This is a genomic window from Streptomyces sp. NPDC107521 (assembly GCF_055598485.1).
Genome location: NZ_JBVKAT010000010.1, coordinates 170189 through 260883, shown reverse-complemented (window position 1 = coordinate 260883; position 90695 = coordinate 170189). Strand labels below are relative to the sequence as shown.

At 75.7% G+C, this 90695-nt stretch carries 77 protein-coding genes, 1 tRNA gene, 1 rRNA gene and 3 pseudogenes (1 of these 82 cut by a window edge); 52 read left to right on the top strand and 30 right to left on the bottom strand.

Annotated elements, in window-relative coordinates; genetic code table 11:
* The 3 genes and pseudogenes from rrf to ACZ7LB_RS17920 all read left to right on the top strand — a co-directional run.
* Positions 1–91: ribosomal RNA gene (rrf, locus tag ACZ7LB_RS17930) — 5S ribosomal RNA — on the top strand; the annotation flags it as partial.
* Positions 92–372: 281 nt separating this feature from the next.
* Positions 373–948 (top strand): annotated as a pseudogene (locus ACZ7LB_RS17925) (DEAD/DEAH box helicase); the annotation flags it as partial.
* Between the two features lie 693 nt (positions 949–1641).
* Positions 1642–2526, top strand: coding sequence for a tetratricopeptide repeat protein (locus ACZ7LB_RS17920; protein WP_471469220.1), 885 nt, complete (start codon positions 1642–1644; stop codon positions 2524–2526).
* A gap of 24 nt (positions 2527–2550) precedes the next feature.
* Here the strand turns inward: ACZ7LB_RS17920 and ACZ7LB_RS17915 are convergent, their stop codons facing one another.
* Positions 2551–3843 (bottom strand): DUF1015 domain-containing protein, encoded by a 1293-nt coding sequence (locus ACZ7LB_RS17915; RefSeq protein ID WP_471469196.1) that lies wholly within the window; start codon positions 3841–3843, stop codon positions 2551–2553.
* 72 nt (positions 3844–3915) lie between these two features.
* Between ACZ7LB_RS17915 and ACZ7LB_RS17910 the strand changes: the two genes are divergently transcribed.
* Positions 3916–4947 carry an HAD hydrolase-like protein gene (locus tag ACZ7LB_RS17910; protein WP_471469194.1) on the top strand — a complete coding sequence of 344 codons (1032 nt, stop codon included), beginning with the start codon at positions 3916–3918 and terminating at the stop codon, positions 4945–4947.
* Positions 4948–5152: 205 nt separating this feature from the next.
* On the opposite strand, the gene ACZ7LB_RS17905 is transcribed toward ACZ7LB_RS17910, so the two are convergent.
* Positions 5153–5500 carry a sterol-binding protein gene (locus tag ACZ7LB_RS17905; protein WP_471469192.1) on the bottom strand — a complete coding sequence of 116 codons (348 nt, stop codon included), beginning with the start codon at positions 5498–5500 and terminating at the stop codon, positions 5153–5155.
* Positions 5501–5539: 39 nt separating this feature from the next.
* Here ACZ7LB_RS17905 and ACZ7LB_RS17900 point away from each other — a divergent pair, with 39 nt between their 5' ends.
* From ACZ7LB_RS17900 to ACZ7LB_RS17880, 5 genes are all read left to right on the top strand, one after another.
* Entirely contained in the window at positions 5540–5824 is a 285-nt protein-coding gene (locus tag ACZ7LB_RS17900) for a hypothetical protein (RefSeq protein ID WP_471469190.1), read from the top strand.
* A gap of 7 nt (positions 5825–5831) precedes the next feature.
* Positions 5832–6647 carry a TlyA family RNA methyltransferase gene (locus ACZ7LB_RS17895; RefSeq protein WP_471469188.1) on the top strand — a complete coding sequence of 272 codons (816 nt, stop codon included), beginning with the start codon at positions 5832–5834 and terminating at the stop codon, positions 6645–6647.
* Positions 6644–7549, top strand: a complete 906-nt coding sequence (locus ACZ7LB_RS17890; RefSeq protein WP_471469186.1) for an NAD kinase — start codon at positions 6644–6646, stop codon at positions 7547–7549. The genes ACZ7LB_RS17895 and ACZ7LB_RS17890 overlap by 4 nt, the downstream gene beginning before the upstream one ends.
* Before the next feature lie 165 nt (positions 7550–7714).
* Positions 7715–9433, top strand: a complete 1719-nt coding sequence (recN, locus tag ACZ7LB_RS17885) for a DNA repair protein RecN (RefSeq protein ID WP_471469218.1) — start codon at positions 7715–7717, stop codon at positions 9431–9433.
* 469 nt (positions 9434–9902) lie between these two features.
* Positions 9903–11045 carry a glycosyltransferase family 4 protein gene (locus ACZ7LB_RS17880; RefSeq protein ID WP_471469184.1) on the top strand — a complete coding sequence of 381 codons (1143 nt, stop codon included), beginning with the start codon at positions 9903–9905 and terminating at the stop codon, positions 11043–11045.
* 439 nt (positions 11046–11484) lie between these two features.
* Here the strand turns inward: ACZ7LB_RS17880 and ACZ7LB_RS17875 are convergent.
* The 3 genes and pseudogenes from ACZ7LB_RS17875 to ACZ7LB_RS17865 form a co-directional block, all read right to left on the bottom strand.
* A pseudogene (locus tag ACZ7LB_RS17875) lies at positions 11485–11868 on the bottom strand (PucR family transcriptional regulator); the annotation flags it as partial.
* 40 nt (positions 11869–11908) lie between these two features.
* A pseudogene (locus ACZ7LB_RS17870) lies at positions 11909–13137 on the bottom strand (MFS transporter).
* Positions 13138–13428: 291 nt separating this feature from the next.
* The gene (locus ACZ7LB_RS17865; RefSeq protein WP_265293043.1) at positions 13429–15231 is read right to left on the bottom strand and encodes a glycoside hydrolase family 15 protein; all 1803 of its coding nucleotides are present in this window, start codon (positions 15229–15231) and stop codon (positions 13429–13431) included.
* Positions 15232–15762: 531 nt separating this feature from the next.
* Here ACZ7LB_RS17865 and ACZ7LB_RS17860 point away from each other — a divergent pair.
* The 11 genes from ACZ7LB_RS17860 (at position 15763) to ACZ7LB_RS17810 (ending at position 28958) form a co-directional block, all read left to right on the top strand.
* A complete protein-coding gene (locus tag ACZ7LB_RS17860; protein ID WP_471469182.1) occupies positions 15763–17412 on the top strand; it encodes a CTP synthase in 1650 nt (549 codons plus the stop codon).
* Positions 17413–17491: 79 nt separating this feature from the next.
* The gene (locus ACZ7LB_RS17855; protein ID WP_471469180.1) at positions 17492–18118 is read left to right on the top strand and encodes an NUDIX domain-containing protein; all 627 of its coding nucleotides are present in this window, start codon (positions 17492–17494) and stop codon (positions 18116–18118) included.
* Between the two features lie 328 nt (positions 18119–18446).
* Complete coding sequence (locus ACZ7LB_RS17850) at positions 18447–20474, top strand: tetratricopeptide repeat protein (protein WP_471469178.1); 2028 nt, start codon at positions 18447–18449, stop codon at positions 20472–20474.
* Positions 20475–20617: 143 nt separating this feature from the next.
* Positions 20618–21733 (top strand): alanine dehydrogenase, encoded by a 1116-nt coding sequence (ald, locus tag ACZ7LB_RS17845; protein ID WP_471469176.1) that lies wholly within the window; start codon positions 20618–20620, stop codon positions 21731–21733.
* A gap of 437 nt (positions 21734–22170) precedes the next feature.
* A complete protein-coding gene (locus tag ACZ7LB_RS17840; protein ID WP_471469174.1) occupies positions 22171–23298 on the top strand; it encodes a ParA family protein in 1128 nt (375 codons plus the stop codon).
* A complete protein-coding gene (locus ACZ7LB_RS17835) occupies positions 23283–23858 on the top strand; it encodes a hypothetical protein (protein ID WP_471469172.1) in 576 nt (191 codons plus the stop codon). The genes ACZ7LB_RS17840 and ACZ7LB_RS17835 overlap by 16 nt, the downstream gene beginning before the upstream one ends.
* Positions 23859–23877: 19 nt before the next feature.
* On the top strand, positions 23878–25182 hold the full coding sequence (locus ACZ7LB_RS17830; protein WP_471469170.1) for a segregation and condensation protein A: 1305 nt from the start codon (positions 23878–23880) through the stop codon (positions 25180–25182).
* Between the two features lie 68 nt (positions 25183–25250).
* Positions 25251–25952, top strand: a complete 702-nt coding sequence (scpB, locus tag ACZ7LB_RS17825) for an SMC-Scp complex subunit ScpB (RefSeq protein WP_471469169.1) — start codon at positions 25251–25253, stop codon at positions 25950–25952.
* Positions 25952–27019, top strand: a complete 1068-nt coding sequence (locus tag ACZ7LB_RS17820; protein ID WP_471469168.1) for a pseudouridine synthase — start codon at positions 25952–25954, stop codon at positions 27017–27019. The genes scpB and ACZ7LB_RS17820 overlap by 1 nt, the downstream gene beginning before the upstream one ends.
* 188 nt (positions 27020–27207) lie before the next feature.
* Complete coding sequence (locus tag ACZ7LB_RS17815; protein WP_471469216.1) at positions 27208–27942, top strand: NUDIX hydrolase; 735 nt, start codon at positions 27208–27210, stop codon at positions 27940–27942.
* Positions 27939–28958, top strand: coding sequence for an ADP-ribosylglycohydrolase family protein (locus tag ACZ7LB_RS17810; RefSeq protein ID WP_471469167.1), 1020 nt, complete (start codon positions 27939–27941; stop codon positions 28956–28958). Before ACZ7LB_RS17815 ends, ACZ7LB_RS17810 begins: the two co-directional genes overlap by 4 nt.
* A 59-nt stretch (positions 28959–29017) precedes the next feature.
* Here ACZ7LB_RS17810 and ACZ7LB_RS17805 read toward each other — a convergent pair whose 3' ends face one another.
* The gene (locus ACZ7LB_RS17805; RefSeq protein ID WP_471469166.1) at positions 29018–29779 is read right to left on the bottom strand and encodes a nucleotidyltransferase domain-containing protein; all 762 of its coding nucleotides are present in this window, start codon (positions 29777–29779) and stop codon (positions 29018–29020) included.
* 158 nt (positions 29780–29937) lie between these two features.
* Here ACZ7LB_RS17805 and aroH point away from each other — a divergent pair, with 158 nt between their 5' ends.
* From aroH to der, 5 genes are all read left to right on the top strand, one after another.
* Positions 29938–30300 carry a chorismate mutase gene (gene aroH / locus ACZ7LB_RS17800; RefSeq protein ID WP_471469164.1) on the top strand — a complete coding sequence of 121 codons (363 nt, stop codon included), beginning with the start codon at positions 29938–29940 and terminating at the stop codon, positions 30298–30300.
* Positions 30297–31382, top strand: a complete 1086-nt coding sequence (locus ACZ7LB_RS17795; RefSeq protein WP_471469162.1) for a prephenate dehydrogenase — start codon at positions 30297–30299, stop codon at positions 31380–31382. Before aroH ends, ACZ7LB_RS17795 begins: the two co-directional genes overlap by 4 nt.
* A gap of 109 nt (positions 31383–31491) precedes the next feature.
* Positions 31492–32187, top strand: coding sequence for a (d)CMP kinase (gene cmk, locus ACZ7LB_RS17790; RefSeq protein ID WP_471469160.1), 696 nt, complete (start codon positions 31492–31494; stop codon positions 32185–32187).
* A 128-nt stretch (positions 32188–32315) separates the two neighbouring features.
* Positions 32316–32903, top strand: coding sequence for a lysophospholipid acyltransferase family protein (locus ACZ7LB_RS17785; protein WP_471469214.1), 588 nt, complete (start codon positions 32316–32318; stop codon positions 32901–32903).
* A gap of 74 nt (positions 32904–32977) precedes the next feature.
* Positions 32978–34456, top strand: a complete 1479-nt coding sequence (gene der, locus ACZ7LB_RS17780; protein WP_471469159.1) for a ribosome biogenesis GTPase Der — start codon at positions 32978–32980, stop codon at positions 34454–34456.
* Positions 34457–34551: 95 nt separating this feature from the next.
* On the opposite strand, the gene ACZ7LB_RS17775 is transcribed toward der, so the two are convergent.
* Positions 34552–34866, bottom strand: a complete 315-nt coding sequence (locus tag ACZ7LB_RS17775) for a hypothetical protein (protein WP_471469157.1) — start codon at positions 34864–34866, stop codon at positions 34552–34554.
* A gap of 804 nt (positions 34867–35670) precedes the next feature.
* Complete coding sequence (locus tag ACZ7LB_RS17770) at positions 35671–36471, bottom strand: hypothetical protein (RefSeq protein WP_471469156.1); 801 nt, start codon at positions 36469–36471, stop codon at positions 35671–35673.
* A 433-nt stretch (positions 36472–36904) separates the two neighbouring features.
* Here ACZ7LB_RS17770 and ACZ7LB_RS17765 point away from each other — a divergent pair, with 433 nt between their 5' ends.
* Both ACZ7LB_RS17765 and ACZ7LB_RS17760 read left to right on the top strand, forming a co-directional pair.
* Complete coding sequence (locus ACZ7LB_RS17765) at positions 36905–37699, top strand: hypothetical protein (RefSeq protein WP_471469154.1); 795 nt, start codon at positions 36905–36907, stop codon at positions 37697–37699.
* 410 nt (positions 37700–38109) lie between these two features.
* Entirely contained in the window at positions 38110–38325 is a 216-nt protein-coding gene (locus tag ACZ7LB_RS17760; protein WP_161226377.1) for an I78 family peptidase inhibitor, read from the top strand.
* A gap of 60 nt (positions 38326–38385) precedes the next feature.
* Here the strand turns inward: ACZ7LB_RS17760 and ACZ7LB_RS17755 are convergent, their stop codons facing one another.
* Positions 38386–39459 carry a phosphatase PAP2 family protein gene (locus ACZ7LB_RS17755; RefSeq protein ID WP_471469152.1) on the bottom strand — a complete coding sequence of 358 codons (1074 nt, stop codon included), beginning with the start codon at positions 39457–39459 and terminating at the stop codon, positions 38386–38388.
* A 289-nt stretch (positions 39460–39748) separates the two neighbouring features.
* On the bottom strand, positions 39749–40927 hold the full coding sequence (locus ACZ7LB_RS17750) for a glycosyltransferase family 39 protein (protein ID WP_471469150.1): 1179 nt from the start codon (positions 40925–40927) through the stop codon (positions 39749–39751).
* Between the two features lie 599 nt (positions 40928–41526).
* On the opposite strand from ACZ7LB_RS17750, the gene ACZ7LB_RS17745 reads away from it, so the two are divergent.
* The gene (locus tag ACZ7LB_RS17745; protein WP_471469148.1) at positions 41527–43125 is read left to right on the top strand and encodes an MFS transporter; all 1599 of its coding nucleotides are present in this window, start codon (positions 41527–41529) and stop codon (positions 43123–43125) included.
* Positions 43126–43261: 136 nt separating this feature from the next.
* Positions 43262–44452, top strand: coding sequence for an acyl-CoA dehydrogenase family protein (locus ACZ7LB_RS17740; protein ID WP_471469146.1), 1191 nt, complete (start codon positions 43262–43264; stop codon positions 44450–44452).
* A gap of 31 nt (positions 44453–44483) precedes the next feature.
* On the opposite strand, the gene ACZ7LB_RS17735 is transcribed toward ACZ7LB_RS17740, so the two are convergent.
* A complete protein-coding gene (locus tag ACZ7LB_RS17735; RefSeq protein WP_161226384.1) occupies positions 44484–44918 on the bottom strand; it encodes a cell division protein SepF in 435 nt (144 codons plus the stop codon).
* A 349-nt stretch (positions 44919–45267) separates the two neighbouring features.
* On the opposite strand from ACZ7LB_RS17735, the gene ACZ7LB_RS17730 reads away from it, so the two are divergent.
* The 4 genes from ACZ7LB_RS17730 to ACZ7LB_RS17715 all read left to right on the top strand — a co-directional run bounded on the left by ACZ7LB_RS17730 (position 45268) and on the right by ACZ7LB_RS17715 (position 50135).
* Positions 45268–46359: a DUF5685 family protein gene (locus tag ACZ7LB_RS17730; protein ID WP_471469144.1), complete on the top strand. Its 1092-nt coding sequence runs from the start codon at positions 45268–45270 to the stop codon at positions 46357–46359.
* Between the two features lie 97 nt (positions 46360–46456).
* Positions 46457–47362 (top strand): DUF1684 domain-containing protein, encoded by a 906-nt coding sequence (locus ACZ7LB_RS17725; protein ID WP_471469142.1) that lies wholly within the window; start codon positions 46457–46459, stop codon positions 47360–47362.
* Positions 47363–47716: 354 nt separating this feature from the next.
* Positions 47717–48628 carry a S1 family peptidase gene (locus ACZ7LB_RS17720; protein WP_471469140.1) on the top strand — a complete coding sequence of 304 codons (912 nt, stop codon included), beginning with the start codon at positions 47717–47719 and terminating at the stop codon, positions 48626–48628.
* A gap of 424 nt (positions 48629–49052) precedes the next feature.
* Positions 49053–50135, top strand: coding sequence for a S1 family peptidase (locus tag ACZ7LB_RS17715; RefSeq protein ID WP_471469138.1), 1083 nt, complete (start codon positions 49053–49055; stop codon positions 50133–50135).
* Positions 50136–50348: 213 nt separating this feature from the next.
* On the opposite strand, the gene ACZ7LB_RS17710 is transcribed toward ACZ7LB_RS17715, so the two are convergent.
* Complete coding sequence (locus ACZ7LB_RS17710) at positions 50349–51410, bottom strand: ABC-2 transporter permease (RefSeq protein ID WP_471469136.1); 1062 nt, start codon at positions 51408–51410, stop codon at positions 50349–50351.
* 152 nt (positions 51411–51562) lie between these two features.
* Between ACZ7LB_RS17710 and ACZ7LB_RS17705 the strand changes: the two genes are divergently transcribed.
* Both ACZ7LB_RS17705 and ACZ7LB_RS17700 read left to right on the top strand, forming a co-directional pair.
* Entirely contained in the window at positions 51563–55198 is a 3636-nt protein-coding gene (locus ACZ7LB_RS17705) for a DNA polymerase III subunit alpha (RefSeq protein WP_471469212.1), read from the top strand.
* Complete coding sequence (locus ACZ7LB_RS17700) at positions 55195–56205, top strand: DNA polymerase Y family protein (protein WP_471469134.1); 1011 nt, start codon at positions 55195–55197, stop codon at positions 56203–56205. The genes ACZ7LB_RS17705 and ACZ7LB_RS17700 overlap by 4 nt, the downstream gene beginning before the upstream one ends.
* A gap of 748 nt (positions 56206–56953) precedes the next feature.
* Here the strand turns inward: ACZ7LB_RS17700 and ACZ7LB_RS17695 are convergent.
* Positions 56954–57088, bottom strand: a complete 135-nt coding sequence (locus ACZ7LB_RS17695) for a hypothetical protein (RefSeq protein WP_265293011.1) — start codon at positions 57086–57088, stop codon at positions 56954–56956.
* A 117-nt stretch (positions 57089–57205) separates the two neighbouring features.
* Positions 57206–57706: a ribonuclease FAU-1 family protein gene (locus ACZ7LB_RS17690; RefSeq protein WP_471469132.1), complete on the bottom strand. Its 501-nt coding sequence runs from the start codon at positions 57704–57706 to the stop codon at positions 57206–57208.
* A gap of 136 nt (positions 57707–57842) precedes the next feature.
* Between ACZ7LB_RS17690 and ACZ7LB_RS17685 the strand changes: the two genes are divergently transcribed.
* Positions 57843–58211 carry a GntR family transcriptional regulator gene (locus ACZ7LB_RS17685; RefSeq protein ID WP_471469130.1) on the top strand — a complete coding sequence of 123 codons (369 nt, stop codon included), beginning with the start codon at positions 57843–57845 and terminating at the stop codon, positions 58209–58211.
* Between the two features lie 108 nt (positions 58212–58319).
* Here ACZ7LB_RS17685 and ACZ7LB_RS17680 read toward each other — a convergent pair whose 3' ends face one another.
* A complete protein-coding gene (locus tag ACZ7LB_RS17680) occupies positions 58320–59414 on the bottom strand; it encodes a DUF5925 domain-containing protein (protein WP_471469128.1) in 1095 nt (364 codons plus the stop codon).
* Between the two features lie 283 nt (positions 59415–59697).
* On the opposite strand from ACZ7LB_RS17680, the gene ACZ7LB_RS17675 reads away from it, so the two are divergent.
* Both ACZ7LB_RS17675 and ACZ7LB_RS17670 read left to right on the top strand, forming a co-directional pair.
* The gene (locus tag ACZ7LB_RS17675) at positions 59698–60504 is read left to right on the top strand and encodes an SGNH/GDSL hydrolase family protein (RefSeq protein WP_471469126.1); all 807 of its coding nucleotides are present in this window, start codon (positions 59698–59700) and stop codon (positions 60502–60504) included.
* Positions 60505–61172: 668 nt separating this feature from the next.
* Positions 61173–61439 (top strand): hypothetical protein, encoded by a 267-nt coding sequence (locus ACZ7LB_RS17670; RefSeq protein ID WP_471469124.1) that lies wholly within the window; start codon positions 61173–61175, stop codon positions 61437–61439.
* Positions 61440–61903: 464 nt separating this feature from the next.
* On the opposite strand, the gene ACZ7LB_RS17665 is transcribed toward ACZ7LB_RS17670, so the two are convergent.
* From ACZ7LB_RS17665 to hmgA, 3 genes are read right to left on the bottom strand one after another with little or no spacing between them, the layout of a single operon-like run.
* Positions 61904–63058 (bottom strand): type ISP restriction/modification enzyme, encoded by a 1155-nt coding sequence (locus tag ACZ7LB_RS17665; protein WP_471469122.1) that lies wholly within the window; start codon positions 63056–63058, stop codon positions 61904–61906.
* A 23-nt stretch (positions 63059–63081) separates the two neighbouring features.
* On the bottom strand, positions 63082–63831 hold the full coding sequence (locus ACZ7LB_RS17660) for a GntR family transcriptional regulator (protein WP_471469120.1): 750 nt from the start codon (positions 63829–63831) through the stop codon (positions 63082–63084).
* 27 nt (positions 63832–63858) lie between these two features.
* Positions 63859–65175 (bottom strand): homogentisate 1,2-dioxygenase, encoded by a 1317-nt coding sequence (gene hmgA / locus ACZ7LB_RS17655; RefSeq protein WP_471469118.1) that lies wholly within the window; start codon positions 65173–65175, stop codon positions 63859–63861.
* Positions 65176–65338: 163 nt separating this feature from the next.
* Between hmgA and ACZ7LB_RS17650 the strand changes: the two genes are divergently transcribed.
* The 4 genes from ACZ7LB_RS17650 (at position 65339) to ACZ7LB_RS17635 (ending at position 69052) form a co-directional block, all read left to right on the top strand.
* The gene (locus ACZ7LB_RS17650) at positions 65339–65896 is read left to right on the top strand and encodes a hypothetical protein (RefSeq protein WP_471469116.1); all 558 of its coding nucleotides are present in this window, start codon (positions 65339–65341) and stop codon (positions 65894–65896) included.
* A 164-nt stretch (positions 65897–66060) separates the two neighbouring features.
* On the top strand, positions 66061–66933 hold the full coding sequence (locus ACZ7LB_RS17645) for a TetR/AcrR family transcriptional regulator (RefSeq protein ID WP_471469114.1): 873 nt from the start codon (positions 66061–66063) through the stop codon (positions 66931–66933).
* A gap of 103 nt (positions 66934–67036) precedes the next feature.
* Complete coding sequence (locus ACZ7LB_RS17640; protein ID WP_471469112.1) at positions 67037–67219, top strand: hypothetical protein; 183 nt, start codon at positions 67037–67039, stop codon at positions 67217–67219.
* 501 nt (positions 67220–67720) lie between these two features.
* Positions 67721–69052, top strand: a complete 1332-nt coding sequence (locus tag ACZ7LB_RS17635) for an ABC transporter ATP-binding protein (protein WP_471469110.1) — start codon at positions 67721–67723, stop codon at positions 69050–69052.
* Positions 69053–69252: 200 nt separating this feature from the next.
* Here ACZ7LB_RS17635 and ACZ7LB_RS17630 read toward each other — a convergent pair whose 3' ends face one another.
* Positions 69253–69897: a TetR/AcrR family transcriptional regulator gene (locus tag ACZ7LB_RS17630; RefSeq protein WP_471469108.1), complete on the bottom strand. Its 645-nt coding sequence runs from the start codon at positions 69895–69897 to the stop codon at positions 69253–69255.
* Between the two features lie 288 nt (positions 69898–70185).
* On the opposite strand from ACZ7LB_RS17630, the gene ACZ7LB_RS17625 reads away from it, so the two are divergent.
* Both ACZ7LB_RS17625 and ACZ7LB_RS17620 read left to right on the top strand, forming a co-directional pair.
* Complete coding sequence (locus tag ACZ7LB_RS17625) at positions 70186–70476, top strand: YiaA/YiaB family inner membrane protein (RefSeq protein ID WP_265293003.1); 291 nt, start codon at positions 70186–70188, stop codon at positions 70474–70476.
* A gap of 122 nt (positions 70477–70598) precedes the next feature.
* A complete protein-coding gene (locus ACZ7LB_RS17620; protein WP_471469106.1) occupies positions 70599–71258 on the top strand; it encodes a TetR/AcrR family transcriptional regulator in 660 nt (219 codons plus the stop codon).
* Here ACZ7LB_RS17620 and ACZ7LB_RS17615 read toward each other — a convergent pair.
* Positions 71249–71713 (bottom strand): MaoC family dehydratase, encoded by a 465-nt coding sequence (locus tag ACZ7LB_RS17615; protein ID WP_471469104.1) that lies wholly within the window; start codon positions 71711–71713, stop codon positions 71249–71251. The two genes, ACZ7LB_RS17620 and ACZ7LB_RS17615, sit on opposite strands and share 10 nt — an antisense overlap.
* A gap of 263 nt (positions 71714–71976) precedes the next feature.
* Here ACZ7LB_RS17615 and soxR point away from each other — a divergent pair, with 263 nt between their 5' ends.
* Positions 71977–72549, top strand: coding sequence for a redox-sensitive transcriptional activator SoxR (soxR, locus tag ACZ7LB_RS17610; protein WP_471469102.1), 573 nt, complete (start codon positions 71977–71979; stop codon positions 72547–72549).
* Positions 72550–72630: 81 nt separating this feature from the next.
* On the opposite strand, the gene ACZ7LB_RS17605 is transcribed toward soxR, so the two are convergent.
* Complete coding sequence (locus ACZ7LB_RS17605) at positions 72631–73236, bottom strand: hypothetical protein (RefSeq protein WP_471469100.1); 606 nt, start codon at positions 73234–73236, stop codon at positions 72631–72633.
* 309 nt (positions 73237–73545) lie between these two features.
* On the opposite strand from ACZ7LB_RS17605, the gene ACZ7LB_RS17600 reads away from it, so the two are divergent.
* Positions 73546–76362 carry a penicillin acylase family protein gene (locus ACZ7LB_RS17600; protein ID WP_471469098.1) on the top strand — a complete coding sequence of 939 codons (2817 nt, stop codon included), beginning with the start codon at positions 73546–73548 and terminating at the stop codon, positions 76360–76362.
* A 16-nt stretch (positions 76363–76378) separates the two neighbouring features.
* Here the strand turns inward: ACZ7LB_RS17600 and ACZ7LB_RS17595 are convergent, their stop codons facing one another.
* Complete coding sequence (locus ACZ7LB_RS17595) at positions 76379–77626, bottom strand: exo-beta-N-acetylmuramidase NamZ family protein (protein ID WP_471469097.1); 1248 nt, start codon at positions 77624–77626, stop codon at positions 76379–76381.
* A gap of 306 nt (positions 77627–77932) precedes the next feature.
* On the opposite strand from ACZ7LB_RS17595, the gene ACZ7LB_RS17590 reads away from it, so the two are divergent.
* Positions 77933–78526: a TetR/AcrR family transcriptional regulator gene (locus ACZ7LB_RS17590; RefSeq protein WP_471469095.1), complete on the top strand. Its 594-nt coding sequence runs from the start codon at positions 77933–77935 to the stop codon at positions 78524–78526.
* A gap of 180 nt (positions 78527–78706) precedes the next feature.
* Here ACZ7LB_RS17590 and ACZ7LB_RS17585 read toward each other — a convergent pair whose 3' ends face one another.
* The 5 genes from ACZ7LB_RS17585 to ACZ7LB_RS17565 all read right to left on the bottom strand — a co-directional run bounded on the left by ACZ7LB_RS17585 (position 78707) and on the right by ACZ7LB_RS17565 (position 83137).
* Positions 78707–79942 (bottom strand): acyl-CoA dehydrogenase family protein, encoded by a 1236-nt coding sequence (locus ACZ7LB_RS17585; RefSeq protein WP_471469093.1) that lies wholly within the window; start codon positions 79940–79942, stop codon positions 78707–78709.
* Positions 79943–79948: 6 nt separating this feature from the next.
* On the bottom strand, positions 79949–80974 hold the full coding sequence (locus ACZ7LB_RS17580; RefSeq protein ID WP_471469091.1) for a phosphotransferase family protein: 1026 nt from the start codon (positions 80972–80974) through the stop codon (positions 79949–79951).
* Between the two features lie 488 nt (positions 80975–81462).
* Positions 81463–81768, bottom strand: a complete 306-nt coding sequence (locus tag ACZ7LB_RS17575) for a DUF202 domain-containing protein (protein ID WP_471469089.1) — start codon at positions 81766–81768, stop codon at positions 81463–81465.
* Entirely contained in the window at positions 81765–82157 is a 393-nt protein-coding gene (locus tag ACZ7LB_RS17570; protein ID WP_471469087.1) for a YidH family protein, read from the bottom strand. Before ACZ7LB_RS17570 ends, ACZ7LB_RS17575 begins: the two co-directional genes overlap by 4 nt.
* 455 nt (positions 82158–82612) lie before the next feature.
* Complete coding sequence (locus ACZ7LB_RS17565; protein ID WP_471469085.1) at positions 82613–83137, bottom strand: NUDIX domain-containing protein; 525 nt, start codon at positions 83135–83137, stop codon at positions 82613–82615.
* Between the two features lie 215 nt (positions 83138–83352).
* Here ACZ7LB_RS17565 and ACZ7LB_RS17560 point away from each other — a divergent pair, with 215 nt between their 5' ends.
* Both ACZ7LB_RS17560 and ACZ7LB_RS17555 read left to right on the top strand, forming a co-directional pair.
* Positions 83353–84303 (top strand): hypothetical protein, encoded by a 951-nt coding sequence (locus ACZ7LB_RS17560; RefSeq protein WP_471469083.1) that lies wholly within the window; start codon positions 83353–83355, stop codon positions 84301–84303.
* A gap of 63 nt (positions 84304–84366) precedes the next feature.
* A complete protein-coding gene (locus ACZ7LB_RS17555; protein ID WP_471469082.1) occupies positions 84367–85905 on the top strand; it encodes an APC family permease in 1539 nt (512 codons plus the stop codon).
* A 456-nt stretch (positions 85906–86361) separates the two neighbouring features.
* On the opposite strand, the gene ACZ7LB_RS17550 is transcribed toward ACZ7LB_RS17555, so the two are convergent.
* Together ACZ7LB_RS17550 and ACZ7LB_RS17545 are read right to left on the bottom strand one after the other, a co-directional pair.
* Complete coding sequence (locus tag ACZ7LB_RS17550; RefSeq protein WP_471469080.1) at positions 86362–86889, bottom strand: gluconokinase; 528 nt, start codon at positions 86887–86889, stop codon at positions 86362–86364.
* Between the two features lie 140 nt (positions 86890–87029).
* Entirely contained in the window at positions 87030–87404 is a 375-nt protein-coding gene (locus ACZ7LB_RS17545) for a YchJ family protein (RefSeq protein ID WP_471469078.1), read from the bottom strand.
* A gap of 78 nt (positions 87405–87482) precedes the next feature.
* On the opposite strand from ACZ7LB_RS17545, the gene ACZ7LB_RS17540 reads away from it, so the two are divergent.
* Positions 87483–88028, top strand: a complete 546-nt coding sequence (locus ACZ7LB_RS17540) for a GNAT family N-acetyltransferase (protein ID WP_471469076.1) — start codon at positions 87483–87485, stop codon at positions 88026–88028.
* An 853-nt stretch (positions 88029–88881) separates the two neighbouring features.
* Here the strand turns inward: ACZ7LB_RS17540 and ACZ7LB_RS17535 are convergent.
* Positions 88882–88966, bottom strand: a tRNA-Leu gene (locus ACZ7LB_RS17535).
* 146 nt (positions 88967–89112) lie between these two features.
* On the opposite strand from ACZ7LB_RS17535, the gene ACZ7LB_RS17530 reads away from it, so the two are divergent.
* Together ACZ7LB_RS17530 and chpH are read left to right on the top strand one after the other, a co-directional pair.
* Positions 89113–90438: a M20/M25/M40 family metallo-hydrolase gene (locus tag ACZ7LB_RS17530; RefSeq protein WP_471469074.1), complete on the top strand. Its 1326-nt coding sequence runs from the start codon at positions 89113–89115 to the stop codon at positions 90436–90438.
* Positions 90439–90611: 173 nt separating this feature from the next.
* A protein-coding gene (gene chpH, locus ACZ7LB_RS17525; RefSeq protein ID WP_161226434.1) for a chaplin ChpH crosses the window boundary here: on the top strand, positions 90612–90695 show its beginning. It continues 150 nt past the right edge of the window; 84 of the gene's 234 nt are visible here — the first part of the coding sequence; the start codon lies at positions 90612–90614; the stop codon falls past the right edge of the window.

Here is a 90695-nt window from a genome sequence, read left to right as displayed (position 1 = left end):
GCCCGGTTACATTCCGAACCCGGAAGCTAAGCTCTACAGCGCCGATGGTACTGCAGGGGGGACCCTGTGGGAGAGTAGGACGCCGCCGAACAATCTTTGGAAAGGACCCCTGGTCCCCAGCGTTCATGCTGGGGACCAGGGGTCCTTTCGTTTTTCCAGGGCGCACCGGGTACCCGGGTGCGTGAGAATGACGTGCGGTACCGAAGACAGGAGTCACCGATGTCCACCAACTCTCCCGACGACCGACCGGAGCGCGACCAGCGGCGACGGGACAGTGGTGACCGCGGCGACCGGGGCGGACGCCCCGGGGACCGCGGCGGCTTCCGCCGTGACGACCGCCGTGACGACAACCGGGGCGATCGTCGTGACTTCCGCCGCGATGACCGTGGTGGCGACAACCGCGGTGGCGGCTACGGCCGTCGTGACGACAACCGGGGCGGTGGGTACGGCCCGCGCCGCGACGACCGCGACTCCGGCCCCCGTCGCGACGACCGCGGCGGCGACCGCCCGTCGTTCCGGCGTGACGACCGCGGTGGCGACCGCCCCGCCTTCCGTCGTGACGACCGGCCGTCCTTCCGCCGGGACGACCGTGGCGGCGACCGCCCCTCCTTCCGCCGTGATGACCGGAGTGGCGACCGTCCTCCGTTCCGTCGTGACGACCGTGGTGAGCGTCCGTCCTTCCGCCGCGACGACCGCGACGACCGGGGCGGCTCCCGTCGTGACGACCGCGGAGGGTTCCGCAGGGACGACAACCGCGGCGACCGGGGCGGTTTCCGCCGTGACGACCGCCGTGACGACAACCGGGGCGGTGGGTACGGCCCGCGCCGCGACGACCGCGACTCCGGCCCCCGTCGCGACGACCGCGGCGGCGACCGCCCGTCGTTCCGGCGTGACGACCGCGGTGGCGAGCGCGGTGGCGACCGTCCCCCGTTCCGTCGCGACGACCGTGATGACCGCGGAGGCCGCGGCGAGCGCCCGCCGTTCCGCCGCGACGAACGGGGCGGCGAGCGCGGTGGCGACCGGCCGCCGTTCCGGCGTGACGACCGCGGGAGCGACCGCGGTGGCTTCCGTCGCGACGACCGCCCGGCCTTCCGTCGCGACGACCGCGGTGGCGACCGTCCCCCGTTCCGCCGCGACGACCGTGATGACCGCGGAGGCCGCGGCGAGCGTCCCCCGTTCCGCCGCGACGAACGGGGCGGCGAGCGGGGCGGCGACCGTCCCTCCTTCCGCCGTGACGACCGGGGTGGCGAGCGCGGTGGCGACCGCCCGTCGTTCCGTCGTGACGACCGGGGTGGCGACCGTCCTCCGTTCCGTCGTGACGACCGCGGTGAGCGTCCGGCCTTCCGCCGTGACGACCGCGACGACCGGGGCGACCGGGGTGGCTTCCGTCGTGACGACGACCGCGGTGGTTTCCGCGGGCGCGACGACCGGGGCGACCGGGGTGGCTTCCGCAGGGACGACCGGGGCGGGCGCCCCGGCGGCTACCGGGGCCGTGACGACCGGCGCGACGACCGCAGGGACGACCGCCGCGACGACCGGCGCGGCGGCGGGCGCTTCCGCGACGAGCGGGACCGCGACCGTGAGCCGATCAAGCGGCTGCCGATCCCCGAGGACGTCACCGGCGAGGAGATCGACAAGGACGTGCGGCAGGAGCTGCTGAGCCTGCCCAAGACGCTCGCGGACGACGTCGCCCGCAACCTCGTGATGGTCGCCCGGCTGATCGACGAGGACCCCGAGGGCGCCTACGGCTATTCCAAGGTGGCGCTGCGGCTGGCGTCGCGCGTCGCCGCCGTGCGGGAGGCGGCCGGCTTCGCCGCGTACGCCAACCAGAAGTACAGCGAGGCCCTGGCGGAGTTCCGGGCCGCCCGGCGGATGACCGGCTCCGTGGACCTCTGGCCCGTGATGGCCGACTGCGAGCGCGGTCTCGGCCGCCCGGAGAAGGCGCTGGACATGGCCGGCGCCCCCGAGGTGCACAAGCTGGACAAGGCCGGCCAGGTCGAGATGCGGCTCGTCGCGGCCGGCGCCCGGCGGGACATGGACCAGCTGGACGCCGCCATCGTGACGTTGCAGAGCCCGGAGCTGGCCTCCCACTCCGTGCAGCCCTGGACCGCGCGGCTGCGGTACGCCTACGCGGACGCGCTGCTCGCCGCCGGGCGCGAGGGCGAGGCGCGCGAGTGGTTCGCCAAGGCCGTCGAGTCCGACCGGGACAGCAGCACCGACGCCTCCGACCGGCTCGCCGAGCTGGACGGCGTGGAGTTCGTGGACGCCCTCGTCGAGGACGGGACGGCCGCGCCCGCCGAGGCACGGACCGGCGACGGGGACGGCCCCGGGGCCGGCACCGTGACCGAGGACGTGACGACCGGGGACGAGGCCGCGGACGAGACCGTCCCGGACGACGCCGGCACGGACGACGGTGACACGGACGGGGCCGCCCCGGACGACGCGGCCGCGGACGGCGCCCCCGCCGGGGAGACCGGCGAGCGCGCCGCGCCCGAGGAGGCCGGGAAGGACACCGGCACGGAGTGAGCGGGCGGTGCCGCGCGCGCCGGGTCAGAGGTCCAGCGCGCGCAGCACCAGTCCCGAGGCCGGCTTGGGGCCGAACGACGTCGACTTGCGCGGCATCGTGACGCCCTGCCGGGCCAGGTCCCGGACGACCTCCTCGCGCACCGGGTGCATCAGCACCGCCGTGCCACCGTCCCGCTCCGCCTTCTCCATCGTGGCCGCCGTGTCGTGGATGTAGGAGACATGGGCGGCGGAGTCGTCCGGGACGCCCCAGACATGGGCGAGCAGCGTGGCGTGCAGGACGGTGGCGTCCAGGGTCCGCCAGGCCGCCGGACGGTCGGCCGGGACCGTGCGCTCCAGCAGGGCGGGGTCCGGCCGGTCCACGAGGTGGAAGGCGCCGTCCCCGGCCAGCAGGAAGGCGTTGCCCCCGGCCGCCGCCCCGGCCAGCTCCGCCAGCGCGCCGCCCAGCGCGGTACCGAGGCGGCGGACCCGGAAGCGGCCCTCCAGGGCGGCGACGGCGTCGGCCACCGGCAGCCCGTGGAGCAACCGGTGGATCGCGCGCACCCGCAGCGGATAGCGGGCCGTGTCGACCAGCAGCACGAGCCCGTGGTCCCAGGGGCCGGGCGAGTCGTGCTCCGCGCGGAGCGTGCGGTAGGTGGCCCAGCGGTGGTGGCCGTCGGCGATGAGCGCCTGGTGCCCCGCCAGTTCCCGCCGCACCCCGGCCACTTCGGCCGGGTCGGTGACCGCCCACAGGCGGTGGCAGAAGCCGTCCTCCGTGGTCGTGGAGAGCAGCGGCGGGCGGCCGGCGGCGCGTTCCACGACGGTGGCCGTGGCGGAGGCGCCGTCCTCGCCCCGGTAGGTGAGCAGCAGCGGTTCGAGGTTGGCGGAGGTGGCGCGCATCAGCGCGGCCCGGTCGGCCACGACGTGGGGCATCACGTCCTCGTGCGGCAGGACGATCCGCTCGGCGGGGTCCGTCACCAGCAGGGTGCCGATGATCCCCCGTTGCAGCAGCCCCCCGCCGTCGCGCTGCTCGTAGACGTACAGCCCGGGTTCGGGGTCGGCGGTCAGCACGCCCTCCGTGCGCCAGCGGCGCAGCGTCTCGGCGGCCTGCGCGTTGCGGGCCCGGGGCGTCTCGGCCTGGGGCAGGATCAGGCGGACGATGTTGTGCGGGTCGGCGGACTCCAGGTGCAGCAGTCCGTCGGGGCGCACCACCACGTCGTAGGGCGGGGACGTCACGGCGGCCAGACTGCCGACCCGGTCGGGGTCGTAGCGGAGGCCTCGGAACGGGGTGAGTTCCAGGCCCCGGCGCGCCATTGCTTCCGGGTGACCTGCGGTCTTCATCCCGGCATCGTACGTCCGCCGGGGGCATGGGGGATGATCGGGGGAAAGTCGTCGAACGAGGAGCGGTGTGCGATGGTCCGGAGCGTCAGGACGGGTCCCCAGGGCAGCGGACAGGGGCTGAGCCGGGCGTACGACACGGCGCTGCTGGACCTGGACGGTGTGGTCTACGCCGGGGGGAACGCCATCGCGCACGCCGTGGAGTCGCTCGCGGCGGCCCGCGGGGACGGGATGCGGCTGGCGTACGTCACCAACAACGCGCTGCGCACCCCCGGAGCGGTGGCCGCGCACCTGACCGAGCTGGGCATACCGAGCGCCGCCGAGGACGTGATCACCTCGGCGCAGGCGGTGGCCCGGCTGATCGCCGACGAGTTGCCGGCGGGCAGCAGGGTGCTGGTGATCGGCGGGGAGGGGCTGCGCGTCGCGCTGCGGGAGCGGGGCCTGGTGCCGGTCGAGTCGGAGGAGGACGACCCGGCGGCCGTGGTGCAGGGCTACGGCGGGCCCGAACTGCCGTGGGGGCGCTTCGCGGAGGCGTCGTACGCGGTCGCGCGCGGGCTGCCCTGGTACGCGTCCAACACGGATCTGACGATTCCCGGCGCGCGGGGCATCGCGCCGGGCAACGGCGCGGCGGTCGAGGTCGTGCGGATCGCCACCGGCGCCGAACCGAAGGTGGCGGGCAAGCCGCTGCCGCCGATGCACCGGGAGACGGTCCTGCGCACCGGGGCGGTGCGGCCGCTGGTGGTCGGGGACCGGCTGGACACGGACATCGAGGGCGCCTTCAACGGGGAGGTCGACTCGCTGCTCGTGCTGACCGGTGTCACCGACGGGGCCCTGCTGCTGGCGGCGCCCCCGGAGCACCGGCCGACCTATGTCGACGCCGATCTGCGCGGGCTGCTCACCGGCCAGCCCGAGGTCACCGGGGAGGCGGCGGAGGGGTTCCGCTGCGGCGGCTGGACGGCGACGGCCGGCCCGGAGCGGCTGGAACTGGCGGGCGGCGGCGCGGCCCTGGACGGTCTGCGGGCCCTGTGCGCGGCGGCCTGGACGGCGGGCGGCGCGAGCGGATGCGGGCTGGACGGGGGCAAGGCGCTGGCGCGGCTGGGGCTCTGAGCGGCCGGACGCCGCCACGGGGGCGGCGCGGGGTCCCGACCGGGTCCCCGTCGTGCCGGGGCGACGGCTTCCGGCCTTCCCGGACGGGTCCGGCGCGTACGGGGGCGGGGCGGGGAGGGGCCGACGCGGTGTCCCGGCGGCCCGGCGGCGGGTCGCCGGTGCCCGGCACCACGGCCCCGGAGAGGCCCCAGGGGCCCCAGAGGCCCTAGAGGAGCTTGCGGAGGCGGAACAGGTCGCGCAGGCCCGCCTCCAGCCGTACCCGTCCGGAGCCCCAGGCACGGGCGAAGTGCAGCTCCCCGCCGACCAGGGCGACCAGGTCGTCGCCCGTCATGGCGAGCCGGATGTCGGCCCGCGCGCGGGGCGGCCCCGGGAGGGTCTCGTGGACCTCGATCCCGCCGTCCGCCATCCGGCCCGCGAAGGTGAGGTCCAGATCGGTGATGTGGCAGCTCACCGAGCGGGGCGGGGAGGCCGCGGCCCGCAGGTCCCCGTCGGCCTCGCGCATCCGGTCCGAGAGCCGGTCGAGCGCGGCACGGCACTCCTCGGTCGTCGCCATGGGGACCGACCGTACCCCAGCGCGCGGTAGCGTCGGAGCATGAGCGACGCAGACGCGGAACCGGCGGCCCCGGGCGGGGACGGCGGACCGGAGCCGGAGTCCGGCACCCCCGGCCCCGCCCCGCTGGGCGTCCCCCGCGAACCCACCGGCGACGCGGGGGTGGACGCCGGGCTGCTGCGGCTGGCCGACGCCGACCACCTCACCACCGACGGGCACACCGAGGTGTACGAGGATGTGCACCGGGGGCTGCGCGACGCGCTCACCGCGCTCGACGCCCGCCCGGGACCTCCGGCGCCCCCGGGCCCGTACGCACAAGGGAGCTGAACCGAACGTGGCAGGAGTCGCACGCCGCCGTCTCGACGCGGAACTGGTCCGCCGCAAACTGGCGCGCTCGCGGGAGCACGCGGGGCAGCTCATCGCGGCCGGCCGGGTCACCGTCGGCAAGGCCGTCGCGACCAAGTCCGCCACCCAGGTGGAGACCGCCGCCGCCATCGTCGTCACCCGGGACGAGGACGATCCCGACTACGTCTCGCGCGGCGGCCACAAGCTCGCCGGGGCGCTCGCGGCCTTCGTGCCGCGGGGGCTCGTCGTCGAGGGGCGGCGCGCCCTGGACGCCGGGGCCTCCACCGGCGGCTTCACCGACGTGCTGCTCCGCGCCGGGGCCGCCCACGTGGTCGCCGTCGACGTCGGGTACGGGCAGCTCGCCTGGTCCCTCCGGCAGGACGCCCGCGTCACCGTCAAGGACCGCACCAACGTCCGGGAGCTGACGCCCGAGGCCATCGACGGGGAGCGCGTGGACCTCGTCGTGGGCGACCTGTCCTTCATCCCGCTCGGGCTGGTGCTGCCCGCCCTGGTGGGATGCACCCGGCCGGGCGCCGATCTGGTCATGATGGTCAAGCCGCAGTTCGAGGTCGGCCGGGAACGGCTGGGCAGCGGCGGAGTGGTGCGCAGCCCGGAGCTGCGTGCCGGGGCGGTGCGCCGGGTCGCCGACCGGGCCTGGGAACTGGGGCTCGGGGTGGAGGGCGTCACGGCCAGTCCGCTGCCCGGTCCCTCGGGCAACGTCGAGTACTTTCTGTGGCTGCGGGCCGGGGCGGACCGCCTCGACCCGGACGACGTTGACCGTGCAGTGGCGGAGGGGCCGCGTTGACACAGAATCCAGCTCGTACTGTTTTCCTGCTCGCCCACACCGGACGTCCCGCAGCCATCCGCAGCGCCGAACTGGTCGTCAAGGGGCTGCTGCTGGCCGGAATCGGGGTACGGGTCCTGGAGGCCGAGGCGCGCGACCTGCCGCTGCCGGCCGAGGTGGAGCCGGTGGGGGAGGACGCCTCCGGGTGCCTCGACGGATGCGAACTGCTGATCGTCCTCGGCGGTGACGGCACCCTGCTGCGCGGCGCCGAGTTCGCCCGGGGCTCGGGGGTGCCGATGCTCGGCGTCAACCTCGGCCGGGTCGGGTTCCTCGCCGAGGCCGAGCGCGACGACCTCGACAAGGTCGTCGACCGGGTGGTGAACCGGGCCTACGAGGTCGAGGAACGGATGACCGTCGACGTCGTCGTCCACCGCAACGGCGACATCGTGCACACCGACTGGGCGCTCAACGAGGCCGCCGTGCAGAAGGCGGGCGCCGAGAAGCTGCTGGAGGTCGTGCTGGAGGTGGACGGGCGGCCGGTGACCGGCTTCGGCTGCGACGGCATCGTGCTGTCGACGCCGACCGGGTCGACGGCGTACGCCTTCTCGGCCGGCGGCCCCGTGGTCTGGCCCGAGGTCGAGGCCCTGCTGATGGTGCCGATCAGCGCCCACGCCCTGTTCGCCAAGCCGCTGGTCACCTCGCCGGACTCGGTGCTCGTGGTGGAGGTGCTGCCGCACATCCCGCCCGGAGTGCTGTGGTGCGACGGCCGCCGCACCGTGGAGCTGCCGCCGGGCGCCCGGGTGGAGGTGCGCCGGGGCGCGGTGCCGGTCCGGCTGGCCCGGCTGCACCACGCCTCCTTCACGGACCGGCTGGTCGCCAAGTTCGCGCTGCCCGTCTCGGGGTGGCGGGGGGCGCCCCAGTAGGAGACCCGAAGGGGTGGTTTCGCGGCGCCGGAGGCCGTTCAGGGCCTCCGGCCGCTCCGGTGTGCCCCCGCGCCCCCTCGCGGGCGCCCGGCGCGGTGGGCGACGGGGCGGGCCGGTCGCACTCCCCGGCCCGGACCTCGTAAGGTCGGGTGCGTGTTGGAGGAGATGCGGATACGGTCGCTCGGAGTCATCGACGACGCCGTGGTCGAGTTGTCACCCGGGTTCACGGCGGTCACCGGCGAGACCGGGGCCGGCAAGACGATGGTGGTCACGAGCCTCGGGCTGCTCCTGGGCGGGCGCGCCGACGCCGCCCTGGTACGGATGGGCGCCAAGAGCGCCGTCGTCGAGGGGCGCGTCGCCGTGCCCGGCGGGGCGGCGGCGGCCGTGCGCGCGCGGGAGGCCGGGGCCGAGCTGGACGACGGCGCGCTGCTGATCAGCCGCACCGTGTCCGCCGAGGGCCGCTCGCGGGCCCATCTGGGCGGCCGGTCCGTGCCGGTGGGCATGCTGGCCGAGCTGGCCGACGAGCTCGTCGCCGTGCACGGGCAGACCGACCAGCAGGGGCTGCTCAAGCCGGGCCGCCAGCGCCAGGCGCTGGACCGGTACGCGGGCGACGCGGTCAGCGGGCCGCTCACCGCCTACCGGGTCGCCCACCGCAGGCTGCGCGCCGTCGCCGCCGAGCTGGACGAGATCACCACCCGCGCCCGGGAACGCGTCCAGGAGGCCGATCTGCTGCGCTACGGCCTCGACGAGATCGCGGCCGTCGACCCCGCCCCCGGCGAGGACGCGGAGCTGGCCGGGGAGGCCGAGCGGCTGGGCCACGCCGAGGCGCTCGCCTCGGCCGCCACGGCGGCGCACGCCGCGCTCGCGGGCGACCCCGAGGACCCCGAGGGCGTGGACGCGGCGACCCTCGTCGCGGGCGCGCAGCGGGCCCTGGACGCGGTCCGCGCGCACGACCCGGCGCTGGCCGCGCTCGCGGAGCGGATCGGCGAGGTCGGCATCCTGCTGCGCGACGTGGCCGGGGAACTCGCCGGATACGCCGACGACCTGGACGCCGACCCGCTGCGGCTGGCCGCGGTCGAGGAGCGGCGCGCCGCGCTCACCGCGCTGACCCGCAAGTACGGCGAGGACGTGACCGCCGTGCTGGCCTGGGCCGAGGAGAGTGCCGGGCGGCTGGCGGAACTCGACGGGGACGACGAGCGGATCGGCGGGCTGACCGCCGAACGGGACGCGCTGCGGACGGAACTGGGCCACCTGGCGCAGGCCCTGACCGACGCGCGGACGGAGGCCGCCGAGCGGTTCGCCGCCGCGGTCACCGCCGAACTGGCCTCGCTGGCCATGCCGCACGCCCGGGTGTCGTTCGCGATCCGGCAGACCGGGGACCCCGACGGCATCGAGGTCGGCGGCCGGACCGTCGCCCACGGGCCGTACGGCGCCGACGAGGTGGAACTGCTGCTGGCCCCGCACCCGGGCGCGCCCCCGCGGCCCATCGCCAAGGGCGCCTCCGGCGGTGAGCTGTCCCGGGTCATGCTGGCCGTCGAGGTGGTCTTCGCGGGCACCGACCCGGTCCCGACGTACCTCTTCGACGAGGTCGACGCCGGGGTCGGCGGCAAGGCGGCGGTCGAGATCGGGCGGCGCCTGGCGCGGCTGGCGAAGACGGCGCAGGTCGTCGTCGTCACGCACCTGCCGCAGGTCGCCGCGTTCGCCGACCGGCAGCTGCTGGTGGAGAAGACCGACGACGGCTCGGTGACCCGGTCCGGCGTCAAGGTCCTGGAGGGGGAGGAGCGCGTGCGCGAGCTCTCCCGGATGCTGGCGGGCCAGGAGGACTCCGAGACGGCACGCGCCCACGCGGAGGAACTGCTCGCGACGGCCCGCACGGACGCGTAGGCCGCGCGGGGTGCGCGTCCGTGCCGGGCGTGTGGGGCGGCGGGGCCTCGTGCCGCGGTCGCCGGGTGTCCGCGCGGGCGGGCCCGGCCGGTGCCGGGGAGGGGCCGTTTCCCGCCAACCGGTCCGGTTCCCACGGGCTGCGACAAGGGGGCGCACTTTCTGAATGCGCGCCCCCGGTGGGGCTCCCGTGACCGCCGGGAACGCTGGGGCGGGCCCGTGCCCCGGGGAGCGGGCGGCCCGGCGGGCGGAGCCGCGCGGGGGGTGGGCGGGGCTTCACTCTTGTGAGTGAATTGGAGTCAGGGGGTTGTCCGGAGCCGGGCGGGCGGGCCGCCCGCCGTTCCCGGAACATCCGTGCGGCCTGGCATGCTGAGCGGAGTAACGTGCGGGAAGCCGCGCGGCGCGACCCTCCGCGCCGCCGTTCCGTACCTTCTTCGTGACCGTCCCACGCCGAACCCAGGAGCCCGGCCACGTGACCCCCGTGAGCAGCCACGCACCGCTCGGCCAGTCGCCACTGCGCACCGTGCAGGTGCTCGGCGGCGGCAACGCCGGCAGCAGCGCGCACGTGCGCTCCCTGGCCGCGGGGCTCGTCGCGAGGGGCGTGCACGTCACGGTGTGCGCCCCCCTGGAGGCCGAACGGGCCCACGACTTCGCCGGCACCGGCGCCGGCCATGTGCATGTGCCGCGCAGCAGCGACCCGGTCTCGGTGGCGGGGCTGCGGGCGGCCTGTTCGGGGGCCGACCTGGTGCACGCCCACGGGCTGCACGCCTCCTTCCGCGCCGCCCTCGCCCTCTCCGGACGGCGCGTCCACACCCCGCTCGTCGTCACCTGGCACGGCCGGACGCACGCCGAGGGGCCCCGCGAGCACCTGCTGAGGGTGCTGGAGCGGCGGGTGATGAGGGCCGCCTCCGTGGTGCTCGGCACCACCTCCGAACTGGTGGACCTGGCCCGGCGGTCCGGCGCGCGGGACGCCCGGCTGGGCGCGGTCGGGCTGCCCCGCCCCGAGCGGCCCCCGGCCGGGCCCGAGGGCCACGACGGGGCGCGCGCCAAGCTCCGTGCCGAACTCGGCGCCGTGGGCCGCCCCTTACTCGTCGCGGCCGGACCGCTGGAGCGGCGGTACGGCCTCGGCCCGCTGCTCGACGCCGCCCGCGCCTGGCGCGGGCTGGACCCCGCGCCGCTGGTCGTCGTCGCGGGGGAGGACCCGGCGCGGGCGCAGTCGCAGCGGCGGATCGAGGACGAGCGGCTGCCCGTGCTGCTCCTCGGCGACCGCGACGACGTCCCCGACCTGCTCGCCGCCGCCGATCTCGCCCTGCTGCCCGCCGGGTGCGCGGCACGGCCCGCCGTCGCGAAGGAGGCCCTGCACGCCCGGGTGCCGCTGGTCGCCGCCGGGTCCGGGCTCCGCGAACTCCTCGGCGACGCCGCCGAGATCACCCCGCCCGGCGACGCCGACGCCTTCGCCGAGGCCGTCGTGGGACTGCTCGGCGCCCCCGCTCGGCGGGAGGCGCTCGCGGACGCCGGGTTACGCCAGGCGGCGACCTGGCCCACCGAGGACGAGACCGTCGCCCAGGTCCTCAGCGTCTACGACGAGTTGACCAAGCCGCTCCCGCTGCTCTGACGCCCTGACCCGCGGACCGTGCCCCGGGGCGCGCGTCCGCGCCGCCATCGTCACCCGCCACCGCCGCCGTTCCGTGCCGGGCCCGTTCCGCGCCGGGCCCCGTTTCGCCCCGGGCCCCTTCTCGGGGCGCACCGGAGGCACCGGACCCACTCGGCGGATCGTGACATACCGTCCCGGACGCGGTACGACCGGGACGACGGGCCCTCACGCCCCGTTGGAGAGCCGCTCGGTGAGGCCCGCCCCGGTGCCGCCCGGCGGGCCGACCCGGACGGGGGACCGGGTGACCGCCTACCGGTCCGGACGGCGGAACGGACACATGCCGCGTCCCGTCCCCGCGCCCCGCGCCCCGTTCCCCGTACGCATCCGCTCCGCCCGCACTCCGGTCCGCGCGCCCGGGGTCCCGCGACCCCGACTCCCCTCCGGCCCCGCGCCCCCGCGCTCAGGGCACGTGGCGGCGGGCGCGCAGGGCCGGGCTCAACGCCAGTACCGTCTCCGGGCCGTCGGGATCGGTGCCGAGCAACTCCCCGATCCGGGCCGGCCGGTTGTACGGCGTCTGCCGGCTGAGGTGGAGTTCGCGGGCGGTCTCCGCCTTGCGGCCCGCGTGCGCCGGATACCTCCGGAGGGTCGGCAGCGGCGGCGGCCGGGAGCGGTCGTCGTGGTCCCGCAGCGGCCCGATGGTCCGGTCGACGAACGCCGCCGGGTCCGGATGGCCGCGCAGCCGCCAGAGCAGCAGACCGATGTCGAGCCGTCGGGCGTCGTACCAGGGCCGGTCGGCGATCCCCTGCGCGGCGGCCGCCGTCTCCGCCGCGTGCCGCAGCCCCGTGCGGACCCCACGCCCGGCCCCGGAGAGCGGCGCCCCGGGGCTACCCGGCCGGCCGGGACACCGTGCCGACACGTGACCGGCCGACACGTGACCGGCCGGGACGGAACCGGCCGCAAAGGAAGCCGCCGGACCGGGAGCGGCCGGACCGGGAGCGGCCGGACCGGGAGCCGCCGGACCGGGAGCGGTCCACCAGCGGGGCGAGCGCCACCGCGGTCAGCAGCCCCCCGACGAGGAAGGCCGTCCGCACACCGGCCAGGGACAGGGTCAGCCCGCCGAGCGCGGCGCCCCCGGCGATCCCCGCGTTGTAGAGGCCGGAGTTGGCCGCCAGGGCGATGTCGGTGCGGCCGGGCGCGCAGCGCAGCATCGCGTTCTGGGTGGCCATGAAGACCGGCCCGAGCGCGCCGCCCGTCAGGGCCAGGAACACCACCGAGGCCACCCGCCCGCCGCCCGCCGCGTACAGGCCGAGCAGGCCCGCCGCCTGGACGGCCACGGCCCAGGCCGGCGCCGCCCCGGGGAAGCGGTCCAGCAGCGGCCCGGTGACGCCGACCCCGGCCAGGCAGGCCCCGCCGAAGACCACGAGCAGCACGCTCACCCCGCGCGGCGAGAACCCGCTCACCTCGCCCAGGAAGGTCACGATGTACGTGTATCCGGTGAACGCCCCTGTGGACGACAGCGCCCCCGCCGCCAGCACCCTGGCGAACCGGCGGGCGTCGGGGCGCGGAGCGCGGGCGGCCGGCTCCTCCTCCGGGCGCGAGGTCGGCAGCAGGGCGGCGACGGTCACCAGGCAGACGAGGCCCAGCGCCGCGGGCACGGCGACCGGGACGGGCCAGCCGCTCCGGTGCCCCAGCCAGGTACCGGCGGGCACGCCGAGACCAGGGCGAGCGACCCGGCGACGGACAGCGCCCCGATGACCCGCCCCCGGTGCCCGGGGGCGAACAGGCCCACAGCCACGGGGCCCATCACGGCCCAGAACAGGGCCTGGGCGAGCGCGGTCAGCAGCCGCGCCCCCAGCAGGTGCCAGTAGGCCGTGGAGACCGCCGCGGCCAGGCTCGACACCACCAGCACGGCCAGCAGGCCGGTGAGCACATGGCGCCGGGGCACGGACCGCGCGGCGTGGGTGAGGGGCAGTGAGGCGACGGCCACCGTCAGGCCGTAGCCGGTGACCAGGAGCCCGGCCGCCGGGACGGACACGCCCAGGTCGGCGGAGACCGGCTCCAGGAGCCCGATCGGGAGGTTCTCGGTGGTGTTGAAGGTGAAGGCGGCCAGCATCAGCGCCGCGAGCACCGCCGCCCTGTGCCACCCGGGGCGCGGTGCGGGCCCCCGCCCGCCGTCCGCCGGTGCGGCGGTCTCCCGGCCGGGGGCCGGCAACGGCGTCTCCCGGCCCGCCGCGGACGCGGCCCAGCGCGGGCGTTCCGGCCGTTCCGTGGCACCGTCCATGGGGTCAGCCCACCGGACGGCCCGGCCCCGCCGCAACCGGATTCACCGGTCCCGCACGGACGCGGCGGGGGGAGAGGGGTGCGGAGGGGTGCCCCGCCGCCGGGCGGCGGGGCACCCCTCGGCTCAGCCGCCGTAGGCGCCGCTGGCGGTCAGGCGGAGGGCCGTGTCGATCAGCGGGACGTGGCTGAACGCCTGGGGGAAGTTGCCGACCTGGCGCTGCAGGCGCGGGTCCCACTCCTCGGCCAGCAGGCCCAGGTCGTTGCGGAGCGCCAGCAGCCGCTCGAAGAGCCGGCGTGCCTCGTCCACCCGGCCGATCATCGCCAGGTCGTCGGCCATCCAGAAGGAGCAGGCCAGGAAGGCGCCCTCGTCGCCGGGCAGCCCGTCGACGCCCTCGGCCTCGCCGTCGGTCGGGTAGCGCAGGATGAAGCCGTCCGAGGTCGACAGCTCCCGCTGGATCGCCTCGATGGTGCCGATGACGCGCTTGTCGTCCGGCGGGAGGAAGCCCATCTGCGGGATCAGCAGCAGCGAGGCGTCCAGCTCCCGGGAGCCGTAGGACTGGGTGAAGGTGTTCCGCTCCTTGTCGTAGCCCTTCTCGCAGACGTCGCGGTGGATGTCGGCGCGCAACCGCTTCCAGCGCTCCAGCGGGCCCTCGGCGTCACCGGACTCGATGAGCTTGATGGTGCGGTCGACGGCGACCCAGGCCATCACCTTGGAGTGCACGAAGTGGCGGCGCGGGCCGCGCACCTCCCAGATGCCCTCGTCCGGCTCCTGCCAGTGGTCCTCCAGGTAGCGGATCAGCTTGAGCTGGAGCACGGAGGCGTAGTCGTTGCGGGCCAGGCCGGTCATGTGGGCCAGGTGCAGGGCCTCGGTCACCTCGCCGTACACGTCGAGCTGGAGCTGGTGGGCCGCGCCGTTGCCGACCCGGACCGGGGAGGAGTTCTCGTAGCCGGGCAGCCAGTCCAGCTCCGCCTCGCCCAGCTCCCGCTCACCGGCGATGCCGTACATGATCTGGAGGTTCTCCGGGTCCCCGGCGACCGCGCGCAGCAGCCACTCGCGCCAGGCGCGGGCCTCCTCGCGGTAGCCGGTGCGCAGCAGCGAGGAGAGGGTGATCGCCGCGTCGCGCAGCCAGGTGTAGCGGTAGTCCCAGTTGCGGACGCCGCCGATCTCCTCCGGCAGGGAGGTGGTGGGCGCGGCGACGATGCCGCCGGTGGGCGCGTAGGTGAGGGCCTTGAGCGTGATCAGGGAGCGGATCACGGCCTCCCGGTAGGGGCCGTGGTAGGTACAGTGCTCGACCCACTCGCGCCAGAAGTCCGCGGTCGCCTCCAGCGACTGCTCCGGCTCGGGCAGCGCGGGCGGACGCTTGTGCGAGGGCTCCCACGAGATGGTGAACGCGATCCGCTCGCCGGGGGAGACGGTGAAGTCGGAGTAGGTGGTGAGTGCCTCGCCGTAGGTCTCGGCCTCCGTGTCGAACCAGACGGAGTCGGGCCCGGCGACGGCCACAGTGCGGCCCTCGTGCTTGTGCACCCAGGGCACGATCCGCCCGTAGCTGAAGCGCATCCGCAGCTCCGAGCGCATCTCCACCCGGCCGGAGACGCCCTCCACGATCCGGATCACCTGGGGCGCGCCGTCGCGCGGCGGCATGAAGTCGGTCACCCGGACCGTGCCGCCGGGGGTGTCCCACTCGGACTCCAGGATCAGCGAGTCGCCACGGTATCCGCGCCGGTCCGCGGCGGGCGGCCGGGAACCGGGGTCATGGGCCGGGCCCAGGCGCCAGAACCCGTGGTCCTCGGTGCCGAGCAGGCCGGCGAAGATGGCATGCGAGTCGAAGCGGGGCAGGCACAGCCAGTCGACTGTGCCGTCCCGGCAGACCAGGGCGGCGGTCTGCATGTCTCCGATGAGTGCGTAGTCTTCGATGCGCCCGGCCACGTGCAACTCCAGTCGAACGGCCACGTCACCCCGCAGATGGGGGCGGTCGCTGATGCGGTCAAGGGGGGTAGGTCATGCGTCGTCGGCGGTGGGCACGGCGGTCGTCCGGCCGGGGGCCGGACGCTGTGCCACGAAGGACGATTGTTGTGCAACGGACTGACGGGCTCGCGTTGTTCCGGCAGGTACGGCAAGGGGTGGTGCCGCGGCTCCGGACGGGCTCGGCAGCGAACGTCCGAGCAGGATACGACGCACACGGATGATCTGTGTGCCGCTCCGGACAACCCGCGTCCACCGAATGTGTGACCGCCGAGTGGGGGACCCGTGACGGTGCGCCTGTGTACCGGCCCGGACGCGGAGGGTGGCCGGAAGCCATCCCCCGGAGGCGCTGTTACTCTGGTAGCCCGTGGACCGGTGGGACAAGAACCCCGGAACCGCAGCGACGGCGCCGCCGACGAGAACCGGGTTCCCCCCGGGCCGGACGACGAACGCACCGCACCCCCAGACCGCGACCACGGGAGCCCCGCCTTGGCCATGCCGCCCAAGTCTTCGACGACCAAGCACATCTTCGTCACCGGGGGGGTCGCCTCCTCGCTCGGCAAGGGCCTGACGGCTTCCAGCCTGGGGATGCTCCTCAAGGCCAGGGGCCTGCGCGTGGTCATGCAGAAGCTCGACCCGTACCTGAACGTCGACCCGGGCACGATGAACCCGTTCCAGCACGGTGAGGTGTTCGTCACCAACGACGGCGCCGAGACCGACCTGGACATCGGCCACTACGAGCGCTTCCTCGACCGCGACCTCGACGGCTCCGCCAACGTCACCACCGGCCAGGTGTACTCCACCGTCATCGCCAAGGAGCGCCGCGGCGAGTACCTCGGCGACACCGTGCAGGTCATCCCGCACATCACCAACGAGATCAAGCACCGCATCCGCCGGATGGCCACCGACGACGTCGACGTCGTGATCACCGAGGTCGGCGGCACCGTCGGCGACATCGAGTCGCTCCCCTTCCTGGAGACCGTCCGCCAGGTCCGCCACGAGGTCGGCCGGGACAACGTCTTCGTGGTCCACATCTCGCTGCTGCCCTACATCGGCCCGTCCGGCGAGCTGAAGACCAAGCCCACCCAGCACTCCGTGGCCGCCCTGCGCAACATCGGCATCCAGCCCGACGCCATCGTGCTGCGCTGCGACCGCGAGGTCCCCACCGCCATCAAGCGGAAGATCTCCCTGATGTGCGACGTCGACGAGGCCGCCGTCGTGGCCTGCCCCGACGCCCGCTCCATCTACGACATCCCCAAGGTCATCCACACCGAGGGCCTCGACGCCTACGTCGTCCGCAAGCTCGACCTGCCCTTCCGCGACGTCGACTGGACCACCTGGGACGACCTCCTGGACCGCGTCCACCACCCGGACCACGAGATCACCCTCGCCCTCGTCGGCAAGTACATCGACCTGCCCGACGCCTACCTCTCGGTCACCGAGGCCCTGCGGGCCGGCGGCTTCGCCCACCGCGCCCGGGTCACCATCAAGTGGGTCACCTCCGACGACTGCCGCACCCCCGCCGGGGCCGAGGCCCAGCTGCGCGACGTGGACGCGGTCTGCATCCCCGGCGGCTTCGGCGACCGCGGTGTCCTCGGCAAGGTCGGCGCCATCCGCTACGCCCGCGAGAACCGCATCCCGCTGCTCGGCCTCTGCCTCGGCCTGCAGTGCATCGTCGTCGAGGCGGCCCGCAACCTCGCCGGCATCACCGACGCCAACTCCACCGAGTTCGACCCGGCCACCCCCCACCCGGTCATCTCGACCATGGCCGAGCAGCTCGACATCGTCGCCGGTGACGGGGACCTCGGCGGCACCATGCGCCTGGGCATGTACCCGGCCAAGCTCGCCGAGGGCTCCATCGTCCGCGAGGTCCACGACGACCGCGAGTACGTCGAGGAGCGCCACCGCCACCGCTACGAGGTCAACAACGCCTACCGCGCGGAGCTGGAGAAGAAGGCCGGCATCGTGTTCTCCGGCACCTCCCCCGACGGCAAGCTGGTCGAGTACGTGGAGTACCCCCGCGACGTGCACCCCTACCTCGTCGCCACCCAGGCCCACCCGGAGCTGCGTTCCCGCCCGACCCGGCCCCACCCCCTCTTCGCCGGCCTGGTCAAGGCCGCCGTCGAGCGGAAGACGGCCCGCTAGCCCACCGGCGGTACGGTGACCGGGGCGCGGGTGACCAGCACGCGCGCCCCGGTTCCCGCGTACCTCCGGAAGGACAGGCATGACCATCAGGGACACCCCCGAGCAGTGGGAGGTCCGGGCGACCTCGACCCCGTTCCGCGGCAAGAAGACGTCCGTGCGCACCGACGAGGTGGTCATGCCCGACGGCTCCGTGGCGGGCCGCGACTACCAGGTGCACCCCGGCTCGGTGGCCGTCCTCGCGCTGGACGAGGAGGACCGGGTCCTGGTCATCCGCCAGTACCGGCACCCGGTGCGGGAGAAGCTGTGGGAGATCCCGGCCGGGCTGCTCGACGTGCCCGGTGAGAACCCGCTGCACGCCGCCCGGCGGGAGCTGTACGAGGAGGCCCACGTCGAGGCGGCGGACTGGCGGGTCCTGACCGACGTCTACACCACCCCGGGCGGCTGCGACGAGGCCGTGCGGATCTTCCTCGCCCGGAACCTGTCGGAGGCCGCGGGGGAGCGCTTCGCGGTCGAGGACGAGGAGGCCGACATGGAGCTGGCGCGGGTGCCCGTCGCCGAGCTGGTGCGGGGCGTGCTCGCGGGGGAGCTGCACAACAACTGCCTGGTCGTGGGCGTGCTGTCGCTGGTCGCCGCCCGGCAGGGGGACGGGCTCGACGCGCTCCGCCCGGCCGGGGCGCCGTGGCCCGCCCGTCCCTTCGCCTCCTGACGCCGCCCGCCTCCGGCGCCGGTCGCCCGCGTCCCGGGGCCGGCCCCCGCGCCGTCCGGTGCGGGCCGCCCGGTCCGGGCCCGGCTTCCCGCGCCGGACCGGCCGCCCGGCTCCGGCCGCGCGTCCCGGTGCCGGGGCCGGTCCGGGCCGTCCGGCGGGGGCCGCGGGGCCATCCGGCCCAGTGAAGGTGTGACGATCCGCTGATCCGATCAGGGGATGTGTCCGCCGCGCTCCGCACGGGACGTAGCAGAGCGTGAACTAGGCTCGGAAACCGCCCGTACGGGGTTCCGGCGGGCGCCGGAGCGCGGTGGGATCGGGAGTGTGGCCCGTGACGGATCAGGCGGTGGACACGGAGGCCGTACGGCTGACCGACGACATGTCCGAGGGGGACGGCTTCCTCGGCCGGGTGCGGGAGTTGAAGGAACTGCGCGCCGACATCGAGCGCGCCGGCCTGGACACCCTCTCCGGCCGCAAGGCCCCCCGCGCCCGCGTGCTGCTGATCGCCGGGCGCCCCGGCTCCGGCCGCACCGCGCTCGCCGGGGAACTCGCCGAACGCGTCGCCGACCGCTACCCCGACGGGGTGCTGCGCGCCCGGCTCAGCGAACCCGACGGCACCCGCGTCCCGGTCGAACGCCTCGCCCGGGACCTGCTCACCGCCCTGGACCGCCCCGCCCCGCCCGGCGCCGGGGAGGACGACCTGACCGCCGCCCTGCGCGAGGCCCTCGACGGCCGGCGGGCGCTGCTCCTGCTGGACGACGCGGCCGACGCCGAACAGGTCGACGCGCTGCTCCCGGACGCCCCCGACTGCCTCGTCGTCGCCGTCGCCCGGGGCCCGCTCACCGGCATCGCGGACGTGCGCCCCTGCACGCTCGGCGGCCTGGACACCAAGTCGGCCGTCCGGCTGCTCTCCCGGCACGCGGGCTCCGTCCGCGTCACCGTCGACCCGCGCGCCGCCGAGCACCTGGCCGAGATCTGCCAGGGCCAGCCCGCCGCCCTGAGCCTGGCGGGCGGCTGGCTCGCCGCCCGACCCCAGGCGGCCGTCGCCGACCTCGCCAAGCACCTGCACGCCGAGGCCGACGAGGGGGACCCGCTCGGCCGGGTCCTCGGCCTGGTGCACGCCTCCCTGCCCGGCTCCGCCGCCCGGATGCTGCGCCTGCTCTCCCTCGCCCCGGCCGGACTGGTCGACCCGCACACCGCCTCCGCGCTCGCCGGGTGCTCGGTCAACGGCGCCCGCGTCCTCCTGGACGACCTCGTCGCCCTCGGCGCGCTGCGCCGGGCCGGTTCCCCGCTGCCCGAGTACGAGGTCCCCGGCTGCCTGCACGCCCGGCTCGCCGCGCTCGCCGCCGCCCACGAGCGGCCCGCCGAGCTGCAACTGGCCCGCGCCCGCATGCTGGAGCGCACCGTGCGGCTGCTGATGTCCTGCCGGGCGATCACCGAGACCGACAGCCCGCAGGCCCGGGAGAAGCTCCTGGGGATGCCCCGGGCGCTGCGCTTCCCCACCCCCCGGGCCGCCGCCGAGTGGCTGCGGCTGCGCCGGCCCGCCCTGCTGGCCTCGGCCCGGCTCGCGGTCGCCGACGGCGAGCTGGACACCCTCGCCCGGCGGCTGATGTCGCAACTCGTGCGGGCCGTGGTCGCCCACGTCGGCACCCGGGCCGCCGCGGCCGACCTGTACGGGGTGCACCGCCTGGTCCTCGACGTGGCCGAGCGGCGCGACCTGCCCCGGGAGAAGGCCGCCGCCCTGCTGAACCTCGCCGACCTGGACGCCCGCACCGGCCGCACCGCCGAGGCCCTGACCCGCTACCGGGCCGCCCTGGACGCCGGGCGCGAGGCGCACGACCCGTACGCGACGGGCCGCGCCATGGAGTCGGTGGGCGGCGCCCACCTGGAGCTGGGGGACTACGACCGGGCCGCCGACTGGTTCGGCCGGGCCCTCGCCCAGCGGCTCGCCCGAGACGAGCGCGCCGACGCCGCCCGGGTCTACGGCCGCATCGCCACCGCCCACACCTACGCGGGCCGCTACGGCGAGGCGCTGCGCAACTGGCGGGCGGCGGTGGCCGGGCACCGCAGGGCGGGCGACGTGGCCGCCCACGCGCGGGCGCTGAGCGAGCTGGCCCGGGTCCAGGAGTACGCGGGCCGCCCCGAGGAGTCCCTGCGGACCTGCCAGGAGGCGGTCGAATGGGCGCGCCGGGCGGAGGACGCCCGGCTCCAGGCGGCGCTGCGGCTCAGGCTGGCCGACACCCTGGAGCGCCTCGGTGATCCCGCGGCGGCGGGACTGCACCGGGGGGCCGCGGATCGTTTGCTGAGGGAGAATCCGGCAGAAGCCTGCGAATTCCGCAGTGCTTCCGATGAAGTTTGATGCTTTGAAAGGTTGGACAGCGGGAACACCTTCATTAGACTGGATCCGCCGCACGTTCTCCTGCGGTATCTCCTGGTGTGCCCGATTATGGACGGGTACGCCCTGCAAGAGCCCCACCCTCTGAGCCAAGGACCGTGATCCACGTGAAGGTCGGCATTCCCCGCGAGGTCAAGAACAACGAGTTCCGGGTGGCCATCACCCCCGCCGGCGTGCACGAGCTCGTGCGCCACGGTCACCAGGTCGTCGTCGAGCACGACGCGGGCGTCGGCTCCTCGATCCCCGACACCGAGTACGTCGCCGCCGGCGCGGAGATACTCGCCACCGCGGACGAGGTCTGGGCCACCGCGGACCTCGTGCTGAAGGTCAAGGAGCCCATCGCGGAGGAGTACCACCGCCTCCGCAAGGACCAGACCCTCTTCACCTATCTTCACCTGGCGGCCTCCAGGGAGTGCACGGACGCCCTCCTGGCCTCCGGCACCACCGCCATCGCCTACGAGACGGTCGAGCTGCCCAGCCGCGCCCTGCCGCTGCTGGCCCCGATGTCCGAGGTCGCGGGCCGCCTCGCCCCGCAGGTCGGCGCCTACCACCTGATGGCGGCCAACGGCGGGCGCGGCGTGCTCCCCGGCGGCGTCCCCGGCGTGCTGGCCGGCCGCGCCGTCGTCATCGGCGGCGGCGTCTCCGGCTGGAACGCCGCGCAGATCGCCATCGGCCTGGGCTTCCACGTGACCCTGCTCGACAAGGACATCACGAAGCTCAAGGAGGCCGACAAGATCTTCGGCACGAGGATCCAGACCGTCGTCTCCAACGCCTTCGAGCTGGAGAAGGCGTGCCTGGAGGCCGACCTCGTGATCGGCGCCGTGCTGGTGCCGGGCGCCAAGGCCCCCAAGCTGGTCAGCAACGAACTGGTGTCCCGGATGAAGGCCGGCAGTGTCCTTGTCGACATCGCGATCGACCAGGGCGGCTGCTTCGAGGACTCGCACCCGACCACCCACGCCGAGCCGACCTTCCCGGTCCACGGCTCGGTCTTCTACTGCGTCGCCAACATGCCCGGCGCGGTCCCCAACACCTCCACCTACGCGCTGACCAACGCCACGCTGCCGTACATCGTGGAGCTGGCCAACCGCGGCTGGGCCGACGCGCTGCGCCGCGACCCCGCGCTGGCCAGGGGCCTCAACACCCATGACGGCAAGGTCGTCTACAAGGAGGTCGCCGAGGCCCACGGCCTGGAGTACGTGGAGCCGGCCTCGCTGCTCGCCTGAGCCCCGCCGGCGGGAGCCGCCGCGACCGCGCGGGTCGACGTATCGGCCAAGTCGCCGGACGCCCAAGGCGATACGTCAACCCGCGCCGTCAACCCAGCACACCCGGCCGGACCTTGCCCGACAAGGTCCGGCCGAGTGTGTGTATGGTCACTTTGCGATGCTCGGTCAACTCGCCTCGAACGCCACGGTTCGACCGATTCGCACACCGCCGAATCCTGCTGTGCGACGGTCGTACGCCCTTGACAGGGGGATGTTCCATTACCGACACATCGGGCCGGGTCCGGCGGATTGTGTTGCTGCGAACGCCCGACACGCCATAGAGTCGCGAACCGTCGGCATGGTGCCACGCTGACCTGTCCAGAAGTTCCCTGGTCACCAAGGAGGTAAGACGACTTGTGAATAAGTCGACATTTACTCCCGGGGGTGGTCAACCAGGGATGACCGCACGGGCCGAGGCCCCCGGGCGCCTTGAGGCCGTCGGCTCCGTCGCTGTACGCACCTTCGCAGCCCACCAGAGTCCGCAGGCAACTCGGACAGCACACATGAGCTTGGATGGCCAACACGTGAACGCCATGGCCGGCGACGGAAGTGGCGCGACCCGCAACCACTTCGCCGACTACGACGAACTGCCCGAGGGGCACTTCTACGATCCGGACGCGGAGTACGAGCCCGATCCCGAGTACGCGGCGACGCTCGCTCCCGACGCGGCCCGGCAGCGCCGGGAGCGCGTCGGTCCGACCGGACGCCCGCTGCCGTACTTCCCGATCCCGGGCCCGCTGAACGAGCACGGTCCCGCGAAGATCATCGCGATGTGCAACCAGAAGGGCGGCGTCGGCAAGACCACGTCGACCATCAACCTGGGTGCCGCGCTCGCCGAGTACGGCCGCCGGGTGCTGCTCGTCGACTTCGACCCGCAGGGCGCGCTCTCGGTCGGTCTCGGCGTCAACCCGATGGAACTCGACCTCACCGTCTACAACCTGCTCATGGAGCGGGGCATGGCGGCCGACGAGGTGCTGCTGAAGACCGCGGTCCCCAACATGGACCTGCTGCCCAGCAACATCGACCTGTCGGCGGCCGAGGTGCAGCTCGTGAGCGAGGTCGCGCGCGAGTCCACCCTCCAGCGGGCGCTCAAGCCGCTGATGGACGACTACGACTTCATCGTCATCGACTGCCAGCCCTCGCTGGGCCTGCTCACGGTCAACGCGCTGACCGCGGCGCACAAGGTGATCGTGCCGCTGGAGTGCGAGTTCTTCGCGCTGCGCGGCGTGGCGCTGCTGACCGAGACCATCGAGAAGGTCCAGGAGCGGCTCAACCCCGACCTGGAGCTGGACGGCATCCTCGCGACGATGTACGACTCGCGCACGGTGCACAGCCGCGAGGTGCTGGCGCGGGTCGTCGAGGCCTTCGACGACCACGTCTACCACACGGTCATCGGGCGCACGGTCCGCTTCCCGGAGACCACGGTCGCCGGTGAGCCGATCACCACCTACGCCTCCAACTCCGTCGGTGCCGCCGCCTACCGCCAGCTCGCCAGGGAGGTGCTCGCCCGGTGTCACGCCGAGTGAGTCTGCCGGGTGCCGACGAACTCTTCCGTACGACGGGCGGGACGCCGCTCCAGCCCTCCACCCCGCGCCGGCCGCAGGGCGGCGGCGAGGCCCGGATCCCCGGGCCGGCCGGGGAGAACGACCCGGCCGCCGCCGAGGACGCGCCGCAGTCGGTGCCCGCGCAGGGCGGCGACGGCGGGGGCCCGGAGCACGCCCCGGCGGCCGACGCCGAGCAGGGCGCGGCCGGTGAACCGCACAGCAGGGCCGCGGAGCGCGCCGCGCGGGCCGTCGGACGGGGCCCGGGGGCCCCGCAGGAGGCGCCCGCCGCCCAGTCCCGCAAGCGCGGCCGGGCCGCCGCGCGCCGCCCCAGCGGTCGGGAGCGCCACGACGAGAAGATCACCGTCTATGTCTCCGCCGAGGAGCTGATGGACCTGGAGCACGCCCGCCTGGTGCTCCGCGGCGAGCACGGGCTCGCCGTCGACCGGGGCCGGATCGTCCGCGAGGCGGTCGCCGTGGTCCTCGCCGACCTGGAGACCCGCGGCGAAGCCAGCATCCTCGTACGGCGGCTGCGCGGGCGGTAGCGGGTAGCCTGCCAGGGCCATGCCCGCGAACCACACCCCCCGCCGCCCCCTGGGCCGAGGCCCCGGCACCCCGCCACCGCCCCCCACCGGGGCGCCGCCGCCCGGACCGCCGGGCATCACCGGGACGCGGACCGCGGAGCCCGGCTCCGGTCCGCGGACCGCCGGGCCGGGCACGGCGGGACCCGGCCCCGGGGCCGCGGACCCCCCCGCACCGCCCTCGTCACCCGCCCCGGGACCCGGCCGCGCGCCGCGGGCCCCCGGAGGGCCGTCCGCGGCGGCCCCGGCCCCCGGGACGCCGCCCGGTGCCGCTCCCGGCACACTCCCCGGCCCGGCCGGGGACGGGGCCGACGGGGAGCCCGGCGAGCCCGCGACGGCCGGCGGTCCGGCGCCCGGCGGTGCCGGGACGGCGGACGCGGAGCCGGAAGGGGCGCGGAGCGCCGGGGACGGCGACGGCGTCTTCACGGTGCGGCTGGCCAACTTCGAGGGGCCGTTCGACCTGCTGCTCCAGCTGATCGCCAAGCACCGGATGGACGTCACCGAGGTCGCCCTGTCCCGGGTGACCGACGAGTTCATGGCGCACATCCGGGCGCGGGGCCCGGACTGGGACCTGGACGAGACGACCGAGTTCCTGGTCGTCGCCGCCACCCTGCTCGACCTCAAGGCGGCCCGGCTGCTGCCCGCCGCCGAGGTGGAGGACGAGGCCGACCTCGCCCTGCTGGAGGCCCGCGACCTGCTCTTCGCGCGGCTGCTCGAGTACCGCGCCTTCAAGCGGATCGCGGAGATCTTCGCCGAGCGGCTCGACGCCGAGGCCCACCGCCACCCCCGCACCGTCGGCCTGGAGCCGCACCACGCCGAGCTGCTGCCCGAGGTCGTCCTGACCATCGGGCCCGAGGGCCTCGCCCGGCTCGCCGTGACGGCGATGCGGCCCCGGCCCGAGCCGCAGGTGTACGTCGACCACATCCACGCGCCCCTGGTGAGCGTGCGGGAGCAGGCCGGTCTCGTCGTGGCCCGGCTGCGCGAGCTGGGCGAGGCGAGCTTCCGGGTCCTGGTGGAGGACACCGACGACACCCTGACCGTGGTGGCCCGCTTCCTGGCGCTGCTGGAGCTGTACCGGGAGCGGGCCGTCGCCCTGGACCAGGAGACCGCCCTCGGTGACCTGCTGGTCCGCTGGACCGGCGGGGACCGGGACACCGTGCCGCTGGTCACCGACGAGTTCGACCGGCCGGCGGAGGAGCGCGCCCCCGACACCCCCGACGCCCTCCACGCCCCCGACGCCGCCCACGCCGCCCACGCCGCCCACGGCGGTCCGGGGGACCATGGGTGAGTGCAGGGGACGGCACGGGACCGGGAGACGGCACGGGACCACGGGACGACGACGGAGGACGGCACGGCATGAACGACGCGGCTGACGTGAGCGACGGCACGGGCCGGGCACCCGGCCCCCCGCCCGGCGTCGCGGACCTCGACCTGGGGCCCGCCCTGGAGGCCGTCCTCATGGTCGTCGACGAGCCCGCCACCGAGGAGCACCTGGCCCGGGTCCTCCAGCGGCCCCGGCGGTCGGTCGCGGACGCGCTGCGCGCCTTGGCCGACGAGTACACCGCCCAGGGCCGGGGCTTCGAGCTGCGGCGGATCGCGGGCGGCTGGCGCTTCTCCACCCGGCCCGGGTACGCCGCCGCCGTCGAGGGCTTCGTCCTGGACGGCCGGCAGGCCCGGCTCACACAGGCGGCCCTGGAGACCCTGGCGGTGGTCGCCTACCGCCAGCCGGTCAGCCGCGGCCGCGTCTCGGCGGTGCGCGGGGTGAACTGCGACGGCGTGATGCGGACCCTCCTCCAGCGGGGGCTGGTGCGGGAGGCGGGCACGGAACCCGAAACAGGTGCGATCCTGTACGTGACGACGAACCACTTCCTGGAGCGGCTGGGCCTGCGGGACCTGGACGAGCTACCGGACCTCGCGCCCTTCCTCCCGGAGGCGGCGGCGGTCGAGGCCGAGAGTCAGGAGGGCGTGCCGTCGTTCGACCCGGACGCGCCCGACGCGGACGACGCCGACCCGGCGAGCACGACCCACACGACGAACACGACGACGACGGAACTTTGATGCGAAGCAGCGGCAGCGGCAAGAGCGGCGGGCGCGGGAACTACCGCGGCGCCGGCAACAGCAGGGACCAGAAGCACGGGCAGGGCCAGGGCCGCCCCAGCAAGCCCCGCCCGGAGGAGCGCCGCTACGACGTCGGTCCCGGCGCCTCCGCCGAGGGCCCGAAGTCGGGGCGCGGCGGGGCCGCGCGCGGCGGGGCCAAGGGCGGGCCGAAGAAGCCCCAGCAGCACGGGCGCAGCGCCCCGGCCACCTCCCGCGAGTACGAGACGCGGGCCGAGGAGCGCAACCGCGAGCGGTACGCGGGGAAGAAGGAGGTCCGGCCGCCCCGGACCTTCCCGGGCGCCGAGCAGGAGGGCGAGCGCCTGCAGAAGGTCCTCGCCCGCGCCGGATACGGCTCCCGGCGGGCCTGCGAGGAGCTGATCGAGCAGGCGAGGGTGGAGATCAACGGCGAGATCGTGCTGGAGCAGGGCCGCCGCGTCGACCCGGAGAAGGACGAGGTCAAGGTCGACGGCCTGACCGTGGCGACCCAGTCGTACCAGTTCTTCTCGCTGAACAAGCCCGCGGGCGTGGTGTCCACCATGGAGGACCCGGAGGGCCGCCAGTGCCTCGGTGACTACGTCACCAACCGGGAGACCCGCCTCTTCCACGTCGGACGGCTCGACACCGAGACCGAGGGCGTCATCCTGCTCACCAACCACGGCGAGCTGGCCCACCGGCTGACCCACCCCCGGTACGGGGTGCGCAAGACGTATCTGGCGCACATCGTCGGGCCCATCCCGCGCGACCTGGGCAAGCGGCTCAAGGACGGCATCCAGTTGGAGGACGGGTACGCGCGAGCGGACCACTTCCGGGTGGTGGAGCAGACCGGCCGGAACTACCTGGTCGAGGTCACCCTGCACGAGGGCCGCAAGCACATCGTCCGCCGGATGCTGGCGGAGGCGGGCTTCCCCGTCGACAAGCTGGTGCGCACCGGCTTCGGGCCGATCACCCTGGGCGACCAGAAGTCCGGCTGGCTGCGCCGGCTCTCCAACACGGAGGTCGGGATGCTGATGCAGGAGGTCGAGCTCTAGGGTCTTTCGTTTGGATCGGGCCGGACCCCGCGAGCCCGGCATGATCCAAACGAGAGGTCCCAGGGCTCCGGCGCCCGCGGGACGCCGGAGCCCGGCGGTCCGCGGGACCGCCCGGGCGGTGCCCGGGGTTGTGATGACCGGCCGCCCCCTTTTATAGTCCGAGTGACTCTTAAAGGGGGTGGCCGGTCCTGCTCGGCTACGACAAGCACGCCCACGAACCCTTCGCCGTGACGGCCGACCTCGCCGTCCTCACGCTCCGCGCGGGCGCCCTGCACGTGCTGCTCGTCGAGCGCGGCCAGGAGCCCTACGCCGGCCGCTGGGCCCTGCCCGGCGGCTTCCTGCTGCCCGACGAGTCCGCCGAGACCGCCGCCCGCCGCGAACTGGCCGAGGAGACCGGCCTCGCGGACGCGGCCGGACCGCACCTGGAGCAGGTGCGCACCTACAGCGACCCCGGCCGCGACCCCCGGATGCGCGTCGTCTCCGTCGCCTTCGCGGCCCTGCTGCCCGCCCCGCCCGACCGGCCCCCCGCCGAACCGCGCGCCGCCACCGACGCGGCCGACGCCCGCTGGGTGCCCTACGAGCGGGCCGGCGGCCTCGCCTTCGACCACGACCGCATCCTGGCCGACGCCCGCGCCAGGGTCGGCGCCGTACTGGAGCACACCCCCCTGGCCGCCGCCTGCTGCCCGCCCGAGTTCACCCTCGGCGAGCTGCGGCAGGTCTACGAGGCCGTGTGGGGCACCACGCTGGACCGGGCCAACTTCCGCCGCAAGGTCCTCGCCACCCCCGGCTTCGTCGAGCCCGTCCCCGGCGCCGCCCGGCTGACCGGCGGCCGGGGCAAGCCCGCCGCCCTGTACCGCGCCGGTCCCGCCACCGCCCTCCACCCGCCCCTGTCGCGCGCCCCCCGGGAAGGACACCCCGCATGACCACGACCACCGCCACCCGTCGCGCCACCGGAGCACTCCTCGGACTCGCCCTCGGCGACGCGCTGGGCTTCCCCGCCGAGTTCCACGACGTGCCCACGATCCTTGCCCGGTTCGGCCCCTGGCGGGAGAGGGAGCTGCCGCTTCCCGCCCTCGTCTCCGACGACACCCAGATGACCCTCGCCCTCGGCCGCGCCCTGCGCACCGCCACGGAGCGGGGACCGCTCGGCGCCCGGGAGCTGGAGGCCCCGCTGCGAAGGGAGTTCACGGACTGGTACCGCTCGCCCGAGAACGACCGGGCCCCCGGCACCACCTGCCTCCATGCCTGCGCGCTCCTCGAGGACGGGGACCGCCGCTGGCAGGACGCCTCCCGGATCCGCTCCAAGGGGTGCGGCGCCAACATGCGCGTCGCCCCCCTCGGCCTCCTCCCCGGCCTCGGCGACGAACAGCGCGCGGGCGCCGCCCAGTTCCAGGCCGCCCTCACCCACGGCCACCCCACCGCGCTGGCCGCCTCCGACCTCACCGCCCGCGCCGTGTTCCTCCTGGCGCGGGGGACCGCCCCCGGCGCGCTCCCCGGACTGCTGCGCGCCCACGCCCTGGAGCAGCGCACCCGCTACCACGAGGAGTGGCTCGGGGACCTCTGGACCCGCGCCGGGGACACCGGGCCCGGGGAGTTCATCGCCCGCGGCTGGGACGAGTGCCTGGCCGTCCTCGACCGCCTCGGGCACGCCCTGCGCACCGCCTCCCCCGAGACCGACCCGTGCCTCGCGGTCGGGGAGGGCTGGATCGCGGAGGAGGCGCTGGCCGCCGGGCTGCTCTGCTTCCTGCTGCTCCCCGACGAGCCGCTGACCGTCCTGCGCCGCGCCGCCTGCACCTCGGGCGACTCCGACTCCATCGCCTGCCTGGCGGGAGCGTTCGCCGGCGCGCACCTCGGCGCCGGCGCCTGGCCGCGGGAGTGGGCGGACCGCGTCGAGTACCGCGCCGGTCTGCTGTCCCTCGGCGCCCTCTGGGACGTCTGAGCCCGTGTCCGGACCGGCGGGCGCCGGGGGTCCGGTCCGCCCGGCCGGGACCGGGGGCGTCAGCCCCGCCCGCCGTCCCGCACGACCTCCTCGTAGGGATCGGGCAGCGCCGCCGAGGCGCGGCGCACGCGGACCAGGAAGTCCTCCACGCGCCGCCGGTCCGGCTCCTCCGGCAGCGGGCCGCGCCGCGCCGCCTCCTCGCACTCCTCCACCAGCCGGTCCAGCCGGGCCGACACCTCCGTCCACGGCACCTCGCCGCGCCGCACGGCCAGCAGCGCCTCGCGCCGGTCGCCCACGCGGATCTCCAGGGTGCCGGTGCGCAGCAGGTCGCGGGCGCTCGCCAGCAGCCTCAGCAGGTGCATCGCGTGCTTCCAGCGCGGAGCGCCGTGCGCCCGCACAGCGGCGTCCAGCCGGCGGCGGCGGCCGTCCGCGAACCGCAGGAACGACGTCCGCACCCCGCGGGAGAGGAACGCGCCGCGCAGGGCGAGCAGTTCGCGTCCGGTGGCGTCGGCGTACTCCACCAGCGGGGAGTACAGGCACTCCAGGACGTTCGGGTCGGCGCGCAGGGCCAGCTCGCAGAAGCGCTCCAGCTCCCAGCCGAACTGCTCCTCGGCCGGGCCCTCCACGTGCGCCGGCGGCTTCTCGAACCGCCAGAACAGCGGTGTCGGCGCGAGGAACACGCCCCGGCGGTCGGTGTCGCTGTCCTCCGTCGCCAGGCCGAAGGCCCGCGAACCCATCACACAGGAGTACACCGTGTGGTCGCGCACCAGCGACGCGGGCGTGACCGGGACACGTCGGGTTTCGAGGGGCGCCGGGACCATGCCCGGAGCCTACGCGGCCCGGTCCCGCGCGGCCCGGCCTTTCCCGCCCGCCCCCGGGCGCCGCGTCCCGGCGGACCGTGCCCGGCGGCACGGCCCCGCGGACAGGCCCTAGGCTGGTGCGATCAGCAGCCGGAGCAGACGCAGCGAGGAGCGACACCGTGGCGGTACGAGCGGTCCGGGGCGCCGTCCAACTGGACCGGGACGAGGCCGGGCACATGGCCGAGCGGGTCGCCGCCCTGCTGACCGCCCTGATGGAGCGCAACGGGCTGGCCGCCGACGACCTGATCAGCGTGTGGTTCACCGCCACCCCCGACCTGCGCAGCGACTTCCCCGCCGCCGCTGCCCGGGGCATCGGCATCGTCGACGTGCCGCTGATATGCGCCCAGGAACTGGCCGTCGAGGGCGCCATGCCCCGCGTCGTGCGCATCCTCGCCCACATCGAGTCGGACCGGCCGCGCGCCGACATCGCCCACGTCTACCTCGGCGCCGCCGCGGCCCTGCGCAAGGACATCGCCCAGTGAGAACCGCCCTCGTCATCGGCACCGGTCTGATCGGCACCTCCGCCGCCCTCGCCCTGGCCCGGCGCGGGGTCACCGTGCACCTCGCCGACCACGACCCGGAGCAGGCCCGCACCGCCGCCGCGCTCGGCGCCGGCACCGAGGAACCGCCGGACGGCCCCGTCGACCTGGCCGTCGTCGCGGCCCCGCCCGCCCTGGTCGCCGGGGTGCTCGCGGAGGCCATGGAGCGCGGCGCCGCCCGCGGCTACATCGACGTGGCCAGCGTCAAGGGCGGCCCCCGGCGCGAACTGGAGGCCCGGGGCCTGGACCTCACCGCCTACCTCGGCACCCACCCCATGTCCGGGCGCGAGAAGTCCGGCCCGTTGGCCGCCACCGCCGATCTCTTCGAGGGCCGCCCCTGGGTGCTCACCCCCACCCGGGACACCGACACCGAGGTGCTCAACCTCGCCCTGGAACTCGTCTCCCACTGCCGCGCCGTGCCGGTCGTCATGGACGCCGACGCCCACGACCGCGCCGTGGCCCTCGTCTCCCACATGCCGCACCTCGTCTCCAGCACCGTCGCCGCCCGACTGGAGCACGCCGAGGAGGCCGCCGTACGGCTCTGCGGCCAGGGCATCCGCGACGTGACCCGGATCGCCGGCTCCGACCCCCGGATGTGGATCGACATCCTCTCCGCCAACCCCGGCCCGGTGGCCGACCTGCTCGGCCAGGTCGCCGCCGACCTGGAGGAGACGGTGCGGGCCCTGCGCGCCCTGCAGTCCTCCGACGCCGGGGAGCGCCGCGAGGGCGGCGCCGGCATCGAGGCGGTCCTGCGGCGCGGCAACGCCGGACAGGTCCGGGTCCCCGGCAAGCACGGCAGCGCCCCCCACGCCTACGAGACCGTCGCGGTGCTCATCGACGACCAGCCCGGCCAGCTCGCCCGGATCTTCGCCGACGCGGAGCGGGCCGGCGTCAACGTCGAGGACGTGCGCATCGAGCACGCCTCCGGGCAGGAGGCCGGCCTGGTGCAGCTGATGGTGGAGCCGCGGGCCGTGCCCGTGCTCACGGCGGCCCTGCGGGAACGGGGCTGGGCCCTGCGCCGGTGAGCCCGCGCCGTACGGCTGTCGGAGCGGTCCCGGGGAGCCAGTAACCTTGTGCGGGGCGTCCTCCCGCCCCGCACGACCCCGCACCGCACCGCACCAGGAAGGTGTCCCCGTGGAAAACGGCGCCGCCCCGACCGCCCCGGCCGTGATTGTCGCCATCGACGGCCCCTCCGGGACGGGCAAGTCGAGCACCTCGAAGGCCGTCGCCGCCCAGCTCGGTCTGAGCTACCTGGACACCGGTGCCCAGTACCGGGCGATCACCTGGTGGATGGTGACCAACGGCATCGACACCGACGACCCCCGCGCCATAGCGGCCGCCGCCGGCAAGGCGGAGATCGTCTCCGGCACCGACCCGGCGGACCCCTCCATCACCGTCGACGGCGTGGACGTGGCCGGACCGATCCGCACCCAGGAGGTCACCTCCCGGGTCAGCGCGGTCAGCGCCGTCCCCGAGGTGCGCACCCGGATCACCGAGCTGCAGCGCGCCATCGCCGCCGGGGCCCCGGAGGGCATCGTCGTCGAGGGCCGCGACATCGGCACCACCGTCCTCCCGGACGCCGACCTGAAGATCTTCCTCACCGCCTCCGCCGAGGCCCGCGCCGCCCGCCGCAGCGGAGAGCTGAAGGGCGCCGACGTCCGGGCCACCCGCGAGGCGCTGATCAAGCGCGACGCCGCCGACTCCAGCCGCAGGACCTCGCCGCTCGCCAAGGCGGACGACGCGGTCGAGGTGGACACCACCGAGCTCACCCTCACGCAGGTCATCGAGTGCGTCGTCACCCTCGTCGAGGAGAAGCGGGCGGGGAAGTGACCCCGTCCCCCTCCCCGGCCGTCCCCGCCGGGCGGCACCCCGCCCCCCGGAAGGACACCGCCCCCGGGCGGCCCGGGGTCCCCTCCGCCCGGGGCGCCGAGGTCGGCCGGCGCATCGGCGTCGGCCTGATGTACGGGCTCTGGAAGCCGCGGGTGCTCGGCGCCTGGCGGGTGCCCGCCAGGGGCCCGCTGATCCTCGCCGTCAACCACTCGCACAACATCGACGGCCCCATGGTCATGGGCGTGGCGCCCCGGCCGACGCACTTCCTGATCAAGAAGGAGGCGTTCGTCGGACCGCTCGGCCGCTTCCTGACCGGCATCGGCCAGCTCCAGGTCGACCGCAGCTCCGCCGACCGCACGGCCATCGCCCGCGCCCTCGGCGTCCTGGAGGCCGGGGGCGTGCTGGGCATATTCCCGGAGGGCACCCGGGGCGAGGGGGACTTCGCCTCGCTGCGCGCCGGGCTGGCCTACTTCGCGGTCCGCAGCGGCGCCCCGATCGTCCCGGTCGCCGTCCTGGGAAGCTCCGACGTCCCCGGACGGTTGACCAAGGCACTGCCCCCGCTGCGCTCCCGCGTCGACGTCGTCTTCGGCGACCCCTTCACCGCGGGCGACGGCAGCGGGCGGCGCACGCGCAAGGCGCTGGACGAGGCCACCGAACGCATCCGCGAACGGCTCACCGCGCACCTGGAAAACGCCGGGCGCCTCACCGGGCGCTAGGCGACACTGAGTAGTGGAACACCCGTTGAACAGGGTGTTCCACCGATCACCACGATGAACGAGGTACGGACTTCATGAACGACGACATCCACTCCGAGGGCTCGGGCGAGGAGCACGACCACGGGGCGCTTGGCGACGCCGAATACGCGCGGTTCATGGAGCTCGCCGCGGACGAGGGCTTCGACCTGGAGGAGGTCGAGGGCGCGATCGAGGAGGCCGGGCACGGCCCGCTGCCCGTCCTCGCCGTCGTCGGCCGCCCCAATGTCGGCAAGTCGACCCTGGTGAACCGGATCATCGGCCGCCGCGAGGCGGTCGTCGAGGACCGGCCCGGCGTCACCCGCGACCGCGTCACCTACGAGGCCGAGTGGGCCGGGCGCCGCTTCAAGGTCGTCGACACCGGCGGCTGGGAGCAGGACGTCCTGGGCATCGACGCCTCCGTGGCCGCGCAGGCCGAGTACGCCATCGAGGCCGCCGACGCGGTCGTCTTCGTGGTGGACGCCAAGGTCGGCGCCACCGACACCGACGAGGCCGTCGTCCGGCTGCTGCGCAAGGCGGGCAAGCCCGTGGTGCTGTGCGCCAACAAGGTCGACGGCGCCAGCGGCGAGGCCGACGCCTCCTACCTGTGGTCCCTGGGCCTGGGCGAGCCGCACCCGGTCTCCGCGCTGCACGGCCGGGGCACCGGCGACATGCTCGACAAGGTCCTGGAGGCCCTTCCCGAGGCCCCGGCGCAGACCTTCGGCTCGGCGGTCGGCGGCCCCCGCCGGGTCGCCCTGATCGGCCGGCCCAACGTGGGCAAGTCCTCGCTGCTGAACAAGGTCGCGGGCGAGGAGCGGGTCGTCGTCAACGAGCTGGCCGGCACCACCCGCGACCCGGTCGACGAGCTGATCCAGCTCGGCGGGCGGACGTGGAAGTTCGTCGACACGGCAGGCATCCGCAAGCGCGTCCACCTCCAGCAGGGCGCCGACTACTACGCCTCGCTGCGCACCGCCGCCGCCGTCGAGAAGGCGGAGGTCGCCGTCGTCCTCATCGACGCCGCCGAGTCGATCTCCGTGCAGGACCAGCGGATCGTCACCATGGCCGTCGACGCGGGCCGCGCGCTGGTCCTCGCCTTCAACAAGTGGGACACCCTCGACGAGGAGCGCCGCTACTACCTGGAGCGGGAGATCGAGACCGAGCTGGGCCAGGTCGCGTGGGCGCCGCGGGTGAACGTCTCGGCGCAGACCGGCCGGCACATGGAGAAGCTGGTCCCGGCGATCGAGACGGCCCTCGCGGGCTGGGAGACCCGGGTCCCGACCGGGCGGCTCAACGCCTTCCTCGGTGAGCTGGTCGCCGCCCACCCGCACCCGGTGCGGGGCGGCAAGCAGCCGCGCATCCTCTTCGGCACCCAGGCGGGCACCAAGCCGCCGCGGTTCGTGCTCTTCGCCTCCGGCTTCATCGAGGCGGGCTACCGGCGCTTCATCGAGCGCCGCCTGCGCGAGGAGTTCGGCTTCGAGGGGACGCCGATCCACCTCTCGGTGCGGGTGCGCGAGAAGCGCGGCGCGAAGAAGAAGTAGTCCCGGACACCGCGACCGGCCCCCGGGCCGCGCGGTGCGGGCACGGAGGAGGGGCGGCCCCGGAGGGGCCGCCCCTCCTCCCGTTCCACGGGCGGTCAGATCCCCCGGCGGGGGGCCGGGGGCAGCGCCGCCGGGACGTGCCGGGCACCGGGGGCGTGCGGGGCCAGATAGCCGACGCGCTGCCACGGCGACGGCTGGCCGAGCCGGGCGCCGTGGGCGCCCGCGCTGTAGGCGCTGTACGCGCCGGGGCCGCGGGACATGGTCCCGAACGCGGTGAACTCCAGGTCCTCCTCGCCACTGCGGTCGCCGGGCAGCGAGCGGAAGGCCCTCACGTACTCGGCGCAGAGCGCGTCGAAGATCGGCGTGGCCGAGGGGCCACCGTGGCGTCGGAATGAGTCGTATGCGTGCACGTATGTCCAAACGACCCCGAACCGGAAGGGATGCGGCCGAACGGGAGCCGCCCGGCCGCGGCGGGCGAGGTCCGGGGACGCCCGGGGCACCGGGGAGCGCCTCGCGGACGCCGGGGGCCCGCGTCCACGGGAGGGGGCGGGCGCGGGCTCCCGGCGGATTCGGGGGAGGGGCGGGCGGAGCCGCCGCGGGTGCCGGACGCCTGACCGCATCTGCCGGGGCCGGGCGGCTCCCCACGGTCCGGGCAGCGCGGACCCGGGGTGTCCCCGGCGGCTTCTCGCGCGGTCGTCGGTGACTCCCGCCCGGACGGAGCCCGGAGGCACCGCCGGGGCCGGCCCTGGGGGCGGCCTTCGGGCCTCCGGGCTCCGTCAGGGCTCCCCGGACCCGGTTCCGGCGAGTGCCGGGGGCACGCGGTTCCGGCGGGTCCGGGATCACCTCCGTGGTTACCCGCGCGGGCCCGTGAGGGACCCCGGTCCGGGGTCCGTACCGGTCACCGGAAGAGTCCGGTCACCGGACGCACCGGACGCACCGGACGCCGGTGAGCCCGGCGGAGCGGCCGAGGGCCCCGGCACACGGGGGCACCGGAAGGGCGGGTGCGGGGGAGGGCCGGAGAGCCGGGCCAAGGACCGGACAGGCGGGGCCGGACGGCCGGGCCGAGGAGGCGGGAAGCCCGGCAGGGTGCGGGCCACCGGGGCTCGGCCCAGGAGGCGGGAGCCCGGAGACGGGAGTCCGGCTGGACCCGCCGGACGGACCCGCCGGACGGACCCGGCGGACGGGCCGAGGAGCGGGGCGCTCGCAGGGCCGGGTCAGGTGCCCGCCAGCGGCAGGGCCGCCGCCACCAGCCGTCCGTTCGCCGCCGCCTTGTCCAGCGCGTCCCTCAGCAGGTCCTCGCGTGGCTGGCGCCCGATGCTGCCGACCGGGGCCGCGAACATCAGCACCTGCTGCTGCTTGTTGGCCGCCGTGCGCCAGCCCTCGGTGACCTGGAGCGGCTGGTGCGCCTGCCACCACGCCACCGGCCGCCCCCCGCTCACCCCCGGCTGGAGCACCGCGTGCAACTGCCCCATGGCGAGCAGCACCGACCAGCCGTGCAGCACCGCCGGGGTGGTGGACAGGTCGGCCGCCGGGGCGAAGCCCTGCTCCCTCAGCAGCGGCAGGAACTCGTCGCCGGGACCGGTGGTGCCCGGCCGCGCGATCGGGCCGGTCGGCTCCACGACCAGGGCCGGGTGCAACTCCCCGGCGATCAGCACCAGGCCGCTGGTCACCCCGAGCACGGCCTGCTCGGGGACGGCCTGCTCCGGCACGGCCCGCGGCGGCTCCGGACGGGCGGCGCCGTCGGCGCTGATGGACCGCACCGCGCCCTGGAGCTGCTCCTCGGTGACCTTGACGACCTGCGAGGGCAGGCAGCCGGCGTGGGCGAAGGCGAGGACCGCGGTCTCGTCGCCGATGAACAGAACGGTGCTGGTGCGCTCCTGCTCGCAGTCGCCCGGGGTGCGGCAGGACGTGCAGTCGTAGCTTCCCGGGGCGGATTCCCCGGCGAGCAGGCGGTCGGCTTCTTCGTCGCCGATCTCGGCGCGTACCTCGTCGCTGACGTCGAGCATGCGCGGCACGGGGGCTCCCTCGGGTGTGGTGCGTGACCGGACCGGGTGGCTCCCGGCCCGGAGCCGGGGCGGGTCCCCGGCTCACGCAGAGGACAACGGGCGACCGGTGGCGGGAGTCACGCCCCGGCGTGAACGCGATCCCGGCGGCGGACCTCCGCCCCGCCCGCCCGGCGGGACCCCGCGCGGGGCCGCGCATCCCTGTGCCCACAAGGCCCCCGGGCCGGAATGGCGGCCCGGGAACCCTCGCTCCGGGGAGTCGACAAATCAGGAAATCAGTGAAGGAACAGAGTGGCCGAAAGCGGCTGTTACTGGAGGTAGTGGTGGGGGGTGCGGGTACCGATCTGTCGGTCGTGACCACATCGCAACCGGTTCGGGACAACCCGGGGGTCCGGTTTCGGGTCTGTGAACGTACGAGGAGAAGACCGAGGAGGAATCGCACCGCATGACGCCGACGCCCCCGCTGCGCGCCGACTGCACGGCCGATTCCGCGGGCGGTCTCACCTTCGACGTCGCCGCCCGGGAGGGCGGTGACACGGCCCACCTGGTGCTGCGCCGCCGGGACGCCGACGACGAGGTGGGCCTGCCCCTGGTCCCCGTCGCCGAGGACCGGCTGCGGGCCGCGCTCCCCAGCAGTGTCGCCCTTCCCGAGGGCCGCTGGGACGCCTACGCCCGGCTGGCCGACGGCGAGCCGCTGCGCCTGCTGCCCGGCGTCACCGACCTCAGTTCCCTCGCCGACCGCGCCCCCAGCGGACTGCTCGGCCACGTCGCCGTCCGCATCCCGTACGCCACACGCCGGGGCAACCTCACCGTCCGGAGCTGGCTGCGCGCCCCGCACGCCGAGACGGACGGGCCCCGTCCCGCCGACGGCGGGCTGACCGTGCGCGGCCGGGTCTACGGCACCGAGCTCGTCCCCGGGGCCGCCCACGCCGAGCTGCGCCGCCGTCCGGACGCGGGCGGGGCGGGCCTCCGGCGGCTCGACGTGGCCGCCGACCGGACGGAGTTCCGCCTCGACGTGGACTACCGGACCCTCGAACCCGGGGTGTGGGACCTCTGGCTGCGTCCCGCCGGGGAGCCGGGCCCCGCCGTGAGGGTGGCCCGGCTGCTGGACGACGTCGCGGACAAGCAGCCCGTCTTCAGCTTCCCCAGAGCCCGGGTGGCCACCCCGCACGGCACCCTGGAGGCCGCCCCGCACTACACCTGGGACAACGACCTGTCGGTGTCGGTCACCGCCCTGTGAGGAGCGGGTGCGGGCCCCGCGCGGAGCCCGCCGCTCACCGGGCCGGCCGTCTTCCCGGTCCTCCCGGGGAGAACCCCGCCGGGATGGGGAATGGGCGGGCGTCGTAGGTATTTCCTGTGCGGGTGCCCGGTTCCGGAGTGTTCGTTCGAACCATTCGCGCACGGAATGCGCGGCCCTGCCGAATCGTTTCCCGAGCCCTTTCCCGTCCATATATTCGAGGGGTGGCCCGGTCGTTCGGAAATACCTCGGCCATGCCTCCTGAAGAGGGAGGGATACGCCCGTCCGGGTGGCTGGGGACGGCCGGAAGCCGTGTCGTGATCCTGTGACAGAAGTGTGACCGGAGGGCGATGCGCACCCCGCGTCACCGGTCCGGGCTTCCCCGCCGCCGGGCCAGGGCCTAGCGTGGCCGTATGGCACCGATACCGACACCCCCGGCCGAACCCCGGGACAGTCCGGACGCGTACGTCGGCCTCGCCTCCGGCGCCGCGGAGCGCCGCGCGCGGGAGCGGGGGTGGTCGTCGGTCCGGTCCTTGCCGCCGGGCGCGGTCATCACCATGGAGTACCGGGTGGGGCGGCTCAACTTCGAGGTCCGGGACGGCCGTGTGGTCCGCGCCTGGAAGGGCTGACCGCGGCCCGCGGGGGTCGCGGCACCGGGCGCCGTCGGCCCGTGTCCCGGCGTCCGGCGCTCAGCCGCCCGAGAGGTGGCGCGCGGCGGGTGCCGCGCTGCGCGGGTGCCGGTCCGCGTGCGGCGGACGGCGGCTCCCGGCCGGGGTGACCGGCGCGCGGTCCGGGCGGCTCGTGTGCGGACCGGGGGCCAGGTAGACGGGGGCCCACGCCACCTGCTGGGCGCCGACCGGCTCGGGCTCCGGCGCGGCCGGCTGCGCGGGCCGCGCCCCCGGGTCCGCTCCGGCCGGGAGGCGCGGCGCGGGGGACTCCGCCCGTGCGGGCGCGGCGGCGGCCACCGGGGCGGCGGACGGCCCCCGGGCCGGGGTCCGCCGCCGGCGGCGGGCGAACCAGCGGTCGCGCATCCCCAGGATCCACGCCTCGGCGTGGGAGATCAGCGGCTCGAACCAGGGCAGGGCCAGCAGGATCAGCAGCCCCGCCGTCCAGCCCAGGAGCACGTCGCTCAGCCAGTGCGTACCGAGGTACACGGTCGACATCCCGACCCCGAGCGAGGTGATCGCCGACAGGGCGGACAGCCAGCGCCGGGCCCTCGGGGTCGAGGCCAGATAGGCCAGGATGCCCCAGGTCACGACGGCGTTCGCGGTGTGACCGCTCGGAAATATATCGCCGCCGCCGCCCATCTCGTTCGAGCCGATGGTGGTCGCGTAGTGCGGTCCGAGCCGCCCCATGCCGATCTTGGCGGCGCCCACGGTGACGTTCAGCAGCAGCAACGAGGCGCCGAGCGCGAGCAGCGGGCGCAGCGTGTGCTGCCGCCAGGAGCGCCAGCCGAGCCACGCCGCGACCATCACGGCCGTGGGGCCGCGCTGGCCCAGCACCACGTAGTAGTCGACGAACGCGTGGATCTCCGGCCACTGCTGGTAGGGCCGGAAGAACATGACCTGCCAGTCGAGCCGGACCAGCCAGGAGGTGATCTGCACGGCCCAGACGATGGCGAGGTAGAAGGCGAGGGTCGCGGCGAACAGCACGGTCCGGTGCCGGCTCATCGACGGCACCGCGAGGTGGACCGGTCGTTCCGACTCCCGGTCCAGTCTCGCGAACACCCGGTCCAGCCGGGTGGGCTTCCGTTCGGTACGCACCCAATCGACGTTACAGCGAGTGAGGAGTGAACCCCGACGAATCAACGGCTTTGTGATGACGATGTGATGTGGGATTGCTCTCAGGAGGCGCCCAATTCTCCGTGAATGCGCGGGCGCGGCCGGAGCGGGCTTCAATTCCTTTGATCGGTCCGGCGGCGGGTTTATCGTGCTTTTAGAATTCGTTCACCGAATACTGGTGCGGAATTTCCCCGCCGCTCACGGCACCCGCCGGGCCGCCGGCGCCACCGGGACCCGCCGGCGCCGGCCCGCCGGGCGTAGCCGCCCCCGGTCAGGGCGGCCCGGACCCGTTCAGCCAGAACGCCCCGTACGCCGCCGACACCGCCGCGGCGCCGCCCACCACCAGCGCCGCCCGGGGGACGCGCGCCCGGGCCAGGGCCACGGCCAGGGGCAGCAGCAGCGGGAACGCCGGCAGCAGCAGCCGCGGCTTCGAGCCGAAGTAGCTCGACGCGCACAGGGCGAGGACGGTCACGGTCCCGGAGTACACCAGCAGCGCGAGCGGCTGGCCCCGCCGCACGCAGACCCCGTACAGCCACAGCAGCAGGCAGACCCCGGCGGTGAGCGCGGCCCCGGCCAGGGCCGAGGGGAACGAGGTGAACAGGGCCGCGGTGAACCGGGCGAAGGCCGCGCCCCCGTCGAAGCCGTTGCGCCACCCGGCCTGGACGTCGAGGTAGCCGAACGCCCCCCGCCCGGTGCGGTGGCCCACCCACAGCACGTACCCGGCGGCGCCCAGCGGGGCGAGCAGCAGCCCGGCCAGGCACCGGGCGCGGGCGCGCGTCCCGGAGAGCGGCGCGTCGGCGCGGCGGGAGCCGGCCAGCGCCGCGGTCCCGGCCGCCCACACCGCCGCCGTCACCGCGAGCCCCACCGGCCGGGTCAGCCCGGCCAGGGAGGCCAGGGCGCCCGCGGTCACCCAGCGCCCGGTCAGCACCGCGTACAGCGACCAGGCCGCGAGCGCGGTGAACAGCGACTCGCTGTACGCCATCGACTGCACGATCCCTACCGGCAGTACCGCCCAGAGCAGCACCGCGCCCACCGCCGCCCGGCCGCCGTACAGGTGCTCCGCCACCGCGAAGATCCCCCAGGCCGCCGCCAGGGAGGCGAGCAGGGAGACGACGAGGCCGGCGGCCCCGTGCGACAGCGGGGAGAGCGCCGCGCCCAGCCGCTCCAGCCACGGCAGCAGCGGGAAGAACGCGAGGTCGGAGTGGACGTCCCCGTTCGGCAGCCGCACCACGCGGCCGTAGCCCCGCTCGGCGATGCCGGAGTACCACACGGAGTCCCAGCGGGCGGTGAGGAGGGTGAGGGCGCTCTTGTCGCGCGCGGCGCTCCAGCCGGCCAGCACGGCCAGCCCCAGGGCGCGCACCGCCGCGTAGCCGAGGAGCGCGGGGGCGGCCCGGCGCAGCGGCCCGGGGCGGTCCGGCGCGGGGGCCGGGCGCGTTTCGAGATCGATCACGCGCCCGATTATCTTCCGCGCCGGGGGCGGGGCGGCTCCCCGCCCGTCCGGGGCGGGGCGTGTGCCTGCCCCGCCCGTCCGGGGGCGGACCCGTCCCGCCCACGCGCTTCGCCGGGGGCGGACCGATCCCGCGCACACGCTCGGCCGGGCGCGGACCGCTTCCCGTGGCGGGCGTGGACCGCTCCGCTCGCGCGCCCGGCGGGCCGCCCAGGAGACCGGGGGCCTCCCGCCCCGGGGAGGCGCGCACCCGGCGCTCCCGCTGCGAGGGCCTTCCGCGCGGGGGCGGGTGCCCTGGCTCCCGCATCGCCGCACCGCGCGGGCCCCGGTGCCACGGGCTCGGCCCCGGGCCCCTCGGCCGGGTCCCCGCGCCCCGCCTCGCGCGGTCCGCCCCGCCGGGTGGCGCGGCGGTGTGGGCCGGACGGGGCGGGAGGGGCGTGTGAGGCCCGCCACCATCGCCCCCGCGGGCCTCGCGTACGCTGGCGGCCCACTCGCGTTCCGTCGCACGGCCCCGGAGGCACCGCTCCTCCCGGCCGAGCCGCGGGGGAGTCCCCACCCCCGCGAGGCCCGCCGGACGCGGGGGAACATCTTGGAGGTACACCATGTCCGGGACGCCCACGGCCGCAGCCGCGCCGCGCCGTCGGGAGGCCGGGTCCGGTGCCGATCGCTGGGTGGTCCTGATCGTCCTCTGCGTCAGCCTGCTGCTCGTCGCGGTCGACGCCACCGTGCTGCACGTGGCGGTGCCCGCGCTCACCGAGGACCTGCGGCCCGGCTCGATCGAGCTGCTCTGGATCGTCGACGTCTACCCCCTGGTCTGCGCCTCGCTCCTGATCCTGTTCGGCACCCTGGGCGACCGGGTGGGCCGCAGGCGGGTGCTGCTCTGCGGCTACGGGCTGTTCGGCGTCGCCTCCGCGCTGGCGGCCCTCGCGGACAGCGCACCGGTGCTGATAGTGGCCCGGGCGCTGCTCGGCATCGGCGGGGCGATGATCATGCCCGCGACGCTGTCGATCCTGCGCCAGGTCTTCCCCGACCGCCGGGAGCGGGCGCTGGCCATCGGCGTGTGGAGCGCGGTGGCCGCGGTCGGGGCGGCGGTCGGGCCGCTGCTCGGCGGCTTCCTGCTGGAGCACTTCTGGTGGGGCTCGGTCTTCCTGGTGAACATCCCGCTGATGCTCGTCAGCCTGCCGGTGGGCTGGCTGCTGCTGCCCGAGTCGACGGGCGACCGCACGGGGCCGTGGGACGTGACCGGGGCGCTGATGGCGGCCGCCGGGCTGTTCGGCGTGGTGCTCGGGGTGAAGCGGCTGGGCGGCGGCGAAACGGTGGCCGGCCCGCTCACCCTGGTGCCGCTGGCGGCCGGTGCCGCGCTGCTCGCGGGCTTCGTACGGCGGCAGCGGCGCCGCCCCCATCCGCTGGTGGACCTGCGCCTCTTCCGCCGTCCCGCCTTCAGCACCTCGGTCGGGTGCATCGTGCTGGCCATGCTGGCGCTGGTGGGCCTGGAGCTGATCGCGGCGCAGTACCTGCAACTGGTCCTCGGGCTCTCCCCGCTCCAGACCGGGCTGCGGCTGCTGCCGCTGACCCTCGCCGCGATGGCCGCCGGACTGGCCGGGGCGCGGCTGCTGCGGCGGTTCGGACCGCGCCGGACGGTGTGCGCCGGGTTCTGCGTCACCGCCGCGGCGGTGGTGCTGCTGACCGCGATGGGCCGCACGGACACCTGGGGGCTGCTGCTCGCCGGGTTCCTGCTGCTCGGCTTCGGACTGGAGACCACCCTCTTCGGCGCCTACGAGTCGATGCTGAGCGAGGCGCCGCAGGCGCAGGCCGGCGGGGCGGCGGCGATAGGGGAGACCTCGTACCAACTGGGCGCCGGCATCGGCATCGCCCTGCTGGGAAGCGTGATGAACGCCGCGTACGCGCCCCGGCTGACCGGCGGTGTCCCCGGGGTCCCGGAGGAGGCCTCCGCGGCGGGCGCGCGATCGCTGGGGGAGGCGTACGACGTGGCGGCGCTGCTCGGCGGGCCCGCGGGGAGCGCGCTGCGCGGGGCCGCCGCGGACGCCTTCGTCCGGGGGCTGCATGTGACGCTGCTGGTCAGCGCGGGGCTGCTGCTGGCCGGGGCGGTGATGGCGCTGCGGCTGCCGCGGGCCATGCAGGGCGAGGCGGTGGCGCTGCCCGGCCCGCGCGACCCCGCCGAGGCGGGTCTCCCGGCGTGACCGGGCCCCCGGCCGGGCGCGGGAACCGCCCGGCCGCCGGACGGCCGGGGCGGGTGGACGCGGGGGAGGGCGCCGCGTAGCGTCGGTGCCGAGCTGCCTGCTAGCGGTGCTAGTTTTCCGTCCCCGGAGGGTGTCCATGGCCTCGTCCCCCGCGCTGCCCCCGTTCGACCCCGCCGATCCCCTCGGCATCGACGACCTCCTGGAACCCGAGGACCTCGCCGTCCGCGGGACCGTGCGGGACTGGGCGGGGAAGCGGGTGCTGCCGCACATCGCGGAGTGGTACGAGCGCGGCGAGCTGCCCGGCGTCCGCGAACTCGCCCGCGAGCTGGGCGGCATCGGCGCGCTGGGGATGTCCCTGGAGGGCTACGGCTGCGCCGGGGCCAGCGCCGTGCAGTACGGGCTGGCCTGCCTGGAGCTGGAGGCCGCCGACTCCGGCATCCGCTCCCTCGTCTCCGTGCAGGGCTCCCTCGCCATGTACGCCGTGCACCGCTTCGGCAGCGAGGAGCAGAAGCGGGAGTGGCTGCCCCGGATGGCCGCCGGCGAGGTCATCGGCTGCTTCGGCCTCACCGAGCCCGACCACGGCTCCGACCCGGCGGGCATGCGCACCCGCGCCCGGCGCGACGGCGGCGACTGGGTCCTCGACGGGCGGAAGACGTGGATCACCAACGGCTCGGTGGCCGGGGTCGCGATCGTGTGGGCCCGCACCGACGACGGCATCCGCGGGTTCGTGGTCCCCACCGACAGCCCGGGTTTCTCCGCGCCCGAGATCCGGCACAAGTGGTCCCTGCGCGCCTCCGTCACCAGCGAACTGGTCCTCGACGGGGTGCGGCTCCCGGCCGACGCGGTCCTGCCGGGCGCCCTCGGGCTGCGCGGCCCGCTCGGCTGCCTCGGCCACGCCCGCTACGGCATCGTCTGGGGCGCGATGGGCGCCGCCCGCAGCTCCTTCGGGACGGCGCTGGAGTACGCGAGGACGCGGGAGCAGTTCGGGCGGCCCATCGGCGGCTTCCAGCTCACCCAGGCCAAGCTCGCCGACATGGCGGTCGAACTGCACAAGGGGATCCTGCTCGCCCACCACCTCGGCCGGCGCATGGACGCCGGCCGCCTGCGCCCCGAGCAGGTCAGCTTCGGCAAGCTCAACAACGTCCGCGAGGCCATCGACATCTGCCGCACGGCCCGCACGATCCTCGGCGCCAACGGGATCTCCCTGGAGTACCCGGTGATGCGGCACGCGACGAACCTGGAGTCGGTGCTCACCTACGAGGGCACCGTCGAGATGCACCAGCTGGTGCTGGGCAAGGCGCTCACCGGACTCGACGCCTTCCGGTGAGGCGCGGGCGGGGCCGTGGCGCGGCCCCGCCTCAGCTCTGGTTGAAGAAGCCGTCCGAACGGTGCGAGGCGGCCTCGCCGCTGATCACCTCGGTGTCGGCCGGGCTCAGCAGGAACACCCGGGTGGAGACCCGCTCGATCGAACCGCGCAGCCCGAAGATCAGCCCCGCCGCGAAGTCGACGACGCGCTTGGCGTCGGTGGCCTCCATGGCCGTCAGGTTCATGATGACCGGGACCCCCTCCCGGAACAGCTCCCCGATGGCCCGGGCGTCCCGGAAGCTGTCCGGGGTGACCGTGCCGATCCGCCGGCCCCTCTCCTCCGCGACGTCCGAGGCCACCTTCACCCGGGGGTCCGTGACCCAGGTGTCCTGGGACTCGCCCTCGGAGTAGTCGTCGTCGTAGTAGCGCTCGTCATCATTGTCGTCGACGAGGCCGAGCCACGCACTCGCCTTGCGTACCGATCCCATGGACGCCTCCTCTCGCAGCGGTCTTCCGTGCTTCCGCATCCCCATGGTCATCCATGATGTGGACGTCGCGCCAAGCGGACCGACGCCTCGCGGGGGGTTTGTGACGGTACTGGTGCACAGCGGATCCGTCGAGAGTCCTTGTGTCCCAAGGGTCATTCCCCAAACGGATGCTGACTGTGAGTGAAATATGATTCTCCCCGGCGTACGGGTGAGGGACCGTACGTACGGGTGAACGCGACAGTCGGTACGATGCCGCAGCTCAACATCGTACGGACCACGGGGGAGTGTCGTGTTCGGGATCGTCAGACCATGCAGACATCGGCTGGGGGAGAGCCTCGGCGGCCAGTGGATGGCGCATTTGTGCGGCCTGTGCCTCGCTCTGCGCAAGGACCACGGACAGTTCGCCCGTATCGTGACGAACTATGACGGGCTGCTCATATCGGTGCTGACGGAGGCTCAGGCCATGGACGGCGGCGCCGGTGCGGGGCGGCGCACGGCGGGGCCCTGTCCGCTGCGCGGCATGCGCACCGCCTCCGTCGCGCACGGTGAGGGCGCCCGGCTCGCGGCGGCCGTCTCCCTGGTGCTCGCCTCGGCGAAGGTCCGCGACCACGTCGCCGACGGCGACGGGCTGCTGGCCCGGCGGCCGGTGGCGCTCGCCGCCCGCCGGGTCGCCCGGGGCTGGGACGCGGCGGGCGCCCGCGGCGGCACCGCCGTCGGCTTCGACACCGCCGTCCTGGTCGACGCCGTGGACCGGCAGACCGGCATCGAGGCGCTCGCCGGACCCGGCACCCCGATCCTCACCGTGACCGAGCCCACCGAGACCGCGACCGCCGCCGCCTTCGCGCACACCGCGCACCTCGCGGGGCGGCCGGGCAACGCCGAGCCGCTGGCCGAGGCCGGGCGGCTGTTCGGACGGCTCGCCCACCTGCTGGACGCCGTGGAGGACCGGGGGGCCGACGCCGCCTCGGGCGCCTGGAACCCGCTCACCGCCACCGGCACCTCCCTCGCCGAGGCCCGGCGGCTCGCCGACGACGCCGTGCACGGGGTGCGACTCGCGCTGCGCGAGGCCGAGTTCACCGACGGGCGGCTGGCCCACCGGCTGCTCGTGCACGAGCTGGGCACCTCCGTCGACCGCGCCTTCGGCTCCGCCTCCCGCGCCCACGGCGGCCACCCGTACGCCCCGCCCGGCGGCCCCGGCGCGCCGACGCCCCCCGGGCCGCCGCGCGGCAACCGGCGCGGGCTGCTCGCGGGCTGCGCGGTGTGGGCGGGGCTCGCCTGCACCTGCCAGATGTGCTGCGGCACCTACGAGGACCCGTGGTCGGGTGAGCGCAAGGAGAGCCAGTGCGCCAACTGCGACGGCAGTTGCTGCGAGTGCTGCAACTGCTGCAGTTGCTGCGGTGAGGACGGCTGCTGCGGCGACGGCTGCGGCTGCGACTGCTGACCCCGCCGGTGCCGCCGCCCGGGTGCCGCTCCCGGCGGGCGGCGTGCCCCCGGCCGTGCCCCGGCCCCGGGCGGGAGGGGTGTGCCAGGGTGCGTCCATGACGAATCCCGCGAAGGACCCCGCGCCGGGGCCCGCCCCGGCCGGCCCCGGTGACCCCGCCGCTCCCGCCGGCCCCGCCGCTCCCGGAGCGGCCGGGGCGTGGCGGCGCTGGCACGAGGACCGGGTGGCGGCGGTGTCGGCGCCCCACGGTCCGCTCGCCCTGGTGGGCACGTACTGGCTGGAGGACCATCCGGAGGGTCGACTTCCGGACATCCCGGGGCGATGGACCGCCGACGGCGACGCGGTGGTGCTCGCGGCCACCCCGGAGGACTGGCTGACGGTGGACGGGCACCCCCTCCGCGGGGAGGTGCGGCTGGCCGCCGACTCCGGCCCGGCCGGGGCGGCCCGGGTGGCGTACGGCGAGCGCCGGCTGGTCGTCCTGGTGCGGGAGGGCGCCTGGGGCGTACGGGACTTCGACCCGGCGTCCGGGGCGCGGCGGGCGTTCCGCTCCATCGAGGCCACCGCCTACGATCCGCGCTGGTCGGTGCCGGGGCGCTTCACTCCTTACGGTGACGGGGACCGCAGCGTCCGGGTGCCCAACGCGGACGGGCGGCGGCGCGGACTGGCCCTCGGCGGCGAACTGGCGTTCTCCCTGCCGTCCCCGGAGTCGCCCGAAGGGGTGGGTCCCGACGGGGAGCGGGAGTTCACCCTCCAGGTGAGCGTCGAGGCGGACGGCTCGCTGTGGGCGGTGTTCGCGGACGGCACCAGCGGGGACAGCAGTTACCGCTTCCGGTTCCTGCGCCCGGCCGCCCCCGACGCGCGGGGGCGCACCACGGTCGACTTCAACCGGGCGCTGCTCCCGCCGTGCGCCTTCGCCGACCACTTCGTCTGCCCCTTCCCGCCGCCTGGCAACACCCTCGGCGCGGCCGTCGAGGCGGGCGAGCGCAGGCTCCTGACCGGCTGATCCGCCGGGGTCGGCGGTCCGCGGACGGAAGCGCCGCCGGGCCGCCGCCGGCCGGCCCGGGGCGGGTGTCCGCGGGCGGGGTCCCGGGCGGTTCCGCCCGGTCCGGCGGCCGGGCGGAATGCCCGTTTCCGCCGGGATCGCGCGCGGATGGGACGGGAGTGGCGCCAGGGGGTGCGGAGTCCGTGAGTGACGGCTGAAAGGCACCCTTGTGCCGACCGGACGTCCGGCCGAATACTTCCAACTTCAGCGCTTGTCAGGGGCACGGCAATCCGTTCCCGGACGTCCGGCCGCTGACCGCGCCTCACGGGCCCAACCCCACGAAAAGGCCCCTGACTTCCCCTGTGGAGGAACGAAGTGAGGATCAAGCGCACGACCCCCCGCACCAGCACGAGACGCACCCGTCTGATCGCCGTGTCCGCCGGCCTCGTCGCCGCGGCGGCCTTCGCGGTGCCCAGCGCGAACGCCTCCGGCACCCCCGCCCCCACCGCCTTCGGCGCGGCCGACCTCGCCGGCGCGAGCGCCTCCGTGCTCAAGGCCGACGTCCCGGGCACCGCCTGGGTCGTCGACCGGGCGACCGGACGGCTGGTCGTCACGGCCGACAGCACCGTCTCCGCGGCCGGGATAGCGAAGATCAAGGAGCAGGCCGGCGACCGGGCCGGGGCGCTGACCATCAAGCGCACCCCCGGCACCTTCAGCAAGCTGATAGCCGGCGGCGACGCCATCTACGCGAGCGGCTGGCGCTGCTCCCTCGGCTTCAACGTCCGCAACAGCAGCGGCGCCGACTACTTCGTGACCGCCGGGCACTGCACCGACGGCGCGGGCACCTGGTGGTCCAACTCCGGGAAGACCACGGTCCTGGGCACGACCAGCGGGTCCAGCTTCCCGGGCGACGACTACGGCCTCGTCCGCTACACCAACACCTCGGTCAGCAAGTCCGGCACCGCCGGCGGGGTGGACATCACCCGCGCGGCCACGCCGACCGTGGGCACCACGGTCATCCGGACCGGCTCCACCACGGGCACCCACAGCGGCCGGGTCACCGCGCTCAACGCCACCGTCAACTACGGCGGCGGCGACATCGTCTCGGGGCTGATCCAGACCACGGTCTGCGCCGAGCCCGGCGACTCCGGCGGCCCGCTCTACGGCAGCAACGGCGTCGCCTACGGTCTGACCTCCGGCGGCAGCGGTGACTGCACCTCGGGCGGCACGACCTTCTTCCAGCCCGTCACGGAGGCCCTGAGCGCCTACGGCGTCAGCGTCTACTGATCCCGGACGGACCGGACGGCACCGGCGGCCGGGGCGGACTGGAGGGCCCCGCCCGGCCGCCGTGCGGGGACCCGCGCCACGGGTCCCCGCACCCCCGGCCCCGCACCACGAGCCCCCGCGCGCGACCGGCGCGCGGGGGCTCCGCCGTGCCCGGAACCCGCCGTCCCGGGCCGCGTCGCACCGCGTCGGCGACCGCCCGGTGTTTGCGGGAGCGTCGTTCCGCGCGCCGGGCCCCGGCCCGTCCCCGGGGAGGGCCGCGAAGGGTGAAGGAGGTGTGCCCGCACTGGAGTTGTCGTGTACCCGTCCTGTCGGCGACCTTGTGCGCCCCTGGGGGGATTCGGAAGAGTGACCGCTCGTCAACCGGCCTTCCGGTCCGGGAAGTCCCCACAACGTCCCGGGCCGACCCCCCACAGGAGGACATGAGTTGAAGCACCGACGCATATCCGCACGACGGTCGATCGCGGTGGGCGCGGGCCTCGCCGCACTGATGGCCACGGGATTCACCTTCCAGAGTGCGAACGCCGGCGAGGCGCCGGAGTCCCCCGCTCCCAGGACCCTGACGGCCGCCGCGGCCGGGGAACTGTCCGCGTCCCTCCTCGACGGTCTGGGCGCCGGCGCCGCCGGCGGCTACTACGACGCCCGCACCGGGAACCTCGTCGTCAACGTGCTCGACGGGACGGCGGCACGGACGGCCGAGCGGGCCGGGGCCAGGGCCAGAACCGTCGAGAACTCGCTCGCCGAACTGCGGGGCGCGCAGACCGTCCTGGCCCGGGAGGCGTCCGTCCCGGGCACCTCCTGGGTGGCCGACCCGGTCACCAACAAGGTGGTCGTCACCGCCGACCGCACGGTCTCCGGGGCCCGGTGGGCCACGCTGTCCGAGGTGGTCGACGGGCTCGGCGCCAAGGCCGAGCTGCGGCGCACCGGGGGCGAGTACAGGGCGTTCACCGCGGGCGGCGACGCCATCACCGGAGGCGGCGGGCGCTGCTCGCTCGGCTTCAACGTGACCAGGGGCGGCGAGCCGTACTTCCTCACCGCCGGGCACTGCACCGAGGCCATCTCCACCTGGTCCGACTCCTCCGGCGCGGTGATCGGGCAGAACGCGGCCTCCAGCTTCCCGGACAACGACTACGGCCTGGTCAAGTACACCGCCGGGGTGGACCACCCGAGCGAGGTGAACCTCTACAACGGCTCCGCCCAGGCCATCACGGGCGCCGCCGAGGCGTCCGTCGGCATGCAGGTCACCCGCAGCGGCTCCACCACCCGGGTGCACTCCGGCACGGTCACCGGGCTCAACGCCACCGTCAACTACGGCAACGGCGACATCGTCAACGGTCTGATCCAGACCGATGTCTGCGCCGAGCCCGGCGACAGCGGCGGCTCGCTCTTCTCCGGCGACCGGGCGGTCGGCCTCACCTCGGGCGGCAGCGGCAACTGCACCTCGGGCGGCACGACCTTCTTCCAGCCCGTCACGGAGGCCCTGTCGGCCACCGGAACGCAGATCGGCTGACGGCACGCCCCGGGCACGGTCCCGCCCCGCGCGCGAGGGGCGGGACCTCCGTGCGCCGGGGCGCCCGCGCCGGAGCCCGCCGGGGCGTCGGTGCCCCGCGCGGGGCCGTCCCGAGAGAGGTGCCCGCGCCGGGATGCCGCGCGCCGGAGCCCCGCCCGCCGGGCCGCTCCGCTCTCCGCCCGCCGGGACGTTCCGCGCCGGAGCGCGCGGCCCCTACGCCGTGCCCGCGCCCGCCGCCGTCCTCCCGTCGCGTCCCCGGCGCAGTGTCGACGCCAGCAGGGTGACGAGGGTCCCGGCGAGCGCCCACGCCGACAGCACCAGCAGCGGCCCGGTCACGGCGTTCCCCTCGAAGTACGCGATCGAGCGCGCCGTCCACGTCCCCGCGCCCGGCGGCAGCGCCGGGCCGATCTCCTTCCAGAACGGCGGCAGCAGCGGCAGCGGGAAGGCGCCGCCCGCGCTCGGGTTGCCCGCGATCACCACCAGCAGGATCGCCAGGCCGATGCCGACGATGCCGAAGATCCCCTGGAGGGCGAGGGTGGCCGCCCCCACGGCGAAGGTGATCAGCGCCCCGAGCCCCCACAGCGCCGTCACACTGCCGGGCAGGGCGCCCAGGACCGGTCCGACGATCACCGCGCCGCCGAGCCCGCCGGCCACCGACACCAGCGCCATCACACCCAGCCGGATGACCGCGCGCCCCGGGTCGGCGGGCCGCGCGCCGGAGCTGATGGCGAGGATCGAGGCGAACAGGTAGCCGCCCACGCACCAGCCCACGACCAGATAGAAGGACGACAGCCCGTCGAAGTCGTGGCCGGAGGCCGGGGCCACGTCCACCGTCCGCACGGCCCGCCCCCCGGCCTCCTCCACCGTGCCGACCAGGCCCTTCAGGGTGGTGGCCAGGACGGTGCCGCCGCCGGTGGCGACCAGCAGCCGGTCGGCGGGGGCGGCCGGGTCCACGATCAGCGCGCCGTCGATCTCCCGGTCCATGATCTGCCGCCGGGCCTCCACCTCGCCGGACAGCGTGCGGGGGTCCAGCGGGGCCCCGGGCAGTGCGTCCAGCCGGGCCGCCGTCCGGTCGGCGGCGGCACCGGGCGCGACCACCCCGAAGGGCACGTCCCGCGGCGTCGGATCGTGCAGCGCGCCCACGTAGGAGGCGATGAAGAGGAGCTGGAGCGCGATCACGCCCAGGACCAGCAGGGTGGCCCGCGGGGTGACGGCGTCCCGCACCTCGCCGAGGAAGGAGCCGCCGCGGCGGCCGGTGCCCGGGGTGTGCGCCATGCCCCCACGCTCCGGTGCGGCCGGCGTTCCCGCAGGTGGAGCGGGGCCGAACGGGTATCGCACACATATTCGAGAATTGGTTTATGGTGGGGGTGAGGTGATGGGAACGCGTGTTCGACAGAGCATCGGGTTCAGGAGAGCGGGAGGTGTGCGTGCCGGGTTTCACGCATCTGCGCACCGTCTCCGGGTTCTCCGCGCGCCACGGCGCCTCCCACCCGGAGCGGCTGGCCGAGCGCGCCGCCGAGCGGGGCATGGACGCCCTTGCCCTCACCGACCGCGACACCCTCGCCGGGGCGGTCCGCTTCGCCAGGGCGTGTGCCGGGGCGGGCATCCGCCCGCTGTTCGGCGCCGGGCTGGCGGTGGCGGCACCCGAGGCCGCGGACGGCGGTCGTACGGACACCTCCGTGCGCCGGGACCGCCTCCGGACCCCGGTACGCGGCGGCGCCTTCCTCGACGAGTCGGCCCCCCGCGCGACCTTCCTCGCCCGGGACGGCGCCCGCGGCTGGGCCGCCCTGTGCCGGCTGGTCTCCGCGGCCCACGCGGCCGGGGGCGCCCCGCTGCTGCCCTGGGCCGAGCAGCGCGGCGACGGGCTGACCGTGCTGCTCGGCCCGGACTCCGACGTCGGCCGCGCCCTCGCCGCGGGCCGCCCCGACCGCGCGGCGCGGCTCCTCGCGCCCTGGCGGGAGGTGCACGGCGACGCCCTGCGCCTGGAGGCGGTCTGGCACGGCCGCGAGGGCACCGGCCCCGGCTCCCTGCGGCTGGCCGCCCGCACCGTGGGCTTCGCCGCGGAGCAGGGCGTGCGGCCCGTGCTGACCAACGCCGTCCGCTACGCCGACCCCGGCCAGGGCCCCGTCGCCGACGTGCTGGACGCCGCCCGGCGGCTGGTGCCGGTGCACGCCGCCCGGGAACCGGACTCCGGCGAGGCCTGGCTCAAGGACGCGGACGCCATGCGGCACGCCGCCGAGCGGATCGTCGAGGCCGCCGGGTTCCGGCGCGGGGCCGCCCTCGCCCTGCTGGAACAGACCCGGGCCACGGCCGCCGCCTGCCTGGTCGACCCCGAGGACGACCTCGGCACGGGCACCGTCCACTTCCCCGAGCCGGCCCTCGTCGGCGCCGGCCGCCGGACCGCCCAGCGGGCGCTGGCCTCCCGGGCGGCGGCGGGCATGGTGCGGCGCGGCTACGACCGGCGGCGCGCCTACTGGGAGCGGATGCACCACGAGCTGGACATCATCGCCCACCACGGCTTCGCCTCCTACTTCCTGACCGTCGCCCGGGTCGTGGACGACGTGCGGGACCTGGGCATCCGGGTCGCCGCGCGCGGCTCCGGCGCGGGCTCGCTGGTCAACCACCTCCTCGGCATCGCCCACGCCGACCCCGTCGAGCACCGGCTGCTGATGGAGCGCTTCCTGTCGAGGGAGCGGGTCGTGCTGCCCGACATCGACATCGACGTGGAGTCCGCGCGCCGCCCCGAGGTCTACCGGGCGATCCTCGACCGCTTCGGGCCCGAGCGGGTCGCCGCGGTGGCCATGCCCGAGACGTACCGGGTGCGCCACGCCATCCGGGACGTGGGCGCCGCCCTGTCCATGGATCCTGCCGAGATCGACCGGATCGCCAAGTCCTTCCCGCACATCCGCGCCCGCGACGCCCGCGCGGCGCTGGCGGAGCTGCCCGAACTGAGGGAGCTGGCGCGGGAGTCCCGGGACGGCGGGAAGCGCTTCGGGCGCTTCTGGGACCTGGTCGAGGCCCTCGACGCCCTGCCGCGCGGCATCGCCATGCACCCCTGCGGCGTGCTGCTGTCGGACGCCTCCCTGCTCTCCCGCACACCGGTCGTGCCGACCAGCGGCGAGATCCCGCACGGCCCCGGGAAGGAGGGGGCGTCCCCCTTCCCCATGGCCCAGTTCGACAAGGAGGACGTGGAGGAGCTGGGGCTGCTCAAGCTGGACGTGCTCGGGGTGCGGATGCAGTCGGCGATGGCGCACGCGGTCACCGAGGTGGAGCGGGTGACGGGGGAGCGGATCGACCTGGACGCGGTGCCGCAGGGCGACCCGGCGACGTACCGGCTGATCCGCTCCACCGAGACGCTGGGCTGCTTCCAGATCGAGTCGCCGGGCCAGCGGGACCTCGTCGGGCGGCTCCAGCCGGCCACCTTCCACGACCTCGTGGTCGACATCTCGCTCTTCCGGCCCGGCCCGGTCGCCGCCGACATGGTGCGGCCGTTCATCGAGGCCCGGCACGGGCGGGCGCCGGTGCGCCTGCCGCACGAGGACCTGGCGGAGCCGCTGCGCGAGACCCACGGGGTGGTCGTCTTCCACGAGCAGGTCATCGACATCGTCGCCGTCATGACCGGCTGCGGGCGCGGCGAGGCGGACCGGGTGCGGCGCGGGCTGTCCGACCCGGAGTCGCAGGGGCGGATCAGGGTGTGGTTCGCCCGGCGCGCGGCGGCGAACGGCTACGACGCAGAAACGATTCAGCGCACCTGGGGCACGGTCGAGGCCTTCGGCTCGTACGGCTTCTGCAAGGCGCACGCGGTGGCCTTCGCGGTGCCGACGTACCAGTCGGCGTGGCTGAAGGCCCACCACCCGGCGGCCTTCTACGCGGGGCTGCTCACCCACGACCCCGGCATGTACCCCAAGCGCCTGCTGCTGGCCGACGCGCGGCGGCGCGGGGTGCCGGTCCTGCCGCTGGACGTGAACCGGTCGGGCGTCACCCACCGCGTCGAGCCGGTGCCCGCTCCGCCCGGCCCGGACCGCTGGGGGCTCCGCCTCGCCCTCCGCGACGTGCACGGCATCACCGGCGCGGAGGCGGAGCGGATCGCCGGGGAGCAGCCCTACGCCTCCCTCCTCGACTTCTGGGAACGGGCCCGCCCCAGTGGACCGCTGGCCGGGCGGCTGGCCCGGGTCGGCGCGCTGGACGCCTTCGGCGCCAACCGCCGCGATCTGCAACTGCACCTCGCCGAGCTGCACCGCGGCGCCCGGGGCGGGCGGGGCGGCCGGCTCCCCCTGCCCGGCGGGCGCCGGACGGCCCCGGCCGGGCTGCCCGACCTCGGCCCGGAGGAGCGGCTCAGCGCCGAGCTGGGCGTGCTGTCCATGGACGCCTCGCGCCATCTGATGGACGACCACCGAGGCTTCCTGCGCGAGCTGGGGGTCCTGTCGGCCAAGCGGCTGCGCGAGGCGCGGCACGGGGAGACGGTGCTGGTGGCGGGCGCCAAGGCGGCCACCCAGACGCCGCCCGTCCGCTCCGGCCGCCGGGTCATCTTCTCCACCCTGGACGACGGCACCGGCCTGGTGGACCTGGCCTTCTTCGACGACTCCCACGACACCTGCGCGCACACCCTCTTCCACTCCTGGCTGCTGCTGGTGCGCGGGGTGGTCCAGCGGCGGGGCCCGCGCAGCCTCAGCGTGGTGGGCTCCGCCGTCTGGAACCTCGCGGAGCTGCTGGAGGTGCGGAAGGAGGAGGGGCTGGAGGGCGTCGCCGCCCGGCTGGCCGCGGCGGGCGGGGGCCCGGACGGCTCCCACGGCCCGGACGGTTCCGGCGGCTCCGGCGGTGCCGGTGACCGGGAGGGGCCCGGCGGCACCCCGGCGGGCCGGCGGGGCGCCGCGGGCCCGGACGGGCCCCCCGCCCCCGCCGCCCCCGCCGGCTCCGCGGCCCGGGAGCCCGGGGAGGACCGGCGGAGCATCCGCATGCCCACGGGGTACGAGATGCACCCGTGGGCCGATCTGCGCCCCGCGGGCGAGGGACCCGCGGCGGGCAGGAAGCTGTGGCACCGGAGCCCCGGGAGCGCGGGATGAGCGGCACGACCGTCCTCTGCGTGCGCTTCCAGCAGCCGCCGGAGCACGGCACGGCCCTGCCCCGGCTGCTCGGCCTGCTGGAGCAGTTCACCCCGGTCGTCGAGGCGCTGCCGCCGGACGGCGCCCTGGCCGACCTGGGCGGCGCCGAACGGTACTTCGGGCGCGGCGCGGTGGAACTGGCGTCGGTGATCCGGGTCCGCGCCCTCGCGCTGTACGGCGTCGACTGCGCGATCGGCGCCGGTCCCGGCCCGCTCTCCGCCCGCATGGCGCTGCGGGAGGCCCGGCCGGGGGTGACCCGGGCGGTGCCCGGGGACGGGGTGCGGGAGTTCCTCGCCGGACAGCCCGTCACCGCGCTGCCCGGCGTCGGCCCCGCCACCGCCCGCACCCTGTGCGAGTACGGCCTCGACACCCTCGGCCGGGTCGCCGCCGCGCCCCTGTCCACGCTCCAGCGCCTGGTGGGCGCCCGGGCCGGGCGCGAACTGCGCGAACGGGCCGGGGGAGTCGACCGGGGCCGGGTCGTCCCCAACGCCGCCGCCCGCTCGCTGACCGCCGAACGCCCCTTCGCCCGCGACGAACTCGACCCCGGCCGGCACCGCCGCGCCCTGCTCTCGGCCACCGGGGAGCTGGGCGCCCGGCTGCGCGCCGCGGACCAGGTCTGCCGCTCCCTCACCCTCACCGTGCGCTACGCCGGTCCGCCCCCCTCCCGGGCGGGCTCGGGCCGGGCCGCCGCGGGCACCACCCGCAGCCGCACCCTGGCGGAGCCCACCGCCCACACGGCCGACCTGACCCGGGCGGCCTACGGCATGTACGAGGCGCTCGGCCTCCAGCGCGCCCGGGTGCGCTCGCTGGGCCTGCGCGCCGAGGGTCTCGGCCCCGCCCGCCGGGCCGCCCACCAGCTCACCTTCGACCCGGTGGACGAGAGGGCGCGCCGGATCGAGGAGGTCGCGGACCGGGCGCGGGCGAGGTTCGGGCCCCGTGCGGTGATGCCGGGCTCCCTGGCGGCCTGACGGACCGGACCGCCGGGGGCCGGGCACGCCGCGCGGAGGTGCTCCGGGATGCCGCCCGCCCCGGGATGCCGCCAGCCCTGGGGCGGTGCCGCCGGTACCGGGTGTGGGGGGCCGGGGTCCTGTCCGCCGCCGGGGCCGGACCCCGCCGTCCGGGACTCTGCCCGGGGGTGTGTAGGGGGCCGCGTCCGGTGGCGCGTCCGGGCCCTCCGGCGGCGTTCCGCCGGTCCCGGCGCGGGCGCCGGAGTCCCCCGAAGTTTTGCCGACGCGTAACCACACGTCTGTACTACTCGCTCGTAACTTGAGGGGTGAGCGGCTTCCCCGGCGCGGAGCGCCGTGCCGTCCTGCCCGGCCGGCCGGCCGGTGGGTGCCGGGCGCCCCCGCCCGGTCACGGCGGGGGCATCACGGATGAGCGGGGCTTGCCCGGCCTGAGCCGCCGGGCAAGCCCCGTGTTCCCCCGTGGTCGGTGGGTCTGGCTAGCTGCCGGGGCCGGGCGGCGCGACAGCGGCGAGGAGGGCGGCGGCGGCCGTGTGCGGCACGGACATGGCTGACTCCTCGGGGTAGTTGCTGAACTCGGGTGGCGGATGCCGGAACCCGTGGGGGTGATCAGCAAACTAGCCCCGAGGAGCCGGAAAGTCGCCCGCCGGAGACGGACGGAGCCAATCCTTATGGTGGAGTTAAGGAAGCGCTGAGGCTGTCCTCAGAAACCGCCGCCATCCACCGGACGCGCCGGACTCCCGGCGGGCCCGCGTCAGTTGTCGGGCCACCAGGTCCGGGCGATGTCCTCACGGATCTCGGGGCGGCGGACGGGGTGTTCGGCGGATTCCCCGCGGACCCGGCGGGCTTCGGTCTTCTTCAGGGGCTTCTGCACGGTCAGACGGCGCATGGCTGCCTCCTCGCGGATTCACCGGGTTCCGTGTTCTCACGGAGGTAGCCCACCCCTTCCCCGGGACCCGCCCATCGATGCGTCCCGGCGGGGAGAGACCGGCGGGCCCGGCCGCGCTCAGGCCCGCAGACCGCTGAGACCACCGCCGCGGGCCAGCCGTTCCAGCTCGTCCAGGGCGCGCACGGCCGCCGCCGCGGCGGCCGGGTCGCGCTCCGCCAGCCCGCTCGCGGCGAACTCGTCCTCGTCCAGGCGCCGTACGTCCGTGCCGTCCGCGGAGCACCACAGATCCAGGTCCAGGTCCTCGACGACCAGTTCCCCGCCGGTGCGCACGGCGGGGCGGGTGACGTCGCAGTACCAGCCCTTCAGCCCGCCCGTCCCCGTCCGCACCTCCTTGACCGCGTACCACCGGTCGCGCCAGTAGTGCTCGGTGAACACGTCGCCCGGCGCGAAGCGCACGAAGCCGAAGTCGCGGACGCCCGCCCCGGCCCAGGGCGCGCGCACGGCCAGCCGGGCGCCGTCGTCGTGGAGCAGCGCGGCGGGGTAACGGATCTTCGTACGGCCCGCCTTGACGAGGACGACGTCCACCGTGCCCTGCGGTCCGACCGGTTCCGGGGACATGCGTCCCTCCTTCCACGGGCCTCCCGCCCGGCCCGCGCCCGCCGCGGACCGCCCCGGGAGGCGGTACGGGGGCACGGTAGGCCGCCCGGCGGGCGCGGTGCCTCCGGGTTTCCCCCGGATACGCGACAATCGGCCGGTGACTCTCACCCTCCGCATCGACGACGGCGCCCCGCCCTACGAGCAGGTGCGCGCGCAGATCTCCGAACAGGCGCGGTCGGGCGCGCTCCCCGTCGGGTACCGGCTGCCCACCGTGCGCGGGCTGGCCGGGGAACTGGGGCTCGCCGCCAACACCGTGGCCAAGGCCTACCGGGCGCTGGAGGCGGACGGGGTGATCGAGACCCGCGGGCGCAACGGCACCTTCGTCGCCGCCGCCGGGCAGGCCGCGGACCGGGAACTGGCGTCCGCCGCCCAGACCTACGCCGCGCGGGCGCGCCGGCTCGGGCTCACCGAGCCGGACGCGCTGGCCGCCGTGCGGGACGCCCTGCGCGCGGCGTACCGGGACTGAGGCGCCGCGCCCCGGCGCCGTCCGGGGCACGGCGGGGCCGCTTCCCCGGGGTCTTTCGTCTGGATCGGGCCGGACCCCGCGAGCCCGGCCTGATCCAAACGAGAGGCCCTAGAGGTACAGCCCGGCGTCCGCCCCCTCCCGGGGCTCCGGCAGGGTGGTGGGCCGGGTGCCCCGGCGCAGCGCGTACAGCTCGGCCAGGGTGGCGCCGTCGCGGCCGACGCCCTCCTCGGTGCCGAGCCACTCCACCGCCTCGCGGCGGGTCAGCGGGCCGACCTCGATGCGGGCCAGGCAGCGGCCGGGGCGGACGACGGCGGGGTGCAGGCGTTCGAGGTCCTCGTTGGTGGTGACGCCGACCAGCACGTTGCGGCCCTGGCCGAGCAGCCCGTCGGTGAGGTTGAGCAGCCGGGACAGGGCCTGGCCCGCGGTGTGCCGGGCCTCGCCGCGGATCAGCTCGTCGCAGTCCTCCAGCAGGAGCAGCCGCCAGCGGTTCCGGCCCGCCGCGTCCTCCTCGCCGATGGCGATGTCCATCAGATACCCGACGTCGGAGAAGAGCCGCTCGGGGTCCAGGACGCAGTCCACCTGGCACCACTCGCGCCAGGAGCGGGCCAGGGTGCGCAGCGCGGAGGTCTTCCCGGTGCCGGGCGGCCCGTGCAGGAGCAGCAGCCGGCCCGCGATGTCCTCGGGGGTGGTGCTCATCAGGCCGTCCATGGCCGCCGCCACCGGAGCGGTGTAGTTGGCCCGCACCTCGTCCCAGGAACCGGCCGCGATCTGCCGGGTGGTGCGGTGCGGGCCGCGCCGCGGGGAGACGTACCAGAAGCCCATGGTGACGTTGCCCGGCTGCGGCTCGGGTTCGTCGGCCGCGCCGTCCGTGGCCTCGCCGAGCACCTTCTCGGCCAGTTCGGCGCTGGTCGCCGTGACCGTCACATCGGCGCCCCGGCTCCAGCGCGAGACGAGCACCGTCCAGCCGTCGCCCTCGGCCAGCGTGGCGCTGCGGTCGTCGTCGCGGGCGCAGCGCAGCACCCGCGCGCCGGGCGGCAGCAGGGTCGCGCCGGACCGGACGCGGTCGATGTTGGCGGCGTGCGCGTACGGCTGCTCGCCCGTCGCGAAGCGGCCGAGGAAGAGCGCGTCGACGACGTCGGACGGCGAGTCGCCGTCGTCGACGGTGAGCCGGACCGGCAGGGCGTCGTACGGATTCACGGACATGCCCCCCATGATCCGCCGCGGCCCCCCGCCGCGCACCCGCTTTCCCCGGGCTCCGCCGGCGTGTCGCGGGGACGGCGGCGAGGGCGCCGCGGGGGGCGGCGGCGGGCCGGAGGAAGTGTCAGGAGGGGCGTGCGGGGCGGGGGTCGGCCGCCCCGGAGCGCCGGGTTCCGGAGGTTCTGGGGAGGACGGCGCGGAGGAGGTGAACTTTTGGCATGGACACTTCTAATCAACGCGCGTAGCTGCTACCACAGTTGCGGCAGACGTTCTGCTACAAGGAGGTCCCATGAGACGTTCCCGGTTCGTCGTCCTGCTCAGCTCGCTCACCCTCGCCGCGGTCGCCGCCCTCACCGGAACCTCGGCCGCCGCGGGCGCCGGAACCGCCGCCGCGGGCGGGTACGTGGCCCTCGGCGACTCCTACTCCTCCGGGGTCGGGGCGGGCGGCTACATCGGCTCCAGCGGTGACTGCAAGCGCAGCACGAAGGCGTATCCCTCCCTGTGGGCGGCGGCCCACTCGCCCTCGTCCTTCTCCTTCACCGCCTGCTCCGGCGCCCGGACCGGGGACGTGCTGTCCGGGCAGCTCGGCCCGCTCGGCTCCGGCACCTCGCTGGTGTCCATCAGCGTCGGCGGCAACGACGCGGGCTTCGCCGACGTCATGACGACCTGTGTGCTCCAGTCCGAGAGCACCTGCCTGTCCCGGGTCGCCACGGCGGAGTCCTACGTCAACTCGACGCTTCCCGGCAATCTCGACCGGGTGTACTCCGCGATCCGCTCCAAGGCGCCCGGCGCCAAGGTCGTGGTGATCGGCTACCCGCGCTTCTACAAGCTCGGCACCACCTGCGTCGGCCTCTCCGAGGGCAAGCGGAAGGCGATCAACGCCGCCTCCGACCGCCTCAACACCGTGCTCGCCCAGCGCGCCTCCGGGCACGGCTTCACCTTCGCCGACGTGCGCTCCCCCTTCACGGGCCACGAGATCTGCTCCGGGAACTCCTGGCTGCACAGCGTGAACTGGCTCAACATCGGCGAGTCGTACCACCCGACGGCGGCCGGACAGTCCGGCGGCTATCTCCCCGCCCTCACCGGCGCCGCCTGACCCGCACCGCACCACCCGGTCCGGCGGTCCCTCTCCCACCGCCGTGTTCCCGGGGCCCCGCCGGCCCCGGGAACACGGCGGTTCCGCCGGCCGGGACCGGCCGTGGGGCCGGACGCCGCGCGCCGTTCACCGGCGCGCCGCCCGGGGGGCGTGAGATCGGACACGTTCCCGGCCCGGGACGCGCCCGGCGCGAGGGCCGTCGGCGGACCCGGCGCGGACCCGGCGCGGGCCCGTCCGCGGGGCCCGGAGCGCGCGGGCGCCTCACCGGAGGTCACCGTCCCGCGCCGAGAGGGGGCGCACGGCGGTCGCCCCCGGGAGCGGGGCGGGGAGCCGCCGGGCGCCCGTGTGCGCCAAGTGCCGCTTGTGCGCCCTGGTGTGGTTCCGCGCTCCGTGGGGATGCTCAAGGGTGACACGCCCCTGACCGCCCCCCGGACGGACCGGCCCGCCTCGTGACGGACGGTGACCGCCGGACCCCCCGCGCGGGGGACGGAACGGCCCGCGGGCTGGGCACTTCACCAACTCGCCCTGGAAACTGTCGGATTCGGAGAGTGATCGTCAACCCCCTTGTGGGGAAGGTGAATCCTGTGACCGCGATACACGCATGCCCGGCCGGGGAGATAGGGTTACCCTGCCCGGGGCCGGGCGGACTCGTACGGGTGGGGAGTGACATGGAACAGATAACGATGCGCAGCAGGGCCAGGGTCCCTGCGATCACCTGCGGGAGCAGCGCGACCAGCTCCCGCCTCGACCGTCATCTCGCGGTGCTCGGCGGGCCCGCCCTGCCGCAGCGCGAGACGCTGGAGGCGACATCGCTGATGCGTGAGCTGACCGCGCGCGACAGGGTGCGCGAGCGCAGCAGCAGGGGCGCCCGCGTGCGCCGGGTGTCGCTCTTCGCACCACTGCGCCGGCTGCGCCGCTCGCTCTTCGCCGGCTAGCCGACCGCCCCGCCCGGGCGACGACACCGTCCCGGCACGGCGCCGCATCCCGTCCGTCATCCCCACGGCACGCGGAGGCGCCCCCGGTGTGCTCCCGGGCGGGCGCGGTCCCGGCGACCCCGTACGACCCCGCCGTTCCCGGCCCGTACGGGCGTCCGGCCCCCGTGCCCCGCACCCCTCCGCAGGCGGCCCCCTGCGGCCCGTTCCGAGGCACCGCCCCGCCGTGCCCGCCACCGTGCCCCACCGCCGCACCCCGCCCGGCGGTGACGCGCCGCCCGCGCCGGGGCGGAGCCCTTCCGCGAGGCCCGGCCCTCGGCCCCGGACGCCCTCCTCGCACGGGTCCTCGACCGGGTGCCGGACGCCCCGGGCCGGCGGGCCCGTCCGCGGTCCTCGTCCACGTACTCCGGTCCGGTGCTCCCGCCCCCGAGGGATCAGGGCCGCCGGGCTCCCGGGACGGGACACCGTCACAGCAGGGCGAGCTGGCCCTCCGGGCCCTCCTCCCGGTCGTCCAGCACCGAGGCCGGGCGGCGGGCCGCGGCCGGGGCCGGGAGCACCCCCGCTTCCCGCAGCTCCGTCGCCGTCACCGGGTCCGTCACCGTCAGCGCCGCGCACGGGGGACCGAGTTCGGACAGCAGCGCCAGGACGGTGATCAGCTCCAGCAGCTCGGAGGTCCAGGACTGGGGCCAGCCCGCCGGGCGGATCGCGGCGAGCCCGCCGGGGCCCTCGGCGGTGCGCTCCGCGAACCACCGCTCCAGGACCCGGACCCCGCCCGCCTCGAAGTCCCAGGCCCCCGCCGGGACGGGGGAGACGCGGCCCCCGTCCAGGTGCAGGGTCTCCTCCTCGCGGTCGTAGCGGAGGGTCAGCGGGCGCGGGGGCAGCGCCGCCCGCACATACGGCCGCCGTCCGCCGGGCAGCCGGGGCCGCTCCCCGTCGCGGCGCATCAGCCACAGTGCCCGGAGGCCCAGCTCCACCCCGTGCTCCCACTGGGCCCGGTCCGCGGTGAGCGGGACCAGGGGGCCAGGCCGGGCGGCGGCCAGCAGCCACGCCAGCACGTCGGCGGGGGAGGGGCGGATCCCGAGCCGGACCGTCAGATGGTCCAGCAGCCCCGGTGCCAGATTGGGCTCCGCGCCGCCCGGCCTGCGGTACAGCGGGCGGATCCGGCCGGGGCCGAGCAGCGGCGGCAGGGAGGTCACCAGCAGCGGCGGTCCGGCCGCGCCCGGCACCTCCACCAGGAAGACCTGCCGGGCGTCCGCCACCCGCCACAGCTCGGGCCGGGCCGCGTCGATCAGCCGGTGGTCGGGCAGCAGCCACTGCTCGTCGAAGGGCCCGCGCAGCACCCGCACCGGCTCCGGGCACGGCCCCGGGAGGCGTGCCAGCCGCTCCGTGCCGCCGGAGGTGCCCGGCAGCCGGGGCACGGCGGTCTCGGGGGTGCGCGAGCGGCTCGGCTCGAACAGGGCCTCGCGGTCCGGTCCCTCCGCCGCCACCAGGGCGTCCCAGCGGGCCCTGAGCGAGGCCGGGTCGGGACCCGCCGGCCACCCCCGGCCGAGCCGGGGCGGTGCGACGGACCACGGCATGAGGTCCGCGGGGCGCGGAGCGTCGTCGGGCGTCACGCCGGGCATCGTACGACGGGGCCGCCGGCCCGTCAGGTGGCGTCCAGGGTGACCGTGAAGGAGAAGCGGTCCCCCCGGTAGTGGATGACCGCCACGTCGAGCACCCGCCCCGCCGGGTCGTAGGTGACGCCCGTGTAGTGCAGGATCGGGCTGAGCAGCGGCACCCGGAGCAGCCGGGCCGTCTCCGGGTCCGCGAGCCGGGCCTCGACGGTGTCGGTGATCTTGCTGATCCGCAGGCCCGCCACGTCCCGCAGCACCTTCGTCATCGGCCAGCGGGCCAGGTCGTCGGGGTCGATCCGGGCGGCCAGCTCGGGCCGGACGTAGTTGCGGGCGTGGTTGGTCGGCTCGCCGGTCTTCTCGTCGCAGCGCAGCCGATGGTAGGCCGCCGCCCGCGCCAGGTCCGGGAAGTACTCGGAGAGTTCGGGCGGCACCGGCACCACGCCGTGCTCCAGCAGCGAGCTGGTCATGCCGGACTGCTGGGCGACGATGGCGTCCACCGAGCCCAGCAGCCGCACCGGGGCGCCCCGCCGCGCGTCCGGCTCGATGAAGGTGCCCCGGCGCCGGTGGCGGCTGATCAGCCCCTCCTCCTCCAGCTCCTTCAGCGCCTGCCGCATGGTGAGCACGCTCACCCCGTAGTGCCCGGCGAGCTGCTCCTCCGTGGGGAGGCGCAGCGGGTCCCGGGGCGAGCGGCCGAGTATCGAGGCGCGCAGCGACTGCGACACCTGGTACCAGAGCGGCAGCTTGCGGTTGAGGACGATGGAGTCCGGGGCGAAGGAGGTCACGGGCCTATCCGTACCGGTCCGGTCCGCTCAGTGCAACGGGCGGAAGTGCCGCTCCAGGCCCTGCCACACGTCGTCGTAGCGCTCCTGGAGGTGGTCGGCGCGGGCCGCCTGCGGCGTGAGGGCCACCGGCCAGCGGGTCTCGAACATGAACGCCAGCCCGTCGTCGACCTTCTGTGGCCGCAGCTCGGCGGCGCTCGCCCGGTCGAAGGTCTCCCGGTCCGGACCGTGCGCCGACATCATGTTGTGCAGCGAGCCGCCGCCCGGCACGAAGCCCTCCGCCTTGGCGTCGTAGGCGCCCTCGATCAGGCCCATGTACTCGCTCATCACGTTGCGGTGGAAGTACGGCGGGCGGAAGGTGTCCTCGCCCACCAGCCAGCGCGGCGCGAACACCACGAAGTCGACGCCCGCGAGGCCGGGGGTGTCGGACGGCGAGGTGAGCACCGTGAAGATCGACGGGTCCGGGTGGTCGTAGGAGATGCTGCCGATGACGTTGAAGCGGCGCAGGTCGTAGACGTACGGCAGCAGGTTGCCGTGCCAGGCGACCACGTCGAGCGGGGAGTGGTCGTAGGTGGCCGTCCAGAGGTTGCCGCAGTACTTGTTGACCACCTCCACCGGGCCCTCGACGTCCTCGTGGGCGGCGACCGGGGCCAGGAAGTCCCGCGCGGCGGCGAGGCCGTTGGCGCCGATCGGGCCGAGGTCGGGGAGGCGGAAGAGAGCGCCGTAGTTCTCGCAGACGTAGCCCCGGGCGTCGTCGTCGAGCAGCTCGACCCGGAAGCGCACCCCGCGCGGGATCAGCGCCATGTGGCCGGGCTCGGCGCGCAGCAGCCCGAACTCGGTGCGCAGCAGCAGCCCGCCGCGCTCCGGGACGATCAGCAGCTCGCCGTCGGCGTCGGAGAAGACGCGCTCCATGGAGGCGTTGGCGTGGTAGAGGTGCACGGCCATGCCGGTGCGCTGGGTCGCGTCGCCGTTGCCGCCGAGGGTCCAGAGCCCCGCCAGGAAGTCCGTCCCGGCCGGAGGAGCGGGCCGGGGGTTCCAGCGCAGCCGGTTGGGGTCCGGCACCGTCTGGGTGAACGGCGCGGTGCGGATGGTGCCGTTGCCCGTGCGGGTGAAGGAGGGGTGCGCGGCGGAGGGGCGGATGCGGTAGAGCCACGAGCGCCGGTTCTCCGCGCGGGGCTCGGTGAAGGCCGAGCCGCTGAGCTGCTCCGCGTAGAGCCCGAGGGGCGCCCGCTGCGGCGAGTTGCGGCCGTCGGGCAGGGCCCCCGGCACCGCCTCCGAGCTGTGCTCATTGCCGAAACCGGACAGGTGGGAAAGCCCCTCCGCCGCCTTGCGCGCGTCCGCGCTCATCACTCGCTCCCTCGCCGAACTGATTCCTATGGGACACCGTAGGATTGAGGCCCTCCCCGCGCAAGGGCCCGTACGGGTCTTCCTGCCCGGTCCGGGAGGGTTGGCCGGAACCGCGCCCCCCGGGGCGTTCGGGTCGTCGGACCGGTGTTCTAGTCTCCGGGGCATGTCGTGGACGCGCAGAGCAGTCGCCGCGCTCGCGGTCTGTCTCCTGCCGCTGGCCGGGACCACGGGCTGCGGCAGCACCGGCGGTACCCGGGAGCCGGGGGCCGGCCGGACCTCCGCCGCTCCGGTGGGGCGGCTCCTCGCCGGCACCGACGAGGAGGGGAACCGCTACCGCGAGGTGGACGCCGCCGGGGCGCCCGGGGCGGGCCTCCAGGTCCAGCCCGCCGCCGACGGGGGGTGGGAGGTGGGCCTGGACCTGCGCGGCTTCCGCCTCTCCCCGTCCGGCGCACCCGCCCGCGCCGTCGCCGGGCGCGGCTTCGCCCGCCTCTTCCTCGACGGCGACCCCCTCGTCCGGCTGCGCGGCCCCCGCCACCGGCTCGACGCCGCTCTGGTGCCGCGCGGCACGCACCGGCTCACCGTCCGCCTGTACGCGGACGACGGCACCGTCTGGGCGGTGGACGGCCGCCCCGTCGAGAGCACCGCCGACCTCACGGTCTCGGACGCGGGGGGCGGGCCCCCCGGGGAGGCGGGGGAGCGCGGCACGGAGGGGGTGCGGTGAACCGCCCCGGTGCCCCGGCGCCGCCCGGCGGCCCGGGGAGCCCGGGCGGGCCCGGCGGAACCGGCGGCCGGGGCGCTTTCGGCGGGTCCGGCGGTTCCGGTGCTCCCGGCGGGTCCGGCGGGTCCGGTCGCTCCGGGGCGCGGGGGGAGGGGGCCGGGGCCGGTGTGCCGCGTGCCGCCCCGCTGCTCCGCAGCGTGCCCGTGCAGCGGCGCAGTGCCGAGCGGCTGACCCGGATCCTCGACTCCTGCGCCGTCCTGCTCGACGAGGCCGGGTACGACGCGCTGAGCACCCGTGCCGTGGCGCTGCGCGCGGAGGTGCCCATCGGCTCGGTGTACCGCTTCTTCGGCAACAAGCGGGAGATGGTCGACGCCCTCGCCCAGCGCAATCTGGAGCGCTACATGGAGTCCGTGACCGAGCGGCTGCTCGGCGGCGGCGGGGCGGGCGCCCGCGGCGCGGCCCGGACCGACGGCTCCGGGACCCCTCCCGCGGCCGCCGCCGGTACGGGGGCGGAGGGCACGGCGGAGGGCGGTCCCGGCCGGGGCGGTGCCGGGGCGGGCGGTCCCGGCGGAGCGGGCGGGCCCGGCGGGGCGGACGGGGTTCCCGGCGCGGCCGGGTCCGGAGCGCGCGGCTGGCGGGAGGCGCTGGACGTGCTGCTCGACGAGTACCTCGCGATGAAGCGCGGCACCCCCGGCTTCGCCCTCGTCGACTTCGGCAACCAGATCCCCGTCGGGGACCCCCGCGCCGAGCCCAACCACCGGGTGTCCCAGCGGCTGACGGACCTGCTCGCCGGGTACCTCGGCCGCCGCCCGGACGAGGCGCTGCGGCGTACCTTCCTCGTCGCCGTGGAGACCGCCGACGCCCTGGTGCGGCTGGCCTTCCGGGTCGCGCCGGGCGGGGACGAGGCGGTCCTGGAGGAGGCCCGGGAACTGCTGCGGGCCTATCTGGGCCGGGTGCTCGACGGGCCGCCGCCGGGGCCTCCCGTCCCCGCCCCGGACCCCACCGGGGCCCCGCCCCCCGGGACCGGTGCGGTGTCCTGAGATCCCGCGCCCCCGCCCCGCGCCGCCGTGGCGCGCGTCCGGGCGGCTGCGATGATGGCCGGGTGGCGCGGCCGGCGGGGCCGCGGCCCGGGGGAGGTCCGCAATGATCCTGGCAGTGCTGAGCGGGGTGCTCCTGCTGACCGTCGGCGGCTGCGTCTGCGTGGTCCTGGCGGCGCGCGGCGGTGCGCGCTGGACGCGTGTGGCCGCCGCGGCGACCCTGGCGGCGGGCGAACTGGTGCGCCGTCCGGACCGGCGACGGAACGACGCCGGGGGCGCGGACGACTGACGGCGCGGGCGACCTGTCGACCGTACGGATGGCCGACGGGCTCCGACGGTCCCGACAGCCCGGACGGCTCCGGCCGGGGCGGCCCGATCGACAGGCGGACGGCCGGCGGGGGCGGGTGGTGCGCGGCGGCCGGAATGCCGGGGTGTCCCGGACGGCCGACGCGGTCGGGGCCGCCCGGTTCGTCCCGGCCCGCCCCGGCCCGTTCGCCTGCCGGGCCCGTTCCTGCCCGACCCTGCCCGACCTGGCCGGACCCGTCCGGATCCGGTCCCGTCCGGTCCGCCGCGGGGGTCGTGCGGGGGTCGTACGGGGAGCGCCGCGGGTCACGGAGCCGGGGCCCGGGCCGCCCGGAATGCGAACGATGGCGGAAAGTTGCCGTCCTGTGTCTTCCGCCCGACCCGTACCTTCCGTTAGCTTCCGTGACGCACACCCTGCCGCGCGCACCGCGCGGGAGGGCCGGGCGCGGAGTGTTCGGCGCTCGGTGAGTTCCCGGGGGCACCAGCAATGACACGCGCCATCTCGCTGTACGACGTGAGCAAGACCTACACGCGCGGCGGCCCCCGTGCGGTGGACCGGCTGTCACTGGACGTCCCGCCGGGCGAGTTCCTCGTCCTGCTCGGCCCTCCCGGCTGCGGCAAGTCCACCGTCCTGAGGATGATCGCCGGGCTGGAGGAGATCAGCGAGGGCGGCCTGCTGCTGGACGGCGAGTACGCCAACGACCTGCTCCCCGCCGAGCGGCGGATGGCGGTGGTCCTCCAGGACGCCCTCCTGTACCCGAACACGGCCGGGCGCGGGGCCACCGGCTTCCCGCCGCGCGTCGAGACGCTCCGCGAGGACCCCGGCGCCCGGGTCTCCGCCGCCCGGACGGCGGGCATCGAGGACCTGCTCGACCGCTTCCCCGCCCAGCTCTCCGGCGGCGGGCACCGGCGCGTCGTGACGGGCCGGACCACCGCCCGGCGCCCCACCGCCTTCCTGATGGACGAACCGCTGTCCGGCCTGGACCCCGAACTCCGCGTCCATCTGCGCGCCGAGATCACCGGGCTGACCCGGGACCTGGGCGTCACCACCGTCTACGTCACCGACGACCCGGCCGAGGCGATGTCGCTGGGCGACCGGGTCGCCGTGCTGCGCGGCGGCGTGCTCCAGCAGGCGGACCCGCCGCGCACGGTGTACGGACTGCCGCGCAACGCCTTCGTCGCGGGCTGCGTCGGCACCCCGCGCATCAACCTGCTGCGCGGCATGGTCCGCGCCCCGGTGGGTGGCGCCATGACCATCAGCCTCGGCAGGCAGTGCCTGTTCCTGCCCGAACCGCTCTCCCGCGACCACGAGTTGCTCCGCGTCCAGCAGGGCCGCGAGATCGTCGTGGGGCTGCGCCCGGATGCCGTCCGCGTCGCGGGCCCGTCCGCCGCGCGCCCCGGCGAGATGCCGCTCACGGGGCTGGTGGAGCACGTGGAGTACCGCGGCCACGAGTGCCTCACCCATGTCACCACGGGCTCGCGGCCCGTGGTCGTCCCCGGGCTGGAGTCGCCGCGCCCCGCGGTCCGCCCGGAACGGCGGCGCCGGGACGGCACCGTCCTGGGGCGGTTCAAGGAACGGGCGGGCGGACGGCGCGGCGATCCCGTCGTCGTGCTGGAGGCGCCGCCCGCCCCGCCGCCGTTCGCGGCGGCCGACCGCCGGACGCCCGGCGACCTGATCGTGCGGACCGCTCCCGACCTGGTGCTCCGTCACGGGATGCAGGTGCCGCTCCTGGTCGACCCGGCCCGGCTGTTCGTCTTCGACCAGCGGGGGGAGCGGATCTGCCCGGCACCGGCGTGGCTGCCGGATCTGGAGGCGTGAGCGGAGCGGGGCCGGGGCGCGGGACGGGGAGCGGGGGCCCGGGTCCGGGCGGTCGGTCCGGTCGGTCGGTCCGGTCCTCGGGCGCGGCGCCGGATAACCGGTCGCCGAACCGGGTGCCGGGGCGCGGGGCCACGGCCTGTGCGCCGGGGAACCGGGTACCGGACCGGGTTCCCGGTGCCGTTCGGCAGTCCCATCCCCCGTCAGGGCGCGGTCGTGTCCAGGCGCTCGTACTGCTGGGCCAGCCCGTCCAGGAGCGCGGTCAGCCCGGTCGTGAAGGCCCGTTCGTCGATCAGCTCCTGCCGCTCGGCCAGCAGATGGGCCTGCCCGAGGTGCGGGTAGTCGTCGGGGTCGTAGGCGCTCGCGTCGTCCACGAAGCCCCCGGCGAACGAGCCGAGCGCCGAGCCCATCACGAAGTAGCGCATCAGCGCGCCGATGGAGGTGGCCTGGGCCGGGGGCCAGCCCGCGTCCACCATCGCCCCGTAGGCGGCGTCGGCCAGGCGCAGCCCGGCGGGGCGGCGGCCGGGGCCGCGCGCCAGCACCGGGACGATGTGGGGGTGGTCGCGCAGGGCCGCCCGGTAGGAGAGCGCCCAGTCGCGCAGCGCGGTGCGCCAGTCGCGGCCGTCCTCGAACATCGACAGGTCGACCTGGGCGCTCACCGAGTCCGCGACCGCCTCCAGGATCTCGTCCTTGGTGCGGAAGTGGTTGTAGAGGGAGGGCCCGCTGACGCCCAGCTCGGTCGCGAGCCGCCGGGTGGAGACGGCGGCGAGGCCCTCCGCGTCCACCAGCGCGCGGGCCGCACCGACGATGCGTTCGGTGCTGAGCAGGGGCGTGCGCGGTCGGGCCATGGCGCACATCGTAGGTCCCGCGCGGGCGGACGGGCCGGGCCCGCCGCGGGGGACGGCCCCGGCCCCGGGTTCCCCCGGGCCGCGGGCCCCCGGCCGTCCGCCGCTCCGGCCCCCGCCGCTCCGGCCCCCGCCACTCCGGCCGTCCGCCACTCCGGCCGTCCGGCTCCCCGGACCTCCGCCGCTCCGGACCTCCGGCTCCCCCGCGCCGTCCGGGCCCCCGCCGTCTGAGTACCCGAGCTGAGTACGCCGGCGGATGTGGCTGCGGACACCCCGGCCGAAACTGGTCCCATGAACGACTCACCGGTCAAGCAGCAGAGCACCACCGCCTTCTACGGGCAGGCCGTGGCCTCCTTCGGCCTCGCGATGATCGCCACCGCGGCCGGCATCTACAACCTCCAGGCGAACGCGTGGGTGCGGGCCTTCCTCGCCATCGCCGTCCTGTACCTGGTCACCTCCGCGTTCACGCTGGCCAAGATCATCCGCGACCGCCAGGAGGCCGGGCAGATCGTCAGCCGGGTGGACCAGGCCCGGCTGGACAAGCTCCTCGCCGAGCACGACCCCTTCGAGAAGCTGGGATGACCGCGGTCCCGTCGGCCGTCCGCCCCGCCCGTCGGGTCACCCGCCGCCCCGTCCGTCCCTAAGCGCTCGCTCAGCTTCGGCGGTATGGTGGGGGCATCTGTCACCGAGAGGGGCGAGCAGCGATGAGTACGGCGGCCGAGACGGCGGGCGGCGACACCGAGCCCTGGGAAGAGGTCGTGCCCGACGCGGCCCGGCGGCTGCTGGTCGCCGCGGTGGAGGCGTTCGCCGAGCGCGGCTACCACGCCACCACGACCCGTGACATCGCCGGACGGGCCGGAATGAGCCCGGCCGCGCTCTACATCCACTACAAGACCAAGGAAGAGCTGCTCCACCGCATCAGCCGGCTCGGCCACGAGCGGGCCCTGTCGATCCTGCGGACCGCCGCCGAGGGCGGGGGGAGCGCGACCGAGCGGCTCGCCGACGCCGTCGGCTCCTTCGTCCGCTGGCACGCGGGCCGGCGCACCACCGCGCGCGTGGTCCAGTACGAGTTGGACGCGCTGGGTCCCGAGGCCCGCGCCGAGATCGTCGCGCTGCGCCGCAGGGTCGACGCCGAGGTGCGCGGGATCATCGAGGACGGCGCGGCCTCGGGCGAGTTCGACGTCGAGGACGTGCGGGGCACCACGCTCGCGGTGCTCTCCCTCTGCATCGACGTGGCCCGCTGGTTCAACGTCAACGGCCCCCGCACCCCCGAGGAGGTCGGCACGCTCTACGCCGGTCTGGTGCTGCGGATGGTCGGGGCGCGGTCGCCGGCGGCGCCCGGAGCTGACGGCGCTCAGAAGTAGTAGCGCGAGACGGACTCCGCCACGCACACCGGCTTGCCGCCGCCCTCCCGCTCCACGGTGAAGGCGACGGTGACCTGGACCCCGCCCTCGACGTCCGCCACGCCCGTGACGACCGCCGTCGCCCGCAGCCGCGAGCCCACCGGCACGGGGGCGGGGAAGCGGACCTTCTCGGTGCCGTAGTTGAGGCCCATCCGCACGCCCTCCACGGCGATCAGCCGCGGCGCGAACAGCGGGAGCAGGGACAGGGTCAGGTACCCGTGCGCGACGGTGGTGCCGAACGGGCCCGCGGCGGCCCGCTCCGGGTCCACGTGGATCCACTGGTGGTCGCCGGTCGCCTCCGCGAACAGGTCGATCCGCCGCTGGTCGACCTCCACCCAGTCGGTGTACCCGAGCGGCTCGCCCACCGCCGCCCTCAGCTCGTCGGCGGACGCGAAGATCCTCGGCTGCCCTGTCATCCTCCGGCCCCTCTTCCTCTCCGGCGCGACGTCCCGGCCGCGCCCGTCGACGTCCCGGCCGGCCGCCCGGACGGGGCGCCGGGTGCGGCCGCCGGGACGGCTGCCCGCGCCCGACTCTAAGCGACTGCTTAGTGTGGGTGCCGGGGCGACCCGTGTCAATGGGCCCGTGTTCCTGCCGAGTTGACGGGCCGACAGGTGTCCGGGTGGCGCGGAGTGGTGGGGAGGGGCGACGTTCCGGGGCCCGGGTCGGTAGGGTTCGGGGAGTGCCCCAGATTCCCGAGAAGATCCATGAACTCACGGTCGGCCAGCTCTCGGCGCGCAGCGGCGCCGCCGTGTCGGCCCTGCACTTCTACGAGTCCAAGGGGCTGATCTCCAGTCGTCGCACCTCGGGCAATCAGCGCCGCTTCACCCGCGACGCGCTGCGCCGGGTCGCCTTCGTCCGCGCCGCCCAGCGGGTCGGCATCCCGCTCGCCACCATCCGTGAGGCCCTCGCGGAACTGCCGGAGGAGCGCACGCCCACGAAGGACGACTGGGCCCATCTCTCCCAGTCCTGGCGCACCGAGCTGGACGAGCGGATCAAACAGCTCAACCGGTTGCGCGACCACCTCACCGACTGCATCGGCTGCGGCTGCCTCTCGCTGGACAGCTGCGTCCTGTCCAACCCGGACGACGCCTTCGGCGAAGTCGCCACCGGTTCCCGGCTGCTGCCGGAACGCCGGTCGGGTCCGGCGAGGTCCGCGCGGAAGCCCGCGCCGGACCGGCCGCCCGGCCGGGCGGCGGAGCCGGACCGGGTGCCGGCCCAGGAGGGGGCGCCGGACCCGGGGTGCACCGGCTGAGCGGCCGCCGGGGCCGGGCGGGTGGCTCACCCGGAGGGGGACCGGCACCGGGCGCCGCGCCGCGCCCGGCCCGGCCCCCGCCTACGCCGACATCAGCAGCCGCGGTCCGCGCCGGGCGTTCGCCAGGGCCTCCGGGGTGAGGACGGGGCGCGGCACGAGGATGCCGCAGTCCGCGCACACCGGGCCCGACGACGGCTCGTGGTCCAGGTCGTACCGCCACACCAGCCGCTCCCCGTCGCACACCGGGCAGAGGGCGCCCGGCTCGCGCTCCAGGGCCGAGGTCAGCCGCCGCAGCACCTCCGCCAGCGGCCCGTCGGGGTGGAGTCCGGGGTCGTCGCACCAGGCCACACCGAAGCCGCCCCAGGTCAGCCGGTGCCAGTCGTCCACGCTGCCGGGCCGCCGCAGCCCGTCGTGCTTCTCCTTCCTGCGCCGCTCGGCGAACTCCTCCTCGTACGCGAGCCACACCGAGCGCGCCTCCTCCAGCTCCTCCAGCGCGGCCACGAGCCGCACCGGGTCGGGGGAGCGGTCCTCGGGGCCGAAGCCGGCCCGCGCGCACAGATGGTCCCAGGTCGCTCTGTGCCCGTACGGGGCGAACCGCTCAAGGCACTTGCGCAGTGAATACCGCCTCAGCGCCAGATCGCACCGCGGATCGCGGACCTGTCTCGCCAGACTTCGAAAACCGGCCATCGCCCTGCACCTCCGTCACACCTGCACTTCTCGTCCTGCGGTCATGCCCCCGTCGCCGTGCCCGCGCCGCCGTGCGGCGGCGCCGCGCCGGTCCCGAACCGGCTCCGCGCCGCGCTGCCGCGACGCTTCCCGCCGGGTTCCCGTACCGACGCCCCCTCATGGACGCACCGGCAAGCGAATCGGCTCCCTCCGCTTGTGCGAGGTTCTTCATGAGTCGACCTCCTGCCGCGGAAAGTGACGCATGTTCACCTTCCACTCCGGTGATACCGGCGGTAACGTCCGGCTCCACCCCCGTCGGGAGGAGCTGCCATGGCACGCACCCCACGTAACGTCCTCGACAGACTGAGAACTCCCCGCGGCTTCCACGGGTTCCTGAAGGGCGCCTCGGTATGCGTCCTCATCGCGGGCCTCCTGTCACCGCTTTCCCCGGCGATGGCCGTCGGAACGGGCGGCGCGGAGAAGTCCGCCACCGCGCCGCGGGCCGGGCGGACCGCCGCCGACCACTGCGGCGGACGCTGCTCCGACATCCTGCCGCCCGGTCAGAACGGCAACGCCACCCTCGCCGAGATCCTTCTCCACCAGGCCTTCGGCACCCGGCCCGCGCACGCCGGGGACCAGCTCGGCCCCTACGCGGCCCTCGCCTCCGGGCGGACCGGGCTCACCAACGAGACCGTCAACACCTTCTTCAACGAGGCGTCGTTCGGCGTACCCGCCGGGCAGGTCGCCTCCACCCTGCGCCCGGCCGGGCGCCAGGACGTCACCATCGTCCGCGACCGCGGGACCGGTGTCCCCCACATCACCGGCACCACCCGCTACGGCACCGAGTTCGGCGCCGGGTACGCAGCGGCCCAGGACCGGCTCTGGCTGATGGACCTCCTCCGCCACGTCGGACGCGGGCAGTTGACCCCCTTCGCCGGGGGCGCCCCCGCCAACCAGGGCCTGGAACAGCAGTTCTGGCGCGACGCCCCCTACACCGAGGCCGATCTGGAGGCCCAGCTGCTCGGGGTCGCCGAGGGCAACGGCGAGCGCGGCCGGCAGGCCCTCGCCGACGTCGACGCCTACATCGACGGCGTCAACGCCTACATCGAGGCCTCCGACAAGGGCCGCTACTTCCCCGGCGAGTACGTCCTCACCGGGCACAAGAACTCCGTCACCAACGCCGGCACCATCGGGCGCTTCAAGCGCACCGACCTGATCGCCCTGGCCTCCGTCATCGGCTCCCTGTTCGGCTCCGGGGGCGGCGGCGAGGTCGGCAACGCGCTCTCCCTGATGGCCGCCCAGGAGAAGTACGGCACCGCCGAGGGGACCCGGGTCTGGGAGTCCTTCCGCCAGCGCGACGACCCCGAGGCCGTGCTCACCCAGCGCACCGGCGGCTTCCCCTACCTGCCCCGGCCCGACGACCCGCGCGGCCGGGCCCTGCCCGACCCCGGCTCGGTCACCGCCGAACCCCTGGTGCACGACCGCACCGGCAGCGCCACCGCCGCGCGGGCCACGGACGCCTCCGCCGCGGCCGCGACCGCCGCCGTCGGCTCCGCCCGGCGCGGCATGTCCAACGCCCTGGTGGTCAGCGGCAGGCACACCGCGAGCGGCAACCCGGTGGCCGTCTTCGGGCCGCAGACCGGCTACTTCGCGCCCCAGCTCCTCATGCTCCAGGAGATCCAGGGCCCCGGCATCAGCGCCCGCGGCGCCTCCTTCGCCGGTCTGAGCATGTACGTCGAACTCGGCCGGGGCCAGGACTACGCGTGGAGCGCGACCACCTCCGGGCAGGACATCATCGACGGCTACGCGGTCGAGCTGTGCCAGGACGACCACCACTACCTCCACCGAGGCACCTGCACCCCGATGCGGAAGGTCGAGCGCGTCAACGCCTGGAAGCCGACCGTCGCCGACGGCACCCCGGCCGGCTCCTACACCATGCGGGTCTGGCGCACCGCGTACGGCCCGGTCACCCACCGCGCCACCGTCGGCGGCAAGAAGGTCGCCTACACCGCGCTGCGCTCGTCCTTCCTGCACGAGGCCGACTCCATCATCGGCTTCCAGATGCTCAACGACCCCGGCCACGTCCAGGGCCCGGAGGGCTTCCGGAGCGCCGTCCAGCACATCAACTACACCTTCAACTGGTTCTACGCCGACGCCGAGCACACCGCGTACTACAACAGCGGCGACAACCCGGTCCGCGCCGAGGGCGTCGACGCCGAGTTCCCCGTCCTCGCGCTCCCCGCGTACGAGTGGCGGGACTGGGACCCGGCGGACAACCGGGCCCGCTACACCCCGCCCGCCGAGCATCCCCAGTCGGTCGACCAGGACTACTACGTCTCCTGGAACAACAAACAGGCCCGGGACTACCCGGCCGCCTCCTGGGGCAGCGGCTCCGTCCACCGCGGCGACCTGCTCGACGACCGGGTGGCGGAACTGGTCGCCGGGGGCGGGGTCACCCGCGCCTCACTGGTCGGGGCCATGGCCGAGGCGGGCCTCGCGGACCTGCGCGCCGAGGGTGTGCTGCCCGTCCTGCTCCGGGTGATCGGCACCGCGCCGGTCACCGACCCCGCCGCGGCCACCGCCGTCGGCCGGCTCCGGGCCTGGCTCGCCGACGGCGGACTGCGCACCGAGACCTCGGCCGGATCCCGGAGGTACGCTCACGCCGACGCGATCCGCACCCTGGACGCCTGGTGGCCGCTGCTGGTGCGGGCCGAGTTCGCGCCCGGCCTCGGGGACGGCCTGTACACCGCCTTCACCCGCAACCTCCCCGTCGACGAGGCGCCCTCCGCCGGACACGGCCCGACCGGCGCCCACGCCGGCAGCGCCTTCCAGTACGGCTGGTGGAGCCATGTCGACAAGGACCTGCGGTCCGTGCTCGGCGAGCCCGTGCGGGGGCCGCTGGCCCGCCCCTACTGCGGCGGCGGCGACCTCACCGCCTGCCGGGACACCCTGCTCTCCACCCTGACGGCGGCGGCGGGCCGCACCGCCGCCCAGGTCTACCCCGGCGACGCCACGTGCGCCGCCGGCGACCAGTGGTGCGCCGACTCGATCGTCCACCGCACCCTGGGCGGCATCGGGCACGGCGCCACGACCTGGCAGAACCGGCCGACCTACCAGCAGGTCGTGGAGTTCGCGTCCCACCGGTGACCGGCCGGCCGGGGGCTCACGGGTAGAGGAGGTACTGGCGGCGGGTCTCCCGGAACGCCGCCAGTTCCCGCTGCCAGGCCCCCACCACCTCGTCGGTGTCCGCGCCCGCGTCGATCATCGTGCGCACCCGCGCCGACCCGGTGAGCCGGTCGATCCACTCGTCCGGCCGCCAGGCGAACCCGTCCCAGCACCGCTTGGCGGTCACCAGCAGGCCGATCCCGGTGCGCACCGGGTCGAAGGCGGCCCGGTCGTGCACATGGAGCTGCACACCCCCGGCGGTCCTGCCCTGGAACTTGGAGAACACCGGCGAGAAGTACGCCTCCCGGAAGCGCACCCCGGGCAGGGCCAGACCGTTGGCGGCGGCGGCCCAGCGGCCGTCCAGCCCCTCCGCGCCGAGCAGTTCGAAGGGGCGGGTGGTGCCGCGCCCCTCCGACAGGTTCGTCCCCTCGAACAGGCAGGTGCCCGCGTACACCAGCGCGGTCTCCGGCGTCGGCATGTTCGGGCTCGGCGGCACCCACGGCAGCCCGGAGGCGTCGAAGAAGTCCGACCGCCGCCAGCCCGCCATCCGCACCGTCCGCAGCGGCACCGGCGTGGTCAGGAACTCGCCGTTGAACAGCAGGGCCAGCTCCGCGACGGTCATCCCGTGCGCCTGCGCGACCGGCTGCCGCCCCACGAAGGTCGCGAACTCCTTGTGCAGCACCGGCCCCAGCGCCGCCCGCCCGGTCAGCGGGTTCGGCCGGTCCAGGACCACGAACCGCAGGCCCGCCGAGGCCGCCGCCTCCATGCAGTCGAACAGCGTCCAGATGTACGTGTAGAAGCGGGCGCCCACGTCCTGGATGTCGAAGACGACGGTGTCCACGCCGGAGGCGGTGAACACGTCCGCCAGCTCCCGGCCGCTCCTGAGGTAGGTGTCGTACACCGGCAGCCCGGTCGCCGGGTCCTCGTGGCGCCCCTCGGACCCGCCCGCCTGCGCGGTGCCCCGGAAGCCGTGCTCGGGCCCGAACACGGCGGTCAGCTCCACCCGGTCGTCCGCGTGCATCACGTCGACGACGTGCCGGGCGTCCCGCGTGACGCCGGTCGGATTGGTGACGACGCCGACCCGCTGCCCGGCGAGCACCCGGTAGCCGTCGTCGGCCAGTCGCTCGAAGCCCGTGCGCAGCCGCCGGCCGCCCGCGGGCGCGGCGTGGGCCGCCCCGGGCACGGCGGCGGTGCCGGCCGCCACGGCGGCGGTGGTGGAGAGCAGGGTCCGTCGGGACAGCGTCATGCGGTGACCTCCGTGATCCATGCGGGTGTCATGTTCACGCACGGTAGCCCGGTCCCGCGCCGCGCGGAACGACGCGAACCCCGGGTCACCCCTTCCGCCCCGCATACCGACTGGTTAGTGTGACGCGGCGGCGGAGCGCCGGGGCCCACCGCCGCGCCCCCGCGGCCGGTCCGGGACGGCCGCGCGCCGGACGGCCCTCCCGCCCGCCCGGCCCGGGACGGCGGATGGGAAGATCCTCGGCCGGGAACGACGTTCCCCCTCAGGACACCGACGACCCCCGATGACACGGAAAGGCAGGTGGCGACAGTGCCCAGGACCACGGACGGGGACGGCACCCCGGTGCCGCAGCGGCTCCTGGCCGCCGCCACCCGGCTCTTCGCCGAGCACGGCTACGACCGCACCTCCGTACAGGAGATCGTCGAGGCCGCGGGCGTCACCAAGGGCGCCCTCTACCACTACTTCGGCTCCAAGGACGACCTCCTGCACGAGGTCTACGCCCGGGTGCTGCGCGTCCAGCAGGAGCGCCTGGACGCCTTCGCCGACGCCGACGCGCCCGTCGAGCAGCGGGTGCGCGACGCCGCGGCCGACGTCGTCGTCACCACCATCGACAACCTCGACGACGCCTCGATCTTCTTCCGCTCCATGCACCACCTGGGCCCCGAGAGGAACCGGCAGGTGCGCGCCGAACGCCGCCGCTACCACGAACGCTTCCGGGCGCTGATCGAGGAGGGCCAGCGGGCCGGCGTCTTCTCCGCGGCCACCCCGGCCGACCTGGTGGTCGACTACCACTTCGGCTCGGTGCACCACCTGTCCACCTGGTACTGCCCCGACGGTCCGCTCACCCCCCAGCAGGTGGCCGACCACCTGGCCGATCTCCTGCTGCGGGCGCTGCGCCCGTGAGGTGACCGGGGAGGGCCGCCGCCGGACTGCGCGGCCGCGGCCCCGCCCGGCCGGCGCCACGGTGCGGCCCGGCTCCGGCTGCCGGACGCGCACGCGCGGCAGCCCGGCCCGCTCCCCGGCCGGCCGCGGCACGAACGCCACGCGGATCCCCGCACCGGCGCGGGGAGCGGGGCCGCGGGACTACCGGCGCGCGGACCGGTCGCCGGTGCGCCGGGCGATCTCCCGGCGGGCCAGCGAGCGCTGGTGCACCTCGTCAGGGCCGTCCGCGATCATCAACGTCCGGGCGGCGGCGTACAACTCGGCCAGCGGCAGGTCCTGACCCACCCCGGCCGCCCCGTGCAACTGGATCGCCCGGTCGAGGATGCCGGTCACCGCACGCGGTGTGGCGATCTTGATGGCCTGGATCTCGGTGTGCGCCCCCCGGTTGCCGACCGTGTCCATCAGCCAGGCCGTCTTCAGCACCAGCAGCCGCAACTGCTCCACGGTGACCCGCGCGTCCGCGATCCAGGCGCGCACCACGCCCTGCCCGGCCAGCGGCCCGCCGAAGGCGGTGCGGTCCACCGCCCGGCGGCACATCAGCTCGATGGCCCGCTCGGCCATCCCGATCAGCCGCATGCAGTGGTGGATCCGGCCCGGCCCCAGCCGCGCCTGGGCGATGGCGAAGCCGCCGCCCTCCTCGCCGATCAGATGGGACACCGGCACCCGGGCGCGGTCGAGGACCACCTCGGCATGGCCGCCGTGGGCGTGGTCCTCGTACCCGAACACCCGCATCGCGCGGGTCACGGTGAGGCCCGGGGTGTCGCGGGGGACCAGCACCATGGACTGCCGGCGGCGGACGTCCGGGGCGTCCGGGTCCGTCGCGCCCATCACGACGACGACCGCGCAGCGCGGGTCCATCGCCCCGGAGATGTACCACTTGCGGCCGGTGACGACGTAGTCGCCGCCGTCCCGCTCGATCCGCGTGGTGATGTTGGTGGCGTCCGAGGAGGCCACGTCCGGCTCGGTCATCGCGAACGCCGAGCGGATCTCCCCGGCGAGCAGCGGCGCCAGCCACCGCTCGCGCTGCTCCGCGTCCCCGAACCGGGCCAGCAGCTCCATGTTCCCGGTGTCCGGCGCCGCGCAGTTGGTCGCCGTCGGCGCGAGCCCCGGACTGCGGCCGGTGATCTCGGCGAGCGGGGCGTACTGGAGGTTGGTCAGCCCGGCCCCGAGCCGCGGGTCCGGCAGGAAGAGGTTCCACAGGCCCCGGCGACGCGCCTCGGTCTTCAGCTCCTCCACCACCGGCGGGGTGTCCCAGGGCGAGGCGAGGCGGGCGCGCTGCTCCCGGGCGGTCCGCTCGGCCGGGTACACGTGCTCGTCCATGAAGGCGAGCAGCTCGGCCCGGAGTTGCCCGGTGCGGGCGTCGAACGCGAAGTCCATGGCGGATCAGCCCTCCCGCAGGGCGCTCAGGCCCTGCTCGACGAAGACGGGGACGAGGTCCCCCATGCGCTCGAATCCGCCGCCGACCGTCCTGCCGAGCGTGTAGCGGTAGTGGATGCCCTCCAGGATCACGGCGAGCTTGAACCAGGCGAAGGCGGTGTACCAGGAGAGGGCCGACACGTCCCGGCCGGAGAGCCGCGCGTACCGCTCGACCAGCTCGGCCGGGGCCGGATGGCCGGGCGCGTGCGCGGTGGTGGCGACGGGGGAGTCGGCGAGGAGGGCCGTGCTGCTGTACATCATCAGCAGGCCCAGATCGGTCAGCGGATCGCCGAGCGTGGACATCTCCCAGTCCAGGACCGCCCGGATGCCGTCGTCCGGGCCGCCGATCAGCACGTTGTCGAGCCGGTAGTCGCCGTGCACCACGGCCGGGGCGGGGGAGCGGGGCAGCGTCCGGGCGAGCGAGGCCCGCAGGGTGCCGACGCCGGGCAGGTCGCGGCTGTGGGAGGCGGCCAACTGCCGTGCCCAGCGGTCCAGCTGGCGCTCCAGGAAGCCCTCGGGGCGGCCGAAGTCCGCGAGCCCGGCGGCGGCCGGGTCGACCGAGTGCAGGGCGACGAGGGTGTCGACCAGGCCCAGCACGGCGGCCCGGGTGCGCCCGGGGCCGAGCGCGGCGAGCTGCGCGGCCGTGCGGTAGGGGGTGCCGTCGACGAACTCCATGACGTAGAACGGCGCCCCGGTCACCTCCTCGTCCTCGCAGAGCAGGACGGGCTCCGGGACCGGCACCGGCGTCGGGCGCAGGGCGGTGATCACGCGGTGCTCGCGCCGCATGTCGTGCGCGGTGGCCAGGACGTGGCCGAGCGGGGGCCGCCGCACCACCCAGCGGGCGGTGCCGTCGGAGACGGCGTACGTGAGGTTGGACCGCCCGCCCTCGATCAGCCGTCCGGACAGGGGGCCGTCCAGCAGCCCGGGCCGCTCCCGGTCGAGCAGCGCGCGCAGCCGGTGGAGATCGAGTCCGGGCGGATGGTCGGTACTCATCGTCGCTCCTACGGGGCAGGGGACATGTACCGCACACATGATGCCGACCAGTCGGTATGTCGTCCAGGGGGTGTACCGGGCACCGCGCGCGTCCCGGACACCGGGCGTGGGGCGGGAGCGTGGGCGGGTCCGGGCGCCGCCGGGGCGGGCCGGTGCGCGGAAGGCGGGGGCGGCGCGCTCGACGGCGGGCCTCGGGGGCGGGAGGGCGTCGGGGTGCGCGGGGCCGGGGTGCGGCGGGACTCGTTGGGGCCGCCGGATCCGGCGGGCGGCGGAGAGGGTCGACTCCGGTGGGCGCGGGGTGCGGGGTGCGGGGTGCGGGGTGCGGCGGGGTCGGTCGGGCCGGCGGGACCGGTGGCCCGCGGAGGGGACCGGCTCGGGCCGGGCGCGGGGTGCGGAGCGCCGGGCGGGGGCATCGGCGGGCGGGGGGCGGCGGACGCGTCCGCCGGCGGGCCGGGGCCGGGACGGCGACCGGAGCCGTCCGGTGCCGGTCAGAGGATCAGTACGGCCCCGCAGCCCGCCAGCGCCGCGGTGCACAGGACCGCCGCGGCGGCCCGCGTCGGCGGCAGCGGCCCGGGGGCGGGGGAGGCGGCGAGCCCCTGTATCCGGCGGTGCGCGATGTACAGGAAGCCCAGCCAGAGGGCGGCGCAGAGCGCGACGGCGACGGCCTGGACGGGACCGCCGCCCCGGCCCAGGGCGGTGCGCGCGGCGAGCACGGCCGTGACGGTGGCGGAGAGGGTGGTGCGCCGCCAGGCCAGCCGGGTCCGCTCGGGCTGGAGCCCGGGGTCGCGGGTCACCCCTCCCACCCGGTGAGGACCACGACGACCATGGCCACGGCGACCACCGCGACGACCAGGCTCATCACGGCGGGGAAGCGGGAGACGGGCAGGTCCTCGCCCCGGCGCATCGCGCGTTCGCAGCGCACCCAGTGGTTGACGGCGCGCAGCGCGCACAGGACGCCGGCCGCGAGCAGCGCGAGCGCGAGCCCGACGCGCCAGCCCCGGCCCAGGGCGGGAAGGAACTGGTCCACCGCGAAACCGCCGCCGATCAGGGCGAGGGCGGTGCGCAGCCAGGCGAGGAAGGTGCGCTCGTTGGCGAGCGAGAACCGGTAGTCCGGGGTGCGGCCCTCCTCCCGGACCTCCTCGGGCGCGAACCACAACCGCACGTTGCTGACGAATTCCCTCACCCCCGGACCCTAACCCCGCCCTCGGGCCCCCGCCCGCGCGGCCGGGGCACGCCTGGCCCGGGTCCCGCCGCCCGCGCCGGGACCGTGCCCAGGGTCCCGCGGCCCGCCGCCCGCCGCCCGCCGCCCGCCGCCCGCCGCCCGCCGCCCGCCGCCCGCCGCCCGCCGCCGGACCCGCCCCGGGCCGCGCCGCCCCGGCCCCGGTCAGCCGCGGCCGGGTCCTCGCCTCCCCCCGGCCCCGGGCCCACCGCCATCCTCCGGGCCCCGCACCGGACTTCGCCGCCCCGCCGCCGGACCCGCCCGGGGCGACCGCCGCCGGGCTTCCCCGCCCCGGCCCACCTCGCCCCGCCCCGGTCCGGCCCCGTCCACCGCCCGGGCGGCCCCGGCTCCCCGGAACGGCCCCGGCTCCCCGGAACGGGCCCGGCTCCCCGGAACGGGGGCGGTCCCCGGAAGAGGCGTCACCCCCGTTCCCGTTCCCGCTCCCACGCCCGCAGCCGTTCGTACGCGGCCAGCCCGTCCGGGACCCACTCCCACTCACCGAGCCGCCGCTCCAGCTCCGCCCCGGTGAGGAACCCGTGCCAGTCCACCTCCTCCGCCTGCGGACGCACCGCCCCCTCCCAGCGCACCTCGTACACCGCCGACCACCACCGGCGCCCGCCGCCTCCGTCGAAGAGGAAGGAGAACCGGAACTCCGGCCGGGGCAGGCCGCTCACCCCCAGCTCCTCCCCGGCCTCCCGCAGCGCCGCGTCGTCGTAGGACTCGCCCGCCCCGACGACCCCGCCGACGAACATGTCGTACAGCGAGGGGTACACCAGCTTCCCCGGTGTGCGACGGTGGACGAAGAACCGTCCCCGCGCGTCCCGGACCCGGACGAAGACCACGCGGTGGCACAGCCCGCGGGCGTAGACGTCGCCCCGCCGCGCCCGGCCCACCACCCGGTCGTCCTCGTCCACGACATCGAGGATCTCGTCAGCCGCACTCATCCGCCCATCCAAGCAGCGGCCGGGCACGCCGAGTGGTCGACACGGAACGGGCCGCCCGGGGCAACGGAGGCAAATCCCCCTCTTGGCGCAGGAGTTGACGCGTGTAACACCCAAGCGGCCCTTGACGACGAGTGCGGCCGACGGGTTTGCTGTGAGTGATCAGTCCATGGCAATCCGGCTACGACGACCAGCGCGTCGCGTGAGGAAGTTCCGCGGTGTCCCCACCTCCGCCTCCCCTCGGCCGCGCCCGCAGACGCGCCGGCCACTCTTTCGACGAGGCGCTCGACGACGCCGAACTCACGACGGCACGCGCGGCGCTGGCGCAGGGACGCTGGCAGTCGGCGCGCTCCCTGATCACCCGGACGGGCGTGGAGTGGGACCGCCGCGGACACCGGATCGCCGTCCTCGCCGCCGAACGCTACTGCGCCGCCTGGGCCCGGGAGTGGCTCCTCGCCGAACCCGACTCCACCGACGCCTCCCTGCTGCTCGCCTTCGCCCTCGTCCGGCGCGCGCTGCGCGGCAAGGAGAAGCCGGCCGCCGCCCGGGAGGCCTGCCGGAGCACCGCCGCGCTCGTCCCCGAGGACCCCACCCCCTGGCTGGGACTGCTGATGCTGGAGCGCGACCTGGGCACCGACGACGATGTCGTCCGTGCCTTCGAGGCGGTCCGGGGCCGCTACGCCGACCACCACCACGCGCACCACCTGATGGTCGCCCGCCTCGCCGAACAGCGCGCCGAGGACGGCCCGGACCCGCTGCACGAGGTCTACGACTTCGCCAACTGGGCCGCCGAACAGGCCCCCGCCGACTCCCCCCTGGCCATCCTGCCGGTCGTCGCGCACGCCGAGCGCTACCGCGTCCTGGCCGCCGCCGGCCACGAGTCCGCCGACCCCAGGTCCTCCGGCCACTGGATCGGCCGCCGCGCCCGGCTGGTGATGAAGGCCGCCTTCGACTGGTGGCTGGAATGGGAGCAGGACGGCCACCCGCGCAGGCTGATCGACCTCAACTTCCTGGCCCACGCCAAGTCCTGCGAGGGGCGCGGCGCCGAGGCCGCCGCCCTGTTCCACCGGATCGGCCCGCACGCCACCCCCGCCCCCTGGGCCTACCCGGACCGGGAACCGTACGCCGCCTTCCGCGCCGCCCGCGCCGACGCGCTGGGGACGGCCTGACCCCACGACCCCCTCCCTCCACCCCGACCCGCATCCCGACGACGACATAAGGACGGTCCCCCGATGGCCACGGGCACTTCGAGCACACGGAAAGCCAGGCGCGACGGCGGCATCAGCACGTTCAAGGGGGAGGAACGGGCGCTGCGCGCCGACCGGCTGGGCACGGGGGGCCTGCTCCTGTCCGTCCTCGCCGCCACCGCGCCGCTCATGGTCGTCGCCGGGGTCATGCCCACCACGTACGCGGTCATCGGCATCGTCGGCCAGCCGCTGATCTTCGTGGTGCTGGGCGTCGTCCTCGTCCTGTTCAGCGTCGGCTATGCCGAGATGAGCCGCCACGTCCACAACGCGGGCGCCTTCTACGCGTACATCTCCCGAGGTCTGGGCGGCACCGCCGGGGCGAGCGCCGCCCTGGTCGCGATGGTCGCCTACAACGCCCTCCAGGTCGGCATCTACGGCATCTTCGGCTTCGAGGTCTCCGGTCTCCTGTCCACCTACGCCGGGGTCGACATCGCCTGGTGGATCCCCGCGCTGGTGGGCGTCGTCGCGGTCGGCGCGCTCGGCTGGCTGAAGATCGACGTCAACGCGCGGGTGCTCGGCGTGCTCCTGCTCATCGAGGTCGTCCTCGTCGTGGTCTTCGACATCGCCGCGGTCTCCGACCCCGGACCGCAGGGGCTGTCGCTGCACGCCTTCAACCCGGACACCCTGACCGGCGCGGGCGTCGGCACCGCGCTGTGCTTCTGCATCGCCGCCTTCCTCGGCTTCGAGCAGGCGCCCGTCTACGCCGAGGAGACCAGCCGCCCGCACGTCCTGGTGCCGCGGGTGATGTTCCTCGCCGTCGCGGGCGTCGCCGTGTTCTTCGCCCTCAGCAGCTGGGCGCTGACCGTCGCCACCGGTCCCGACAGGATCGTCGGCAGTGCCCAGGAGCAGAGCGCCGGGCTGCTGTTCAACCTCACCGAGGCCCGGCTCGGGGCCACCTTCACCGACGTCCTGCACGTGCTGTTCGTGACCGGCATGTTCGCGGCCCTCCTCAGCTTCCACAACGTGGTCGCCCGCTACGCCTTCGCCATGGGCCGCGAGGGGCTGCTGCCCGCCCCCTTCGGCCGCACCAGCGGCACCAGCGGCGCCCCCGGCACCGGTTCGCTGCTTCAGACCGCCGTGTCCCTGGTCATCGTCGTCGTCTTCGCGGTCGTGGACGACAAGCCGGTCGGCGACCCGACCGAGCCCGTGCTGCACCTGTTCACCTGGGGCGGCAACATCGGCGCCCTCGGCGTCATCCTGCTGATGGCCGCCGCCTCGTTCTCCGTGGTGGCCTTCTTCGTCCGGCGCGGCGCCGCCGGCGCCCAGTGGATGCGGCTGACGACCTCCGTCCTGGCGGGCGTCGCCCTGCTGGTGATCGCCGGATACACCGTGAAGGACTTCGACGTGCTCGTCGGCGCGGGCCCCGGCTCGGCGCTGAGCTGGGTGCTGCCCGGGCTCATCGGCCTCGCGGTGGTCGCCGGGCTGGTGCAGGGCGCGATCCTGCGCGCCCGCGCGCCGGAGCGGCACGCCCGCATCGGCCTGGGCAACGAGGCGTTCCGGCTGGAGAAGGCGGCGTCGGAGTAGGGCGGGACGGGGGCCGGGCGGGTCCGCCCGGGGGTGTGACCCAGGGGCGCCCCGGCCCCCGCCCGTGGGGGCGTCCGTGCGGGCGGGGCCGGGGGCTCGGCCGCCGTGCCGGAGGGGACGGCGCGCGACCGCCGGTGCGCACACCGGGGGAGGGGTGTCCGGGCGGCGGGTGCGGAGGGCGCGGGCACCCGTGGCCCGGCACCGGCACGGCCGCCGGGCCTCCGGGGTGCCCCGGGCCTCCGGGGTGCTCCTGGGTGACCGTGGCCTCCGGCGCTGCCGGACCCGAGAGCTGCGGCCCCTCAGGGCCACCGGATCCCGGACTGCCGCACGCCAGGGCCACCGGATGCCCGAGGTACCGGCCCCAGGGCCACCGGACTGCCGCCCCCCCAGCACCATCGCATCCCCGAGGTACCGGCCCCCAGTGCCACCTGGAGTCCCCGGGCCCCGGGCCCCGGGTCACCGGGGCGGCCGGGTGAGCGCCCGGAGCGCCCGCACCGCGTGGTCCGCGATCTCCCCGGGTCCGTCCGTGACCTCCACCGCCACGCCCGCCTCGTCCGGCTCCAGCGGCTGGAGGGTCGCGAACTGCGAGTCCAGCAGCGTCGCCGGCATGAAGTGCCCCTCGCGGCGGGCCGTCCGCCGACCGATCAGCTCCCGGTCCCCGGTGAGATGCAGGAACACCAGCTCCGGGGCGGCGGTCCGCAGCCGGTCGCGGTACGCCCGCTTCAGCGCCGAGCAGCCCACCACCCCGCCGAGCCCCGCCCGCCCCCGCGCCCACCGCCCGACGGCGTCCAGCCAGGGCCCGCGGTCCTCGTCGGTCAGCGGGATGCCCGCCGACATCCGGGCGATACTGGCCGGCGGGTGGAAGTCGTCGCCCTCGGCGTAGGGGACACCGAGCCGGGCCGCGAGCAGTCCGCCGACGGTGCTCTTGCCGGTGCCCGCGACGCCCATCACCACGACGACCGGGAGGACGTGCGCCCACTGCATCGGGAACCTGCCTCGCTGTCCGGCGGAGGTCCGCGGCCCGCTCCGGCGGCCCGCGCTGTCGACGCCACGGAACCCCACCGGCCGCGCCGCGCGCAACCCCGCCTCCCGCCCCGCCCCGGGGCGGGGGACCGGGGGACCGGTCAGTCGAGGAACTCCCCGTCGACGTACACCCAGGCCCCGTCGACCCGCTCGAACCGGCTCCGCTCGTGCAGCGAGCCGCCCCGGTAGGAGGCCCGGAAGGTCACGGTGCCGGCGGAGTGGAACGCCGAACCGGCACCGGTCGCGAGGATCTCCAGTCCCGTCCACCGCGTGCCGGTGTCCGGGTCGAGCCGCGCGGGCCGGGTGCGCGGATGCCACGTCCGCAGCAGGTACCCGGCGTCACCCTTCACGAAGGCGCAGTACCGGGACCGCATCAGGGCCTCGGCCGTCGGCGCGGCCCCGGCCCCGGAGTGGAACCGGCCGCAGCACTCCGGATACGCCTCGGGCAGCCCGCAGGGACAGGAACGCGTGCTCATGCGTCCCATTGTGCCCGCCGCCCCCGTCCCCGGGGAAAACGACGGCGGCCGGGCGGCGCCGGGGGGACACTGGCGGGCATGCGTGAGTGCCACGAGGCGTCCGCCGGTCTGTCCCTGCGCCGTTGGTCCCCCGGCGACGTCCGGGCCGTCCGCGCGGCGTTCGCCGACCCGGAGCTGGACCGGCAGACGAAGGAACCCGTCGCCTCCCCGCTCGGGGCGTGCCGGTGGCTCGCGGCACGGGAGGAGCAGTGGGCCTCGGGGACGGCCTTCGCCTTCGCCGTGGTCGACGGCGCGGACACCGTACTGGGCAACGCGGCCGTCGGCGCGGTCGACCGGCGCCACCGGACCGGATGGGTGTCGTACTGGACCGTCGCCCCGGCCCGGGGGCGCGGAGTGGCGTCCCGGGCCTGCCGGGCACTGGCCCACTGGTCCTTCGGCGAACTGGGCCTGTTCCGCCTGGAACTGGGCCACCGGACGGACAATCCGGCCTCCTGCCGGGTGGCCCGCGCCGCGGGCTTCGGGGCGGAGGGAGTGGAACGCGGGAAGCTGGAGTACGAGGGGGTCCGCCACGACGTGGAGCGCCACGCCCGCCTGTCCACCGACCCCGAGCCACCCCGGCCGTGACCCACCGCCCCACGCCCCCCGTCCGCCCCGCCCGCTCCCACGGACCACCGCCCGGGACCCGGCCCCAGCGGCGGAGCCGCCCTCGCGGGCCGGCGCCGGAAAGCAGGAAGTCCCCGGATCGGCCGGGGCCCTGCCGGTGCCGGTGTTGCTGGTGTCCCACGCGGACCTGGACTCCCGCCCCGGGCACCAGCTCACTGGTTGGCCGGCCTGCCCAAACGTCCGTATGGGGGCGAGATGTGGCGGGTGCGTCCTCCTCCTGTCTCCTGCTGTTCCCGCCCGTCCCCGAGCGCTGTTGGTCATGAGTTGGCCGGGTGGCCAACCGTTCCGCCCATGACGGAGGAGTCGAGTACCGCTCAACGCTCGCCCGGCCCGTGGACCGGTCGAGTAGCCGCGGCTCCCACGGTCCGGTGTTCACGTCGAAGCCCTTCCCGAACCGCCGATCACGGGCCGAACGAGGGTCTCCTGGGTGCCGTGGCCGGGCGCCGGGCGCCGGGTGTCGGAGCTCGGCTCGGGGAGCGGAAGCAACCCGGCACGCCTGGTGACCCTCGGCGCGTCCGGTCCGGGGGTGGACATCGCCCCCGCTGGTGAGACCGTGGCACGGGCGCGCTGGGGTGACCTGCCGGAACTTGAGTTCCGCGTGGCGGGGGCGACGGCGTTCCCGAGCGGGACGGACCGGACGTTCGATGCGCTCACGTGAGGACGGAGCCCCAAGACTCGCCGTCTCCCGAGCCGGCGACGGGCTCGGCCCGTCATCCCCGGTCCGGCCCGGGGATGACGGGCCGTCGGTCACGCGGTCGGTCGCGCCGTACCTCAGAAATGCGGAAAACCCCACATGAAGTGGGGTCTCAGCCGGTGTCCGAGGGGGGACTTGAACCCCCACGCCCGATAAAGGGCACTAGCACCTCAAGCTAGCGCGTCTGCCATTCCGCCACCCGGACAAGGTGTCTGCCGCGCGAGGTTCCCCCCGTGGCGACGACGTAAACATTACCAGGCTTTCCCGGGTGGGCGATCACCCATGGTTGGGCGGGGGCGCCCGGCGGGAGAGGATGAGGGGACCATCAGCGGCGACAGCGGGAGGAACCACGTGAGCGACTCGGGCACGACCGGGAACGTCACCGGCGAGGACGAGGTCGTCGACCTCTGCCGCGAGCTGATCCGGATCGACACCAGCAACTACGGCGACCACTCGGGTCCCGGCGAGCGCAAGGCGGCCGAGTACGTCGCCGAGAAGCTCGCCGAGGTGGGCCTCGAACCCCGGATCTTCGAATCCCACCCGGGCCGGGCCTCCACGGTGGCCCGCATCGAGGGCGAGGACCCGTCCCGTCCCGCCCTGCTCATCCACGGCCACACCGACGTCGTCCCGGCCAACGCCGACGACTGGACGCACCACCCCTTCTCCGGCGAGATCGCGGACGGCTGCGTCTGGGGGCGGGGCGCCGTCGACATGAAGGACATGGACGCGATGACCCTCGCGGTCGTGCGCGAGCGGATGCGCAGCGGGCGCAAGCCGCCGCGCGACATCGTGCTGGCGTTCCTCGCGGACGAGGAGGCCGGCGGCACCTACGGCGCCAAGCACCTCGTCCACCGGCACCCCGAGCTGTTCGAGGGCGTCACCGAGGCCATCGGCGAGGTCGGCGGGTTCTCCTTCACGGTCAACGAGAAGCTGCGGCTCTATCTCGTCGAGACCGCCGAGAAGGGCATGCACTGGATGCGGCTCACCGTCGAGGGCACCGCCGGACACGGCTCGATGACCAACGACGACAACGCCATCACCGAACTGTGCGACGCCGTCGCCCGGCTCGGCCGCCACACCTGGCCGGTCAGGGTGACCAAGACCGTGCGGGCCTTCCTGGACGAGCTGTCCGACGCGCTCGGCACCGAACTCGACCCCGAGAACATGGACGAGACCCTCGCCAAGCTCGGCGGCATCTCCCGGATGATCGGCACCACCCTGCGCAACTCGGCCGCGCCCACCATGCTCGGCGCCGGCTACAAGGTCAACGTCATCCCCGGCCAGGCCACCGCCCACGTCGACGGACGCTTCCTGCCCGGCTACGAGCAGGAGTTCCTCGCCGACCTCGACCGCGTCCTCGGCCCCCGCGTCCGCCGCGAGGACGTGCACGCCGACAAGGCGCTGGAGACCGGCTTCGACGGCCGGCTCGTCGACGCCATGCAGAGCGCGCTGCGCGCCGAGGACCCGATCGCGCGGGCGGTGCCCTACATGCTCTCCGGCGGCACCGACGCCAAGTCCTTCGACGACCTCGGCATCCGCTGCTTCGGCTTCGCGCCGCTCCAGCTCCCGCCGGAGCTGGACTTCGCCGGGATGTTCCACGGGGTCGACGAGCGGGTGCCGGTCGAGGGACTGCGGTTCGGCGTGCGGGTGCTGGACCGGTTCATCGACGCCTCCTGAACCCGGCGGCGGGCCCGGCGCCCGCCGCGGAACCGTTCATCGATTCGCTCGCGCGTATGGAGGACCCCCGGGAAGAGTGAACGCACTCGTGGGCTCGTAGCCTGATAACCCCCTCCTCGTTACAGGTGTTGCGGTCCGCACGATGGGATCGCGTTTGCCAACTAGGAGGAATAATGATCAAGAAGGTCGTCGCCGCCGCGGCTGCCACCGGTGGCCTGGTTCTCGCGGGCGCCGGCATGGCCGTCGCCGACTCCGGC

Bases quoted from the DNA above. Each gene is read 5' to 3' on its own strand.
- ACZ7LB_RS17915 (WP_471469196.1), bottom strand. From the start codon at position 3,843: ATGAAGACCGCAGGTCACCCGGAAGCAATGGCGCGCCGGGGCCTGGAA.
- ACZ7LB_RS17910 (WP_471469194.1), top strand. From the start codon at position 3,916: ATGGTCCGGAGCGTCAGGACGGGTCCCCAGGGCAGCGGACAGGGGCTG.
- ACZ7LB_RS17905 (WP_471469192.1), bottom strand. From the start codon at position 5,500: ATGGCGACGACCGAGGAGTGCCGTGCCGCGCTCGACCGGCTCTCGGAC.
- ACZ7LB_RS17900 (WP_471469190.1), top strand. From the start codon at position 5,540: ATGAGCGACGCAGACGCGGAACCGGCGGCCCCGGGCGGGGACGGCGGA.
- recN (WP_471469218.1), top strand. From the start codon at position 7,715: ATGCGGATACGGTCGCTCGGAGTCATCGACGACGCCGTGGTCGAGTTG.
- ACZ7LB_RS17860 (WP_471469182.1), top strand. From the start codon at position 15,763: ATGCCGCCCAAGTCTTCGACGACCAAGCACATCTTCGTCACCGGGGGG.
- ACZ7LB_RS17855 (WP_471469180.1), top strand. From the start codon at position 17,492: ATGACCATCAGGGACACCCCCGAGCAGTGGGAGGTCCGGGCGACCTCG.
- ACZ7LB_RS17840 (WP_471469174.1), top strand. From the start codon at position 22,171: ATGACCGCACGGGCCGAGGCCCCCGGGCGCCTTGAGGCCGTCGGCTCC.
- ACZ7LB_RS17830 (WP_471469170.1), top strand. From the start codon at position 23,878: ATGCCCGCGAACCACACCCCCCGCCGCCCCCTGGGCCGAGGCCCCGGC.
- scpB (WP_471469169.1), top strand. From the start codon at position 25,251: ATGAACGACGCGGCTGACGTGAGCGACGGCACGGGCCGGGCACCCGGC.
- ACZ7LB_RS17820 (WP_471469168.1), top strand. From the start codon at position 25,952: ATGCGAAGCAGCGGCAGCGGCAAGAGCGGCGGGCGCGGGAACTACCGC.
- ACZ7LB_RS17810 (WP_471469167.1), top strand. From the start codon at position 27,939: ATGACCACGACCACCGCCACCCGTCGCGCCACCGGAGCACTCCTCGGA.
- ACZ7LB_RS17805 (WP_471469166.1), bottom strand. From the start codon at position 29,779: ATGGTCCCGGCGCCCCTCGAAACCCGACGTGTCCCGGTCACGCCCGCG.
- ACZ7LB_RS17785 (WP_471469214.1), top strand. From the start codon at position 32,316: ATGTACGGGCTCTGGAAGCCGCGGGTGCTCGGCGCCTGGCGGGTGCCC.
- der (WP_471469159.1), top strand. From the start codon at position 32,978: ATGAACGACGACATCCACTCCGAGGGCTCGGGCGAGGAGCACGACCAC.
- ACZ7LB_RS17765 (WP_471469154.1), top strand. From the start codon at position 36,905: ATGACGCCGACGCCCCCGCTGCGCGCCGACTGCACGGCCGATTCCGCG.
- ACZ7LB_RS17760 (WP_161226377.1), top strand. From the start codon at position 38,110: ATGGCACCGATACCGACACCCCCGGCCGAACCCCGGGACAGTCCGGAC.
- ACZ7LB_RS17745 (WP_471469148.1), top strand. From the start codon at position 41,527: ATGTCCGGGACGCCCACGGCCGCAGCCGCGCCGCGCCGTCGGGAGGCC.
- ACZ7LB_RS17740 (WP_471469146.1), top strand. From the start codon at position 43,262: ATGGCCTCGTCCCCCGCGCTGCCCCCGTTCGACCCCGCCGATCCCCTC.
- ACZ7LB_RS17735 (WP_161226384.1), bottom strand. From the start codon at position 44,918: ATGGGATCGGTACGCAAGGCGAGTGCGTGGCTCGGCCTCGTCGACGAC.
- ACZ7LB_RS17730 (WP_471469144.1), top strand. From the start codon at position 45,268: ATGGCGCATTTGTGCGGCCTGTGCCTCGCTCTGCGCAAGGACCACGGA.
- ACZ7LB_RS17725 (WP_471469142.1), top strand. From the start codon at position 46,457: ATGACGAATCCCGCGAAGGACCCCGCGCCGGGGCCCGCCCCGGCCGGC.
- ACZ7LB_RS17710 (WP_471469136.1), bottom strand. From the start codon at position 51,410: ATGGCGCACACCCCGGGCACCGGCCGCCGCGGCGGCTCCTTCCTCGGC.
- ACZ7LB_RS17700 (WP_471469134.1), top strand. From the start codon at position 55,195: ATGAGCGGCACGACCGTCCTCTGCGTGCGCTTCCAGCAGCCGCCGGAG.
- ACZ7LB_RS17695 (WP_265293011.1), bottom strand. From the start codon at position 57,088: ATGCGCCGTCTGACCGTGCAGAAGCCCCTGAAGAAGACCGAAGCCCGC.
- ACZ7LB_RS17690 (WP_471469132.1), bottom strand. From the start codon at position 57,706: ATGTCCCCGGAACCGGTCGGACCGCAGGGCACGGTGGACGTCGTCCTC.
- ACZ7LB_RS17680 (WP_471469128.1), bottom strand. From the start codon at position 59,414: ATGTCCGTGAATCCGTACGACGCCCTGCCGGTCCGGCTCACCGTCGAC.
- ACZ7LB_RS17675 (WP_471469126.1), top strand. From the start codon at position 59,698: ATGAGACGTTCCCGGTTCGTCGTCCTGCTCAGCTCGCTCACCCTCGCC.
- ACZ7LB_RS17670 (WP_471469124.1), top strand. From the start codon at position 61,173: ATGGAACAGATAACGATGCGCAGCAGGGCCAGGGTCCCTGCGATCACC.
- ACZ7LB_RS17665 (WP_471469122.1), bottom strand. From the start codon at position 63,058: ATGCCCGGCGTGACGCCCGACGACGCTCCGCGCCCCGCGGACCTCATG.
- hmgA (WP_471469118.1), bottom strand. From the start codon at position 65,175: ATGAGCGCGGACGCGCGCAAGGCGGCGGAGGGGCTTTCCCACCTGTCC.
- ACZ7LB_RS17650 (WP_471469116.1), top strand. From the start codon at position 65,339: ATGTCGTGGACGCGCAGAGCAGTCGCCGCGCTCGCGGTCTGTCTCCTG.
- ACZ7LB_RS17640 (WP_471469112.1), top strand. From the start codon at position 67,037: ATGATCCTGGCAGTGCTGAGCGGGGTGCTCCTGCTGACCGTCGGCGGC.
- ACZ7LB_RS17635 (WP_471469110.1), top strand. From the start codon at position 67,721: ATGACACGCGCCATCTCGCTGTACGACGTGAGCAAGACCTACACGCGC.
- ACZ7LB_RS17630 (WP_471469108.1), bottom strand. From the start codon at position 69,897: ATGGCCCGACCGCGCACGCCCCTGCTCAGCACCGAACGCATCGTCGGT.
- ACZ7LB_RS17625 (WP_265293003.1), top strand. From the start codon at position 70,186: ATGAACGACTCACCGGTCAAGCAGCAGAGCACCACCGCCTTCTACGGG.
- ACZ7LB_RS17620 (WP_471469106.1), top strand. From the start codon at position 70,599: ATGAGTACGGCGGCCGAGACGGCGGGCGGCGACACCGAGCCCTGGGAA.
- ACZ7LB_RS17615 (WP_471469104.1), bottom strand. From the start codon at position 71,713: ATGACAGGGCAGCCGAGGATCTTCGCGTCCGCCGACGAGCTGAGGGCG.
- ACZ7LB_RS17605 (WP_471469100.1), bottom strand. From the start codon at position 73,236: ATGGCCGGTTTTCGAAGTCTGGCGAGACAGGTCCGCGATCCGCGGTGC.
- ACZ7LB_RS17600 (WP_471469098.1), top strand. From the start codon at position 73,546: ATGGCACGCACCCCACGTAACGTCCTCGACAGACTGAGAACTCCCCGC.
- ACZ7LB_RS17595 (WP_471469097.1), bottom strand. From the start codon at position 77,626: ATGACGCTGTCCCGACGGACCCTGCTCTCCACCACCGCCGCCGTGGCG.
- ACZ7LB_RS17585 (WP_471469093.1), bottom strand. From the start codon at position 79,942: ATGGACTTCGCGTTCGACGCCCGCACCGGGCAACTCCGGGCCGAGCTG.
- ACZ7LB_RS17580 (WP_471469091.1), bottom strand. From the start codon at position 80,974: ATGAGTACCGACCATCCGCCCGGACTCGATCTCCACCGGCTGCGCGCG.
- ACZ7LB_RS17565 (WP_471469085.1), bottom strand. From the start codon at position 83,137: ATGAGTGCGGCTGACGAGATCCTCGATGTCGTGGACGAGGACGACCGG.
- ACZ7LB_RS17555 (WP_471469082.1), top strand. From the start codon at position 84,367: ATGGCCACGGGCACTTCGAGCACACGGAAAGCCAGGCGCGACGGCGGC.
- ACZ7LB_RS17550 (WP_471469080.1), bottom strand. From the start codon at position 86,889: ATGCAGTGGGCGCACGTCCTCCCGGTCGTCGTGGTGATGGGCGTCGCG.
- ACZ7LB_RS17545 (WP_471469078.1), bottom strand. From the start codon at position 87,404: ATGAGCACGCGTTCCTGTCCCTGCGGGCTGCCCGAGGCGTATCCGGAG.
- ACZ7LB_RS17540 (WP_471469076.1), top strand. From the start codon at position 87,483: ATGCGTGAGTGCCACGAGGCGTCCGCCGGTCTGTCCCTGCGCCGTTGG.